Annotated in this window: 80 protein-coding genes, 2 pseudogenes and 1 riboswitch; of the genes and pseudogenes, 48 read left to right on the top strand and 34 right to left on the bottom strand. The window is 63.5% G+C overall.

Annotated elements, in window-relative coordinates:
- Positions 1-324, bottom strand: a pseudogene (locus LB528_RS13505) (serine--glyoxylate aminotransferase); the annotation flags it as partial.
- Between the two features lie 109 nt (positions 325-433).
- Positions 434-1,114 carry a response regulator transcription factor gene (locus LB528_RS13500; RefSeq protein ID WP_224715249.1) on the bottom strand — a complete coding sequence of 227 codons (681 nt, stop codon included), beginning with the start codon at positions 1,112-1,114 and terminating at the stop codon, positions 434-436.
- Between the two features lie 360 nt (positions 1,115-1,474).
- Here LB528_RS13500 and mgtE point away from each other — a divergent pair, with 360 nt between their 5' ends.
- Both mgtE and LB528_RS13490 read left to right on the top strand, forming a co-directional pair.
- Entirely contained in the window at positions 1,475-2,893 is a 1,419-nt protein-coding gene (gene mgtE / locus LB528_RS13495) for a magnesium transporter (protein WP_224715248.1), read from the top strand.
- 141 nt (positions 2,894-3,034) lie between these two features.
- Positions 3,035-3,421 (top strand): MerR family transcriptional regulator, encoded by a 387-nt coding sequence (locus LB528_RS13490; protein ID WP_027168973.1) that lies wholly within the window; start codon positions 3,035-3,037, stop codon positions 3,419-3,421.
- A 330-nt stretch (positions 3,422-3,751) separates the two neighbouring features.
- On the opposite strand, the gene LB528_RS13485 is transcribed toward LB528_RS13490, so the two are convergent.
- Together LB528_RS13485 and LB528_RS13480 are read right to left on the bottom strand one after the other, a co-directional pair.
- Positions 3,752-4,231 carry a methyltransferase family protein gene (locus tag LB528_RS13485; protein ID WP_224518558.1) on the bottom strand — a complete coding sequence of 160 codons (480 nt, stop codon included), beginning with the start codon at positions 4,229-4,231 and terminating at the stop codon, positions 3,752-3,754.
- The gene (locus LB528_RS13480; protein ID WP_224715247.1) at positions 4,228-5,229 is read right to left on the bottom strand and encodes a heparan-alpha-glucosaminide N-acetyltransferase; all 1,002 of its coding nucleotides are present in this window, start codon (positions 5,227-5,229) and stop codon (positions 4,228-4,230) included. Before LB528_RS13480 ends, LB528_RS13485 begins: the two co-directional genes overlap by 4 nt.
- 227 nt (positions 5,230-5,456) lie before the next feature.
- On the opposite strand from LB528_RS13480, the gene LB528_RS13475 reads away from it, so the two are divergent.
- The 4 genes from LB528_RS13475 to cobO all read left to right on the top strand — a co-directional run bounded on the left by LB528_RS13475 (position 5,457) and on the right by cobO (position 8,908).
- Positions 5,457-6,656 carry an MFS transporter gene (locus LB528_RS13475; protein ID WP_224715246.1) on the top strand — a complete coding sequence of 400 codons (1,200 nt, stop codon included), beginning with the start codon at positions 5,457-5,459 and terminating at the stop codon, positions 6,654-6,656.
- Between the two features lie 273 nt (positions 6,657-6,929).
- On the top strand, positions 6,930-7,625 hold the full coding sequence (locus tag LB528_RS13470; protein WP_224518561.1) for a gamma-glutamylcyclotransferase: 696 nt from the start codon (positions 6,930-6,932) through the stop codon (positions 7,623-7,625).
- Between the two features lie 121 nt (positions 7,626-7,746).
- Positions 7,747-8,292, top strand: a complete 546-nt coding sequence (gene cobU, locus LB528_RS13465; RefSeq protein WP_224715245.1) for a bifunctional adenosylcobinamide kinase/adenosylcobinamide-phosphate guanylyltransferase — start codon at positions 7,747-7,749, stop codon at positions 8,290-8,292.
- Between the two features lies 1 nt (position 8,293).
- Positions 8,294-8,908 carry a cob(I)yrinic acid a,c-diamide adenosyltransferase gene (gene cobO, locus LB528_RS13460; RefSeq protein ID WP_224715244.1) on the top strand — a complete coding sequence of 205 codons (615 nt, stop codon included), beginning with the start codon at positions 8,294-8,296 and terminating at the stop codon, positions 8,906-8,908.
- Between the two features lie 6 nt (positions 8,909-8,914).
- Here the strand turns inward: cobO and cbiB are convergent, their stop codons facing one another.
- Entirely contained in the window at positions 8,915-9,904 is a 990-nt protein-coding gene (gene cbiB, locus LB528_RS13455; protein WP_224518564.1) for an adenosylcobinamide-phosphate synthase CbiB, read from the bottom strand.
- Between cbiB and cobD the strand changes: the two genes are divergently transcribed.
- Both cobD and LB528_RS13445 read left to right on the top strand, forming a co-directional pair.
- Positions 9,903-10,958 (top strand): threonine-phosphate decarboxylase CobD, encoded by a 1,056-nt coding sequence (gene cobD / locus LB528_RS13450; protein WP_224715243.1) that lies wholly within the window; start codon positions 9,903-9,905, stop codon positions 10,956-10,958. The genes cbiB and cobD overlap by 2 nt on opposite strands.
- Positions 10,955-11,464, top strand: a complete 510-nt coding sequence (locus tag LB528_RS13445) for a tyrosine phosphatase family protein (RefSeq protein ID WP_224715242.1) — start codon at positions 10,955-10,957, stop codon at positions 11,462-11,464. Before cobD ends, LB528_RS13445 begins: the two co-directional genes overlap by 4 nt.
- A gap of 18 nt (positions 11,465-11,482) precedes the next feature.
- Here the strand turns inward: LB528_RS13445 and LB528_RS13440 are convergent, their stop codons facing one another.
- Both LB528_RS13440 and LB528_RS13435 read right to left on the bottom strand, forming a co-directional pair.
- On the bottom strand, positions 11,483-12,280 hold the full coding sequence (locus tag LB528_RS13440) for a creatininase family protein (RefSeq protein ID WP_224715241.1): 798 nt from the start codon (positions 12,278-12,280) through the stop codon (positions 11,483-11,485).
- A gap of 61 nt (positions 12,281-12,341) precedes the next feature.
- Positions 12,342-12,725, bottom strand: coding sequence for a RidA family protein (locus LB528_RS13435; protein ID WP_224518568.1), 384 nt, complete (start codon positions 12,723-12,725; stop codon positions 12,342-12,344).
- A gap of 254 nt (positions 12,726-12,979) precedes the next feature.
- Between LB528_RS13435 and LB528_RS13430 the strand changes: the two genes are divergently transcribed.
- The 7 genes from LB528_RS13430 to LB528_RS13400 are packed head-to-tail and all read left to right on the top strand — an operon-like array spanning position 12,980 to position 19,607.
- A complete protein-coding gene (locus LB528_RS13430) occupies positions 12,980-13,984 on the top strand; it encodes an ABC transporter substrate-binding protein (RefSeq protein ID WP_224518574.1) in 1,005 nt (334 codons plus the stop codon).
- A 15-nt stretch (positions 13,985-13,999) separates the two neighbouring features.
- Entirely contained in the window at positions 14,000-14,821 is an 822-nt protein-coding gene (locus LB528_RS13425) for an ABC transporter ATP-binding protein (RefSeq protein ID WP_224715240.1), read from the top strand.
- Positions 14,808-15,659 carry an ABC transporter permease gene (locus LB528_RS13420; RefSeq protein WP_224715239.1) on the top strand — a complete coding sequence of 284 codons (852 nt, stop codon included), beginning with the start codon at positions 14,808-14,810 and terminating at the stop codon, positions 15,657-15,659. Before LB528_RS13425 ends, LB528_RS13420 begins: the two co-directional genes overlap by 14 nt.
- A 36-nt stretch (positions 15,660-15,695) precedes the next feature.
- Positions 15,696-16,994: a cytosine deaminase gene (locus tag LB528_RS13415; RefSeq protein WP_224715238.1), complete on the top strand. Its 1,299-nt coding sequence runs from the start codon at positions 15,696-15,698 to the stop codon at positions 16,992-16,994.
- 2 nt (positions 16,995-16,996) lie between these two features.
- Positions 16,997-18,394, top strand: a complete 1,398-nt coding sequence (locus tag LB528_RS13410) for an FAD-binding oxidoreductase (RefSeq protein ID WP_224715252.1) — start codon at positions 16,997-16,999, stop codon at positions 18,392-18,394.
- 44 nt (positions 18,395-18,438) lie between these two features.
- On the top strand, positions 18,439-19,020 hold the full coding sequence (locus tag LB528_RS13405; RefSeq protein WP_224715237.1) for an NAD(P)H-dependent oxidoreductase: 582 nt from the start codon (positions 18,439-18,441) through the stop codon (positions 19,018-19,020).
- Entirely contained in the window at positions 19,020-19,607 is a 588-nt protein-coding gene (locus LB528_RS13400; protein ID WP_224715236.1) for an NAD(P)H-dependent oxidoreductase, read from the top strand. Before LB528_RS13405 ends, LB528_RS13400 begins: the two co-directional genes overlap by 1 nt.
- Positions 19,608-19,776: 169 nt before the next feature.
- Here LB528_RS13400 and LB528_RS13395 read toward each other — a convergent pair whose 3' ends face one another.
- From LB528_RS13395 to LB528_RS13375, 5 genes are all read right to left on the bottom strand, one after another.
- Positions 19,777-22,224, bottom strand: coding sequence for an FAD-dependent oxidoreductase (locus LB528_RS13395; protein WP_224715235.1), 2,448 nt, complete (start codon positions 22,222-22,224; stop codon positions 19,777-19,779).
- Positions 22,221-23,402, bottom strand: coding sequence for a pyridoxal phosphate-dependent aminotransferase (locus tag LB528_RS13390; RefSeq protein WP_224715234.1), 1,182 nt, complete (start codon positions 23,400-23,402; stop codon positions 22,221-22,223). The genes LB528_RS13395 and LB528_RS13390 overlap by 4 nt, the downstream gene beginning before the upstream one ends.
- Positions 23,402-24,301 (bottom strand): homocysteine S-methyltransferase family protein, encoded by a 900-nt coding sequence (locus LB528_RS13385; protein ID WP_224715233.1) that lies wholly within the window; start codon positions 24,299-24,301, stop codon positions 23,402-23,404. The genes LB528_RS13390 and LB528_RS13385 overlap by 1 nt, the downstream gene beginning before the upstream one ends.
- Positions 24,298-26,751: an FAD-dependent oxidoreductase gene (locus tag LB528_RS13380; RefSeq protein ID WP_224715232.1), complete on the bottom strand. Its 2,454-nt coding sequence runs from the start codon at positions 26,749-26,751 to the stop codon at positions 24,298-24,300. The genes LB528_RS13385 and LB528_RS13380 overlap by 4 nt, the downstream gene beginning before the upstream one ends.
- Before the next feature lie 98 nt (positions 26,752-26,849).
- On the bottom strand, positions 26,850-27,392 hold the full coding sequence (locus LB528_RS13375; RefSeq protein ID WP_411962161.1) for a helix-turn-helix domain-containing protein: 543 nt from the start codon (positions 27,390-27,392) through the stop codon (positions 26,850-26,852).
- A gap of 281 nt (positions 27,393-27,673) precedes the next feature.
- On the opposite strand from LB528_RS13375, the gene LB528_RS13370 reads away from it, so the two are divergent.
- Positions 27,674-28,378: a nitroreductase gene (locus LB528_RS13370; protein WP_224715230.1), complete on the top strand. Its 705-nt coding sequence runs from the start codon at positions 27,674-27,676 to the stop codon at positions 28,376-28,378.
- A 27-nt stretch (positions 28,379-28,405) separates the two neighbouring features.
- Here the strand turns inward: LB528_RS13370 and LB528_RS13365 are convergent, their stop codons facing one another.
- From LB528_RS13365 to LB528_RS13345, 5 genes are all read right to left on the bottom strand, one after another.
- Positions 28,406-29,788 (bottom strand): MFS transporter, encoded by a 1,383-nt coding sequence (locus tag LB528_RS13365; RefSeq protein WP_224715229.1) that lies wholly within the window; start codon positions 29,786-29,788, stop codon positions 28,406-28,408.
- Between the two features lie 220 nt (positions 29,789-30,008).
- A complete protein-coding gene (gene soxG, locus LB528_RS13360) occupies positions 30,009-30,596 on the bottom strand; it encodes a sarcosine oxidase subunit gamma family protein (RefSeq protein ID WP_224715251.1) in 588 nt (195 codons plus the stop codon).
- 7 nt (positions 30,597-30,603) lie between these two features.
- Positions 30,604-33,597, bottom strand: a complete 2,994-nt coding sequence (locus LB528_RS13355; RefSeq protein WP_224715228.1) for a sarcosine oxidase subunit alpha — start codon at positions 33,595-33,597, stop codon at positions 30,604-30,606.
- Positions 33,594-33,872 carry a sarcosine oxidase subunit delta gene (locus LB528_RS13350; RefSeq protein WP_224511022.1) on the bottom strand — a complete coding sequence of 93 codons (279 nt, stop codon included), beginning with the start codon at positions 33,870-33,872 and terminating at the stop codon, positions 33,594-33,596. The genes LB528_RS13355 and LB528_RS13350 overlap by 4 nt, the downstream gene beginning before the upstream one ends.
- A 15-nt stretch (positions 33,873-33,887) precedes the next feature.
- A complete protein-coding gene (locus tag LB528_RS13345) occupies positions 33,888-35,147 on the bottom strand; it encodes a sarcosine oxidase subunit beta (protein ID WP_224511023.1) in 1,260 nt (419 codons plus the stop codon).
- A 193-nt stretch (positions 35,148-35,340) separates the two neighbouring features.
- On the opposite strand from LB528_RS13345, the gene LB528_RS13340 reads away from it, so the two are divergent.
- From LB528_RS13340 to LB528_RS13240, 21 genes are all read left to right on the top strand, one after another.
- A complete protein-coding gene (locus LB528_RS13340) occupies positions 35,341-37,830 on the top strand; it encodes a mechanosensitive ion channel family protein (protein ID WP_224715227.1) in 2,490 nt (829 codons plus the stop codon).
- Between the two features lie 181 nt (positions 37,831-38,011).
- On the top strand, positions 38,012-38,275 hold the full coding sequence (locus LB528_RS13335) for a hypothetical protein (protein ID WP_027167119.1): 264 nt from the start codon (positions 38,012-38,014) through the stop codon (positions 38,273-38,275).
- A 263-nt stretch (positions 38,276-38,538) separates the two neighbouring features.
- The gene (locus tag LB528_RS13330; RefSeq protein WP_224715226.1) at positions 38,539-39,972 is read left to right on the top strand and encodes a UbiA family prenyltransferase; all 1,434 of its coding nucleotides are present in this window, start codon (positions 38,539-38,541) and stop codon (positions 39,970-39,972) included.
- Complete coding sequence (locus tag LB528_RS13325) at positions 39,972-41,324, top strand: FAD-dependent oxidoreductase (RefSeq protein WP_224715225.1); 1,353 nt, start codon at positions 39,972-39,974, stop codon at positions 41,322-41,324. Before LB528_RS13330 ends, LB528_RS13325 begins: the two co-directional genes overlap by 1 nt.
- Before the next feature lie 121 nt (positions 41,325-41,445).
- Complete coding sequence (locus LB528_RS13320; RefSeq protein ID WP_224715224.1) at positions 41,446-41,880, top strand: EamA family transporter; 435 nt, start codon at positions 41,446-41,448, stop codon at positions 41,878-41,880.
- Positions 41,877-42,884, top strand: a complete 1,008-nt coding sequence (locus tag LB528_RS13315; RefSeq protein WP_224715223.1) for an NAD-dependent epimerase/dehydratase family protein — start codon at positions 41,877-41,879, stop codon at positions 42,882-42,884. The genes LB528_RS13320 and LB528_RS13315 overlap by 4 nt, the downstream gene beginning before the upstream one ends.
- A 22-nt stretch (positions 42,885-42,906) precedes the next feature.
- Positions 42,907-44,382 carry an aspartate aminotransferase family protein gene (locus tag LB528_RS13310; RefSeq protein ID WP_411962158.1) on the top strand — a complete coding sequence of 492 codons (1,476 nt, stop codon included), beginning with the start codon at positions 42,907-42,909 and terminating at the stop codon, positions 44,380-44,382.
- A gap of 12 nt (positions 44,383-44,394) precedes the next feature.
- Positions 44,395-45,627 (top strand): hypothetical protein, encoded by a 1,233-nt coding sequence (locus LB528_RS13305; RefSeq protein ID WP_224715222.1) that lies wholly within the window; start codon positions 44,395-44,397, stop codon positions 45,625-45,627.
- Entirely contained in the window at positions 45,624-46,382 is a 759-nt protein-coding gene (locus tag LB528_RS13300; RefSeq protein ID WP_224715221.1) for an FkbM family methyltransferase, read from the top strand. The genes LB528_RS13305 and LB528_RS13300 overlap by 4 nt, the downstream gene beginning before the upstream one ends.
- 689 nt (positions 46,383-47,071) lie before the next feature.
- A riboswitch (TPP riboswitch) is annotated at positions 47,072-47,187 on the top strand.
- Positions 47,188-47,292: 105 nt separating this feature from the next.
- Positions 47,293-49,137: a phosphomethylpyrimidine synthase ThiC gene (gene thiC / locus LB528_RS13295; RefSeq protein ID WP_224715220.1), complete on the top strand. Its 1,845-nt coding sequence runs from the start codon at positions 47,293-47,295 to the stop codon at positions 49,135-49,137.
- A gap of 3 nt (positions 49,138-49,140) precedes the next feature.
- Positions 49,141-50,148, top strand: coding sequence for a glycine oxidase ThiO (thiO, locus tag LB528_RS13290; RefSeq protein ID WP_224715219.1), 1,008 nt, complete (start codon positions 49,141-49,143; stop codon positions 50,146-50,148).
- Positions 50,117-50,314: a sulfur carrier protein ThiS gene (thiS, locus tag LB528_RS13285; RefSeq protein WP_224715218.1), complete on the top strand. Its 198-nt coding sequence runs from the start codon at positions 50,117-50,119 to the stop codon at positions 50,312-50,314. The genes thiO and thiS overlap by 32 nt, the downstream gene beginning before the upstream one ends.
- 2 nt (positions 50,315-50,316) lie before the next feature.
- Entirely contained in the window at positions 50,317-51,090 is a 774-nt protein-coding gene (locus tag LB528_RS13280) for a thiazole synthase (RefSeq protein ID WP_224715217.1), read from the top strand.
- Positions 51,087-51,692, top strand: a complete 606-nt coding sequence (locus LB528_RS13275) for a thiamine phosphate synthase (protein ID WP_224715216.1) — start codon at positions 51,087-51,089, stop codon at positions 51,690-51,692. The genes LB528_RS13280 and LB528_RS13275 overlap by 4 nt, the downstream gene beginning before the upstream one ends.
- On the top strand, positions 51,683-52,462 hold the full coding sequence (locus LB528_RS13270; RefSeq protein WP_224715215.1) for a hydroxymethylpyrimidine/phosphomethylpyrimidine kinase: 780 nt from the start codon (positions 51,683-51,685) through the stop codon (positions 52,460-52,462). Before LB528_RS13275 ends, LB528_RS13270 begins: the two co-directional genes overlap by 10 nt.
- Before the next feature lie 147 nt (positions 52,463-52,609).
- Positions 52,610-55,171: an FAD-dependent oxidoreductase gene (locus tag LB528_RS13265; RefSeq protein ID WP_224715214.1), complete on the top strand. Its 2,562-nt coding sequence runs from the start codon at positions 52,610-52,612 to the stop codon at positions 55,169-55,171.
- Between the two features lie 130 nt (positions 55,172-55,301).
- A complete protein-coding gene (locus LB528_RS13260; RefSeq protein WP_224511043.1) occupies positions 55,302-56,243 on the top strand; it encodes a phosphoribosylaminoimidazolesuccinocarboxamide synthase in 942 nt (313 codons plus the stop codon).
- A 78-nt stretch (positions 56,244-56,321) separates the two neighbouring features.
- Entirely contained in the window at positions 56,322-57,167 is an 846-nt protein-coding gene (locus tag LB528_RS13255; RefSeq protein ID WP_224511045.1) for a DUF1194 domain-containing protein, read from the top strand.
- 112 nt (positions 57,168-57,279) lie between these two features.
- Positions 57,280-58,230: an ABC transporter substrate-binding protein gene (locus LB528_RS13250; protein WP_224511047.1), complete on the top strand. Its 951-nt coding sequence runs from the start codon at positions 57,280-57,282 to the stop codon at positions 58,228-58,230.
- Between the two features lie 61 nt (positions 58,231-58,291).
- On the top strand, positions 58,292-59,068 hold the full coding sequence (locus LB528_RS13245; protein WP_411962156.1) for an ABC transporter permease: 777 nt from the start codon (positions 58,292-58,294) through the stop codon (positions 59,066-59,068).
- A complete protein-coding gene (locus tag LB528_RS13240) occupies positions 59,065-59,856 on the top strand; it encodes an ABC transporter ATP-binding protein (protein ID WP_224715213.1) in 792 nt (263 codons plus the stop codon). The genes LB528_RS13245 and LB528_RS13240 overlap by 4 nt, the downstream gene beginning before the upstream one ends.
- Positions 59,857-59,876: 20 nt before the next feature.
- On the opposite strand, the gene LB528_RS13235 is transcribed toward LB528_RS13240, so the two are convergent.
- From LB528_RS13235 to LB528_RS13230, 3 genes are all read right to left on the bottom strand, one after another.
- Positions 59,877-60,815: a GlxA family transcriptional regulator gene (locus tag LB528_RS13235; protein ID WP_263483932.1), complete on the bottom strand. Its 939-nt coding sequence runs from the start codon at positions 60,813-60,815 to the stop codon at positions 59,877-59,879.
- A gap of 305 nt (positions 60,816-61,120) precedes the next feature.
- Positions 61,121-61,255, bottom strand: a complete 135-nt coding sequence (locus tag LB528_RS30200) for a hypothetical protein (RefSeq protein WP_263483928.1) — start codon at positions 61,253-61,255, stop codon at positions 61,121-61,123.
- A gap of 347 nt (positions 61,256-61,602) precedes the next feature.
- Complete coding sequence (locus tag LB528_RS13230; RefSeq protein ID WP_095764923.1) at positions 61,603-61,788, bottom strand: hypothetical protein; 186 nt, start codon at positions 61,786-61,788, stop codon at positions 61,603-61,605.
- Between the two features lie 220 nt (positions 61,789-62,008).
- Here LB528_RS13230 and LB528_RS13225 point away from each other — a divergent pair, with 220 nt between their 5' ends.
- Positions 62,009-62,908: a LysR substrate-binding domain-containing protein gene (locus tag LB528_RS13225; protein WP_042645025.1), complete on the top strand. Its 900-nt coding sequence runs from the start codon at positions 62,009-62,011 to the stop codon at positions 62,906-62,908.
- Between the two features lies 1 nt (position 62,909).
- Here the strand turns inward: LB528_RS13225 and LB528_RS13220 are convergent, their stop codons facing one another.
- The 3 genes from LB528_RS13220 to LB528_RS13210 form a co-directional block, all read right to left on the bottom strand.
- The gene (locus LB528_RS13220) at positions 62,910-63,872 is read right to left on the bottom strand and encodes an alpha/beta hydrolase (protein WP_224715212.1); all 963 of its coding nucleotides are present in this window, start codon (positions 63,870-63,872) and stop codon (positions 62,910-62,912) included.
- A 148-nt stretch (positions 63,873-64,020) separates the two neighbouring features.
- Positions 64,021-64,170: a hypothetical protein gene (locus LB528_RS13215; protein ID WP_224715211.1), complete on the bottom strand. Its 150-nt coding sequence runs from the start codon at positions 64,168-64,170 to the stop codon at positions 64,021-64,023.
- Complete coding sequence (locus LB528_RS13210; protein ID WP_181174730.1) at positions 64,170-64,355, bottom strand: hypothetical protein; 186 nt, start codon at positions 64,353-64,355, stop codon at positions 64,170-64,172. Before LB528_RS13210 ends, LB528_RS13215 begins: the two co-directional genes overlap by 1 nt.
- A 337-nt stretch (positions 64,356-64,692) precedes the next feature.
- On the opposite strand from LB528_RS13210, the gene LB528_RS13205 reads away from it, so the two are divergent.
- Positions 64,693-65,715, top strand: coding sequence for an acyltransferase family protein (locus LB528_RS13205; protein WP_224715210.1), 1,023 nt, complete (start codon positions 64,693-64,695; stop codon positions 65,713-65,715).
- Between the two features lie 110 nt (positions 65,716-65,825).
- Here LB528_RS13205 and LB528_RS13200 read toward each other — a convergent pair whose 3' ends face one another.
- The gene (locus tag LB528_RS13200) at positions 65,826-67,895 is read right to left on the bottom strand and encodes an ASKHA domain-containing protein (RefSeq protein ID WP_224511059.1); all 2,070 of its coding nucleotides are present in this window, start codon (positions 67,893-67,895) and stop codon (positions 65,826-65,828) included.
- An 89-nt stretch (positions 67,896-67,984) separates the two neighbouring features.
- On the opposite strand from LB528_RS13200, the gene LB528_RS13195 reads away from it, so the two are divergent.
- Positions 67,985-68,227: a hypothetical protein gene (locus tag LB528_RS13195; protein ID WP_224511061.1), complete on the top strand. Its 243-nt coding sequence runs from the start codon at positions 67,985-67,987 to the stop codon at positions 68,225-68,227.
- A 79-nt stretch (positions 68,228-68,306) separates the two neighbouring features.
- Here LB528_RS13195 and LB528_RS13190 read toward each other — a convergent pair whose 3' ends face one another.
- The 6 genes from LB528_RS13190 to LB528_RS13165 form a co-directional block, all read right to left on the bottom strand.
- A complete protein-coding gene (locus LB528_RS13190) occupies positions 68,307-69,281 on the bottom strand; it encodes a methyltetrahydrofolate cobalamin methyltransferase (RefSeq protein ID WP_095764928.1) in 975 nt (324 codons plus the stop codon).
- A gap of 141 nt (positions 69,282-69,422) precedes the next feature.
- Positions 69,423-70,517, bottom strand: a complete 1,095-nt coding sequence (locus tag LB528_RS13185; protein WP_224511063.1) for a methylenetetrahydrofolate reductase — start codon at positions 70,515-70,517, stop codon at positions 69,423-69,425.
- Entirely contained in the window at positions 70,514-71,113 is a 600-nt protein-coding gene (locus tag LB528_RS13180) for a methylenetetrahydrofolate reductase C-terminal domain-containing protein (RefSeq protein ID WP_224715209.1), read from the bottom strand. Before LB528_RS13180 ends, LB528_RS13185 begins: the two co-directional genes overlap by 4 nt.
- Positions 71,106-71,408 carry a virulence factor gene (locus LB528_RS13175; protein WP_224715208.1) on the bottom strand — a complete coding sequence of 101 codons (303 nt, stop codon included), beginning with the start codon at positions 71,406-71,408 and terminating at the stop codon, positions 71,106-71,108. Before LB528_RS13175 ends, LB528_RS13180 begins: the two co-directional genes overlap by 8 nt.
- Positions 71,409-71,543: 135 nt before the next feature.
- Entirely contained in the window at positions 71,544-72,326 is a 783-nt protein-coding gene (locus tag LB528_RS13170; RefSeq protein ID WP_224715207.1) for a formyl transferase, read from the bottom strand.
- Positions 72,327-72,422: 96 nt separating this feature from the next.
- Positions 72,423-72,998 carry a DUF4893 domain-containing protein gene (locus LB528_RS13165; RefSeq protein WP_224715206.1) on the bottom strand — a complete coding sequence of 192 codons (576 nt, stop codon included), beginning with the start codon at positions 72,996-72,998 and terminating at the stop codon, positions 72,423-72,425.
- Positions 72,999-73,121: 123 nt separating this feature from the next.
- Here LB528_RS13165 and LB528_RS30545 point away from each other — a divergent pair.
- Positions 73,122-74,029, top strand: a pseudogene (locus tag LB528_RS30545) (NAD-dependent epimerase/dehydratase family protein).
- Positions 74,030-74,032: 3 nt separating this feature from the next.
- Here LB528_RS30545 and LB528_RS13155 read toward each other — a convergent pair.
- Positions 74,033-74,674 (bottom strand): DUF1638 domain-containing protein, encoded by a 642-nt coding sequence (locus LB528_RS13155; RefSeq protein ID WP_224715205.1) that lies wholly within the window; start codon positions 74,672-74,674, stop codon positions 74,033-74,035.
- 53 nt (positions 74,675-74,727) lie between these two features.
- Here LB528_RS13155 and LB528_RS13150 point away from each other — a divergent pair, with 53 nt between their 5' ends.
- On the top strand, positions 74,728-74,862 hold the full coding sequence (locus LB528_RS13150) for an entericidin A/B family lipoprotein (protein ID WP_041003961.1): 135 nt from the start codon (positions 74,728-74,730) through the stop codon (positions 74,860-74,862).
- An 85-nt stretch (positions 74,863-74,947) separates the two neighbouring features.
- Here the strand turns inward: LB528_RS13150 and LB528_RS13145 are convergent, their stop codons facing one another.
- Positions 74,948-75,646, bottom strand: coding sequence for a corrinoid protein (locus LB528_RS13145; RefSeq protein ID WP_224511077.1), 699 nt, complete (start codon positions 75,644-75,646; stop codon positions 74,948-74,950).
- 270 nt (positions 75,647-75,916) lie between these two features.
- On the opposite strand from LB528_RS13145, the gene LB528_RS13140 reads away from it, so the two are divergent.
- The 6 genes from LB528_RS13140 (at position 75,917) to LB528_RS13115 (ending at position 82,485) form a co-directional block, all read left to right on the top strand.
- Positions 75,917-77,491 carry a trimethylamine methyltransferase family protein gene (locus LB528_RS13140; RefSeq protein ID WP_224715204.1) on the top strand — a complete coding sequence of 525 codons (1,575 nt, stop codon included), beginning with the start codon at positions 75,917-75,919 and terminating at the stop codon, positions 77,489-77,491.
- Positions 77,492-77,580: 89 nt separating this feature from the next.
- Complete coding sequence (locus LB528_RS13135) at positions 77,581-78,270, top strand: 4Fe-4S dicluster domain-containing protein (RefSeq protein WP_224715203.1); 690 nt, start codon at positions 77,581-77,583, stop codon at positions 78,268-78,270.
- 104 nt (positions 78,271-78,374) lie between these two features.
- On the top strand, positions 78,375-79,106 hold the full coding sequence (locus LB528_RS13130; RefSeq protein WP_224715202.1) for a dienelactone hydrolase family protein: 732 nt from the start codon (positions 78,375-78,377) through the stop codon (positions 79,104-79,106).
- A gap of 307 nt (positions 79,107-79,413) precedes the next feature.
- Positions 79,414-79,974 (top strand): RNA polymerase sigma factor, encoded by a 561-nt coding sequence (locus LB528_RS13125; protein WP_224715201.1) that lies wholly within the window; start codon positions 79,414-79,416, stop codon positions 79,972-79,974.
- A gap of 2 nt (positions 79,975-79,976) precedes the next feature.
- Entirely contained in the window at positions 79,977-82,076 is a 2,100-nt protein-coding gene (locus tag LB528_RS13120; RefSeq protein ID WP_224715200.1) for a vWA domain-containing protein, read from the top strand.
- A gap of 139 nt (positions 82,077-82,215) precedes the next feature.
- Positions 82,216-82,485, top strand: coding sequence for a hypothetical protein (locus tag LB528_RS13115; RefSeq protein ID WP_224715199.1), 270 nt, complete (start codon positions 82,216-82,218; stop codon positions 82,483-82,485).
- Positions 82,486-82,494: 9 nt separating this feature from the next.
- Here the strand turns inward: LB528_RS13115 and bmt are convergent, their stop codons facing one another.
- Together bmt and LB528_RS13105 are read right to left on the bottom strand one after the other, a co-directional pair.
- Positions 82,495-83,517: a betaine--homocysteine S-methyltransferase gene (bmt, locus tag LB528_RS13110; RefSeq protein WP_224511092.1), complete on the bottom strand. Its 1,023-nt coding sequence runs from the start codon at positions 83,515-83,517 to the stop codon at positions 82,495-82,497.
- Between the two features lie 219 nt (positions 83,518-83,736).
- A complete protein-coding gene (locus tag LB528_RS13105; protein WP_224715198.1) occupies positions 83,737-84,594 on the bottom strand; it encodes a helix-turn-helix domain-containing protein in 858 nt (285 codons plus the stop codon).
- Positions 84,595-84,805: the final 211 nt, after the last annotated feature.

The raw sequence follows: 84,805 nt of genomic DNA, 5'->3' as shown, positions 1-84,805 counted from the left end.
GATGACATCGACATCGAAGCCGAGCCGCTCGGCCATGTCGACCCACAGATGCGAGAACTGGCCGAAGCGCGACATCAGCACCTTGTCGCCAGGGCTGAGCACATTGGTCATCGCCGCTTCCCAGGCGCCGGTGCCAGAAGAGGGATAGATGAAGACGCGACCGGTCTCGTTCTTGAAGACCCGCTTGATGTCCTCGAACAGCGGTAGCGTCAGGTTGGGGAAAGAGGAGGCGCGCATATCCTCCATCGGCAGGTTCATGGCCTGCCGGACCTGTTCCGGAATGTTGGTGGGTCCTGGGATATAGAGATGGGTAAACCCAGCCATGCGCGAAACTCCTCCGATCGATTGAGATTGTGGAGGAAGTCTCGTCTCGGCGAGGCTCGGCAACAACACCTTGCCGGGTAAGTTGTTGGCCCTTGCGGGTGGGATGATCCTACCCGGTTGGCCCGATAGGTGATTTGGAGGTGCGGCGTTTTTCGCTCGAATAGAGCGCGACGGCCATGGCGCGGTTGCGGACGTCCAGCTTGTCGTAGAGGTTCTTCAGGTGATACTTCACCGTGTTCTCGGAAATTCCGGTCCGCGTTGCGATCTGCAAATTGGTCCAGCCGTCAGAAAGCACCGCCAGCAATTCGCGCTCGCGCACGGTGAGGCGGGACAAGGGCGTGTCATTGACCTTGTTGATGTCGATATACGGAATGCAGATGCGCCCGTGGGCGACCGCCAAGATCGTCTCGAAGATGACCGGCGGATCGTCGAACTGGAAGCAGTACCCTTGAGCGCCGAGGCGTACGCACTGCTTCAGGATTCCGATGTCGTGGTCGTTGGAAAAGATCGTGATGCGCACGCCAAGCTCGCGGCTCTGAACTTCCGTAAGCACATCGGCGCCATCCATGTCGGCGAGCTTCCAGCCGACGACGGCGACATCGAATTGCGTGGCGGCCGCCAGTTCCAGGAATTGCGCGCCGCTGTGCACGACACCGAGCAGATCGAAGCGGCCGTCGCATTCCAGCATCTCGCGCAGCGCCGACACGACGAAAGGATTGCGTTCGGCGACGACCACACGAACGCGCCGGTCGGCATTTCCTTCGCTCGTCTTTCCAGGCTTGATGTTCAAGGGCAGCGTTTGTCCTCGGAGCATTTGGCGATGCGCTGATCAGCTGGATCATGCATCATGACAATTCTGCCTCAATAGGGAAGGGGTGCTCTTTCCCCAGCGACATGCGCTGTCGCGCCGGCTGAAGCGATTGTCGCATCTGCGGCGCGGGCGCCGCGCGCTGCTTCCGAGAAGTTGCGGGGCGAAGGCGACCGTCACATTTCCTTGGCTATTCCGCGCGCTAGCGCGACGTCTTTCCAAGACGAATCCTACTGCCGCGCTATCTCCCGCTCAGGTTTGGATTTCCCGAAAAGCGGTTTCCACTTTCCGGGATCATGCACTAGACCTCATTTCGGGATTTCCTCGTTGCGGGAGGCGCTGGTGGAACGCCAGGACAGACAGACGACCGGCGCCGCGCCCGCCGAGGAGCGCCACGCCGACATCTATGGCGAGGACGGCGCCGTGCGCGCCTCCTTCCTCGCTCAGATCGGCGCGGCGATCGCCGACCGCGACACGATCACCCTCAAGCGCGAAGTCGACGACCTGCACCAATCGGAACTCGGCGACGTGCTGGAGGCGCTTCATCCTGAACAGCGCCGCGCTTTGGTCGAACTGCTCGGTTCCGATTTCGACTTCTCGGCGCTGACCGAGGTCGACGAGGCGATCCGCCTCGACATCGTCGACAACCTGCCCAATGCGCAGATCGCGCAGGCGGTGCAGGAGCTCGATTCTGACGACGCCGTCTACATCCTCGAGGATCTCGAGAAGGAAGACCAGGACGAGATCCTGTCGCAGCTGCCTTTCACCGAGCGCATCAGGCTCAGGCGCGCGCTCGACTATCCGGAAGAGACCGCCGGCCGGCGCATGCAGACCGAGTTTGTTGCCGTGCCGCCGTTCTGGACGATCGGCCAGACTATCGACTACATGCGCGAGGACAAGAACCTGCCCGAGCGCTTCAGCCAGATCTTCGTCATCGATCCGAGTTTCAAGCTGCTCGGCGCCATCGATCTCGACCAGATCCTGCGCAGCAAGCGCGCGGTCAAGGTCGAGCAGGTCATGCATGAGACCCTGCACGCAATCCCGGCCACGATGGACCAGGAAGAGGCGGCGCGCGAGTTCGAGCAGTACAACCTGCTCTCCGCCGCCGTGGTCGACGAAAACGGGCGGCTGGTCGGCGTGCTCACCATCGACGACGTGGTCGACGTCATCCAGGAAGAGGCGGAAGAAGACCTTTTGCGTATGGGCGGCGTCGGCGATGAAGAACTGTCGGACACGGTGCTCGCCACATCGCGCTCGCGCGTGCCCTGGCTGCTGGTCAATCTTGTGACTGCCTTCTTGGCCGCTTCGGTTATCGGCCTGTTCGACCGCACGATCGAGCATATCGTGGCGCTTGCCGTGCTGATGCCGATCGTCGCCGGAATGGGCGGCAATGCCGGCTCGCAGACCATGACCGTCACCGTGCGCGCGCTGGCAACCAGGGACCTCGATATCTACAACGCCGCTCGCATCATCCGCCGCGAGCTCGGTGTCGGTTTCGTCAACGGCGTGGTGTTTGCCGTGCTCATCGGCATGGTGGCCGGTTTCTGGTTCCGCGATCCCAATCTGGGCGGCATCATCGCGGCGGCGATGATCATCAACATGTTTGCGGCTGCGCTTGCCGGGATATTCATCCCGCTGGTCCTCGACCGCCTCAAGATTGATCCGGCGGTGGCTTCCGCCGTCTTCGTCACCACGGTCACCGACTGCGTCGGTTTCTTTGCCTTCTTGGGGCTGGCGACGTGGTGGTTTAGAGTGCCCTAAATCAACGGGCCGGCGTTAATTGACTTTTACGTAAATGCCGTGCGAGGTTTGCCGCGGGGTCACGTGCCGATTCCGGTGCGGATGGTATCATCGGAGGAAGGGCGACGCTTCAAGCGGCGATGCCCGGGCTTGGGAGCGGGAATGCGGGAATATTACACGATCACCGAGCTGACGCGTGAATTCGACGTGTCGACGCGGACATTGCGTTTTTACGAGGACGAGGGGCTGGTGCAGCCTGTAAGGCGCGGCCGCACGCGGCTGTTTCGGCCGTCCGACCGGCACCTCATCCGTCAGATCATGCGGGGAAAAAGGCTCGGCTTCTCGATCAACGAGATCCGCGAGATCATCCAGATGTACAAGGAGCCGCCCGGCGAGGTCGGCCAGCTCAAGCTGATGATCAAGCGCATCGAGGAGAAACGCGAGGACCTGCGCCAGAAGCGGCGCGACCTGGAAGAGACGCTGGCCGAGTTGGACCAGGCCGAAGAATCCTGCGTCGAGCGGCTGGCCGAGCTGGGTGTGAATACGTGAAGCGCGGTGAGCAGGGGATTTGCAGGGCAACTATCGCAAACGTTCGAGATTAGCCGGTGCCTCTCAGCTTCGTCATCCACGGGCGAAGCGGACGCGTAGACCCGAGGATCCATTCCGTGACCTCGATCGAAGGGCGCAGCGGAGCAGAAGTCTGCACCGTTGCAACGCCTTGATGTCACGGAATGGATTCTATGGTCTGCGCGCGTCGCTTCGCTCCTTGCTTCGCCATAGAATGACGACGGGAGACGCGCTGCGGCTAGCTAAAGGCGAAGCACGCTAGCCCACCCTCTAACGACGCTTGACCCCGCGACCGATCCAAGCGAGGCGGCCTCAAATCCAGCGCCGGACCCGCTTGGCGTAGTCGCGGTATTTCTTGCCGAACTTCGCCCCGAGGATCTTTTCTTCCTTCTCGATCGCCAGCTTCTGCGTCGCGAAGGCGGCGAGAAAGGCAAAGAGCAGGAACCATGCGATGCCGGTGATGAGGGCGACGCCGATCAGCAGCAGCGTGTTGGCGAGATACATCGGGTTGCGGGTGATGCCGAAGGGGCCTGACGTCACCAGGTGATCGGGCTCGGCATTGGGGTCGAATGTCGTTTTCGCTCGCATCATGGCGCGGATGGCCGTAATCCAGAGCATGGCGACGCCGAACAGCGTCACCCAGCCGACGCCGAACATGAGATCGCCGAAGATGTCGCCGATCCAGGGCAGCGGGTAGAGCATGCCGAGGACGACGCTGAGAGCGATCGCCACGACATAGATCACCGGCGGCCAGGGAACGATCCCGTGTCTGGGCTTTGCGATGCCTGTCATTGCTGTCCTCCTTCCATCTTGTCCTCGGTCGCGGCGGTGCAGGTTTCCGCGAGGTCGGCCAGATGCGATTTCCAGACGCTGGACTGATCGTTGGCGTAGAGCTTGTCGAGAGACCCTTCCCCCTTCAGCGTATCCAGCATGCAGCCACAATAGCTGGTGCAGAACTTGCTGTCCCGCTGCTGTTCGCACTGCGCCTGGCAAGCCGGCAGGAAGCCGGCCTCCCTGTCCTGAGGGGCGGCGGGCATGACCTGCGAGAACAGCCACACCGAGCCGAACAGAAGCGGCTGGTGGATGAGGTAGAAGGCGAGGCTGTGCCGGCCGATGAAGGTCAGCGACTTCGACCAGCGGCCGGGCAGCCATGTTCCCAGACGGGCGAGCAGGCCAGTGGCGGAAGCGAGTTTCACCGTCGCGATGCCGGCAAGCACGGGGCCAAACCACGGGAAAAGCGGTACGTAGTCATTGGAACGCGGGTTGGTGGCGGAAAGGCCCACCCACCACAGCGCCGGATGGTCGAAGAACTCCGACCGCAGATAATAGGGGGCTGCAATCACCGCCACGGCAATGATCGCCGTCAACAGCCAGGGCAGCCTGAGAAAGGCGAGGCCGAGCAAGCTCGCCAGCGCGATCTCATGCAGGATGCCGAAAAAGATGAATCCGTCCGGCGTGACGATGTAGGTGACGGCCGAGATGGCGGCTGCGGCGACGGCCACCATGGCGAAGCGCTTCCAGAAGCCTGGCCAGCGGATATGACGGCCATGGGCGAGGAAGAGGCTGACGCCGACCAGGAACAGGAAGGTCGAGGCAATGCAGCGTGCGTAAAGTTTCCACCAGCCGAAAGCGGTGAGGCCGGGCGCGGTGTAGCCGAAATTTTCGAGATCCCAGGTGAAGTGGTAGCTCGCCATCGCGATCAGCGCGATGCCGCGCAGGATGTCGATGCCCTGGATGCGGCCGTGCTTTGGCGCGTCCTGAACAGGGGCGCTCGTCGTTTGAAGGCTCATCATTTCGATCCGATTCAGTCCTGCCAAACGACTATCACGGTTCAAGTGGACGACAGAAGCAGGCGGCCATCAATGCATTTCATGGTAGTCATGAAATTCACCCTTAGGCCAGAGGCGGAAAGCCTTTAGCAGGCTTCGCTTTTCGGCCCGTCGGGGTCGGTTTCCTGCTACTGGCCGGCAGCTGGTCCGGCCAGATTTAACCGCGTGATTCACGTCCCGGAGGGCCGATGTCCACCCATGTGCGCCATCCGATCTGGCTTCCGGCTTTGCGGCCGGCGGATGCGCGTACCTTCGCCTCGCTCTATGCAGTGGAATCCTTCGCCCGCGCCACGATCTCCAGCGTGATCCCGATCCAGGCCTACGAGATCCTGCACAATGAGCGGATCGTCTCGATCCTCTACACGATTGTGTCGCTGATGGGTCTTTCGGTCACGCTGTTCATGCCGATGCTCATCCGCCGCTTCGCGCGGCGCTGGGTCTACACGGCCGGCTGCATGCTGCTGGCGATCGGCTCCGCCTTCTTCGTCACCCACACGCTGCCTGGACAGATTGCCGGCATGCTCTGCCGCGTGATGGGGGCGAGCGCGCTGTCGATCACGCTCAACCTCTACATCATGGATCACATCCGCAAGACCGACTTCATGCAGGCGGAATCGCTGCGCATGGCCTGGTCGATGTTCGCTTGGACGGGCGGGCCGACGCTCGGCATTTTCCTTTACACGCATTTCGGCATCTATGCCGCACATGGCGCGGTCGTCGTGTTTGCCTTCGCGCTGCTCTGCCTGTTCTGGTTCTACCGGCTGAGCGACAACCAGTCGATCCGGCCCGGCAAGTCGCGTCCGGCCAATCCGCTCGCCAATATCGGCCGCTTCGTGAAGCAGCCAAGGCTCAGGCTTGCCTGGCTGATCGCCTTCGGCCGCTCCTGCTTCTGGACGACGTTCTTCGTCTATGGCCCGCTGTTCATGGTGATCACCGGCCAGGGCGAGCTTGCCGGCGGCTTGCTGGTTTCGGCCGGCAATGCGCTTCTGTTCGTGGCGATCTTCTGGGGCAGGGCCGGCAAGCGCTTCGGCGGGCGCAAGGTCATGACTTTCGCCTATTTCGCTATGGCGGCGATGTTGTTTGCCGCGGGCGGCGTCGGCGAGGCCGCGCCGCTCTTCACCGGCGCGCTGCTGCTCTGCGGCGCGCTCTTCACCATCGCCCTCGACGCGCTCGGCTCGACCGTCTTCATGCGCTCGGTGCGCGCTTACGAGAAGGCGCAGATGGCGGCGGTCTACCGCACCTATCTCGATTTCTCCGAACTGACGCCGCCGCTGGTCTATTCGGTGGTGCTCACCTTCTTCGGGCTGGGCTCGGTGTTCGTCACGCTCGGCATCCTGGCCGCCTTCTGCGGCTTCGTCACCTGGCGCTATCTGCCGAAGGCGTTCTGAACGCTGCGTGACGGCCGCGCACCCAATCATGGAAATTGTAAGGGGCGCGTTCGCTCGGATCGGGCTGCATCGGCTCCTCCCTGATCGAGCCGTTCAGCGCTCGATGGGATCGCTGACCTGCTCTAATTCTTTGTTTTTACGCAATTCCGGACGGAAAACTGTCGCGCACTTTTCCTGGAATGCTTCGGCGACAGCCGACACCCAGGCCAAGGGGTTGTCAATCGCGAGGCGGCCGCATTGTTTCGGTCGCGCAGGAACCTTAAGGTCGCGCGCATGCTGCCAAGAACCATGTCGCTTACCGAGGAACTGGTTGCCCGCTGCTTCCGCACGGTCGAGGATGCGGGACCGGATCCCGATGCGGCGCATCTGGATGACAGCGACTACGAGGCGATGCTCGATGCGTTCGAGGCCGAGCTTCCGGCGACGGAGCCGCTCTGGCTGTTCGGCTATGGATCGCTCATCTGGAAGCCTGAGATCGAGCACACCGAGGAATGCGTAGCGCTTGCGCGCGGCTGGCACCGCTCGTTCTGCATGAAGATGACGCGCTGGCGCGGCACCAAGGAGCAACCCGGCCTTATGATGGCGCTCGATCGCGGAGGCCAGTGCAAAGGGGTTGCTTTCCGGCTGGCCGAGAATAACCGAAGGCAAGGGCTGGACAAGCTTTTCCGGCGCGAAATGACATTGAAGCCGACAAGCTACTGGCCGCGCCTTCTGCAGCTCTCGACCGACAAGGGACCGTTGCGTGCGCTGGCTTTCGTCATCAATCGCAACGGGACAACTTATGCGGGGCCCCTCAGCGAGGACGAGGTGGTGGAGAGGCTTGCGACATCCTGCGGCCATTGGGGCTCGGGCGCCGACTATCTCTACAATACGGTAAAGAATCTAGAGCAGCGCGGCATCCATGATGGGCATCTGTGGCGGTTGCAGCAGCTGGTCGCCGTCCGGATTGCCGGCCCGCAGCAGCCATGAGCAGTGCCGCAATCGCGCTGCGGGGTGGCGGAATTTGGTTTGCCGGCAGCAGGGCTTCTGCCTAAAGTCGCGCCGGCGGCCCGATGGCCACGACAATGTTCATCCAAAGGTGAAGGCAGGAATGACCGGCGCGACGGCTGGGAGCGGCAATAGAGCTTCCGACCGGAAGCTGACCTTCATCCTGGGCGGTGCCCGTTCGGGCAAGAGCTCGCATGCCGAGAGCCTGACGACCGCTAATCCGTCGCCCTGGACCTACATTGCCACGGCACAGGCTTATGACGACGAGATGCGCGAGCGCATTGCGCTGCATCGGTCGCGGCGCGGCGAAGGTTGGGTCACCGTCGATGCGCCGCTCGGTCTGGTCGGCGCAATCGAGGCTTTGCCGGATCACCAGCCTGTTCTGATCGATTGCCTGACGCTGTGGCTCACCAACCACATGCTGGCCGGACATGATGTCGAGGCCGAATGCCGGCGGCTCAAGGATACGATGTCGCGGCCGCGCGGGCCGTGGTTCGTGGTCTCAAACGAAGTCGGGCTCGGCATCGTGCCCGACAACGCGCTGGCGCGCCGGTTCCGCGACGCCGCGGGCAGGCTCAACCAGCAGGTCGCGGCGACAGCCGACAGCGTTCTCATGATGGTGGCGGGGCTGCCGCTCAAGGTGAAATGACATGGCTGAAATCGAGGAGAAGGACGCCGAGCGCCACCGCGCCAAGATGGCCAAGCGCAAGGCAGTGCAGGATGCCGAGGTGGCCGGCAAGACGATCGAGAAAGGACTGCTGATCGTCAACACCGGGCCGGGCAAGGGCAAGACCACGGCCGCCTTCGGCCTGGCGCTGAGAATGCTGGGTTATGGCAAGCGTGTCGGCGTCGTCCAATTCATCAAGGGCAAATGGCATACCGGCGAAAAGAACGCTTTCGGCGCTTTCGGCGACCGCGTCGTCTGGCACGCGATGGGCGAGGGCTTCACCTGGGAAACGCAGGATCTGAAGCGCGACATCGCCGCCGCCGAGGCCGCCTGGGCCAAGGCGCTCGAGCTGATGGCCGATTCCTCGATCAGCCTCGTGGTGCTCGACGAGCTCAACATCGCGCTGCGCTACGATTATCTCGATCTGGAAAAGGTGGTCGCGGCGCTGAAGGCACGCCGGGACGATCTGCATGTGATCGTCACCGGCCGCAACGCCAAGCCGCTGCTTGTCGAGGCCGCCGACCTCGTCACCGAAATGGGGCTGACCAAGCACCATTTCTCCGCCGGCGTGAAGGCGCAGCAGGGAATTGAATTTTGAGGCGCCTCAGCCGCTGATCAAGATGGTCAGATAGATCACGATCGCCGAGACGACCGCAAACAGGCCAAGCAGCAGCCAGTCCGCGATGCGGTAGAGTTTCAACGCTTGTCGGACGTCGGTGCTTTCGGCCTCGCGGCGGCCTCCTTCGCCCATGAAGGCATCCTCGACGACTTCGCCGCCATAGCTGCGCGGTCCGGCGAGGGACAGTCCCAGCGCGCCGGCCATCGCAGCTTCCGGCCAGCCCGCGTTTGGCGAACGATGTTTCCTCGCGTCGCGTCGCATCACCTGCCAGGCGCCACGCGGATCGGCGCCCGGGACGAGAAAGGCCGCCAGCACGATAAGCAGGCCGGTGAGCCGCGATGCGGGCAGATTGATGAGATCGTCGAAACGGGCAGCCGCACGGCCAAAGGCTTCGTATTTCGGCGTACGGTGGCCGATCATCGAATCGGCGGTGTTGGCGGCCTTGTAGGTAGCACCTCCGCCAAGGCCGCCGATGCCGGTCCAGAAGGCGGGCGCGACGATGCCGTCCGAAAAATTTTCGGCCAGGCTTTCGATCGCCGCGCGGGCGACACCTGCTTTGTCCAATTTTTCCGGATCGCGGCCGACAATGCGCGACACGGCGATGCGGGCGAGCGTCAGGCCGCCGGTCTCCAGCGCGTCGGCGACGTCCTCGACATGCTCGGCGAGGCTTTTTTGCGACAGCAGCGTGGAACCGAGGATGGCGGCGATGACGAGACCTGTCGGGAACATCATCCACAGCAGAACGTGCAGCGCCAGGCCGATGAGCCCAGGCACCAGCAGAATGACGAGCAAGGCCTGGACGCCGCGGCGGCGACGCAATTCGTCGGAATCGGTGGCGCGGTTGAGCCGGCGATCGAGAAAGGATATCAGCCTGCCGATCCAGGTTACCGGATGGCCGATGGCGTTGAACAGCCAGTCCGGATAGCCGAGGGCGCGTTCGACGGCGAGTGACAGGAAAGCGATCAGGACAGACATGAAGCTTCTAAGCGGCGCGATCGCAGCGGTTGATCATGGCGGCAGCCTTGGCCGGGCAGGCACGCTTTTTCCTCATGCGCCACAACCTTTCGTGGACCTCTCGACAGGTATCAATCCGCACTCCTACCCGCTTTTCGACCTGCCCGCCACCGCCCTGTCCCGATTGCCGGAGGCAGGACAACTGCGCGAATTGGCCGAAATTGCGGCTTCGGCCTATGGCGCGCCTTCGGCGATGCATGTGGCGGCGGCGCCCGGCACGCAGATTCTCCTGCCGCGCGTCGCCTCGCTGGTGCGGCCGGGCAAGGCGCTGGTGCTTGGGCCGACCTATGCAGAACACGCCCGGGCCGCGGCTATCGCCGGCCATGCCGTCGCGGAAGTCAGCGATTTCGACGCGCTGGCCGAGGCGGACCTTGCGGTGCTGGTCAATCCCAACAATCCGGACGGGCGGGTGATCGAAAAGCCGCGCCTGCTCGATCTCACGGCGCGGCTTCGCGCCAAAGGCGGGCTGCTCGTCGTCGACGAAGCCTTCATGGATGTCGGCCCGATCGAGCAAAGCCTTGCCGGCGACCTCGGGGCGGGCGGCATCGTCGTGCTGCGCTCGTTCGGCAAGTTCTTCGGCCTTGCGGGTGTGAGACTCGGCTTCGCATTGGCGGATCCGCTGACGGCCGAGCGGCTGGACGCGCAACTGGGGCCCTGGGCGGTGGCCGGCCCGGCGCTCGAATATGGCATCCGCGCCTTGTCGGATGCAAAGTGGCAGGCCGATATGCGGCAACGTCTGGCGCGGGATGCCGGGCGGCTCGACGCGCTGCTTGGCCGATTCGATGTTCCGGTCGCCGGCGGAACCAGCCTGTTCCGCTATTTGTCGTTTGTCGAGGCCTCAACCCTGTTTTCGGCACTTGGTGGGCGCGGTGTGCTGGTCCGTCATTTTGCCGAGCGGCCTCAAGTGCTGCGTGTCGGTCTACCGGGCAGCGAAGCGGAATGGCAGCGACTTGAAGGCGCACTTGCCGCCTGGGCCGCACGGCGCAAAGATGCGCCGAAGGAGATCGGGCAATGATCCATGTCTGTTCGCTGTCGAAGGTCGACGAAACCGTGGCAAGAACCGGTGCGCAGCGGTTGCTGTCGTTGCTTGCCGCCGGGACGGAGGTGACCCGACCGGCCTCGATCCTGGCGGAAAACCATCTGCATCTCGTCATGCATGATATCGCCGTGGCGCAGGAGGGTATGACCATCCCGGGCGAGGAGCATGTGCGGGCCTTGCTCGATTTCGCCTATCGCTGGGACCGCCTGAAGCCGCTGGTGGTGCATTGCTATGCCGGCGTCAGCCGCTCGACGGCCTCGGCCTACATCATCGCCGCGGCGCTGGCGCCCAAGCGTGACGAGATGGAACTCGCTCGGACGCTGCGCTTCCTCTCGCCGACGGCTACGCCCAATCCACGGCTGATCGCAGTCGGCGACACGCTGCTTCAGCGCGACGGCCGCATGATCGCGGCGATCGAGGCGATCGGGCGCGGCGCCGACGCGTTCGAAGGGATACCCTTCGAACTGGGAATCGAAGCGTAAGTCAAAGCGGACCAGCCGCTACGACAGCCACTCGGCAAGCCTCGCCTTGCGCACATCCCTGACCAGGCTGATAAAGCCGTCGGCCTGCATTTCCGCCGTCAGGCGGCCCTTCTCGGCCGTGGCGATCGAAGCGTCGCCGACCACGCCGTTCGGATTGAGGTCGCTGGCGATCCAGGCGAATGCGTGCGTTCCGGTGTGGCGCAGCAGGGCGAATTCCTTTTCGGCGCGGCCGACATTGGAGACGAAATTCTCCGCCTTGCTCATGTCGACGAGATCGGGCCGGAAGTGCAGCATCAGCGATGTCTCGACATCGCCGCCATGGATGCCGTGACGGTCCTCCAGCTCTGTGTACATGCCGGCCGGGCGGCCGAACCGCTGCCAGCTCGTCTTCACGGACAGCATTTTGGCGCGCACGCGCAATTCGCGCGAAATGATGCCCATGATCTCTTCATTGCCGCCATGCGAATTCACGACGATCAGCTTTCTCACCCCGGCGCGGGCGACCGACAGGCCGAGTTCGGTCCAGGCGTCGACCAAGGTGGTGGCGGGCAAGGTGAGCGTTCCCGGCGCATGCAGGTGCTCGTTCGACTTGCCGATCGCCTGCACCGGCAGGATGCGGATGTCGAGATCGTCGGGCAGGCGCGCGATCACCGTCTCCAGCATGCCGATCATGATCGAGGTGTCGGTCGAGACCGGAAGGTGAGGGCCATGCTGCTCGATCGCCGCCACCGGCAGTACGGCGATAGTCGCTTCGGCGTCGATCGAGGCATATTCGGTCGTCCGGTAGTCGCCCCACCACACACGTCTTGTCGTCACTTTTCGTCTCCCGATTGGTCTGCTGTCCGGCCCGAGGTCTAGAGGCTATTCCCGGCAACAGCTAGCCGGCTGCCAGAACTTCGACCTCGACCTTGAATTCCGGGCGGGCGAAGCCTGCGACGATGATCAATGTGGAGGCCGGCGCCGGATCGGAAAAGAGCCGGTTGCGGACATCCATATAGGCCTGCAGATGCGCACGATCGGTGACGAAGGCGTTGATGCGCACGGTGTCGTTCAAGGTCAGCCCGGCTTCGCTGAGGATCGCGGCGATGTTCTTGAAGCAAAGCTCCGTCTGTGCCCCGGCATCCTCCGGCACGGCATCGTCGGGGCCGATGCCCAGCTGCCCCGAGCACAGCACCAGGCGCTTTCCGGCGGGTATTTCGACGCCGTGGCTGTAGCGGGCGAAAGGCGGCTTGATCGATTTGGGGGCGAGGTATTTGAGCATGGCATTCTCCTGTCCGCCGACAGCCTAGTGGCGGATTCATGAAACATTCAAGATGCCGTGGATGCCGCTAGGAGCGATTATGGACAGGCGTCCAAAAAATAGGCACGATGCCTCGCGTACGGCATGACCCGTCCGGTCTCGGCAATGACTGCCGCACAAGCAGGCGGCCCAGGCGGTGGCATGTGTCTTGCTTCTTGAATCGATGGTGTTGAGCCCTGCGCGTCGCGCGCCCGGGCCAAGAGAGGGTGATGTTTATGATCGGACAAGGAAAGATTTTGGCGGGCGCCGCCGTCCTGCTGGTGGCGGGCACGCTGACTGCTGCTGCGAACGAGAAGGTGACGTTCGGCACCAACTGGCTGGCCGAGCCGGAACATGGCGGCTACTATCAGGCGATCGCCGACGGCACCTATGCCGCCTGCGGCCTCGATGTGACCATCATGCAGGGCGGCCCGCAGGTCAGCGGCCGGCCGATGCTGCTTGCGGGCAAGATCGATTTCTACATGGGCGGCAACCTGCTGTCGGCCTTCGACGCCGTGCAGCAGGGTATTCCGATGCGCGTTGTTGCCGCCGATTTCCAGAAGGACCCGCAGGTCATCATGTCCCATCCGGGAGAGGGGCTGGACAAGTGGGAAGACCTGAAGAACGCCGACCAGTACATCATGGGTGACGAAGGCGCGCAGACCTTCTTCCAGTGGATGGTCACCGATCTCGGCTTCGACGCCGCCAAGCGCGTGCCCTACACGTTCAACCCGGCGCCCTTCATCGCCAACAAGAAGTCGATCCAGCAAGGCTATGTGACCTCCGAGCCGTTCGCGGTGCAGAAGCAGGGAGGCTTCACGCCGAACCAGTTCCTGCTTGCCGACAATGGCTGGGACACCTATGCGACGACCATCGAGGTGATGCAGGATACGATCGACAAGCGGCCGGAGGTGGTGCAGTGCTTTGTCGATGGCTCCGCCAAGGGCTGGTACAAGTACCTCTATGGCGACAACAAGGCCGCCAACGACATGATCAAGAAGGACAATCCCGACATGACGGATGAGCAGATCGCCTTCTCGATCGAGCAGTTGAAGAAGTTCGGCATTGTCGATTCGGGCGATTCGGAAAAGCTCGGCATCGGCACGATGAACGAAGCCCGCATCCAGAGCTTCTACGACAAGATGGTCAAGGCCAAGGTCGCGCAGCCGGGCCTCGACATCAAGAAAGCCTATACGCTGGCCTTCATCAACAAAGGTGTCGGGCTGGAGCTGAAGAAGTAAGGCGGCCGGCCTGAGATGATCCAGGAGAAAGTGGCTGAGACGCCGGCGGCATCGGGCGAGGCTCCGATGCTGCTGGCATTGCGCAGTGTCGGCAAGGTCTTTTCCAATGGCGTGACGGCGCTGAGCAAGGTCGACCTGGCGATCCGCGAGGGCGATTTCCTGAGCCTGCTCGGCCCGTCGGGGTGCGGCAAGTCGACGGCACTGCGGCTGATCGCGGGTCTCTCGACGCCGACCTCCGGCCAGCTTGACTGGCGCGGTGGGATCGACCGCTCGAATATCGGCTTCGTCTTCCAGGAGCCGACGCTGCTGCCCTGGGCCAGCGTCTTCGACAATGTCTGGCTGCCGCTGAGGCTGAAGGGCGTGTCACGCGCCAAGGCGGAGCCGGCTGTGATGGAGATGCTGTCGCGCGTCCATCTCACCGGCTTCGAGAACGCCGTGCCGCGCGAGCTTTCGGGCGGCATGAAGATGCGTGTGTCGATCGCGCGGGCCATGGTGACGAAGCCGCGCATCCTTCTGATGGACGAGCCGTTCGCCGCGCTTGACGAGATCACCCGCTTCAAGCTCAACAACGACCTTCTGGAGCTGTGGCAGGACGAGCGCTTCACCGTCGTCTTCGTCACCCACAGCGTCTTCGAAAGCGTGTTCCTGTCCAGCCGCGTCGTCGTCATGGCCGCACGGCCGGGCCGCGTCCATGGCGAACTCCCCATCAACGCGTCCTATCCGCGCGACGAGGCGTTCCGTACCTCGCCGGGCTATGCCGCGCTTTGCCGGCAGGCCTCGGGCGTGCTGGTCGACGCCATCAACTCAACCGCCGGGTCCCACCATGACGGCCATTGAAGACAATGTCCTGACGCTCGATCCGGAAGAGGCGCGCCGCGCCCGCCAGGAGCGGCTGGAGCGCATCGGCAAATGGGTGCTGCCGCTCGCGATCATGGTGGTGGCGATCGTGCTGTGGGACCGCATCTGCGTCTGGAACGAGATCCCGCAATATATCCTGCCGCGGCCGGGTGTGGTGCTGCAGACGCTGCACAGTGACGCCGGGCTGCTCTTTTCCTCGCTGCTGGTGACGCTCAGGATCACCTTCCTCAGCTTGGCTCTCGCCGTCATCGGCGGCGTCGGGCTGGCGGTGCTGTTCGCGCAGTCGAAATGGGTGGAGATGTCGTTCTTCCCCTTCGCCATCGTGCTGCAGGTGACGCCGATCGTCGCCATCTTCCCATTGATCAACATCTATGTGGACAACCAGACCGTCAAACTGCTGCTCTGCGCCTGGATCGTCGCCTTCTTTCCGATCCTCTCCAACACCACGCTCGGCCTGAACTCGGTCGACCGCAATCTGCGCGACCTGTTCAAGCTCAACGGCGCGACGCGCTGGCAGCAATTGCGCTATCTGCGCCTGCCGGCGGCGATGCCCTATTTCCTCGGCGGGCTGAAGATCGCCGGCGGCTTGTCGCTGATCGGCGCGGTGGTGGCGGAATTCGTCGCCGGCGCGCAAGGGCAGTCGTCGGGACTCGCGTCCCGCATCATCGAGGCCGGCTACCGGCTCAACGCGCCGCGCCTGTTCGCGGCGCTGATCCTGATCTCGCTCACCGGCATCCTGATCTTCCTGGTGCTGTCGCTGGTGTCACATCTCAGCCTGCGCCGCTGGCACGAGAGCGCGCTGAAACAGGAGCGCTAGGTTGGCACCAGGGAAAATCGCGAAGAGGACCAGATCTTGATACCTGCCTCTGGTTCCTACCGGCTTGCCAATGCCCGTGTTCATCGGTCGCTGACGCCCGGCCTTGCAGCACCGTTCGACGCGGACGGTTTCGCACTGGCTGAGCTGGCCGTCGCCGACGGCAAGATCGCGAGCATCGTCGCCCATGCCAAGTCGAAGTCGCAGCCCAACGCGATCGATCTTGCCGGCCGCATCGTGCTGCCGTGTTTCGTCGATTGCCACACTCATATCGACAAGGGCCATATCTGGCCGCGGAAACCCAATCCAGACGGCACCTTCATGGGCGCGCTCAATGCCACCGGCGCCGACCGCGCCGCGCGCTGGAGCGCCGAGGATGTGGCGCGCCGCATGGATTTCTCGCTGCGCTCAGCCTACGCGCATGGCACCAAGGCCGTGCGCACGCATCTCGACAGCGTGCCGCCGCAGGAGGAGATCTCCTGGCCGGTGTTCGAGGCGATGCGGGAAAAATGGCGCGGGCGCATCGAGCTGCAAGCAGCCTGCCTGCTCGGCATCGAAGGCGTGCGCGACAAGGCCTGGTTCGAACGGTTGGCGAAGCGCGTCGCCGCGGCCAAGGGCGTGCTCGGCGTCGTCACCTACATGGTGCCCGACCTCGAGGAACTGCTCGACCAGGTGTTCGCCCAGGCGATCGAGCATGGGCTCGACCTCGATTTCCATGCCGACGAGACCGACGATGTCGCGGCCATCTCGCTGAAGAAGATCGCCGAGGCGTCGCTGTGGAACGGTTTCGAGGGCAACATCCTGGTCGGCCATTGCTGCTCGCTATCGCGCCAGCCGGACCTCGAGGTTCTCGACACGCTGGATAAGGTGGCGAAGGCGCGGCTTGCCGTGGTGTCGCTGCCGATGTGCAATCTCTATCTGCAGGACCGTCGCAACAATCACACCACCCCGCGCTGGCGCGGCGTGACGCTGCTGCACGAGATGAAGGCGCGCGGCATCAAGGTGGCGGTCGCTTCCGACAACACGCGCGATCCGTTCTACGCCTATGGCGATCTCGATATGCTGGAGGTCTACCGCATGGCGACGCGCATCCTGCATTTCGACCATCCGGTCGGTGACTGGCCCAGGGCGGTGGCGGCAACGCCTGGCGAGGTGATGCGGCTCGAAGGCGCCGGCACGCTTGCCGTCGGCGGCCCAGCCGATTTCATCGTCTTCAAGGGACGCAGCTGGACGGAATTGCTGTCGCGGCCCGAATCGGATCGCATCGTGGTGCGCGAGGGAAGGGCGATCGAACGCCAACTGCCCGACTATGCTGAACTCGACGAATTGATGGTGTGATGATGGATATCGCAGCGCTGAAGCGCGATCTCGACGGGATCAAGGTCGACGACCATCCGGCGATCGTCCAGCAGAAGAGTCGCGACTTCTACTGGTACAGTCCGGTGCTCAAGAAGCAGCTCGACCATATAACGGGCGACCTGATCGTCACGCCGAAGAATGAGAGCGAGGTGATCCGCGTGCTCGCCGCCTGCCACCGCCACGGCATCCCGGTGACGCCGCGCGGCAGCGGCACCGGCAATTACGGGCAGGCGATGCCGCTGTCGGGCGGCGTGGTGCTCAACCTTGCCGAGATGAACGAGATCAAGACAATCGCGCCGGGGCGCGTGGTGACCGGGCCGGGCGCGGTGCTGGCAGAGATCGATAGGGCGACGCGGGCGCATTCCGGCCAGGAGCTGCGCATGTCGCCATCGACTTACAATACCGCTTCGGTCGGCGGCTTCGTGGCCGGCGGCTCAGGCGGCGTCGGCTCGATCCGCTGGGGCGGCTTGCGCGACCTGGGCAACGTCATCCGGCTGAGGACCGTGACGATGGAGGCCGAGCCCCGTGTCATGGAACTCACCGGCGAGGATGTGCTCAAGGTCATGCACGCCTATGGTACCAACGGTATCATCACCGAGGTCGAGATGCCGCTGACGGCTTCCTACGACTGGATCGACGTCATCGTCGGTTTCGACGATTTCATGGACGCGGCCGGCTTCGGCAACGACCTGGCTATGCAGGACGGCATTCTGGCGAAGCTGATCACGCCGATTTCGGCGCCCATCCCTTACGATTATTTCAAACGGCATCAGAAGTTCTTCCGGCGCGAACAGAGCATCGTGGTGTGCATGATTGCTCCGCATGCGATAGATGCATTCCTTGCATTTGTCCGGGCCAGCAAAGGCGAAATTGTCTTCAGGGCTGACCTTGAGACCGACCTGAAGGGATTGCCGCCGGCCTATGAACTGACCTGGAACCACACGACGCTGCGCGCCATCAGGGTCGATCCGACGATCACCTATCTGCAGGCGCGCTATCCATCGCCGGATCACCTTGCGCACGTCAAGGCGATGGTCGACTGCTTCGGCGATGAGGTGCCAGCGCATCTCGAATTCATCCGCTTCGATGGCGCGATCGGCGCCGCCGGCCTGCCACTGGTCCGCTACACCACGGAAGAGCGGCTCGACGAGATCATTCGCATCCATGAGGACAATGGCTGCTGGATCTTCAACCCGCACCGCTACACGCTGGAAGAGGGCGGTATGAAGCAGACCGACGAGATCCAGCTCGCCTTCAAGCGTGAGACCGATCCGCAAGGGCTGCTCAATCCCGGCAAGATGATCGCCTGGGAAAACCCGGACTATGATTATCGCTCCGGCAAGTCTTTCCTGTTCAAGGGGCTGCAAAAGGCGGGGTGATTTGCGATGAGCGTGCTTCGCGCTGACCTCAGAGATATTCTACCGTGAACATCCTCGTGCTTTACGCTCATCCGGTGGAGACCAGCTTCAATGCCGGCCTGCACAAGACGATCGTCGAGCGCCTCGCCGCGGGCGGGCATGCGGTCGACGACTGCGACCTCTATGCCGAGGATTTCGATCCGCGGATGACGCGCGCCGAGCGGCTCGGCTACCACGACCCGCGCGGGCCGGACGACGCGGTCGCCGGCTACGTCGAAAGGCTGAAGAATGCCGAAGCGCTGGTGCTGTCCTTCCCGGTCTGGAATTACGGCTATCCGGCGATCCTGAAAGGTTTCTTCGACCGCGTCTTCCTGCCCGGCGTGTCATTCAAGCTGGTCGACGGCAAAGTGCAGCCGACACTGCACAACATCCGCAAGCTCGCGGCCATCACCACCTATGGCGGCAGCCGCTTTCGCGCCATGCTGATGGGCGACCCGCCGCGCAAGATCGTCAAGCGCATGCTGCGGGCGACCATCAAGCCAGGCGCTCCCGTCTCCTATCTCGCGCATTATTCGATGAACCTCTCCACCGACCAGACGCGCAACGCCTTCATGGCGAAGGTCGCGGGCACGATGGACGCGTTCTGATGCGCGTGCTGGTGGTCTATTGCCATCCGGTGCCTGAAAGCTATTGCGCGGCTATCCGCGACATGGCGATGGAGGTGCTGAAAGGACGGGGCTGGGACGTGCGGCTGCTCGACCTTTATGCCGAGAATTTCGATCCGGTGATGAGCTGCGAGGAGCGGCGCTTCTACAATGACCACGCGCCGGAAGATCCGGCACTCAAGCCGCATTTCGAGCATCTGCAATGGGCGCAGGCGATCCTCTTCATCTATCCGACCTGGTGGTACGGGTTGCCGGCGATGCTGAAGGGCTGGTTCGACCGGGTCTGGGCCACCGACATCGCCTTCAAGCTGCCGGCCGGCAAGGGGCGGATCACGTCGCTGATGCGGCACGTCACCAGGGTCGGCGTCATCACCACCTGCGGCGCGCCGACCTGGTGGAGCGTGGTCGTCGGGCAGCCGGGACGCAAGACCATTTTACGCGGCATGCGCGCGCTGTGCGCCACGCGCTGCAAGACCTTTTTCCTGGCGCATTACCTGATGGATGCCTCGACGCCGAAGAGCAGGGCGGCTTTCCTGGCGAAGGCGAGGGCGAGGCTGGAGCGGTTTTGAGGGTAGCGCAAGTTCCCTTCTCCCCTTGTGGGAGAAGGTGGATCGGCGCGCAGCGCCGAGACGGATGAGGGGTGTTCCAGCGGAGCGAGACGCTGGCTTTCCCTGGAACACCCCTCATCCGTCGCCTTCGGCGACACCTTCTCCCACAAGGGGAGAAGGGCAGACCGGGCTACATCCTCACCCGCTCCGCCTTGGGATCATACATCGGCTTCAGCGATGCTTCCGCCGCGAAGCGCTCGCCGGCGATCTCGACCTCGTAGGATGAGCCCAGCACATCCGCTTCGCTCTCGCCTTTGCAAGGCACGTAACCCAGGCCGATGGCGCCGCCGAGATGGTGGCCGTAATTGCCTGATGTGATCGGGCCGACGATCTTGTCGTCGCGCAGGATGGCCTCGTTGTGGAAGAGCAGCGGCTGCGGGTCCTTGAGGCGGAACTGCACCAGCCGGCGTGACAGGCCGGCTTCCTTCTTCCTGAGAACCGCGTCGCGGCCGATGAAGCCGGCTTTGCTTGTCTTCACCGCAAAGCCGAGGCCCGCCTCCAGCACATTGTCCTCGTCGGTGATGTCGTGGCCGAAATGGCGGAAAGCCTTTTCGATACGGCAGGAATCGAGCGTATGCAGGCCGCAGAGTTTCAGGCCGACATCTGCGCCGGCTTCGGTGATCGCCTCGAAGACATGGGCCGCCTGTTCGGTCGAGACGTAGAGTTCCCAGCCAAGCTCGCCGACATAGGTGACGCGGTGGGCGCGGGCGAGACCCATGCCGATCTCGATCTCCTGGAAAGTGCCGAACGGATTGGCCTCGTTGGAGAAATCGTTCGGGCTGACCTTCCGGATCAATTTTCGCGCCTCGGGGCCCATCACGCAGATGACCGCTTCGGCGGCGGTGACGTCGGTGATGACGACGAACTCGTCGGCGACGTGTTTTCTCAGCCAGGCGAGGTCGCGCTGCAGCGTGGCGCCAGGCACGACCAGAAAATAGGCCGTGTCCGAAAGCCGGGTCACGGTGAGGTCGCTCTCGATACCGCCGCGCTGGTTCAGCATCTGCGTGTAGACAATCTTGCCCGGCGCGACGTCCATGTCGTTGGCGCAGAGCCGCTGCAGGAAGGCGCAGGCATCGCGGCCGTCGACGCGGATCTTGCCGAAGGAGGTCATGTCGAACAGGCCGACGCCGTTGCGCACCGCGAGATGTTCCTCGCGCTGGTTGTCGAACCAGTTCTGCCGCTTCCAGGAATAGCGGTATTCGCGCTCCTGGCCTTCGCGGGCGAACCAGTTGGCGCGCTCCCAGCCGGCCACTTCGCCGAAGACGGCGCCGCGCGCCTTCAAATGCTCGTGCAAAGGCGAGCGGCGCACGCCGCGCGAGGTCGCCATCTGGCGGTAGGGGAAGTGGTCGGCATAGAGCAAACCGAGCGTTTCGGAGACACGCTCCTTGAGATAGCGGCGGTTCTTCTGGAAAGGCTGGGCGCGGCGTATATCGACCTCCCAGAGGTCGAAGGGCGCCTCGCCGTCATTGATCCACTGCGCCAGGACCATGCCGGCGCCGCCGGAGGAAACGATGCCGATCGAATTATAGCCGGTCGCCATCCAATAGCCGGAAAGCTCGGGCGCTTCGCCGAGATAATACCGGTCGTCGGGGGTAAAACTCTCGGGGCCGTTGAAGAAGGTATGGATGCCGGCGGTGCCCAGCATCGGCATGCGGTTGACGCCCATTTCGAGGATGGGCTCGAAATGGTCCATGTCCTCGGGCAACTGGTCGAAGCAGAAATCCTCGCGGATGCCGTCCATGCCCCAGGGCTTCGCCACCGGCTCGAAGGCACCGAGCATCATCTTGCCGGCATCCTCCTTGTAGTAGGCGCACTCGTCCGGCACGCGCAGCACCGGCAGGCGAGAGAGGCCGGGGATCGGCTCGGTGACCAGGTAGAAATGCTCGCAGGCATGCAGCGGGATGGTGACGCCGTTCTGCCGCCCAAGCTCGCGCGCCCACATGCCGGCGCAGTTGACGACGATGTCGGTCTCGATCGTGCCTTGCTCTTCACCTTGCGCCCAGGAGACGCCGGAGACACGACCGTTCTTGGTGTGGACCATGGTGACTTTGACGTTCTCCATAATCGCAGCACCCCGCTGGCGCGCGCCCTTGGCCAGCGCCATGGCGATGTTGGCGGGATCGCACTGGCCGTCGAGCGGCAGATGCACGGCGCCGACCACATCCGAGACGTTGAGATGCGGGTACATCTCCTTGACCTCGCGCGGCGAAATCTCGCGCACGTCGACATCGAAGGCGCGGGCGAGCGAAGCCTGCCGATAGATCTCGTGCTTGCGCTCTTCCGTCAGCGCGACAGTGATCGAGCCGACCTGGCGCATGCCGGTGCCGACATCGGTCTCGGCCTCGAGCTTGACGTAGAGGTCGGCCGAATATTTCGCCAGCCGCGTCATGTTCTGCGAGCCGCGCAACTGGCCGATCAGCCCGGCCGCATGCCAGGTGGTGCCCGAGGTGAGCTGCTTGCGCTCCAAGAGCACGATGTCGGTCCAGCCGAGCTTGGCCAGATGATAGGCGACCGAGCAGCCGGAGACGCCGCCGCCGATGATGACGGCGCGGGCCTTGGCGGGAATCGTCCTGGTCATGCGGCCTCGCGGCGATAGTTGGAAGCGAAGCGGCGAACGCGAAGCGCGGCTTCCTTGAGGATGGGTTCGGGCTGGCAGAGGCTGATGCGGATGTGGCCGGCGGCGGCCTCGCCGAAGCTCGATCCGGGCATGACGCCGACCTTTTCCTTGTCGAGCAGCGCCCAGGCAAATTTCTCGTCGTCGGGTTCGACTGCGGAGACATCGAGCATGATGTACATGCCGCCTTCGGAGCCGCGCACGGTGACTTCATTGGCGCCGCGTATGGCATCGAGGAAGATCGTGCGCCGCGCGGCGTAACGCTCGGCGATGTCCTTCACGCCATAGTGGTTTTCGAGCGCCTCGGCGCAGGCGATGGAGATGAAGGCCGGCAAGCCGTAGGTCGTGACCAGATTGAGATCGGCCATCAGCGCGATCATCGCCCTGGGGCCGGTCAGCCAGCCCATGCGCCAGCCAGTCATGCCGTGGCTCTTCGACATGGAGTTGATGACCAGCGTGCGCTCGGCCATGCCCGGCAGCGAGCGCGGCGAGATGTGCTCGCCGCCGCCGAGCGTCCAGTAGACCTCGTCCGACAGCAGCCAGAGATCGTGCTCCTTGCAGATTTCGGCCAGCTGTTCGAGCCGTTCGCGCGAATAGACGGCACCGGTCGGGTTGTTCGGCGTGTTGATCAGGATGGCGCGGGTGTTGGGCTTGATCGCGGCGCGGATCATGTCCGCGCGAGGTTGAAACCCGTCTTCGGCCGGTGTCTCGACCACCGTGAAGCTGGCGCCCGCGGCGCTGAAGGTGTTGGGGTAGGTGGCGTAATAGGGCGCGACGACGATGGCGTGGTCGCCCGGGTCGAGCACGCCCTGCACCGCGGCGTAAAGCGCTGCCTGGCCGCCAGGCGTGGCGATGACCTCGTCGGGTTCCGTGAGGATGCCGGCGCAAGCGGTCGCGGCGGCGGCCATCGCCTTGCGCAGGCGCGGCAGGCCGGGCAGCGGCGTGTAGTGATGGTTGCTGCCGCGCACGGCGCTCACGCAGGCTTCGATGGTTTCCGATGGCGTGTCGAAATCATGGTCGCCGACCGAGAGCACAATGATGTCCTCGCCGGCCTGCTTGCGATTCCAGGCGGCGAAATGGACCTCCCAGCCGTCCTTGCCCGAAGGCACGATACCGGTAATGCGCTTTGATGGCTTTGGCATCAGGAAACTCCCGAAATCTGGTGGCCGGCTCGCGTGAGCTTGTCGCGCAGGGCGGCGATATGGGCGGGGCCGACTTCGCAACAGCCGCCGACAATGCCGGCGCCGGCATCGACCCAGCCGATGGCCTGGTCCGCATAGGCTTGCGGATCGAGATCATGGCGGGCATGCAGCACGTCCACCGTCCCGCCATGCTTCAATGCCTCGACCGAAGTGAAGCCGTTGGCATAGGCACCGACCGGTCCACCCAGGGCAACGAGTTCGGGCAAGGCGGCGGCGATGGCTTCGGGCCGGCAGCAGTTGAGCAGCCGGGCCGCGACCGGCAGGTCATCGAGAGCGTTGGCGGCGGCAGCAATGGTTTCGCCGCTGCGCAGGCGCGGCCTGCCATGATCGGCGAGCGTCCAAGACACCCATACGGGCTTGCCGATTTCCGAGGCCGCGGTGACCGCTGCGCGCGCCTCCTCGGCGGAAGCCATCGTCTCGCACAGGAACAGATCGACGCCGTCGGCCTGCTCGGCAACGATGCGGCGATAGATATCGAGCGTGTCCTCGAATGAGATGGTCAGCGCCGGCGCGTAGCTGCCGAACAGAGGCGACAGGCAACCGGCGATGGCTGCGTCGCCCGCTTCGTCGCGGGCCTGCCTCGCCAGTTCGATGCCGCGCTTCTGCAACGGTTTGAACAGATCTTCGGCGCCCTCGCGCGCCAGGCGCTCCGGCGTTGCCGAATAGGTGTTGATGGTGATGACGCGGGCGCCGGCACGGATGAATTCCGCATGCAGGTCGCGCACAAGTTCCGGCTCGTCGATCAGCACCCTGGCCGACCACAGCGGCGTCGGCTCGGACTTGCTGCGCCGGACCAGTTCCTGTCCCATGCCGCCGTCAGTGAGGATGACGGAGGTCATGCCCGCAACCTTTCATTCTTCGGATCCCACAGCGGCTCGTCGTTCTGGACGATGGCTTTGAAGCGATCGCCAAAAATCTCGACCTCGATCGAGGTGCCCGGTTGAGTGAGATCGGCGCGCAGCATGCCGAGCGCAATCGACTTGCCGACCCGGTGGCCCCAACCGCCCGACGTCGTCTCGCCGACGATCGTGCCGTCGTGCCAGAGCGTCGACATATAGGGCGCGTCGCAGTCGCCGGGGTTCTCGACGATCAAAGTGACGAAGCGCTTCTTTACGCCCTGCTGCTTCTCATTGAGCAAAGCCGCCTTGCCGCGGAAGTCAGGCTTGTCCCATTTGACGAAGCGCTCCAGCCCGCCCTGCAGGATCGAATAGTCGGTCGACAGATCGCCCTTCCAGGCGCGGTAGCCTTTTTCCAGCCGCAGCGAATCCAGCGCATACATGCCGAAAGGTTTTAGCCCGTGTTTCCGGCCGTCGGCCCAGACGGCGTCGAAGACGGTCGCCGTGTCCGCGACCTTGGTGTGGATCTCCCAGCCAAGCTCGCCGGCGAAGGAGACGCGCACCAGCTTCGCCCAGCGTCCGGCGATGGTCGTCTCCTGATGCGTCAGCCAGGGCAGTGTCAGGTCGGCGTCGCAGACTTCGGCAAGGATCTTGCGCGAGTTCGGGCCGGCAAGGATTTGCGTTGAGTATTCCTCCGTCCGGTCGGTCAGCGTGAAGGCCGCGTCGGCCGGCATGCGCGACTTCAGCCATTCGAAATCATGCCACTGCGCCACGGCGGCAGTGATCAGCGTCATCTGGTCCTCGCCATGGCGCACCACCGACATCTCGGTGACGATGCGGCCCTTGTCGTCGGCGAAATAGACGAGGCCGATGCGGCCGGGTTTCGGCACAAGACCGGTGACCTGTAGCGCCAACCAGTCGGCCGCGCCCGGACCTTCGAGGTTGAAGCGCGAGAAGCCGGGCAAGTCGAGGATACCGGCGGCGTCGCGCACAGCGAGGCATTCCTCGCGCACACGCTGCTGCCACGGTCCGTCGCGGCGAAAGGTGAGGGTGGACTCCTCGGAGGTATCGTCACCGGGCTTCGCATACCAGGTGGCGCGCTCCCAGCCATTATAGGCATCGAACTGGCCGCCCAGCGCCTTGATGCGATCATGCAGCGGCGACAGCTTGCGGTTGCGCCCCTCCGGCCAGGCATGGCGCGGGAACTGGATGGCGTATTCGTTGCCGTAGATCTCCATGCCCTTGGCAACGCAATAGTCGGGCGCCGAGGCGAAGCTGGTGAAACGGCGCGGATCGCAGGACCACATATCCCATTCGGTCTGGCCTTCGGTGACGCATTCGGCCAGCACCTTGCCGGCGCCGCCGCCTTGCGCGATGCCGAAGGTGAAGACGCAGGCCTCGAAGGCGTTCGGCACGCCGGGCATCGGCCCGATTAGCGGGTTGCCGTCCGGCGCGTAGGGAATCGGTCCGTTGATCACCTTGGAGAGGCCGGCGGTGCCGAGGATCGGCACGCGGGCGACAGCGTCGGCGAGGTAATGCTCGAGGCGGTCGAGATCGTCGGGGAAGAGCTGGAAGGAAAAATCCTCCGGCATCGGATCGTTATGGGTCGCCCAATGCGCGCGGCAATTGCGCTCATAGGGGCCGAGATTCATGCCACTCTTTTCCTGCCGAAGATAATAGGACGTGTCGACGTCGCGTAGCAGCGGCAGCTTGTGACCCTGTTCCTTCGTCCAGGCGGCAAGCTCGGGGATTTCCTCGAACAATATGTACTGATGGCTCATCACCATCATCGGCACATCGCGGCCGAACATTTTGCCGACTTCGGCGGCGCGATAGCCGGCCGCGTTGACGACGATCTCGCAGCGGATCTCGCCCTGCGGTGTTTCGACCACCCATTCGCCGTTCTCGCGGCGCACGCCGGTGACTGGGCAGAAGCGGATGATTTTCGCGCCCATGTCACGCGCGCCTTTGGCCAGCGCCTGGGTCAACTGCGCCGGGTCGATGTCGCCGTCGCTCGGGTCATAGAGCGCGCCCTTCAACTCATGCGTCTCGATGAAGGGGTAGCGGCGCTTGATCTCGTCCCGTCCGACGACGTCGATATTCATTCCCTGGTAGCGGCCCATGCCCTTGGCGCGCTGGAATTCCTGCATGCGCTCCTTGGTATGGGCGAGCCGGAGCGAGCCGGTTACATGGTAGTTCATCGGATAGTCGACCGCTTCGGCCAGACCCCGGTAAAGCTCGGTCGAGTAGCGCTGCATGTTCATCAGCGACCATGACGAGGAGAAGGTCGGCACGTTGCCGGCGGCATGCCAGGTCGAGCCGGAAGTCAGCTCGTTCTTTTCCAGAAGCACGCAGTCGGTCCAGCCCGCCTTGCACAGATGATAGAGCGATGAGCAGCCGACGACGCCGCCTCCGATGATCACCACACGTGCCGTGGCCGGCAAACCCGCCATGTTCTTCCTCCAAAGCCTAAGCGCTTCGCGCTTCGATTTTTGTTTTGATGCATGTCGTTATCCCAAAACCGCTTTGCGCTCTGGGCGACATGCATTGATCAATAGACAGGCGGTGAAACCACCCAGATGACAACCGCAGCCTCGGCGCCAGGATTGCGCCAGCGGAACGGCTTGCCCTCGAAGCGGAACGAGTCGCCTTCGCCGAGACGATGCCAGACACCGTCGATCTCGATCTCGAACGTGCCCGACGCGACATAGCCCGCTTCTTCCGTCGGACGGCGCGCTTCCGTCTTCAGCTCCGCGCCCGGCGCGAAGACCGAGCGCAGCATCTCGAAGCTACCGCCGAGGTCGGGCGACAGAAGCTCCTCCACCAGGCCGGATTCACTTGTGCCAAGCGAACGGCGGCTGCCGGCGCGCACGACCACGCCGCGTTCCTGCTCGACAGGCACATCATGGCTGAAGAACAGGCTGATCGGAACGTCAAAGAGGCTGGCGAATGCCCTGAGATCGCCGAGCGAAGGGATAGAAAGACCGCGCTCGACCTGACTGACCCAGCCGACCGAGCGACCTAACTTAAGCGCAATTTCAGCGAGCGTGAGGCCGCGCGCCCTGCGGAGCGCGCGTATGTCGCCGGCCAGCAGCCGGTCGCCATTGTCCTGCTCCGATTTGGTCGCGGTGGGGGCCAAAGATTGCTCGTGAAAAAATCTCGATAAATTTCATGAGAGAGTAAAATCATGAAAAAATCAAGGGGATTTTCATAGGCCACAAGATTTGCTTGCGCGATTTCGGCCGTTGATGCAAAGGCTCGCGGACGAGCGGCGGAGTGGGGCGCCCGGTCGGGACCAGGTTAGCTTAGAGTCTGCGGATGGTCGTCAAGGGAAACCGTGTTTACGGTTTCTGGCCATGCGCAAAGGGACGGCCCATGCTTGAGAAGAACATCCGGATTGCATCGGAAGCGGCGATCGTCGACGAGGCGATCACCTCGCGCCGGTCCGTGCGCGCTTTCCTGCCCGACATGGTTGATGACGAGACGATCCGCGCGATCCTGGCGGTCGCTGCGCGTGCGCCGTCCGGCACCAACATGCAGCCCTGGCGGGTCTATGTGACCAAGGGCGAGGTCAAGCAGCGCATCAGCGACGCCATCCTCAACTCCGGCATCCGCGCCGAAAAGGCCGAGTGGGACGAGTACCGCTACTATCCCGACCAGTTCTTCGAACCTTACCTGACGCGTCGCCGCGCCAACGGCTTCGGGCTTTACGGTGCGCTGGGCATCGGCCGCCGCGAGGTCGACAAGATGCGAGCGCAGCACGACCGCAACTTCATCTTCTTCGATGCGCCGGTCGGCATGATCTTCACGATCGACCGGAGACTGAACCAGGGCTCCTGGATCGACTATGGCATGTTCCTGCAGAACATCATGGTCGCGGCGCGGGGCCGGGGACTGCATACCTGTCCCCAGGCTGCCTTCGCGCCCTATCACCGGCAGATCCGGCCGGTGCTCAACATCCCCGACGAGGAGGTCGTCGTCTGCGGCATGGCGCTCGGCTACGAGGACATCTCGAAGCCCGAAAACGAGTTCCGCACCGACCGCGCGCCGATCGAGGACTGGGTGACCTTTGCGGAATAGCGTCGGCGCAGACCGCGACGCGGACCGTCAGTCCGTGCTCATAGGCGCGCCATGGCCGCTGACATGGGCGCCGTCCTTCGGGGTCAGCCTCAGATAGGCCAATAGCGCGCAAAGCGTGATCAGGCCTTCGATGACGAACAGGATGCGATAGTCGTTGACGCTGGCCTTGCCGCCGCCGGCTAGCAGCGACAGGAGCGCCGACGCGAGGCCGACGCTGATCGCCACCGCAAGCTGCCACAGGATGTAATACAGCGCGCTGAACGGGGCGAGTTGCTCCGGCGCGATGTCCGAATAGGCAAGATTGCCGGTGGAGGCCCATTGCACCGAGCGGAAGACGCCGAAGGTAAAGATGTAGACCAAAACGATCCAGGCCGGCAGGCTTTCCTGCATCAGGGCGAAACCGGCAACCAACAGGGCGACGATCGGCGTGTTGACGACCAGCACGCGCCTGAAGCCGAAGCGGTTCAACAGGCGCGGCATGAAGAAGCGCATCAGCAATGATCCGATCGCGGCGACGAAGGTCAGCGATCCGGCCTGCACCGCGCTCATCCCGAAGCCGAGCTGAAACATCAGCGGCAGCAGGAAGACCACCGAGCTCAGGCCGATCGTGTCCAGTCCCCCGCCGGTCAGGAAGGAGATGCGGAAGGTGCGGATGCGCAGCAGGTTGAGATCGAGCAGCGGGTTGCGGGCGCGCAGGCAATAGAAGGCGGCAACCGTCAGGATGACGATCGCCAGGCCAAGCTCGATGCCGATCAGGCTGTTCGCGGCATCCTTGGCGGCAAGCGAATCCATGCCGAAGACCAGCAATCCCATGCCGCTGCCGACGAGCAGGAAGCCAGGCAGATCGAATGGCGTGCGCACCGGCTTGGTCGTCGTCGGAAACAGGGAGACGGCCAGAAGCGCCGCGGTCAGGGCGATCGGGATATTGATGTAGAAGATCCAGCGCCAGGAGACGTAGGTGGTGAGCGCGCCGCCGACGAGCGGCCCGACCAGCGGCCCGGATTGGCCGGCGAGCGAAATATACATGTTGATCTTCAGCGTACGGGCGCGCGGGAAGCTCGACAAGATCACGACCTGGCCAAGCGTGCCCATCAGCGCGCCGCCGCAGCCCTGCAAGGCGCGCGAGCCGACTAGCATCCAGATGTTTTCCGAAAGGCCGCACAGGGCCGAGGCGCTGGCGAAGACGAGCAGGGCGAAGCAATAGACGTTGCGCAGCCCAAAACGGTCGGCCAGCCAGCCGCCGAGCGGCATGGTGACGATGAGGCTGGCGACATAGACGGTGATCAAAAGCCCAAGCTGGCTTGGCGGTCGGTCGAGGCTCTCGCCGATGCCGGCCAGCGCGGTGACCACGACGTTCTGGTCAAGACTGGTCATGAACACGCCGCAAGCGACGGTTGCCGGCAACAGCATCGACGGACCCTCCGCCGGAGCAAAGCGGGTCGTGGCCGTCGCCGAAGTCTCAACAGTCATGGAAGGGTATGGTCGAACTGGTTGCCTGTGCGGATGTTTGCCCAGCAAACGCCCGTGATTCCCTACCTATCGCGCCTGCTGGCCCAAGGCTCAAGCCGCAGTTGTGGCCGTCGATAGTGCCAGATAGTGCCTGGACCAATCCCGAGCCAGCAACGCCGCGCTACTGCACCTCGTAACCGACTTCCTCGGAGGCGTGGCACAAGGCCTTCCAGAACGAGCGCGCGAAAGAGCGGAAGACGTAGATGTCGAACTGGTCGGCGCCGGTGCGCTGGATCTGGGCGAACACGTCATGGTGGTTGGTCGAACGTCCAGCGCCCAGCGGGAAGGCCGGCAAGGCGAAGTCGATAGCAAAGAACTTCGCCATCACCCACTCGGCCTTCGGGCCGGCGATGCGGATCGCGGTGCGGCCATGCGAGAGATCGGTCAGCGTACCGACGGCTGGCGTGATGGCGCCGGCGAAGGCTTGAGCAAGCCCCTCCGCTTCGTCGACCACGGTGAACTTTCCCGGCGCGAAGCCGAAGGCGGCGCGGGCGCCGCTGCTCACGCCGCCGCCGGCGCCATCGGGCAGAGCGAGACCGGTGACCTTGCCGATAATTTCGATCAGCTGCTTCTCTTCGCCCGGCCAGGCGGCGAGCTGCAGGATCGTGCCCGGCCGCATCTCGGACAGGATAACATCGACGCCATGTTCGAAGTTGCCGTGCGAACCTGGATGATACTCCGGCTCGAGCGGCGATTGGCGTTCGGGCAAATGCTGCTCAGCCATGCATGCGGCTCCCGTCCGGATCGTAGAAATGGTTGGAGACGATCTCGACCGGCCCGAACCGGTTGCGCAGCGGGTCGGAGACGAAGGCGCGGGTCCCGTGACGTGCCTTGCCGTCCTTGACCAGTGCCAGGGCGATATATTTGCCGAGCGCCGGTGAATAGCAGCAGGCGGTGATGTGACCGAGCGAGTCGTGCGGATTGTCCTCGTCCAGTTCCTCGACGACATGGCCGCCGCCGTTGAGCGGCCGGTTGTCGAGGGCGATCAGCCCGACCAGCTCGAGCCGGTCAGGGGCGATCAGGCCTTCGCGGTCCATCATGGCCGAGCCGATGAAGGGCTTCTTCTTCGACAGCATCCAGTCGAGATGGAGGTCGCGCGCCGTGGTGCGGCCGTCGATCTCGGCGCCGGTGACATGGCCCTTCTCGATGCGCATCGTGCCCAGCGCCTCGAGCCCGTAGGTGACCAAGCCGAACGGCTTGCCGGCCTCGATCAGGGCCTGCCAGACATGGGTGCCGTAGCCGGCGCCGGAATAAACCTCGAACGCCATTTCGCCGGAAAAGGACAGGCGGCAGATCATCACCGGCACGCCGGCGATCCGGCCATGGACGATGCCCATGAAGGGCAGGGTGGCGTTGTCGACGGCGGTGCCGGTGACGCAGGAAGCGAGGATGGAACGCGCGTTTGGCCCGCCGATCGCCGCGCCCGCCCATTCGTCCGTGACGGAGGTCACGGTGACCTTCAGCTCCGGCCAGATGACGTCGAGAAAATACTCCAGATGCTGCATCACCTTGCCGGCATTGGCGGTGGTGGTGGTCATCAGGAATTCCTGCTCGCCGAGCCGCCAGGTGGTGCCGTCGTCGAAGGCAAGCCCGTCCTCGCGCAGCATGAGGCCGTAGCGGGCCTTGCCGACGGCCAAAGTGGAAAACATGTTGGTGTAGACGCGGTCGAGGAACTCGGCCGCGTCGGGTCCCTGCACCGCGATCTTCCCCAGCGTCGAGACATCGACGATGCCGGCGCTTTCGCGCGTGGCCTTCGCTTCGCGGACATAGGCCTGCTCGACCGTCTCGCCGGGCAGGCCGTAGATCATCGGCCGGTACCAGAGGCCGGCCGAATACATGGTCGCGCCATTGGCGATGTGCCAGTCATGCATCGGCGTCAGCCGCTCGGGCTTGAGATCGCCAAAGCGTTCGGCGGCCAGCGAGCCGATCGACACTGCGGTGTAGGGCGGGCGAAAGCGCGTCGTGCCGACTTCGGGGATCGGCTTGCCGAGCGCCTCGGCCATGATCGCAAGGCCAGGCACATTGGAGTTCTTGCCCTGGTCGGTCGCCATGCCGAGCGTGGTGTAGCGCTTCAGATGCTCGACCGATACGAAGCCTTCGCGATGCGCAAGCCGCACGTCCTCGGCGGTCACATCGTGCTGGAAGTCGACAAAGCTCTTGCCCTTGGCCTTGATTTCGAAGACCGGAGCCGGATCGGGATCGCCCGGTGCGGCCTCGACGGTCGGCAGGGCGGCGGGCGCGGCCGTTCCGCCGGCAGCCGAAACGCCGGCCGCGCGACCCTCGGCGATGGCTTCGGCGGTGGAGAAGCTGCCGGTGAAGGCGCCGGCGCCGAGCCAACGCTGCGTCGGCTTGGGCGGCAGGAAGGCCTGCCTGGCCGGGTCCCATTCAGCCTTGGCGCCAGCCTGGCTGGCGAGATGGATGGTCGGCGACCAGCCGCCCGACATCAAAAGGCTGTCGGCATGGATGCTTCGTTCGTCGCCGCTCAACGCACCGCTCAGGGCGTCGAAGCGCTGCACCTTGAGGCCGGTGAGGGCCTTGCCGCCTTCGGTCGCAATCACGGCATGGCCGTCCAGAAGCTCGGCCTCGGCCTCGCCGGCGAGCCGGCGCATGTCGTTCGAGATGTCAGCACGGACATCGACGATGGCAACGATGGTCGCGCCGGCCTTCTTCAAGGCGACGGCGGAGCGGTAGGCGCTGTCGTTATTGGTGAAGAGCGCGATGCGCTGTCCTGGCAGCACGCCATATTCAACTGCGTAGCGTTCCGCCGCATGCGCCAGCATGACGCCGGGCCGATCGTTGCCCGGAAACACCAGCGGCCGTTCGAAGGAGCCAGTGGCGAGCACCACTGTGCCCGCGCGGATCGCCCAGTAGCGCTGGCGCGGTTCGCCCTTGGCGGGTGTTTCCTTGTGGTCGGTCACCCGTTCCAGCGCGGCAAGCGTGTTGCCATCATAGTAACCCCACACGGTCGTGCGCGGCAGCAGGCGGACATTGTCGTTGCCTTCGAGCTGCCCGACTGCGCGTTGGGCCCAGTCGGCGGCGGGCATGCCGTCGATGATTTCGTCCGACCAGTTTGCGGAACCGCCGAAGTGGGCTTCGAGGTCGGCAAGGATGACGCGGACGCCCTGGTCGGCGGCGGCCTTCGCCGCCATCAGGCCGGCCGGGCCGGAACCGACGACCAGCACGTCGCAAAATGCGTTCATGCGCTCGTAGCGCGCCGGGTCGGGAGCGGTGCCGGCCTTGCCGAGGCCAGCGGCGCGACGAATGAAATGCTCGCAGAACATCCAGAAGCGCGTGCCCTTCAGCGGACCGATCACCGGACCCATGAAGGTCTTGTAGTAGAAGCCGGCCGACAGGAGCTTGCCGCCGAGCTGGTTGAGGGCGCCGATATCCCAGGCGAGCGAAGGCGTGCGGTTCTGGCTGACGGCGACCAGCCCGTCATAGATCTCGACCATGGTGGCCGGAATGTTCGGCTCGCGCACTTCGCCGCGCAGCACCGTCACCAGCGCGTTCGGCTCCTCGACGCCGGCGGCAAGCAGGCCGCGCGGGCGATGATATTTGAAGGAGCGGCCGAACAGCGTCACGCCATTGGCGAGCAGCGCCGAGGCCAGCGTGTCGCCCGCATGGCCGGTGTAAGCCGCGCCGTCGAAGGTGAAGCGGATGGTGCGCAGCCGGTCGATCCGGCCGCCGGTCTCGGCGCGGCGCGGGCTCACGAGCGGCTCTCCGTCTTGTGGCCGCCACGGGCGAACTCGGTGCTCAGGATTTCGTGCGTGATGGTGTTGCGCACGACCCTAAGGTGCGCGCGACAACCCCCGGAATGCTGCCAGATCTCGTTGTGATCGCCGGCCGGGTTCAGGCGGTCGTAGACATAGGCGTTCCAGGCGTCGAGGTTCTGCGAGGCGGGCTGCGGCCGCTGGCGGTTGCCGTCGCCCTGGTAGGTGAATTCGATGACGTCGCGCGGGCCGCAATAGGGACAGGTGATCAGCATTTTTCAATCCAAACCCTAGTGCAATCTGGGCGTCGCGCCCTGGCCTTTGTCGTCGATGATGAGGCCCCGATAAAAGCGGTCGAGTGTGAAGGGCGCGTTGAAATCGTGCGGCTCGTCCTTGGCAATGGTGTAGGCAAAGCACCAGCCGGAGGCAGGCGTCGCCTTGAAGCCGCCATAGCACCAGCCGCAATTGAGGTACATGCCCGGCAGTGGGCCAGTGGTGATGATCGGCGAGCCGTCCATCGTCATGTCGCACAGCCCGCCCCAGGAGCGCAGCATGCGCACGCGCGCCAGGCCGGGGAACAGCGCCAGCATCTCGCTCATCACCTCATCGACGATCGGCAGGCTGCCGCGCTGGGCGTAGCTGTTGTAGCCGTCGAGGTCGCCGCCATAGACGAGGCCGCCCTTGTCGGATTGCGAAATGTAGAAATGGCCCATGCCGAAGGTCAGGATCGTATCGATGATCGGCTTCAGCGATTCCGAGACGAAGGCCTGCAGCACGTGGCTTTCGATCGGCATGTGCGAAATGCCGGCAAGCTGCATGACGCGGCCGGTGCTGCCGGCAACCGCAAGCGCGACCTTCTTGGCGCGGATTTCGCCGCGCGTCGTCGAAACGCCGGTGACGCGGTCGCCGTCGCGCAGGAAACCGGTGACCTCGCAATTCTCGATGATATCGACGCCGCGCCGGTCGGCGCCGCGCGCATAGCCCCAGGCGACGGCGTCGTGACGGGCGCTGCCGGCACGGCGTTGCATCAAGCCGCCGACGACAGGGAAGCGCGCGGAACCGGAGACATCCAGCGCCGGCACAAGCCGCTTGATCTGATCGACGCTCATCAGCTCGGCGTCGACGCCGAGATGGCGCATGGCGTTGCCGCGCCTGGCGTAGTCGTCGAGCTGGGCAGGCGTGTGCGCGAGGTTCAGGCAGCCGCGCTGCGAGAACATGACATTGTAATTGAGGTCGTGCGAGAGGTTCTCCCACAGCTTCATCGAATGTTCGTAGAAGCGGGTGTTTTGCGGCAAGAGATAGTTGGAGCGCACGGCGGTGGTGTTGCGGCCGACATTGCCGGAGCCCAGCCAGCCTTTTTCCAGCACCGCGACATTGGTGATGCCGTGTTCCTTGGCAAGGTAATAGGCGGTCGAAAGACCGTGGCCGCCGCCACCGATGACGATCACGTCATAGGAAGCCTTGGGGTCCGGCTTGCGCCAGGCGGGCTTCCAATCCTTGTTGCCGGTCAGCGCGTTCTTGAGCAGCGAAAAGGCTGAATATTCCGCCATTCTTCCTATCGTCCTTATGATGCGAGGCGGCAGACTATAGAGCAGGCGGGAAGCGTAAAGCCAAGATTACGCCATCGCTTTTCGCCAGGCCGACTCTCGCCGATGCGATCGGACGGCTTGCCGCCCGATAGGCCGGTCTTTATCAAAGGCGGAAATTTCGAGAATTTTTCGGCCGCGAGTCGCCAACAAAGTCATGTTCTTCCGCCTGCTTCGCCTGCTTCTGATCGTCATCGTCGCTGTCTTCGGGCAGCCGGCGCTCGAGGCGTCGGCGCAGGCGATCGGCCATGGTTCGTCGCAGCTCATCGCCGATCAGACCAAGGTCATCCAGGACCTGACGGCCAGGACCGACGGCCTGGAAAAGAAACTGAGCGACCCCGACCAGGACGATGCGGGGCTTGTCGACATCCGGTTGCAGCTGGAGGATATTTCGCGCGCGGCGCTGAACAGCGCGCTGGCGTTCCGGCAGCGCCTCACCGACATCAACAATCGCGCCGAGGTTCTCGGCCCGCCGCCGGCGCAGGGGCAACCTACCGAGCCGGTGATCGTCAGCAGCGAGCGCAGTGCGCTCGCCACGGAAAAAGCTCAGATCAACGCGGTCGTCGCCAGCGCGCAAAACCTGTCGATCCGCGTCAACGGGCTGGTCGACAAGATCGCCGTCATGCGCAGCGAGCTTTTCCGCAGCGTCATCACCAAGCATTATGATCTGACCGACGCGTTGAGCCCGCAGGCCTTTTCCGACGCGCATGATCAGTTCACGGGCCTCTACAAGGCAGTTTCGTCCTGGGCGAGCTTCGCCGTCAGGTTCAAGTTCCAGGCGATCCTTGCGGCGACGCTGATGGCGCTCGCCCTGGCGGCCGTTCTGTTGATCGGCGGCAGGCGCCTGTTCGGCCGCATATTCGAGGCCGACCCGACGGTCGAGGATCCGTCCTATCTCAGCAGGCTGTCGGTGGCCTTCTGGTCGACGCTGCTGCCGACCCTGGCGCTCGGCGTCTTCTTCGCCTCGGCCGTGTTCTTCTTCAACTATTACAATGTGCTGCGTGGCGATATCGGCACGTTCCTCAATGCCTTGCTGACGGTGATCGCCATGGTGTTCTGCGTCAACCGGCTGACCAACGCGGCGCTCGAACCGCGCCTGCCCAACTGGCGCCTGATCCCGGTCGCGACCGGCCGGGCGCGTTGGCTGGTTTGTCTGACGACCGCCATGGCGCTGGTGCTCGGGTTCAATTACTTCCTGTCGGTCGTCAACGAGAAGATGGGATCGCCACTTTCGCTGACGATCGCCAGGGGCTTTGTCGCCGCGATCATCGTCGGCGTCATTCTGATCCTGATGGGACTGCTGCGGCCTTTCAGGACGGCTGACGGCTCATGGCGGCCCTGGCCGGCATGGCTTCGCTTCATGGCCATCGCCCTCGGCCTGTTCACCATTGCGGCGGCGCTGCTTGGCTATATCGGCCTGGCGCTTTTCGTCTCGTTCCAGGTCGTGGTGACCGGCACAGTGCTGGTGACGGCCTATATCGGCTTCCTGTCGGCACGCGCGATCGGGGAGGAGGGCGGCTTCGCCGACACTTCGGTCGGGCGATGGCTTTCGGAAAACTCCAGCTACGAGGATACCGCCCTCGACCAGCTCGGCCTGGCCGTCAGCATCGCCATCAACCTGATGATCGTGGTGGTGTTCCTGCCGCTGATCCTGTTGATGTGGGGCTTCCAGCCCGGCGATATCGAGGCCTGGGCCTACAAGCTGGCGACCGGCGTCACGATCGGTTCGGTGACCATCTCCTTCCTCGGCATCCTCAGCGGCATCGTCGTCTTCGGCATCGGCTATTTCCTGACGCGCTGGTTCCAGGGCTGGCTGGACGGCTCGGTGATGGCGCGCGGCAAGGTGGATGCCGGCGTACGCAACTCGATCCGGCTCGGTGTCGGCTATGCCGGCGTGGCGGTCGCCGCGCTGGTCGGCATCTCGGCCGCGGGCATCGATCTTTCCAATCTGGCGCTGGTTGCCGGCGCGCTTTCGCTGGGTATCGGCTTCGGCCTGCAGAACGTCGTGTCCAATTTCGTCTCAGGCCTCATCCTGCTTGCCGAACGGCCGTTCAAGGTCGGCGACTGGATCGTCGCGGGCGATGTCAGCGGCACGGTGCGGAAGATCAGCGTACGCGCCACCGAGATCGAGACCTTCCAGCGGCAGGCGGTGATCCTGCCCAACTCGAACCTGATCAACAACGCTGTCGGCAACTGGACGCATCGCAACAAGCTCGGGCGCATCGACATCAAGGTCGGCGTCGCCTATGGCAGCGACGTCAAGCGCGTCCATGCCGTCCTGACGGACATTGCCCGCGCTCATCCGATGGTGCTGAAGAACCCTGAACCGTTCGTCCTCTTCGCCAATTTCGGCTCGGCCGCGCTCGAATTCGAAATCCGCGTGTTCGTCGCCGACATCATGAACGGCAGCGTCGTGCAGAACGACATCCGCTTCGCCATCTTCGATATCTTCGAGCAGGAGCAGATCGAGATACCATCGACGCCGCGCGCCGTGGTCGAGAGCAAGAAGCACGAAGCCTGGCCGATCGACGACGACAAGATCGAAGCCGAATTCGCGGAGCGCGAGAGGCTGGAGGCGGAAGCCGCGGCCGAGCGGGAACGGCTGGCCAAGATGAAGCGGAGGGGCCGCAAGCCCGACCCGGGCTGAGGTGTGTCGACATTCGGGTGAGGCCGGCCGCACACTGCGTTCATCCGACAGCGAAATCGATTGTGGCATGAATGCGGCATTCAGTTGCGGTTCAGATAACATCTCATATAAGCTTCGATGCAAAGGGCGAGAATGCCTTGCAAATTTGAACAGAGGCGGTGTGTGAAACACCGAAATTTCAATGTGGAAGTCTGTCGTTGCCGCCATCGCGTTGCTGGCACTGGGCGGTTCGGCTTTCGCCGCCAGCGCGATCAACCGGGACGCTCAGACGCGGACCTTGGTCGTGACCGAAGGCGGCGCCAAGAGCGAGCTGACGCTTGCCGCCGGCGAGACGGTGGAATTCTGCTCGAACGGCTGCTTCGTCACTCTGCCCAATGGTGACCTCGAAGCCCTGACCGGCTCGGAAACGGTCGAAATCTCGGGCGGCGCGGCGCGCATCAAGTAACTCTCGCCACAGAGAGTGGCGCCGCAAGATTGGCAAAGGCCGGACCGATGTCCGGCCTTTTATCGTTTCCGGTAGCTGTCGCTTAACGACGACGCCGAAAAACCGGCATGACAATGCATTGCAACCGGACGTTTTAACGTTCGCTGCGTCATCTCCGGCTATATCTGCCCCGAGGACGCCGGCACACGGCGTGGGTTGAGTTGGCGCATGGTTCCCTTCCGAGATGGGAGTTTCGGGATTCTGCGCTCGATCGGGGCAGGGCAATGGACGCGAGGTCGGACAGGAACGCAATTCCGCTTGCGGTCGATCTCGACGGTACGCTGATCGCAACCGACCTTCTGTGGGAAGGCCTGTTCATCCTCCTCAAGAAGAATCCGCTCTATGTCTTTCTCCTGCCGTTTTGGTTGATCGGCGGCCTGGCCCGGCTGAAGCAGGAAATCGCCAGCCGCGTCGACATTGACCCGGCCTCGCTGCCTTACCGTCGGGATCTGCTCGACCGGCTGTGCGCCGAGCACCGGGAGAGCCGCAAGATCGTGCTGACGACGGGAACGCCGCGCAAGTTCGCGGAAGCGATCGCGGCGCATCTCGGCATTTTCGATCATGTGCTGGCGACCGACGGTCCGCACAACATGACCTCCGGCAGGAAATGCGCGGCACTTGTCGCCGCCTATGGCGATGCAGGCTTCGACTATGCCGGCAACAGCCGCCACGACCTCAAAGTGTTCGATGCCGCGCGCAGCGCGCTCGTGGTGGCGCCCGACCGCAGCGCCCGGCGCTGGCAGGCGGCGCATCAAGCCGAGGCCATGCTCGCGCCGAAGCCGACGCTGAGGACCTACGTCAAGATGCTGCGCATCCATCAGTGGCTGAAGAACGCCCTGATCGCCGTGCCGATGGTGCTGTCGCACGAATATTTCAACCCGAACATGATCTGGGAATGCCTGCTGGCGTTCATTTCCTTCAGCGCCGTGGCGTCCGCCATCTATATCCTCAATGATTTCTTCGACCTCGCGCTCGACCGCAAGCATCCGACAAAACGCAACCGGCCTTTCGCCAGCGGCGTATTGTCGATCCCATTCGGTCTCGGCGCGATCGTCGCGCTGCTTGCGGTCGGCATTGCCGCCGGCTTGTTCCTGCCGATCGAATTTCTTGGCGTGCTTGCCGGCTATCTGGTCGTCACCACAGCCTATTCGCTGTCGTTCAAGCGCATGCTTCTGATCGATGTGCTGACGCTTGCGGGCCTCTACACGATCCGCGTGCTTGCGGGCGCAGCCGCCACCGGTGTCGATGTCTCCTTCTGGCTGCTTGCCTTCTCGATCTTCTTCTTCCTGTCGCTGGCGCTGGTGAAGCGCTTCGTCGAGTTGCGCACCACTGCGATCCCGCCCGGCGAGCGCATCGCTGGCCGCGGCTATCGCACCGAGGACCAGGAGATCGTCGCGCAGGCCGGCATGGCGTCGGCTTTCTCGTCGGCGCTGGTCCTGGCGCTTTATATGGACAGCCCGGCGGTGCGCGAGCTCTATCCGCATCCGTGGCTGATATGGCCGCTGGCTCCGATCGTGCTTTATCTCACGATGCGCGTCTGGATCCTGGCCCGCCGCGACGAGATGCATGACGACCCGGTCGTCTTCATCATCCGCGACTGGCGCAGCCAGATCGTCGTCGCCATCGGCGCGGTCTTCCTCGTCGCCGGAGGCTGGTGATGAGGCACGAGCGCTTCGGCAGCTTCGGACTGGCGACGCCGCCGGCGCGCAAGGCGATCGCGGCGGACGAGGCGATCGCCTTGCTTAAACGCGGCGAGGCGAAGACCGGATCGCTGCTCGGATACGGCAATGGCCGGTCCTATGGCGACAGTTGCCAGAACGATGCAGGCATGGTGGTCGACATGCGGCCGCTCAACCGCATCCGTTCCTTCAACGCCGAAACGGGCGTGATCGAGGCAGATGCCGGCACGCTGCTTTGCGATATCATCGCTCATGCCGCGCCCTACGGCTTCTTTCCGGCCGTGGTTCCAGGCACGCAATTCGTGACGCTGGGCGGCGCGATCGCCAATGACGTCCACGGCAAGAACCATCATCGGCGAGGCACCTTCGGCTGCCATGTCGAGGCTTTGACGCTGCTTCGGTCCGACGGCCGGGCCTATCGCTGCTCGCAAACCGACAATGTCCGACTGTTCGGGGCGACGATCGGCGGCATGGGGCTGACGGGGCTGATCCTGTCGGCATCGATCAAGCTGATGCGGGTGCCATCGCTCGATATCATCGAAAGCGTGACGCGGTTTCGCGATCTCGGCGAATTCTTCGATCTTGCCGAGGCTGCCGACCAGGCCAATGAATATGCCGTCGCCTGGATCGATCAGCTTGCCAGCGGCCACGGGCGCGGTCGCGGGCTGTTGTTCACCGGCAACCATGCCGAACACGGATCGCACGCGGCGGCGCGCGCCGGCAGCCGGTTTTCCGTGCCGGTGCAGCCACCATTCAACGTCCTCAATCGGCCCTTCCTCACCGTCTTCAACGCGGCCTACCGTTGGAAAAAGGGCAAGTCCCAGGCTCCGCACCAGGCCGGCCATCAGGGCTTCTTCTTTCCGCTTGACGGGGTCCGCGACTGGAACCGGCTCTACGGGCCGCAGGGACTTTTCCAGCACCAAAGCGTGGTGCCGGAGGCGAATGCGCGCCGCGTCGTACCTGTGCTTCTCGACGCCGCACGGCGGGCAGGGCAGGGATCGTTCCTGACCGTGCTCAAGCGCTTCGGCGACGTCCGCTCGCCGGCGCTGCTGTCGTTCCCGCGGCCCGGCTACACGCTGACGCTCGATTTCGCCAACCGGGGCGAAGGGACGTTGCGGCTGCTCGCCGAGCTCGACCGCATTGCTGTTGGCGCGGGCGGGGCGGTGAACCCCTACAAGGACGCCCGGATGGGGCCTGAGACATTCGCCGCGTCGTTCCCGCAATGGCAACGGCTGGAGGCGCTTCGCGACCCGGCGTTCATATCAAATTTCTGGGCGCGTACCGCCAAGAGACTGGAGATCCGACAAGGGAGCGCTGAAGCCGCCGAATAGATAAAGGTCGAATAAATCACGGTAAATAAATCGTTACGTCAGGGTTTACTCAACAATATCACGCTTCACGAAATATTTGTGGGTTTTTAATAGGACCGCCCAAGGGGCGGGGGTGGCAACAATGAAATACATAATCTTCATTCTCTTCACGGTCATGACCAATGCCGCGGCGCAGCTGATGCTGAAGCAAGGCATGATGTCGATGGGGCCGATCTCCTTCGAGGGCGTCAATCCGTTCGTCAAGCTGTCGCAGGTCGTGTTCAGTCCCTGGGTGTTCCTCGGCCTGTGCACCTTCGTCATCTCGATGGCGTCGCATCTTTATGTGCTGTCCAAAGTCGAGCTCAGCTTCGCCTATCCGTTCCTCAGCCTCGCCTATGTCGCCGTGGCGGTCTTTGCCTATTTCGTCTTCCGTGAGGACCTCAATGGCTGGCGCATTGCCGGCATCGCCTGCATCTGCGTCGGCACGGTGCTGATCGCGCAGAGTGGGCGGAGGCATGAGGACCAAACCGTATCCATCAATCCCGACAAGATCGGCACAAGCGAGATCGTTCGATGAGACATGTGATTTTCGGCGGCGACGGCTTCGTCGGCCGTCACCTTGCGCCCAAGCTCGTCGCCGATGGCGAGACCGTCGTCGTCGCCGACATCGTCAAGAGCGACCTGCCACATTACCGCTCGGTGCGCTTCATCACCTGCGATGTCACCGATCCGGCCTCGGTGGCGGCGGTCGGGCTCAAGGCCGACGACATGGTCTACAATCTGTCGGCCAAGATGCTGTCGCCCATCCACGTGCGCGCCAAGCGGCACGACTTCTTCTTTCCGGTGAATTTCCACGGCACCGAGAATATCATCCAGGCGATGGACAAGGCCGGCGCGCAGAGGCTCGTCCACTATACGACCGACATGATCTACGGCCACACGGTGGTGCTGCCGATGACCGAAGACCATCCCGTCTCGCCGCTCGGCGAGTACGGGTTGTCGAAGCTCAAGACCGAGGAGCTTGCCGCCGAATGGCGCAGGCGCGGCATGTCGATCTCGCTGTTCAGGCCGCGCCTGATCATCGGCCCTGGACGCCTCGGCATCCTGCAAAAGCTCTTCAAGCTGATCGACTGGAACCTGCCGGTTCCGATGATCGGTTCGGGCCGGAATCCCTACCAGTTCATCTCTGTGTTCGATTGCGCCGAAGCCGCCCGCGCGGCCTGGAAAGCCGGCGTGCCGAACGAGGCCTATAATCTCGGCTCGCTCAATCCGCCGCCGGTCAAAGAACTGCTCGGCGACCTGATCCGCCATGCCGGCTCGAAGTCGCTCCTGCTGCCGACCCCCGGTTGGGCGGTCAAGCGCACGCTCGACCTGCTCGACTGGTTGAACATGCCGATCATGGATCCGGAGCAGTATCTGATCGCCGACGAGGAATGCGTGCTCGACGTATCCAAGGCCGAGCGCCAGCTCGGCTGGGTGCCGCAATATCGCGACGAGGACATGCTGATCGCCGCCTATAGCGAATACCGCGCCAAGAAGGACGGCCACGCCGTCGCCACCAGACATGTGCCTGCCGAATAAGGCGCGAAGGGAGATTTTTCAGATGACCGTCATGGCCAAGCCGGAACAAACAGGCTCGCGCACGCTGGTCGATGCGCCGGCGCTTTCGCCTGCAGCAATCGCCAAGCCCGACCTGATCGGCGTCGAGCAGGCCAAGGCGATGGATATCGCCCGCATCACCGACTTGTTTAAGGCGCATCTCAACCCCGGACAGCTTCATTTCATGAAGCTGCTCGGCTTCCACAAGGTCAAGATCGAGCGCGCCGAGGGCATGTTCTATATCGACCAGAACGGCCGCAAGATCCTCGACTTCTTCGGCGGCTTCGGGTCGCTGGCCTTCGGCCATAACCATCCGCGCATCCTGGAAGCGCGGAAGAAATTCCAGGAGGAGAAGCGCCAGGAGATCGCCATCGCCTTCATGTCGCAATATGCGGCGGCGCTTGCGCACAACATCGCCAAGTGCTCGCCCGGCGATCTCGACATGGTGTTCCTGGGCTCGTCGGGTTCTGAGGCCATGGAAGCGGCGGTGAAGCTCGCCGAACGCGCCGCCGGCCCGAAGCGGCCGAAAATCGTCTATGCCGAGAATTCCTTCCACGGCAAGACCAAGGGCGTATTGGCGATCACCGACGGCCAGCTCTACCGCGCCGACTTCAAGGTCGCCGACAATGTCGTGCGCGTTCCCTTCGCCGACATCGACGCCGTCGAGCGGCTGTTCAAGAGCGATCCGGAGATCGGCGTCATCGTCTTGGAAACCATCCAGGGCGGCGGCGGCATCATCCAGGCAAAGGCCGAGCACTGGCAGAAGCTGCGCGCGCTTTGCGACCAATATGGCGTGCTGTGGGTCGCCGACGAAGTGCAGTGCGGTTATGGCCGCTCGGGCCGCTTTTATGCTTTCGAGCATTACGGCGTGGTACCGGATGTGACGGCGCTGGCAAAATCGCTGGGCGCCGGCAAGGCGGCGGTCGGGGCGATGATCGCTAGGCGCGACGTTTACATGAAGGCCTACGGCACGCCGAAGACGGCGATGATCCATGCCATGGCGACTTTCGGCGGCATGGGCGAGGCCTGCGTCACCGCGATCGAGGGCATCAACGTGCTCTATGACGAGGGGCTGATAGACAATGCCGCCTCGACGGGCGACTACCTTCTGCAGCGGCTGCAGGCGCTGAAGGAAAAATATCCGAAGATCATCAAGGATGTGCGCGGCAAGGGCTTCATGATCGGGCTCGAGTTCCATGATTTCTCGCAGACCTTGCCGATTGTGCTGCGTCCGGTGGTGAGCGTGCTCGACGACAAGCTGAAGGGCTCGCTCTCGGGCTTTGTCGGTTCGCTGCTGCTGCGCGACTACGACGTGCTCGTCGCCTTCACCGAATACAACCGCAACGTCATCCGGCTCGAGCCGCCGCTAATCTGCCAGCCCGAGCATGTCGACCGCTTCGTCGACGCCTTCGACAGCCTTTTGTCGCGCGGCATCGTGTCGATCGTGAAGGATTTCGTGAAAAGCCAGGTCGGCAGATAGGGGCCGCTGAGGATGCTGACCAGGCCGTCCGCGCCAACCAATCCGCTGGAACGCTTGACCGGTGCCGGCCTGGCATGGGGCGAGGGGGCTTACGCGAAATGGGCAGCATCGATCGGGGCGATCGCCTTCTCGCTCTATGTCCTGCTCACCGCCGCGACCGCCTGGTTCATGCCCGACGCAAACTGGGACATGCTGCCCTATCTGGGGATCGCCGAGGAGGGCACCTATCCGGATGCGCAGGCGCTGCATGACTATGCCTACAGCACGGTGAAGGCTGGCGTGCCGGCGGGTGAATACAAGACGCTGACGGACGATGGCGGTGGCTTCCGCAGTCATATGGCGCAGAATGCCGCCGACTTCCATTCGCTGCTCGGCATGTACCGGATCAAGTTCCTCTATGCCGAAATACTTTCCGGCCTCAGCCATGTCGTCTCGCCGGTCGAGGCGATGCGGCTGGTGCAAGTGTTCTCGGTGCTGCTGTTCGGCGCCATCACGCTCGCCTGGCTGCGCGAGGAAGGCGCGCTGGCGCTGGCGCCGGTCGTCGGCGCCGTGCTGATCATGGCTGAGTTCGGCGATGCGGCGCGGGCCTCGACGCCGGACCTTCTGTGCTCGGCGCTGTTCCTCGGCGGTGTCTTCGCCTATGTGCGCAAGCGCGAGGCGGCGACGGCGGCCCTGCTCTTCCTCGCTTTCATGGCCAGGCCAGACAACATCGTCTTCCTCGCCATCTTCGCCGTGCTGCTTATCGCTTTCCGCGAGAGGGCATGGGGCGCGCTGGCAGGCTTCGCCGCCTCCTTCATCGCCTATTTCGCCATTTCGCATTGGGCGCAGCATCCCGGCTGGTGGCCGCATCTTTGGTTCTCCAGCATCGAGCAGCATTACAATATGGATGGGTTCGAGCCGCCGTTTTCGCTGACGGCCTACCTCAAGGCCCTCGCCGCCTCGGTGGTGCGTGCCATAAACCTCAACAGCTGGGTCGGCGTATCGGTCCTGGCACTGGCCGGATGGTACAGCTTGAGCCGCGCCGGTTTCCGGCTCGACCGCCGCGCCGGCATCCTGCTGGCGGCGCTGGAGCTCGGCGCGCTGGCGAAATTCGCCGTCTTCCCGATCCACGACACCCGCATCTATTTCCCCAATCTTCTGCCGCCCTTCCTGCTGCTGGCAGCGCCGCTGATCGCTCTCTGGGCGGCGGCAAGCCAGGGCGGCGGCCGTGCTGCGCTGCAGGTCATTCCCGGAGGCAAGTCATGAACTCTGTGTCCAGCTTTGCGCGCGTTCTGCTGTCGCTAGGTCTTCCGGCAGGCCTGCTCGATCGCGGGCCGGCGTTGCACGGCACGAAGTTCCTGGCCAAGGCGGCGCTCCGGGCACGTTTCGGCGGCGGTGGCCGGCCGTTCCAGATGGTCAATGTCGGCGCCTGCGACGGCGCGCTCTTCGACGACGTGACGCCCTGGCTGCACCGCATCCCCGGGGCGCGCGCGATGCTGGTCGAGCCGATCCCGTATAATCAGAAGCGGCTGCGCGCTAATTACCCGGATGCCAGCCGCTTCATCATAGAGCCGGTGGCGGTGACAAGGACCAAGGGCACGATCACGGTCCATACCTTCGATGCCGCGGCGCTCGAGGCCGGCACGTTGCCGATCGAGTTCATCGGCTGCTCATCGGTCACCGACACCAATCTGATGTCGGGCAAGAACGCCTGGGGCGAGGTTGACGCCAACTTCAACAGGTTCGCGCCGCATCTGAAGGACATCGAGGTGCCGTCAGAGACCTTGCAGACGCTGCTCGACCGCAACGGTATCACCCACGTAGACGCGTTCCTGGTCGACTGCGAAGGCGCCGACTGGATGGTGTTCGACCAGCTCGACCTTGAGCGCTACCGCCCCGGCATGATCAAGATCGAGGTCGGCGCGCTTCCGGCCGCCGAGATCGGCCAGGTCGTTGTCAAGCTGAAGACCGCCGGCTACCAGGTCGGCTTCCAGGCCGAAGATATCTGGGCCTTCGTCTAGCCTGCATCACCACCAATCGCTGCAACGGCAATCGAACCCAATTGCCGTCCGGGCCAATTCGCGCATTCGCGAGGCGCGTCTCCTCAAGAAGCCCTGACGGGCGTCCGACCTCAGTCGCATCGAATTGACTCGAAGCTGACCTTTTTCCGGGTGTATCTTTTTCAAGTCGTCCGCAACGGGGTAGAGGCAGGCGGACATTGGAAGCGGTATGCTTCCGCCCATATATGGGGAGGCAGGCATGTTGTCGTGCGGGGTGGCGGATTCCGACGAACTCCCAATCCTCACAAAAGCTCTCAACGATTACTGCGCAAAATATCGAATTGTTCGCGAGAATGAGCGCGAAGAGATAGCCATGAAGGTCATGTGGCTTTTCAGGCGGGGCGTAATTGACCCCGACCAGCTTTCGGAAGAACTTGGGCGGGGTAGGCTGGGATAGGCAACCCCGGCCTTACTGGGCGGCCCGGCCAGAAATCCTGTGTCACCTTGATAAGCTGGTCGGACCGCTCATGTTCCTGCGCATCATGCGATCCCTTTTTTGTAAGAGCCGCGCACCGTCGGCTGCTCTGCTTCTTTCGCTTCGATAAGCGCAACGATGTCCGCGATCCCCCATAGCTTGTCAGTCACGCCAGCGTGACCCACTACCCGGGCCGGACGTGCTTGACAAAACGGCGTCGGCTCGCTCAACTTCAGCCATTCACCAGGGGAGTCCCGGCAAGGGGCTGAGATACTGCTGGCTTTGCGGCGCAGTGACCCGTTGAACCTGATCCAGTTCATACTGGCGTAGGGACGGTGCAAGCGCTTTTGCGGGACTTGGTGCCCGTAGACCTGTCTCAAGCAGGCAGGCAAAGGCGTCTTTTCATCCTTCCGGCACAGAACTGGGTCTCCAATGCAACGAGCAAAGGAGCCTCAAATGAATGCCTTGACACCCACCGTATCGACCGGGCCATTGCCGGCGTCGCGAAAAATCCACAAGAACGGCATCATCCATCCGCAGATCAGGGTGCCGATGCGCGAGATCAGCGTGCACCCGACAGCCGGGGAACCGCCGGTGACGGTCTACGATCCGTCAGGCCCCTATACCGACCCCGCGATCGAGACGGATATCGAAAAGGGTCTTGCCCGTCTTCGGCAGGACTGGATCGCCGCGCGCGGCGATGTCGAAGCCTATGACGGCCGCCACGTCAGGCCCGAGGACAACGGATTTGCGACGGGCGAACGGCTGACGCCTGAATTTCCAGTCCGCAATCGTCCGGTGCGGGCAAAAGCCGGCAAGGCGGTGACACAGCTTGCCTATGCGCGCGCCGGCATAATCACGCCTGAGATGGAATTCGTGGCCATCCGCGAGAACCTTGGCCGCGAGATGCTGCGAAGCAGGTTGCAACAGGATGGGGAAGCGTTCGGCGCATCGATACCGGACTTCGTCACGCCGGAATTCGTGCGCGACGAGGTGGCGCGGGGCCGCGCGATCATCCCCGCCAACATCAACCATCCCGAGAGCGAGCCGATGATCATCGGCCGCAATTTTCTGGTGAAAATCAACGCCAATATCGGCAACTCCGCCGTCACCTCGTCGATGGCCGAAGAGGTCGAAAAGATGGTCTGGGCGATCCGCTGGGGCGCCGATACCGTGATGGACCTCTCGACCGGCCGCAACATCCACAACATCCGCGAATGGATCGTACGCAACGCGCCGGTGCCGATCGGCACCGTGCCGCTCTACCAGGCGCTCGAGAAGGTGGGCGGCATCGCCGAGGATCTGAGTTGGGAGGTCTATCGCGACACACTGATCGAGCAGGCCGAGCAGGGGGTCGACTATTTCACCATCCACGCCGGCGTGCGGCTGCATTACATCCCGCTGACCGTCGACCGGGTCACCGGCATCGTTTCTCGGGGCGGCTCGATCATGGCCAAATGGTGCCTGCACCATCATCGCGAGAGCTTCCTCTATGAGCATTTCGATGAGATCTGCGATATCGCCAGGGCCTATGACGTTTCCTTCTCGCTCGGCGACGGCCTACGCCCCGGCTCGATCGCGGATGCCAACGACAAAGCGCAATTCGCCGAGCTGGAGACGCTCGGCGAATTGACCAAAATCGCCTGGGCGAAAGACTGCCAGGTGATGATCGAGGGTCCCGGCCATGTTCCCATGCACAAAATCAAGCAGAACATGGACAAGCAGCTTGCCGTCTGCGGCGAGGCGCCGTTCTACACGCTCGGGCCGCTGACCACGGACATCGCACCGGGCTACGATCACATCACCTCCGGCATCGGCGCCGCCATGATCGGCTGGTTCGGTACGGCGATGCTTTGCTACGTCACGCCGAAGGAACATCTTGGCTTGCCGGACCGCAACGACGTTAAGACCGGCGTGATCACCTACAAGATCGCCGCTCATGCCGCAGACCTTGCCAAGGGTCATCCGGCCGCGAAGGTCCGCGACGACGCGCTGTCGCGGGCGCGGTTCGAGTTCCGCTGGGAAGACCAGTTCAACCTGTCGCTCGATCCCGAGACGGCGCGCTCGTTCCACGACGAAACGTTGCCCAAGGAGGCGCATAAGGTCGCGCATTTCTGCTCGATGTGCGGGCCGAGATTCTGCTCCATGCGCATCTCCCACGACATTCGCGCGGAAGCGCAAAAGGAGGGGATGGCGGCGATGGCGGAGAAATATCGTGCCGGCGGCGATCTCTATATGCTGGTCGAAACGCCCGGAGCGGAAGAACAGGCTTCGGCGCAGGATGATCGGGGCGCGCGCTGAGTCATGCGCCGGGTCCTTGTCAAAGGCGCCGGTGTGGCAGGCCTCACCGTCGCCTATGAATTAGCCGCACGGGGTGCGTCTGTCACCGTTGCCGAAATTCGCAGCCAGATAGGCGGCAAGGCCTCCTGGCTTGCCGGCGGCATGCTGGCCCCCTGGTGCGAGCGCGAAAGTGCCGAAGAGGCGGTTGTCACTCTCGGCAAAACTTCGGCCGAGTGGTGGGAAAGGACACTGCCCGGGCTCGTGACGAAGGCCGGCACTCTCGTCGTCGCCCATGCGCGGGACACCTTGGAGCTTGCCCGCTTTGCGGCTCGCACGCATAACCATCAGGCCGTCGATGAAGAGGCGATTGCCGCGCTTGAACCCGACCTTGCCGGCCGATTCCGCAAGGGCCTGTTTTTTGCCGGCGAAGCTCATCTCGATCCCCGCCGGGTCCTCGAAGCGCTGGGCTGCAAATTGCGCGCAATGGGAGTCGTCTTCCTCTTCGGGGCGGGCGATATCGCCCCTTCCGCCTTTGATCGGGTGATCGATTGCACGGGCATGGCGCGGGCCGACGACGATTTGCGCGGTGTGCGCGGCGAAATGCTGATCCTCCACACGCGCGAGGTCTCGCTCGCCCGGCCCGTGCGTCTCCTCCATCCGCGTCACCCGATCTACATCGTGCCGCGGGCCGATCATCACTTCATGGTCGGCGCGACCATGATCGAAAGTGATCATGATGGGCCGATCACCGCCCGTTCGCTCATGGAGCTCCTCAACGCAGCCTACGCACTTCATCCGGCGTTCGGTGAGGCCGAAATCGTCGAGACAGGGGTGGGCGTTCGCCCGGCCTATCCCGACAATCTGCCACGAGTGAAACGGCAGAAGGGCGGCGCGATCACGGTAAACGGCCTCTACCGGCACGGTTTCCTGCTTTCACCGGCCATGGCGGAGCAGGCTGCCGGCCTTCTCTTCAATTCAACCACCGAGCTAGAGTCTGAAAATGAAGCTGATCGTCAACGGCGAAGCGCTTGAGGCCAGGGCGGCGACGCTCGACGCCCTTTTGAAGGAGCTCGACTATGAGGGCAACTGGCTGGCCATCGCGCTCAACGGCGATGTCGTGCCCGCGGCCAACCGGGCGGAATTTCGATTGGCCGATGGCGACCGGATCGAAATCCTTTCGCCCATGCAAGGAGGCTAGCCATGTTCGATCTCCTCGGAACGAAGCTTGCCTCACGGCTGCTCCTCGGCACCGCCCAATATCCATCGCCGGCCATACTGGCCGAAGCGGTCAAGGGGTCGGGCACCTCGGTGGTGACGGTCTCGCTGCGCCGGGAAATGGCTGGCGGCAGGGGTGGCCAACAATTCTGGTCGCTGGTCAACTCGCTCGGCGTGAGGATCCTGCCCAACACCGCCGGCTGTCACTCCGTCAAGGAAGCCGTCACGACCGCGAAGATGGCGCGCGAGGTTTTTGGCACGTCCTGGATCAAGCTGGAGGTCATCGGCAACCATGACACGCTTCAGCCGGACGTGTTCGGCTTGGTCGAAGCCGCCCGCATCCTGTGCGAGGACGGTTTCATGGTGTTCCCCTACACCACTGACGACCTTGTGGTCGCCGAGCGGCTGCTTGAGTCGGGCTGCAAGGTTCTGATGCCGTGGTGCGCGCCGATCGGTTCGGCGCTGGGACCGGTCAACATCATGGCGCTGCGCTCGATGCGCGAGCATTTCCCCGATGTTCCATTGATCGTCGATGCCGGGCTCGGACGGCCGTCGCATGCGGCAACCGTGATGGAGCTCGGCTTCGACGCCGTGCTTCTCAACACGGCGGTCGCCAAGGCTGCCGATCCGGTCGGAATGGCGCGCGCTTTCAGCAAAGCGGTCGATGCCGGCCGCGAAGCGTATGGTTCGGGCCTGCTCGATCCGCGCGACGTCGCCGTGCCGTCAACGCCTATGATCGGCAGGGCGGTTTTCTCATGAAGTTCGATCCCTTCTACCTGATTGTCGACAGCGCCGCCTGGATCGAGCGGCTGGTGCCGCTCGGCGTCAGGCTGGTGCAGCTCCGCATCAAGGACATGGACGAGGACGGGCTGCGCATGGAGATCCGCAAGGCAAAGGCCTTGTGCGCTCGACACCATTGCCAGCTTGTCATCAACGATCATTGGCGCCTGGCGATCGAGGAGGGCTGCGACTTCGTCCATCTCGGTCAGGAGGATCTGCAAACTGCCGATCTTCGGGCGATACAGGCCGCCGGCGTCAGGCTCGGACTGAGCACGCATGATGGTGCCGAGCTGGAAACGGCTGTTGCGGCGAAGCCCCACTACGTTGCGCTCGGCCCGATCTATCCCACCATCCTGAAGCAGATGAAATGGGCTCCGCAGGGGCTGGAACGGGTCCGAGCATGGAAGGAACGGATCGCGCCTCTGCCACTGGTCGCTATCGGCGGCCTCAACCCCGGGCGGCTCGATGGTGTTTTCGAAGCCGGCGCCGACAGTGCGGCGGTGGTCACGGACATAACTTTGAATTCCGATCCCGAAGCGCGCACCAGAGAATGGATCGAAAAGACGGATCAATGGCGCTGAACCGGGACCCGCATGTGCTTGTTGTCGGCGGATCGGATTCCAGCGGGGGCGCCGGGATTGCGCGCGACATCGAGACGATCTCCTCGATCGGCCTGCGGACCTGTCTTGCCGTTACCGCGGTGACGGTGCAGACACACCAATCCGTTACGGCAGTCCGCCATATTCAGCCCGGCCTGGTCGCCGATCAGATGCGCGCAGCGCTGCGCGCCAACAAAGTGCTGGCGATAAAGATGGGCATGCTTTCAACGGCACGCGTTGTCGAGGCGGTTGCCGCCGTGCTGCGCGAAAATCCGCAGATACCGGCGGTTCTCGACCCGGTGCTGGCTTCCTCGTCGGGCAGGCAATTGCTGGAACCGGAGGCGATCGGGGCATTGAAGCGCGACCTCATGCCGCTTTGCCGTCTCATGACGCCGAATCTTGTCGAGATGGCGATGCTGACCGGATCGGATTTGGTTTCGGACGACGACGATGCGCTGCGGCAGGGAAGGCAATTGCTTGCGGAAGGACTGCACGCGCTGCTCATCAAAGGCGGCCATGCAGCGGGGCCCAGATCGACGGATGTCCTGTTGGAAGGCGGACAAGAGCCTGTGCGCCTCGATATGCCCAGGCTTGCCGGATCGATGCGCGGGACCGGCTGCATGCTGGCGAGCGCGATCGCCGCGTATCTGGCCGGTGCGAAGCCGCTCGAGGACAGCGTGCGCGAAGGCAAGCGGCTCGTCTTCGAGGAATTCCTGCGATGTACCCAGCACGAAGCCAGTCCCGGCGCATGAGGAATTCCTCACCCTGTAACAGCCCGAGCCAGGCGCGTTCGGCTGTCAGGGTCGCTCGGCATTTTTCTAATGTCGCAAACAGGCTTCAATCACCCTACCGCTCCGCCCTATAGTCCCGCCCGCTTTATCCCTTTGGAGTCGCGGGCAATGGCAGAGTTTCCGAAAAAGGCGAAGGCCGTCATCGTCGGTCTGGGCGGTATTGTCGGCGCGTCCGTCGCCCATCACCTGATCGAGCGCGGTTGGGAGGATATCGTCGGCATCGACAAGTCGGGTATCCCGACCGATATCGGTTCGACGGCACACGCCTCGGACTTCTGCTACACGACCAGCCACGATTTCCTGTCGTGCTGGACGACGCTCTACTCGATCGATTTCTACGAGAAGATGGGCCACTACGCCCGCGTCGGTGGCCTTGAGGTCGCTCGCGTCGGCGACGACGCCCGCATGGACGAGATCAAGCGCAAGATCGCCTCGGCAAAATCCTTCGGCACCCGCGCGCGGCTGATCGAGCCGGCCGAGATCAAGGAAAAGTTCCCGCTGATCGAGGAGCATCTGGTGCAAGGCGGCCTCTGGGACCCCGACGCCGGCCTCGTCATCCCGCGCTCGCAGACGGTCGCCGGCAAGCTGGTCGACCAAGGGGTTGCCGCGGGCAAGCTGCAGGCTTTCGCGAACACCTCGGCCAAGGAACTGGTCGTCGAGAACGGCCGCATCAAGGGCGTGGTGACCGAGCGCGGCACGATCGAGGCCGATTATGTCGTGGTCTGTACCGGCATCTGGGGCCGGCTCACCGCGGCGCTGGTCGGCGAGGACCTGCCGGTCATGCCGATCGATCATCCGCTGACGTTCTTTGGCCCCTACAACGAGTTTGCCGGCACCGGCAAGGAGATCGGCTGGCCGCTGCTGCGCGACCAGGGCAACTCGGCCTATATGCGCGACACCGGCGACCCGAAGACCGCCGAGGGCGGTCAGATCGAATGGGGCTATTACGAGGAGACTAATCCGCGCCTGTGCCACCCGCGCGATCTTCTGGAAAAAGACCAGGCGCGGCTGTCGCCCTCGCAGCGCGACCTCGACATGGAGCAGATCATGGCGCCGCTGGAGCGCGCCATGGAACTGACGCCGATTCTCGGCGAACTCGGCTACAATGAAGGCCATTCCTTCAACGGCCTGTTGCAGGTGACCACCGACGGCGGCCCGTCCATTGGCGAAAGCCAGAAGGTGAGGGGGCTGTGGTACGCCGTCGCCATCTGGGTCAAGGACGGCCCGGGCATGGGCAAGTTGATCGCCGACTGGATGACCGACGGCCGCACGTCGATCGACCATCACGCGATCGACTATTCGCGCTTCTATCCGCACCAGATGCAGGAACAATTCATCTGGGATCGCTGCACCGAGACGGCGATGAAGGTGTACAATCCGGCGGTGCATCCGCGCGAACCCTTCTCCAAGGGCCGCAATGTCCGCCGCTCGCCGTTCTATGAGCGCGAGAAGGAGCTCGGCGGCTATTTCATGGAACTGGGCGGCTGGGAGCGCGCTCATGGCTACGCGGCCAACGAGCATCTGCTGGAGAAGTATGGCAACCGCGTGCCGGTGCGCGAGAACGAGTGGGACAACCGCCATTTCTGGCGCGTCTCCAATGCCGAGCATCTGGCGATGAGCGAAGACTGCGGCATCGTCAACCTCTCGCATTTCTCCATGTACGACGTCGAAGGGCCCGACCATGTCGCGCTACTCGAGTGGCTGTGCGCGGCCAAGATCGGCGGCGACAACAATATCGGCAAGGGCATCTACACCCATTTCCTCGACGAGGAGGGCATGGTGCGCGCCGACTTCACGGTGATCCGCATGGCCGATCGCTGCCGGGTTATCGACGGCGCCGACGCCGGCCCGCGCGACTTCCGCTACATGCAGCGCACCGCGCAGGACAAAGGTTTCGATGCCACCGTCACCGATGTGACGGAGAAATACGTCACCATCGGTATCTGGGGACCGAATGCGCGCACGACCCTGCAGAAGGTGGTCGAGGATCCGAACGGGCTGACGCCGGAGAATTTCCCCTTCGCCGCGATCAAGCCGATCAAGATCGGCGGCAAGGACGTCACTGCGTTCCGCATCTCCTATGTCGGCGAACAGGGCTGGGAACTGCATATGCGCTACGAGGATGGGCTGGCCGTCTGGGACGCGCTGCGCTCCACCGGCGTCATGCCGTTCGGCGTCGAGACCTACGCCAACACGCGCCGCATGGAAAAGAGCCTCAGGCTGCAGAACGCCGATCTCTTGACCGAGTACAACCTTATCGAGGCCGACCTCGCCCGTCCGAAGGTCAAGGAGAACGATTTCTGCGGCAAGGCCAAGCACCTGGAATATCGTGCCCGCGCGCATCAGCCGGCGATGCTGTGCACGCTGGTGATGACTGAGAACACCGATTCCAAGGGCGTCGCGCGCTATCCGGTCGGCACCATGCCGGTGCAGGATCCCGCGACCGGCGAGACGCTGGTCGACGAGCTCGGCCGCCGCTCCTTCACCACTTCGGTCGCCTACGGCCCAACCATCGGCAAGAATATCGCGCTTGCCTATCTGCCCTGGGCCTTCTGCCAGGAAGGCCGCAAGCTGCAGGTCGAGTATTTTGGTGAGACCTATCCGGTCAAGGTGGCCGGTGTCGGTTACAAGCCGCTCTACGACCCGGAGAACCTCAAGCCAAGGAGCTGACGACCGGCGATAGCGGCAACTGATCGGAAAAGCCTTGGCGTTGCTCGGAAGGCCTTCGTGCTTGGCTTGATGTACAGGCGGCCAGCGGCTTATGTGGCCCGATCAGAAGCCCGCGAAAGCTACGTGTCCCATGCGCATCCTCTCCGACGCTTTCATTCCCGAACTGCCCAATCGCTACAATGGCAAGGTGCGCGAAAATTACGATCTGCCGGACGGGCGCCGCATCATCATCGCCACCGATCGTCTGAGCGCGTTCGACACGATCCTGGCCTCGATCCCATTCAAGGGGCAGGTCCTCACGCAGACGGCGCGCTACTGGTTCGAGGAAACCGCCGACATCTGCCCCAACCATGTGCTGGAATATCCCGACCCCAATGTCGTCGTCGGCAGGCGGCTCGACATGCTGCCGGTCGAGATCGTGGTGCGCGGCTATCTGGCGGGGACCACCAGCACCTCGATCCTGACCAAATACAGGAAGGGCGAACGGAGCTTCTACGGTCACACCTTTCCCGATGGGCTGCGCGACAATGAAAAGCTGCCCCAAGCGATCATCACCCCGACCAGCAAGGCCGCCAGCGGCGGCCATGACGAGCCGCTGTCGGAGGCCGAGATCATCGAACAGCGGCTGCTTACGCAGGCGCAGTGGGACACCGTATCGCGTTATGCGCTGCAACTGTTCGCTCGCGGCCAGCAGCGCGCCGCCGAGCGCGGCCTGATCCTGGCCGACACCAAATATGAATTCGGCACCGCGCCGGACGGCGCCATCGTACTTGCGGACGAAATCCACACGCCTGACAGCAGCCGCTACTGGATCGCGCAGAGCTATAACGAGGCGTTCGCAAGCGGCGGGCGGCCGCAGAGTTTCGACAAGGATTTCGTCCGCTCATGGGTGTCAGCGCGGTGCGATCCCTACAACGATCCGATCCCGCAAATTCCGGACGAGATCGTCAACCAGGCCTCGGCGATCTACATCCAGGCCTATGAAGCGATCACGGGCGCCAAATTCGTGCCCGACCTTTCGGGAGATACGGTGCTGGAGCGCATCCGTTCGAATCTCGCGCGATATTTTTAAAAGATCCACGCCGGCGGAAATCCAACGCCGGGAAATTCCCGGCTTTTGCGCGCGGCGATTTTCGCCTAACCTTCCTCCATGTCCGCCTATGCCCGCGCAAGGCATATCGTCTCAGCCGGTGCCGCCGCCCTGGCGCTGGCGCTTTGGCTGACGCCGGCAGCTTCTCCCGCCGAACCGGTCGATGTCGAGCTGGTGCTGGCGGTCGATGTCTCGCTTTCGATGTCGCCGGCCGAGCTGGAGATCCAGCGTCACGGCTACGCCGCGGCGCTGACGCATGACAACGTGCTGAAGGCCATCGCCGACGGCGCCTATGGCAAGATCGCTGTCACCTATGTCGAATGGGCGGGCACGACCTGGCAGCGCGTCATCGTGCCGTGGACGGTGATCGCCAATCGCGACGATGCCGAGAAGGTGGTGGCGCATCTCAATGCCCGGCCGCCGGACAGCGCCCGGCGGACCTCGATCTCCGGCGCGCTGAGCTTCGGCAGCGATCTGTTCGCCGAGAGCGGTTTCCAGGGTACGAAGCGGGTCATCGACGTTTCCGGCGACGGGCCCAACAACCAGGGCGCGCCGGTCAATCTCACGCGCGACGAGGTGGTCAAGCAAGGCATCACCATCAACGGGCTGCCGTTGATGACGCGTGGCGGGTTCAGCGGCGCCTTCGACGTCGAAAATCTCGACCGCTATTACAGCGACTGCGTCATCGGCGGACCAGGCGCCTTCATGATCCCAGTCAATGACTGGACGCAGTTTCCCGAAGCGATCCGCCGCAAGCTGGTGCTGGAGCTTGCCGGCCCGGCTTCACCGCAATGGGCGGCCGAAGAGGCAGCGCACCCGCCGGTCGTACTCGCCGACGACGGGCCGGCAGCAGACTGCCTGGTGGGCGAGAAGATGTGGCGCAACCGCGGCTGGGGCACGCCGTGAGCAATCGAGAAGCCCCTCAAGGAGAACCATCGTCCGGTGCGGCTTCTGCTTCATTGACAAGCCTTTTGGGGTCTGTGAGACAATTCGGGCTCACCATAAAAGGGGAACCACAATGAAAAGAACCTCCATTTTCGCGGCGGCGCTGACCGCGGCCGCCGTGCTTAGCGCGCCGGCGATGGCGGCGACGTCGTTGACCATCGGCATCAGCGGCTGGACCGGTTTCGCGCCGCTGACTTTGGCCAAGCAGGCCGGGCTTTTCGAAAAGCACGGGCTCGACGTCACGCTCAAGAAAGTGCCGCAGGCGAGCCGTCCACTGGCCATCGCAAGCGGTGACCTGCAATGCGCGGCGACCACCGTCGAGACCTGGATGGTGTGGAACGCCAGCGGCGTCACCACTAAGCAGATTTTCCAGCTCGACAAATCCTACGGCGCCGACGGCATCGTCGTGCGCAACGACATCAAGAGCGTCGCCGATCTCAAGGGCAAGAACGTCGCTTCGTCCGCGCCTGGAACCTCGCCCTATTTCCTGCTTGCCTGGGTGCTGAATAAGAACGGCATGTCGACCAAGGACGTCACCATCGTCAACCTGGAGCCGGATGCGGCGGCGCAAGCCTTTCTCGCCGGCCAAAACGATGCCGCAGTCACTTACGAGCCCTTCATCTCCGCCGTGCGCGACAAGGCCGACCAGGGCCACATCCTGGCGACCACGCTCGATTATCCGATGGTGATGGATACGGTCGGCTGCACGCCGGACTTCCTTAAGGCCAATCCCGATGCCGCCAAGGCCCTCGCCGACAGCTATTTCGACGCGCTCGACATGATCAAGAAGGATCCGCAGAAATCCTATGAGATCATGGGCGCCGACGTGAAGCAGTCGGCCAAGGAGTTCGAGGCTTCGGCCAAGTATCTGAAATGGGCCGACAAGGCGGAGAACAAGCAGTTCTTCACCAAGGAGTTCCAGGACTTCTCCAAAACGGCCGCCGAGCTCCTGCTGCAGATGGGGCTGATCAAGGAAGCGCCCGACGTGACGACGCTCGCCGACACCAGCGCGGTCGCCAACTGATCGCGCATCGCCGGATCGGTGGCGCCCGGCCGCCGATCCCTCCTCTCATGGACTTTTCCTGATGCTGCGTCCCTTGCATCCCGTTGCGCCGGGCACGCGAACCGCGCTCGGCATCGCCTTCTTTGTGCTGTTCGTCGCGTTCTGGGCGTGGATCACGCTAGGCGGCCACGTGAACCGGATCTTTCTCGCCGATCCGCTGTCGATGCTGAAGGACGGCTGGCGGCTGCTCGTCGAAGACCGGTTCTGGCTCGATATCCTGATCACGATCTGGCGCGTCTTCGGCGGCTTCGTGCTTGCGTCGATCTTCGCGGTGCCGATCGGCATCGCTATGGGCGCCTGGAAGCCGGTCGAAGCCTTCCTCGAACCGTTCGTTTCCTTTGCGCGCTACCTGCCGGCGTCGGCATTCATTCCGCTGCTCATCCTGTGGGCCGGCATCGGCGAACTCGAAAAGCTCCTGGTTATCTTTGTCGGCTCGGTGTTCCAGATCATCCTGATCGTCGCGGTCAAGGTCGGCAGCACGAGGCGGGACTTGGTCGAGGCAGCCTATACGCTGGGTGCGACCGACAACGGCATCGTCAAGCGCGTCATCATGCCGGCCAACGCGCCGGAGATCGCCGAAACGCTGCGGCTGGTGCTGGGCTGGGCCTGGACTTATGTGATCGTCGCCGAGCTGATCGGCTCGTCGTCAGGCATCGGCTACATGATCATCAACAGCCAGTCGCGGTTGGCGACGGGGCAGATCATCTTCGGCATCATCGTCATCGGGCTGATCGGGCTTCTGTCCGATTTTGCCTTCAAGGCGCTCAACCGCTGGCTCTATCCTTGGAGCCTGGCATGAGCAAGCTTCTGATCGAGCGCGTCTCGCGGACCTTTGCCGGGGTCGGGGGCGGGCAACCGGTGCAGGCGCTGCAGCCAGTAGACCTCGCGGTCGCGGCCAATGACTTCATCACCATCCTCGGGCCATCCGGCTGCGGAAAGTCGACACTGCTCAGGATCGTCGCGGGACTGGAGGCGCCGAGTACCGGCCGCGTGCTGCTCGACGGTAAGGCGGTCACAAGGCCGGGCCCGGACCGCGGCATGGTGTTCCAGTCCTACACCCTGTTTCCCTGGCTCACGGTTGCCGAAAACATCGGTTTCGGCCTGCGCGAGCAAGGCCGGCCCGAGCGCGAGCGCAACGAGATCGTCGCCTCTTATATCGATCTCGTCGGTCTGAGGGGTTTCGAGAACCATTGGCCCAAGCAGCTGTCGGGCGGCATGCAGCAGCGCACGGCGATCGCGCGGGCACTGGCCAACGATCCCGAAATCCTGCTGCTCGACGAACCGTTCGGCGCGCTGGACAACCAGACGCGCGGGCTGATGCAGGAACTGCTGCTCGGCATCTGGGAGCGGCGCAAGAAGACCGTGCTGTTCGTCACCCACGACATCGAGGAGGCGATCTTCATGGCGTCGCGGGTGATCGTGATGAGCGCCCGGCCCGGCCGCATCAAATCGGACGTGCCGGTCGACCTGCCGCATCCGCGCTACTACACGCTGAAGACCAGCCCGGAATTCTCCGCGCTGAAGGCGCAACTCACCGAAGACATCCGCATCGAGGCGATGCGGACAGCGCAGACGCAGTCCGCCTAGACGACTGCGCCTCTGCCTGCTTAAGCCGCCAGCAGTTGCTTGCGGTCGACGCGCTCCTGCTGCGGCGAGCGCGCATAGAGCTCGCGGTAGCATTTGGAGAAATGCGAGGCGGAGACAAAGCCGCAGGCGACGGCCACTTCGACCACCGGCATCGACGACTGGATGAGCAGGTGCCTGGCGCGGTCGAGCCGGATCTCCAGGTAGTAGCGGGCAGGCGAGCGGCCCATTTCGGTGCGGAACAGGCGCTCGATCTGCCGGCGGGACAGATCGACATGGTCGGCGATCTCGATCAGCGACAACGGCTCGGCAAGATTGGCTTCCATCAGCTCGATAATGGTGAGCACCTTCGAGTTCTGAACGCCGAGGCGGGCGCGCAGCGGCAGGCGCTGGCGGTCGGTCGGGCTGCGCACACGGTCGGTCAGCACCTGCTCGCAGACGCGATTGACGAGGCTCTCGTCGAAATCGTCGCCGATCAGCTTCAGCATCATGTCGAGCGCGGCGGTGCCGCCGGCACAGGTGTAGACGTTCTGGTCGACCTCGAAGAGGTCGGCAAAGACATTGGCCTTCGGGAATGCCTCGGAAAAGCCCGGCAGGTTCTCCCAATGGATGGCGCAGCGCTTGTTGGACAACAGGCCGGCGGCGGCCAGGATATGGGCGCCGGTGCACAGGCCGCCGACGGCGACGCCGCGGTTGTATTCCTCGCGCAGCCAGGCGAAGGCCGATTTGTTGTGGTAGCGCTCGACATTGATGCCGCTGCAGACGATCGCCATGTTCGGCCGATCCGGCCCGGCCATCTTTTTGCGCTCTTCCTCGAGCGAGGTGTTGACGGCGCATTCGACGCCGTTCGAGGCGCGCACCGGCTTGCCGTCTATGCTGGCCAGCCGCCAGCGATAAGCTTCATAGCCGAGCATTCTGTTGGCCGAGCGCAGCGGATCCAGCGCCGTCGCGAAGGCGATCATCGTAAAATCGGGAATGAGGAAGAATACAAACGATCTCTTGATCGGATGCTTTACGGCATTCACGGGGAAACCTCACGCAGCCATGACGCGAACAGGATGTCGCGAACAGCATAGCGACAACAGGAAAAATCATTCCTGTCAATCGGGTAGGCGGCTAAGTGAAGATTAAATTTGCGACACGGGTCGCAAATGGGCAATTCGTGCAACTGCAGGGCGGCTCTTCGCCGACGTCAGGTGGCAATGCCCAAATGAAAACGCCGCCTCGGCAAGCCGGGCGGCGTTGGAATTCAGCATGCCGAATTGTCTCAGGCGACGAAGCCGAGGCGGGCAGCAGCCATGGCGCCGGTCTGGCCGGGCATGGTCTTGGCAAGACGCTGACGTTCCATAGCGGTTGTCAGGTTCATTTCACGGCGGGTGAACAGGCGGGCAAAGAGCTTCATCATCGTCTCCATTTGGTTGCTCAGACGGGTCGCCTTCGCTTAATGGAGTGGGGCAGCTCGTTTTGGCTGACGGTGATATAGGCTCAGTTCAGCAAAATCTAAATCGCAAAAGCGAAGCGCTTGATATGAAAAGCGACATGGCTTGCGACATCCTTGGGCAGCGTGCCCAAAATTTTCCATTATTTTCGGGGGGTTAATAGGTCTGTTAACCCGCTATGCGGATGGCTCATATGCGTCATGCAGCAGCCGCATGGCCGGAAAAGTGGTTTGAATACAAACAAAAAGCCGTAAACAAAAAGGCCTGCCGAGCTGACGCGGCAGGCCTTCAGAACTTCATACACACTCGATTACTTTGCTCCGGCCCAACTTCCGACACCGAGGCGCAAGCCGGTCTTGGCATCGGCGGCTTCCGGCCAGCCGATATCCTTCTGCAGTTCGATCGGCAGCGCATGGATGGCGCGTTCGGTCTGGTAGCGGGCGCGTGCCGCGCTGAATTCGGTCGCAAGCCGACCGATGGAAGACAAGATAGACATTTCTTTCTCCTCTATGCGGGCAGGGAGGGCGCCCGTCATTGCGTTAAACCAAGTCTGTTTCAGCTTCATTTCACGTCGATTGCAGGACTGTGTCAGGGTCGTTTCATGGCTGCTTTTGGCAGCATCCTGTATCGATCGAGTTGACTATGCGCCTGGAGTGATGTTCAATCAAACGAAATGGAATGATGGATTGCATCAGAAAATTTGAAGGCAGGCTGCCATGAACGCCCCGCTCAATCATCCTTTGCCGCTGCTTGACCTCGATGTGCTGCGCACCTTCGTGGCGATTGCCGAGACCGGCAGCTTCACCACCGCCGCCAATGCGGTGTTCCGCACGCCATCGGCCGTCTCCATGCAGATCAAGAAGCTGGAGGATATCCTCGGCCGTTCCGTCTTCGCGCGCGACGCGCGTTCGGTGACGCTGACCACGGATGGCGAGATGCTGCTCGGCTACGCGCGCCGGCTTTTGTCGATCAACCGCGAGGTGGTGTCGAAGTTCATCATCCCCGACATCGTGGGCGTGGTACGGCTCGGTTCCCCCGACGATTACGGCGAGCGTGTGCTGCCGCATGTGCTGAAGCGCTTCGCCCAGTCGCATCCGTCGATCGCCGTCGACGTCACCATCGACCAGAGCATCAATCTGCGCCGGCGCATGGACGACCGCGCGCTCGACATCACGCTGCTCACCAATTCCTACAAGACCAGTGCGGTCGGCGCGGAGGTGCTTTTGACCGAGCCGATCGTGTGGGCCGGGGCCAAGGGCGGCTGCGCGCATCTGCGCGAACCGCTGCCGGTGTCGCTGTGGGAAGAAGGCTGCGCCTGGCGGGCCGGCGCCCTGGAAGCGCTTGGACGCGAGGGCCGCAACTACCGCATCGCTTATATGAGCGCCCACACGGCCGGCCAGCGTGCCGCGATCATGGCCGACCTCGCGGTGGCGCCGCTGCCGAAGTCCTTCCTCGGCGACGAGATGGTCTCGCTGGGCGCCAAGGACGGCATGCCCGAGATCGGCACCTACAACCTTGCCATGGTGGTGGCGCCCGATGCGAGCGCGCCGGTGAAGGCCGTGGCCGACCACATCCGGGCGACGTTCGAACTGTTCCGCGAGACCGGCAAGTTCTGAGCTATTCAGCCGCCGGTGCGGGCCGGGCTGCGAAATCAGCCTTTGTCCTGCGCCGGGCGCGAGTCCGGAGGGCTGCGGGAACGCTGAGAAAGTCGACGATGCTGTCGCGCGCGCGGCGCGCCTCGGGCATCTCGATCAGCGGCCAGACGTGGAACATGCCTTCCTCATAGACCACGTCCACCTCGACGCCGGCAGCGCGCGCGCGTTCGGCGAAGATGAGATTATCTGGTGTCAGCATGTCGCGTGAACCGGTCAGCAGCAGCGTCTTCGGCAGCACGGACAAGTCGCCGTAAAGCGGGCTGATGTGCCAGTCGTTGCGGTCGAAACCGGCGCTGTAGAGCCGCACCGCTTCCAGCCCACCCGGAATGCCCAGCCATGGATCCTGCCGCTCGGCCTCGAAGACTTCGGGATTTGCAAGCGAAACGTCGAGACCGGGCGAGATCAGTACATGATGCGACGGTGCCGGCAGGCCTTCCTCGGCCGCCATCATGGTCAGCACGACCGCCATGTTGCCGCCGGCGGAATCGCCCATGAAGATGATGTCCTCGGCCTCGGTCTCATCGAGCATGCGGCGGTAGACGTTGCCGACCATGCCGAACATGTCATGGAAATCGTGCTCGGGCGCTATTGGGTAGATCGGCACGGTGATGCCGAAACCGAGACGCTCGGCCATCTCGGCGATCAGCCCCCAATGGTAGGAGGTGATCTGAAAAACGTAAGCGCCGCCATGCATGTAGAGGATGCGCCGGCGCTCGCCCGCCTTCGGCGCGATCTCATAGACGGGAAAGCCGTCGATTTCGGTCTCGGTGATGTCTACCCGCGCCTTGAGCAAGGCCGGCGGATGATGGTCTTCGGTCTTGCGGGCGTAGGCGATCCAACGGTGCAGGTTCTCGGGACTGGAAAACGCCTTCTTGCGGCTGTGCCTGAGAACGAACGAAACGAGACGGCTTTTCAAGCTGGGCATGCGGATACACGCATTTCGGCAGAGCCGACTAAGAGAGTTCCCCCGCTATTCCAAGATTGTACCTCAGTTAAAAATGTCAAGGTTTAGCCGCTGGCGCATCGGCGTTGCGACGGTGGGAGTTCCTTGTTTGCGCGATTCGAACGGAAGGCTACGGCTGCGTCGCCGAGCCCAACCGCTGCGCACTTCTCCCGGCATTGCTCCAGCGCAGCGCCGCGCGCAGTTTGTTGTCGCCGGCAGCCAGGGCCGTATTGCGGCCCCGGCGCTTGCCGAGCAGCTTGCATTTGTCGGCGAAGGTCATCAGCGCGGCGTGCCTAGAAGCAGCGCGTGAAGGGCTGCCTGCGGGTCGCTCGGCGGCGAGGCCGGCCAGCCGATATCCTTCTGGACATGCGCCGGCAGATCGTTGAGCGCGCGGATCGCCTTGTTCCTGGCATGAGCCTGCCTGATGGTGACACCGAAGCGGCTGAGATTTCCAAACATCGACATTTTCATCTCCCTTGAAGAGCGTGGCAGCCGAAGTTGCATGTCTTTGTCCCAAAGCCGCGAAGCGCTTTTGGGCGATGTGCATAATCTTCAGCCGCCATGCGATGGCCGCTAAATGCGTCACGCATGTATCGGGTCGATTTCGCGAAAACAGCGTTTCGGTTTCGAGATCCCGCGGATCCGGAAACATTGCATTCAAATGATTGGGCAGACCGGCGCGCCCGTTTCAATCCGAATAGCTGCCATCGGTGGTTGACAGAGGCGAGCGGCTGCATTGTTATTGTGCAATGCGGCGTGGGGTATGTGCATCGCAGCATGATGCGATACGGGTCAGGGCATCGTGACGAGCATACATAGTATCCAATATCTGCGCGGCCTCGCCGCCTGCGCGGTCGTTTGCTTTCACGTCAGCGAGCAGTTCGGCGGTCCGCTCGACGTCGGGGCGGCCGGCGTCGACATCTTCTTTGTCATCAGCGGCTTCATCATGTGGGTGACGACGGCCGGCAGGCCGGCCGATCCCTGGCGTTTCATGGGACGCCGGATCACCCGCATCGTGCCTCTCTACTGGATCGTCACGCTGCTGACCGCGGCGGGCATCGTGCTCAAGCCGCAATTCTTCTACGGCCATTTCTTCAGTGTCCCGAATTTCCTGGGCTCGCTGTTCTTCCTGCCGGTCCTGCAGGAGGGCGCGCTGCATCCCATCGTCATACAGGGTTGGACGCTTTGCTATGAAATGATGTTCTATCTCGTTTTCACGCTTGTCCTGTTCCTGGGCGAGCGGTGGCGGTTCGGCGTTCTCACCGGCGCGCTTGTCGCCATCGTCGCGCTGCATTTCGTCCTTCCGGCCGGATATGCGCATGCCTTCACCGATCCCGTCGTGATCGAGTTCGCGGCCGGCGTCGTTGTCGGGCGCTTGTGGTTGCAAGGTGCCAGGCTGCCGCTCGGGGTGGGGCTGGCGATGGCTGGCGCGGGATTTCTTCTCCTTGCGGCCGGCCCACTATTCGATGCCGATTTGCCGCGTGCCTTGCGCTGGGGACTTCCGGCCGCATTGATCGTGGCGGGCGCGGTTTTTGCCGAGCGGGCGCGGCCGTTCAAGCCGGCTGCCTTGCCCACATTTCTCGGCGATGCGTCCTATTCGATCTATCTGTGGCATGTCGTGGTCGGCGTCCTGACGACTGGCGTCGTCTTGAGGACCGGCCTGCCGGCAGCGTTGCAGCCGGCGTCGATCCTGGTCGCCACGCTTGCCCTCTCGGCGATGCTCTATCTGATCGTTGAAAAACCATTGATCGGGCTGCTGCATCCGCAACGTCCCAAGAGCGCCGTCAAGGCAACCAACGCCGCGGCCGCAGGGGCCGCGGAATGAGCTGAAACGTTAGATCGGGATGACGTTTCGTTGACTCGCCATCCTGATCTAACTCTTTGTTGGAGCAGGATCTTCTCCGAAAACCGGTTTCCACTTTTCGGGATCATGCTCTAGCCGCGGCCGCGCCGTGCCGCGCGTTCCTCGCGCGAACGCCGGCGAGGGGCGGCATCGCCGGCGGCGCCGTCCTCGCCCACCGTCTTGCGCGGCGGCAGCTTCACCGCGGCCGCCAGCTTGGGGAAGGGGTCGACCTTGTTCGGCAACGCCATGGCGTAGACGAAGTGCTCCTGGAATTTCGGCTCAAGCGCCGTCTCGATCTTCTCGATCCTGCTCACCGTCTCCTCGATCTCGCGCCGATAGCCGCGATTGAGCAGCGCCATGCGCGCGCCGGCGCCGGCGGCGTTGCCGACGGCCGAGACCTTGTCGAGGTCGCAATCCGGGATGAGGCCGAGCACCATGGCGTATTTCGGATCGATGAAGGAGCCGAAGGCACCGGCGAAATGGATGCGGTCGACATGGTCGGTGTGCTGCTTTTCCATCAACAGCTTGGTGCCGGCATAGAGCGCCGCCTTGGCAAGCTGGATGGCACGCACATCGTTCTGGGTGATGGTGATCTTCGGCTCGCCCTCCTTCAGCACGTAGGAGAAGGTGCGGCCGTTCGGCACAATGCGCGGCGAACGCATGCCGAGCGATCCGTCGACGACGCCGTCCTCGGAAATGATGCCCGACAGGTACATCTCGGCGATCACTTCGATGATGCCCGAACCGCAAATGCCGGTGACGCCGGTCGCCTGCACGCTTTCGGCGAAGCCCGGCTGATCCGACCACAGCTCCGAGCCGATGACGCGGTAGCGCGGCTCGAGCGTGTCCGGATCGATGCGCACGCGCTCGATAGCGCCGGGCGCCGCGCGCTGGCCGCCGGAGATCTCAGCACCCTCGAAGGCCGGGCCGGTAGGCGAGGAGGCCGCGACGACGCGCGCCGAGTTGCCGAGCACGATCTCGGCGTTGGTGCCGACGTCGACGATCAGCATCATTTCGTCCTGGCGATGCGGCCCTTCCGAAAGGGTTACGGCGGCAGCATCGGCGCCGACATGGCCGGCAATGCAGGGCAGCATATAGAGGCGCGCGCCCTGGTTGAGCTTCAGGCCGATGTCGGACGCCTTGATGCGCACGGCGCCGGAGACGGCAAGCGCGAAGGGCGCGCCGCCGAGCTCGGTCGGATCGATGCCGAGGAACAGATGATGCATGATCGGATTGCCGACGAAGACGGAATCCAGGATGTCGGCGCGCTGGACGTTGCCTTCGGCGCAGACCTTGTCGACGAGGCCGGATACCGCCTCGCGCACCGCGACCGTCATGCCTTCGCGGCCGTCCGGGTTCATCATCACATAAGAGACGCGGCTCATCAGATCCTCGCCGAAGCGGATCTGCGGATTGGACGTGCCGGAAGATGCGGCGACGCGGCCCGACAGCAGCGACACCAGATGCATGGCGATGGTGGTCGAGCCAATGTCGCAGGCAAGGCCGTAGGCTTCGTTCTTCAGGCCGGGCCACAGCGCGATGACGCGCGCGATGTCGCTGTCGGCATCCTTGTGGATGGCAGCGGTGGCCGTCCAGTTGCCCTTGCGCAGGATGCCCTGCACCTGCGGCATGAGATAGAAGTCGAATTCGAGATTCTTGAAGCCCCAGTCCTTCATCAGGGCGATCTTGAGCCGGTCGAGATCGCCGAGGGGCTTGTGCATGTCGGGCTCCTCAATCTCGACATAGCACATGCGGATCGCCGTATCGCGGGCGATCACCCTGGTGTCGGCGTCCTTGCGGATGGTCTGCGCGTTGATGACCGTGTCCTGCGGCACATCGATGACGAGGTCGCCGAGGATCTGCGTCGAGCAGGAGAGGCGACGCCGCTCGGGCAGACCGCGCACGCGCTCGTAGCGTTCTTCCTTGGCGCCCTTGGGCGAGATGTGGTCATTGGACGAGACGATCTTGTGCTTGGCGAAATTGCCTTCCTGCACTTCGATCTGGCAGCGCCCACAAGTGGCGCGGCCACCGCACACGCTTTCGACATAGACGCCGAGCTGGCGCGCCGCATCGAGGACCGGCGTGCCGACCGGGAACCGGCCGCGCTTGCCCGACGGCATGAACAGGACGAGCGGATCGGTGATGTTGGGGGGAGGATTCATGCTGGCATGTGTCTCGATGGCAATTGCCGATGCCGTTTAACGGATCGTTTTACTATTGGGCGGAGAGTCCGTTGGTCCAGGGGCCAACCATGTCGGATCTGCTGCTCTCCGCCATCTTCACCGCGTTCACCATGGTGCGCGTGATCAAGGGCTCGTGGCTGCGCAATCCGCAATACCTCGCCACCGGGATTGTCGGCGCGATTGTCGGTGCGCTGCTGCTGCACGCGTACTGGCCCGCCCATGACGATGATTTCATCGTCGGCGGCGTGACGGGCATCTTCGGATCGTGGGCGGGAATGGCGTTGTTCGACGCCATATCGGGCGTGGTCTGAACGCAAAGCAGAGCTGTCCGAGCGCATCCGCGATGCGATCGGACCAGCATTGTTTGCGGTGGGGCTCACGGTTGCGCGCTTACCCCCTGGCCATGCGGGCTTCGCGGCCGCCGCGGCGACGGCCGCCATTGCCGTTGCCTTCGCCGGGCGCATTGACGGCTGTTGGAGCCGCAACCGCTTGGCCGCCTTCGGCCGGCTTGTAATCCTTGTAGGTGCGGATCCAGTTGGTGCAGTTCTCGTCGGTGCCGTTGAGCACATTGGCGCCGCGCACGGCTTCCATCTCCTGCGGCCGGACCGGGTTCATGATTGCCGAGGTCATGCCGGCGCCGATCACCATCGGGATGAAAGCGGCGTTGATGCCGTGGCGGTGCGGCAGGCCGAAGGAGATGTTGGAGAGACCGCAGGTGGTGTTGACCTTGAGTTCTTCGCGGAGCCGCCGCAGCAGCGCGAACACTTGGCGTCCGGCATCGCCCAGCGCGCCGATCGGCATCACCAGCGGGTCGACGACGACGTCATGCGCCGGGATGCCGAAATCGGCGCAGCGCTCGACGATCTTCTTGGCGACGGCGAAGCGGACGTCCGGATCCATCGAGATGCCGGTCTCGTCGTTGGAGATGGCGACGACCGGGACGTTGTATTTCTTGACCAGCGGCAGGATGGCCTCGAGCTTTTCTTCCTCGCCGGTGACGGAGTTGACCAGCGGACGGCCCTTGGCGACCTTCAGCGCGGCCTCGATCGCGGCGCTGACCGAGCTATCGATCGACAGCGGCAGGTCGACGAGGCCCTGCACGATTTCCAACGTTTGCACGAGAAGCGCCGGCTCGGTGGCATTGGGGTCGACGGCTGTGACGCCGGCATTGACGTCGAGCATGGTGGCGCCGCAGGCGGCCTGCTCCAGCGCGTCCTTGATGACGGTCTCGAAATTGCCGGCCACCATTTCGGCGGCCAGCTTCTTGCGGCCGGTCGGGTTGATGCGCTCGCCAATCACGCAGAAGGGCTGGTCGAAGCCGATGACGATTTCTCGGGTCGCCGAGGCGACGATGGTGCGGGTCATGCAATCTCTCCGTCGGGATATAAAGACTTCTTTATATCGTTATCTGATTTGGTTCAAGTGAATGCGTGCCGTCCGCGCTCTTAGATTTTAAGTTCATGTGTGTCGTTGCACCAAACCGGTTCCCGCTTTGGGCGACATACATCAGTGCGCGGTCTTCACCATATCCACCTGGGTTTCGGTAATCTCGTCATGCAGTATGTGGTCGAGCCGTTCGGCGACGATCTGATCGTCGCGGCGGATCTCCCGTTTCCAGGGCTGGCGGCCTTTCAGCACGCCGGATTCATCGACGATCTCGGCGACATATTCCTCCTGGCGATAGGCCATCACATGGACGCCGGCGACGCCCGGGATTTCCTTCACCTCGTTGATGATGTCGATGCAGAGCTGCTTGCCTTCCTTCTTCTGATCCTGCGCGCCTTCCAGCCGCTTGATCACCGCATCGGGGATGTGGATACCCGGCACGTTGGAACGGATCCATTTCGCGGTCTTGGCGGAAGCGAGCGGGCCGACGCCGCAGAGCAGGAAGAGCTTTTCTGTGTGGCCGAGGTCGCGCGCCTTCTGCATGAAGGCTTTGAACATCGGCACGTCGAAGCAATACTGCGTCTGCGCGAACTGCGCGCCGGCGGCGATCTTCTTGCCGAGATGGATCGGGCGGAAGTCGTAGGGCGGCGCGAAGGGATTGACCGCGCAACCGAGGAAAACCTGCGGTGGCGTCGTCAGCTTGCGGCCGGACAGGAACTTGCCGTTGTCGCGCATGATGCGGATGGTTTCGAGCAGCGACATGGAATCAAGGTCGAACACCGGCTTGGCGCCGGGCTGGTCGCCGGCCTGCACGCCGTCGCCGGTGAGGCAGAGCATATTGGCGACGCCCATCGCGGCGCCGCCCAGCACGTCGCCCTGGATGGCGATGCGGTTCTTGTCGCGGCAGGCGATCTGCATGATCGGCGCGTAGCCCATGCGGGTGAGCAGCGCGCAGATGCCGACCGAGGACATGTGGCAGTTGGCGCCCGAGGCATCGACCGCGTTGATGGCGTCGACCCAGCCGTCGAAGATCTTGGCGCGGTTGTAGACGTCTTCCGGATCGGCGCTGTCGGGCGGGTTGAGCTCGGTCGTCACCGCGAACTCGCCGCGGCGCAGCACGCGCTCCAGCCGGCCGCGCGAGGTGTGGCCGGGCAGGGGCTCAAGCGGCAGGTGGATGCCGGCCGGGTTCTCGTCGCGCTGGTGGCGGACGCTCATGCTGAAGCTCCGGTGTTCTGCTGGTTCTGGGCGGCTTCACGCGCTGCGGCGGCCTGCGCCGTCACCCTAAGCCATGCCGAGGTTTCGCGCAGCGACTGATCGACCGGCTTCTGCACGGCCAGGATCTTGTCGCCATGCACCATGTTGCGCGAGCCCTCCCAGGCCTTGACCCAGACGCAAGGCATGTCTGGCTCGACCTCGCAATTGCCGTTGGCGCGCACGCCGCCGCAGGGGCCGTTGCGAAGCTGCTTCGGGCAGTTCATCGGGCACGACATGCCGGTCGACGACAGGATGCATTGACCGCACATACGGCAGTCAAACATGAAGCCCTTGACGCGCTTCTCGATGAATTTCACCGGGGCTTCGACCCGGCTGTAGCCGATGCCCTTCCACAGAGGATGCAGGAGCAGGAAGGCATCGGCGAACCGGCTGTAGAACCATTCGAGCAGTCGCGAGTGCCGGATGGACCAGAGTCTGACGGCAAAAGTGCGCTGGACGCGCCGCTGCGGCGACACGTCGGCGGGCTTGTAGTCGGATTTCGGCGCTGCCTTTTTGACCAAGGTGGCCTGGGTAACCGTCGGCTGCTCGTCAGACATTTTCTTTCCCGCCAGCCTTGACCAGAGCGACCAGCCGCTCGCGGTCATATTTCGCGTCGAGTTCCTGAGAGGCTTTCTCGACCTCGGCCTCGATGTCGTCGCCGACCGGAACCGGGTCGGCCTTGCGCCATTCCGCCAGATAGTCGTCGGTGCCGCCAGCGCCGGTGCGCATGGCGCACATGTCGATCGCCTCAGTGAAGCGCAGCGGCAATTCGCGCTTGGCGTTCTGCCGGCCCTTCTTGACGATGACCTGGGCTGGGATGTCGCGCCAGTAGACGACGATCAGATCGGCCATGAATTCTCAACTCCTCGAAGTCATGGAGCATTGCCGCATGCGTGGTTGAGCCGCTTGTTATGGGACGACGCGCGCGCCTTCAAAAGCGACGCTGGCCATGACGCAAAGCGAATGCTGGATTCGGTTGCCGGCTGATCACCAGACGCGCTTGGTCAGGCCGGTCCAGAGGTAGAACCAGATCGTCGGGTGATACCATTGCTTCGACGGTAGGCCCGGATCGATCGTTTCCAGTCTGCCGGCCAGCGCATTGCCGACCGCCTCGACGCATATATCGCGCGAAAAGGCGGCCTGCCGCAGCGCATAGCTGGCGATCGTGTCGCCGGTCTTTGGCCTGCCGCGTGCCTGCTTCAGCACGCCGCCGGTGTCGACGCCGGCATCGACCAGGTGAACGGTGGTGCCGAAATTCCCTCGATCGCCGCAGGCCAGCGCCCAGTAGCCGCCATTCATGCCGCGATATTTCGGCGCGATGCCGGCGTGATAGTTGAGCACCGGGCAAGGCATCTTTGCCAGCGTATCCTTCGACAGCAGCCTGCAGCCGGCAAGCAGCACGACGCCAGGTTTGATGCTGTTGATTTCTTTCAGGCATTCAGGCGCGTTGGCTGAAGGCACATGGATGATCGTCTGGCCCTGCCGCGGCTCGGTCGCAAGCTTCTCCTCGGTGATCAGTCTCTCGGCATGACCGGCCAGGAACCGCTTGCCGAGTCTCGTCAGCACCATCGTGCCGAGCTGGCCGATGGCCGAGATCCAGCCCTGGCGTCGCGCGCGGCCGATGAGCAGGCGCTTTTTGGATTCAGCGGATTCGAGGATGACGCTGACAGGACCGACGCGGTCGGCAAGCGCATTGACGATGGCCCAGATATGCGGGCCACCTTCAGTGACGACCACGATCGGTCGCGTACTCGATTCCGACGCTGCCACGGCAAGCACCCGCTATGAAAATCGGGCGCATGCTATGCGGAGCGGGTTAATCCTTGGTGTGCCCAAGACCCTCAGTCAGGTGTTTCAGCGCCCGGTTCAGCGCTTGAATTCCATGATATCGAGCTTCGATTCGTAATAGGGCGCGGGGAATTCGATGCGCCATTCGCTGGCGCTGTTGCGAAAGGCGTAGCCGACCTGGTCGCTTTCGGGGCCGCTGCCATAGGGCTTGGCCTTGTCGTCATTGACCGAGAACGAGCCGAGATAGATGGCGCGTTTCTCGTTGTCGTCGAAGAAGCGGCCGGTTGTGCGCTGCGAGCCGCTGACCTTGGTAAGCCGCCAGCCGGAGCCGTCGTCGGTCACCTTGCACTTGAACCAACCATAGATGACGAGCGGGCTCAGGCCGCCTGCCTTGATGGTGCGGCACTTCCAGTTTCCCGTGAGGTCCTTGCCGGAGAAGGCGACAAGTGGCTTGGCGAGCAGGTCATCCAACTGCTTGACCTCCGACGGATTGCCGGCTTTTGCCTCCTCGAGGGCCGCCTTGCGCGTCTCGCCGTATCTATCCAGTCGCGTCTTGTCGGCGGCGGTGATCAGCTTCTGCACTTCGCCGTCGGCATGGGCGGGCAAGGTGAGGGCGATGAGGCCGAGGGCGGCAAAAAGCAGGCGAGGCGTCATGAAATGTGTTTCCTCAATCAATGGCTGGAACAGTTTTTCCATCGCTGGCGCACAACTTACCGGTTCGCCATCGCCTGTCATCCATGCTTAACAGCGTGAGCTCGAAAAATGGCGGTTTGATCGATGCGGATATTGCTCACGGGATCGTCCAGCTGGCTCGGCGGCGCGCTCAAGCCGAGGCTCGAAGCGCTCGGCCATGAGGTGGTCGGTCTCGATCCGGTTGCCTCGGCGCGTACGCAAGTCGTCGGCTCGATCGCCGATCGCGAGCTGGTCTTCGGAACTGTCCGCGACAATCGCATCGAGGCCATCATTCACAGCGGCGCGCTGCACAAGCCGAACATCGAGCATAATGAGAATACGGCCTTCGTCGCGGCCAACATCCAGGGGACGCTGAACCTGCTCGACGCGGCGGTTGCCTGCGGGTCGAGCGCTTCGTCTTCACCTCGACGACGTCGCTGATGATCTCGCAGGCGATCCGCGCCGGTTTCCAGGGCGGCGCGCGCAAGGCCGCCTGGCTTACGGAGGAGATGTCGCCGGAGCCGCGCAACATCTACGGCGTGACCAAACTTTCCGCCGAGCATCTGTGCCGCCTTTACAATCTTCAGCATGGACTGCCGGTCGTGGTGCTGCGCACGGCGCGCTTCTTTCCCGAAGCGGACGACCCGCATGCGATCGAGCAATCGGACGCCAACACCAAGGCCAACGAATTGCTGTTCCGGCGGCTGACGGTGGAGGATGCGGCCGAGGCCCATGTCGCGGCGTTGGACAAGGCGCCGAGCTTGGGCTTCGATATCTTCATCGTCTCGGCGCCGACGCCGTTCCGGCCGCAGGATTGCGCCGAGCTGATCGCCGACGCGCCGGCCGTGGTGGCGCGCTATTTTCCGGAATATCCGCGCCTTTTTGCCAAGCAGGGCTGGACGATGTTCTCTTCGATCGACCGCGTCTACGACCCGTCGCGGGCGAGGGAGAGGCTGGGCTTCGTCTGCAGGACCAGCTTTGCTGACGTGCTTGCGGCGCTGGAGCAGGCCTGAAGGTTAGGCGTCTCGTGCAGCGCCCTGCGCCGCCCGCGCCAGTTCGCCGGTCAGGTCGCCATAGCCGGTCGAGCGGCGCTCATAGGTGAGGCCGAGCATGACGGCGGCTTTCTCGGCGACCTTATCGAGCTCCGGGTCGTCGGTCTGGGCGAGATAGATCAGCTTCTCGTAGTTGCCGAAATAATCCTTGATCAGCTCGGGATGCCGGTCGAGGCCGAGCGGCTTGATGAAGAAGGCCTCGAACTGGCGACAGAGGAAGTCGGTCATGTAGAACGACATCATGTCGTCATCGGCCACCTTCGCATAGGCGTCCATGCCCTGGTAGAAGGCAAAGCAATGCGGTCCGGCCATGCGCTCGACGCCGTGCTTCTCGATGACGCGGTCGAGCAGGCCGCCGGTTCCGCAATCGGCGTAGCCGACGAAGATGCGCTGGTAGCCTTCGGCCTTGGCTTTCTCGATCGCCTTGTCCATCGCCGGGGCGATGCGGTCCGGATAGAAATGGAACTCGGCCGGCAGGCAGGTCAGCTCGAGATGGTCGAGCTTTAGCCGTTGCTTGACGGCCAAAACTTCGCGCGCAATCATCCCGCAGGCGATGACGAGCAGCCTGTCTGTTTGATTCGGTTCCGTTTTTTGCGTCTTGACCAAGTCGGGCCGGCTTTCGCTGCGGGGCTTAATATCTGTCGAGGGAGACACCGTCCATGAAACTGCTACGCATCGCGCCGATTGCCATCCTGGCCTGCGCGCTTGCACTCACCGCCTGCGCCAACACCATCCGGGGCGTCGGCAAGGATGTCAAATCGACGGCAAGGGCGGTCAAAGACACCGTCAACTGATCGGCAGCCTCGCCTATCATCTGGGAACAAAAAAGCCGCGCTGCAAGGCGCGGCTTTTCTTGTCGGTCCATCCTGATGCCCTGGGTCAGGCGGAAGCGCGAACGTTGTGCTTGCGCTTCATGTAATCCTTGGCCGTCTCCACCGCCACCGCGGCGTCGCGGCAATAAGCGTCGGCGCCGACGGCCTTGCCGAATTCCTCATTGAGCGGCGCGCCACCGACCAGCACGACATAGTCGTCGCGGATGCCCTTTTCCTTCATCGTGTCGATGACGACCTTCATATAGGGCATGGTGGTGGTGAGCAGGGCCGACATGCCGATGATGTCGGGCTGGTGCTGCTCGATGGCGTCGAGATACTTCTCGACCGCGTTGTTGATGCCGAGATCGATGACGTCGAAGCCGGCGCCTTCCATCATCATGCCGACGAGGTTCTTGCCGATGTCGTGGATGTCGCCCTTGACGGTGCCGATCACCATCTTGCCTTGCTTCGGCGCGCCGGTGGCGGCGAGCAGCGGACGCAGGATGGCCATGCCGGCCTTCATGGCGTTGGCCGAGAGCAGCACTTCCGGCACGAACAGGATGCCGTCGCGGAAGTCTTCGCCGACGATGCGCATGCCTTCGACCAGCGCTTCGGTAAGCACCTTGTAGGGCGCCCAATTACGCTCGAGAAGGATGTTGGTGCCTTCCTCGATTTCCTCCTTAAGCCCGTCATAGAGGTCGTCATGCATCTGCTGCACGAGTTCCTCGTCGGAAAGCTCGGAAAGGATGATCTCGTCGTCGGACATTTTTCTCGGGCTCCTTGCTGCTCGGAATGACTGCGGCAGCCTAAAAATCGATGCGCCAATACCTAACCCGCGAGGGCAAGCTAGCCATAGCTGATTTGCGACTTCCCGCAAAAGGAAAGCGACTGAAAAATTGGCGCTTTTCTTGTCGATTTTGCGACAGGCGTTGGCGCTGGCTGGCCGTTTCCAATAGGGTGCATGGCTACGATCCGGCAAGAAGCGGTGACGATGGGCCGCCCCAGCCAATTCAGGCCAAGTTATAGGAAGACGATCATGAGCGATAACGCGGCAGTCGAGCAGGAAGCGTCAGGTGGACGGCGCGGACGCGGCGCCAGCGGCGGCGCGGCGGCACGCCGGGCGGCCCGATCGGGCGGCGGCCCGGGCACCCAGCTCACCTACATCAAGCGCAAGATCAACGTCTATGAGGTCCTCAACGAGGAGGGGCTGGCGCTGATCGAGAAGAACACCGACACCGTGCTGGAAGAAACCGGCATCATCTTCCGCGATGACGCCGAGGCGCTGGCGCTGTGGAAAGAGGCAGGCGCCGACGTCAAGGGCGAGCGCGTGCACTTTCCCAAGGGCCTTTGCCGCTCGCTGTTGAAGACAGCCCCTTCGATCTACACCCAGCATGCGCGCAATCCGGAGCGCTCGGTGCAGATCGGCGGCAATGCAACCGTGTTTGCGCCGGTTTACGGCCCGCCCTTCGTGCGCGACCTCGACGGCAACCGCCGCTACGCGACGATCGAGGATTTCCAGAATTTCGTGAAGCTCGCCTATATGGCGCCGTCGATCCACCATTCGGGCGGCACGGTGTGCGAGCCGGTCGACGTGCCGGTCAACAAGCGCCATCTCGACATGATCTACGCGCATATTCGCTACTCGGACAAGCCGTTCATGGGCTCGGTGACGGCGCCGGAGCGGGCCGAGGACACGGTGGCGATGGCCAAGCTCGTGTTCGGCGACGACTTCGTCGAGAACAACACGGTGCTGACCAGCCTGATCAATGCCAACTCGCCGATGGTGTTTGACGAGACCATGCTCGGGGCGCTGAAAGTCTATTCGCGCCACAACCAGGCCTGCATCGTCACGCCCTTCATCCTGGCCGGCGCGATGAGCCCGGTGACGGTTGCCGGCACGCTGACGCAGGTGCTGGCCGAAGTGCTCGCCGGCGCCTCGTTCACCCAGCTGATCCGGCCCGGCGCGCCTGTGCTGTTCGGCACCTTCGCCTCGTCGATCTCGATGCAGTCCGGCGCGCCGACCTTCGGCACGCCCGAGCCGTCGCTGGTCTCCTATGGTGCGGCACAGCTCGCGCGACGGCTCGGCCTGCCATTCCGCACCGGCGGTTCGCTCTGCGCCTCGAAGGTCCCGGACGCGCAGGCAGCCTATGAGAGCGCCAACACGCTCAACTCGACCATCCTCGCCGGCACCAATTTCGTGCTCCATTCGGCGGGCTGGCTCGAGGGGGGGCTCGCCTCCTGCTACGAAAAATTCATGATGGACATCGACCAGCTCGGCATGCAGCAGAAGTTTGCCGAGGGCGTCGACCTGTCCGAAAACGGCCAGGCGATGGACGCCATCCGCCAGGTTGGCCCGGGCAGCCATTATCTCGGCTGCGACCACACCCAGGCGAATTTCCAGACGGCCTTCTACCGCTCCAGCATCGCCGACAACAATTCCTACGAACAGTGGCTGGCCGAAGGCGAGAAGACCGCCCCGCAGCGGGCCAATGAGCTTGCCCGCCGCTGGCTTGAAAGCTACGAGGCGCCGCATCTCGATCCGGCCATCGACGAGGCGCTGAAGGACTTCATCGCCAAGAGGAAGGGCTCGATGCCCGACGCCTTCACGTGAAAGGAGCCCGAGTCAGGCCGGGCTAAAGTCGCCAACATCATTCACAAGGAAGTCTGGCGGAGCGCGTTCTCCGATCCGGACCGGAAAGGATGACTTTTTCCCGCGGCACGGTCGAGGAGATTGCGGCCGCGCTCGCGGCCGACGGCCTGATCCTGCGCGGCGGTTTCAGCTTCGGCGACGATGAGATGGCGCCGGCCGGTCTTTCCGGCGCTCCAGCCAAATCGGTGCTGGTCATCGGGCAGGCGGGCGCGGCGCCATGGGCGCATTTCCGGCGCTGGCGGGAACGACAGGCGAGGGACATTGCCAACCCGCTCGACAGCTGGTCGCGCGAGCTGATCGGCGCGGTGGCGCAAGAATTCGGCGTCCGCGCCGTGTCGCCTTCAGACCGGCCCTATCTGCCGTTCCAGCAATGGGCGATGCGGGCTGAGGGGCTGAAACCGTCGCCGCTCGGCATCCTCATGCATCCGACCTATGGACTCTGGCATGCCTATCGCGGGGCCTTGCTGTTCGAGGACGACATTTCTCCCCCGGAAGCTCACGAAGCGATTCATCTTTGCGACACATGTGTCGCAAAACCCTGCCTGAAATCCTGTCCGGTGGACGCTTATTCGGTGGATGGCTTCGCGCACCAGGCGTGCCTGGTGCATGTGCGTGGCACGGATGGTGCACCCTGCCGCGCCGGGGGCTGCCTCGACCGCAACGCTTGTCCTTATGGCGCTAAGTATCGCTATCCGGCCCATGTCCAGGCTTTTCATATGGCGGCGTTCGCCGGACTGTAGGCATTCTTCCGAACCGCACGGAAACTTGACCGCGATCGAGAGGTTGCGGCTTGCCCTGCCGGGGGGCGCGGATATCTATCGCCTGGCAACCGGCGGAGCGCGCAATGACGAAGCAGGACATCGGGATCAAGACCCTGGACGGCACGGCGAAGGCACGGCTGTTTCGTCCAGCCGCGCCGGCCAAGGCTGGCGTCATCCTCTACATGGATATTTTCGGTCCGCGCCCGGCGCTCGACCAGATGGCCGAGCGCCTCGCGGAGCATGGCTATGCCGTGCTGGTGCCTGATCTCTTCTACCGCTATGCGCCCTATGGTCCGTTCGATCCCAAAACCGCCTTTGCCGAGGAAAAGACCAAGGCCCTGCTGTTGATCCTGAGCGGCGGCACGACGCAGGGCATGACCATCCGCGACGGCAGCGCCTTCCTCGATGCTCTGGCCGCCGAGGGGATCGCCGGACCTGTTGGCGTCGTCGGCTATTGCATGGGCGGCGCGCGGGCGCTGAACGCGGCGGCGAGCTATCCCGACCGTATCGCCGCCGCGGCGAGCTTCCATGGCGGCAATCTCGCCAGCGACGCGCCTGACAGTCCGCACCGCAAGGCGGCCTCCATCAAGGCGCGCGTCTATGTCGGCGTCGCCGGCGTCGACCGCAGCTTCCCGCCCGAGCAGTCGGCGCGGCTGGCGGAGGCGCTCAGGGTGGCAGAGGTCGACCACGTCATCGAGAACTATGTCGGCGTCGGCCATGGCTGGTGCGTCAAGGATCACAGCGTCTATGACGAGGCGGGCGCCGAGAGGCATTGGAAGCGGCTGACGACGTTCTTCAAAGAGACGCTGGGATAAGGTGTGCCGATATTCGGGTGAGGCCGGCCTGCAAATGGCGGTTTCCTGCGCTTCCGGTGCTCACGTACTTCAAGTACGCTCTTCGCCGGCTGAAGCCCTCATAAGTGTCTCCGCTCCATGGCGGCTACGGCCGGCGTAGGCCGGTTCTCGGAAACCGCCCAGTTTGGTCGCTTCGCGCCCGTCTTCGACTCCGGCTCGGCCTGACCCGAATCTCGACACACCTCGTCCATCGCGCCTAATTGCCTTCTCAAAAAATCTTTCCATCGCCCCAAGGATTGGTCATTAGCCTTCGTCCAACAGGCAAATGATGGCGATGATGCTGGACGACGGCGAAGCCTCCGATGCCGAACTGATCGGGCGGGCGAGGGGCGGAGACAGGGGGGCTTTCGGCAAACTGCTCGAAAGGCACTATGGCTTCGTCTATCGCGCCGCCTATCGCTGGTGCGGGCGCAAGGCCGACGCCGAGGACATAGCCCAGGACGTCTGTGTGCGGCTCGGCCGCGCGATCCGCGACTATCAGGGCAACGGCGCCTTCACGACATGGCTCTATGCCATGACGCTGAACGCGGCGCGCGACATGGTGCGCAAGCGCGCCCGCGACGTCGCCAAGACCGATGCCTATGGCGCCCATGCGCTGATCGCCGGCGAAGCGTCGGCGGAGAGCGACGATCCGGCCGAGGCGCTGTGGGCGGCGGTGCGGATGCTGCCCGACAAGCAGCGCGACGCGGTGCTGCTGGTCTATGGCGAAGGTCTCAACCACGCAGCGGCGGCGGAGGTGATGGCGATTTCGGAGACGACAGTTTCCTGGCACATCCATGAAGCGAAGAAACGGCTGAAGCTGCTGATGCGTTCAGCCGGGGAAGTGTGACCATGGTCGACGACAACGAACTCGAAAGGCTGCGCGATCTCGCGGTACCGGCGCCTGGCGGCGAGGCGAAGACGCGCGCGCTGGCCGCCGCAATGCAGGCCTTCGACTTGGACGAAAAATTTTCCACCGCCACCCAAGGATCACCGGCAGGCCTTCGTCTCACCGAGCGAGCAAGAATGCTCTGGAGAGACGTCATGCAACGGAAACTCATTGCCACGCCGGCCATCACCACGCTGGTCGCGCTGCCTATCGCCGGCTATGCCACTTTCGAGATGCTGAAGGACCACCCGCCCGTCGTCGGCGGCAACGGCACGGTCACCGAGAGCCTGGCCGACAAGCCGGCGGCGCAGACGCCTGCGCCGGAACAGCCCGCGATCAACGAAGCGCGGGCAGCGGCGCGGGCTAAAGAAAAGAAGACTGACGCGGACGCCGAGACCCGGGCCAACTCACAAATGGCGCCGGCGGTGCCGAAGCCGGCGACAGAGGTCGACGGCCTGCTCAAGCAGGAGGCTGCGCCGCAGGCCAAGCGCGCCCTGCAGCCTGCCGCGAGAGCCGATCAGGCGCCGGCAAGCAGCGCGGCCGCTATTCCGGCGTCTCCCCCGGCAATGGCTGATTCCAAGCTGATGGTGCAGCCCGCGCCCATGCCATCCGACCAGATGCAGCCGCAAGAGGAAAATCGCGATCGCATCGAGACGTTCAAGACCAATCCGGTGCATGAAACGGCGCAGGATCCGGTCTCGACCTTCTCGATCGACGTCGACACGGCCTCCTATTCCTTCGTGCGGCGTTCGCTGAAGGAAGGCAGTCTGCCCGACCCGGACACTGTCCGTGTCGAGGAGATGATCAACTACTTCCCCTATGACTGGAAGGGACCGGATTCGGCCGCGACGCCGTTCAACTCGACCGTAACCGTCATGCCGACGCCGTGGAACGAGCACACCAAGCTGATGCATGTCGCGATCAAGGGTTTCGACGTGAAGCCGGCCGAGCAGCCCAAGGCCAACCTGGTCTTCCTGATTGACGTCTCGGGTTCGATGGACGAGCCGGACAAGCTGCCGCTGCTCAAATCCGCGTTCAGGCTGCTGGTGAGCAAGCTCAAGCCAGACGACACCGTCTCCATCGTCACCTATGCCGGCAATGCCGGGACGGCGCTGATGCCGACCAAGGCGGCCGAGAAGCAGAAGATCCTTGCGGCCATCGACAATCTCGCGCCCGGCGGGTCGACGGCCGGCGAGGAAGGCATCCGCGAAGCCTACAAGCTTGCGCAGCAATCCTTCGTCAAGGATGGCGTCAACCGGGTGATGCTGGCCACCGACGGCGACTTCAATGTCGGCCAGACCGATGACGACGATCTCAAGCGGCTGATCGAGAAGGAGCGCAAGACAGGTGTGTTCCTGTCGGTGTTCGGCTTCGGGCGCGGCAATCTCAACGACCAGATGATGCAGACCATCGCCCAGAACGGCAATGGCACGGCGGCCTATATTGACACGCTGGCCGAAGCCCAGAAGGTGCTGGTCGAGGATGCTTCCTCGACGCTGTTCCCCATCGCCAAGGACGTCAAGATCCAGGTCGAGTTCAACCCGGCCAAGGTCTCCGAATATCGTCTCGTCGGTTATGAGACCCGCGCGCTGAAGCGGGAGGATTTCAACAACGACCGCGTCGACGCCGGCGATATCGGCTCCGGTCACTCCGTGACGGCGGTCTACGAGATCACGCCGAAGGGGAGCGGCGGCGAGCAGGTCGATCCGCTGCGCTACGGCCAGGCCAAGGTCGACAATGGCGGCGTCGCCAATGCCGACGAATATGCCTTCGTCAAGATCCGCTACAAGCTGCCGGACGAGAACGTCTCGAAGCTCATCACCACGCCGGTGACCGCCGCCAACGAGGTCAAGTCCTTCGACGCGGCTGGCACCGACCAGCGCTTCTCGATCGCGGTCGCGGCCTTCGGGCAGAAGCTGCGCGACGAGGATCAGACGGCGAATTTCAGCTATGACCGGATCGCGGAGATCGCCAACGCAGCGCGCGGCGCCGATCCGTTCGGCTACAGGGCGGAGTTCCTGTCGCTGGTGCGCCTGGCCTCATCGCTGGACGGCAATAAGTAGGCCATTGCGATTGACTGAGGGCCGGCGGGACAAAATCCTGCCGGCCTTTTTGCGATCGTTAAATTGTGCAGCTTTTCGGGAACTTCGCCGCAACCGAACTTCTGTTAGTCAATGCCGATAGAGATTTGAGGGATCAGCAGTGCATATCACGACAATCGGGAACGCGAACTCGACGGCGGCCAGTGCGCCGGCGCGGGGATCGTCCGCCGAATCCACTCGCATCAGGAGCGATGTCGATGCGGCCCGCAACACGGCGCTTTCGGCGCTCAATAACGACCGGTTTCGCGTGATGCTGGAGCAGATCAGCGATCCAGGCGCATCGGGCGCACTGGCGACGATGAACTCCGACAGCCAGAACGTCGTCGATTTCAATACGGCGCTGTCGCGCTACGCCGAAAACAGCAAATAAGCAGGCCTATCAGGCGCGGCTGCGCCTGCGTTCGCGCCTGCCTTCGCTGGTTTCGGCAATGTTTGCCGTCGCCATTTTGTTGCGCATCGGGCCGATGCGTTCGACGATCGTCTCTACGGTCGGGCGCTCAGCCTTGGTGTGGCTGTCGAGCGCCTTGCGCATGGCGGCAAGGTGGGCAAACGACGTGCCGCAGCAGCCGCCGACGATCTTCGCGCCGGCATCGACCGCCAGCCGCACATAATCGGACATCAGCTCGGGCGTGCCGGAATAGTGGATCTCACTGCCGCGGAATTCCGGAATGCCGCAATTGCCCTTGACGATCACGGTCGCCTCCGGCTTCGCCTCGGTCATATCAAGCAGCGAGGCGAGGATATCGGAAGCGCCGACGCCGCAATTGGCGCCTACGCCGAGCGGGGCCTGCGGCAGCCCGTCGGCGACGGCGTGGATGTCCTTCGGCAGCAGCCCCATCATGGTGCGGCCGGCGGTGTCGAAGGAACCGGTGTAGGTATAGGGCAGACCGACGCGGATGGCGGCCTCGGCCGCGGCGCGGATCTCGTCGGGCGCCGACATGGTCTCGATCCAGGCGACTTCGGCGCCGCCGGCCTTCAGACCCTCGATCTGCTCGGCAAAGGCATCGACGGCGTCGTCATAGGTCAGGGCGCCGAGCGGCACCAGCAGCTCGCCGGTCGGGCCGACGGAGCCGGCGACGATCACCTTGCGGCCGGCCTTATCGGCGACCGAACGGGCGATCTCGGCGGCGCGCTTGTTCAGCTCGTGCACACGGTCCTGCGCGTGATGCAGCTTGAGCCGGTGGCGGGTGCCGCCGAAGGAGTTGGTGAGAATGATATCAGCGCCGGCATCGACGAAATTCTGATGCAGGCTGGCAATGGTCTCGGGCGCCGTCTCGTTGAGCAGCTCGGGCGCCTCGCCGGCCGGCAGACCCATCGCGAACAGATTGGTGCCGGTGGCGCCGTCGGCCAGAAGCACGCCCTTTTCGGCCAGCAATGCGTGGATGGGATTGGTCGCGGTCATGGCCATAGCTTTCGTATTTGAAATTCAAATAACGATATAAAGAAGTCTTTATGTCTAGTCAACGAGCTTGCAGTCGAGAGGGACCTCACGCCGCCGGCGTGATCTCGACCTCGATCTCGGTGCGGGCGTTGGTCGGGTGGTGGACCGAGCAGGCGGTGACGACAAGCAGGGAGCTTCGACGACGAGCGTTCCGTCCGGCTGCGGCAGTGGTGCAGGTGATCAAATAGAGCCTGACGGGAAGGACATTGCGGCCAGCTTCTGCGCGAAGCTTGCCGCCTCGTGTGCGTTGATGTCGGCGGCGCGGATCAGATTGTCGAAATGGCTGGTGAGGGTACGGATCGGCTGGGTGGCGTTCAACACCAGATACATGTCGCCGACATAGATCGCAGCGCGGTAGGGGCCGAAGATGGTGTAGGGGATCGAATAACGCATGCGGCCATCATAAAGGAACAGCCGGAAAGTCGGGTAAAGGTCGTCGAGCAGGGCTGACATGTGCAGCAATTGCTTGCGCCTTTCGGCTTCCGGGAAACGGTCCCAGACACCCAGGCCGCGCGCGAAAATCTCCAGCGTGTGGCGCGGCATGCAGACCTCCATGTCGGTCTCCGGCCGCCTTGTATAGTCGATGCGGTATTGCGTTTCGCCGGCCTGCGCCTCGCGGCTCTTGTTGGTGATGCCGGCTTCGTATTCGACCAGCGCCTCGGTGCGCAGAAGGTCAGGAATGCCCGCCGGCACGTAGCGGATTTTGGTGCCTGCCGCCTCGGCATGCCACTTGGCGAGCAAGGTGCGGTCGAAGCCGTCCGGCGCCTCCTCGATCTCGAGGCTCTCTCTAATCTCGCCGGTGACGCCCTCGTCGTGGGAGAGGCCCAGCAGCCAGTCGAGCGACACCTTGAACTCGGCCGCGATGTTGAGAAGCGTCTCCGCGCGCGGCAGGCGGGTCGAGGCGCCGGAAAGCAGTTGCGAAAGCGCCGAGCGGTCGATGCCGACCGCCGTCGCGAAGGCCGATTGGTTCAAATCGGAGCGTGTCAAGAGCAATTTCAGCCGCTCCCTGAACAGGGTCGAAAGATCGCGCTTGTCCAAAACGCTGCTCCTGCTTCAGAGAGGATAAATTTGCGCCGGAGCCGGTCTAAACATGGCTCAGGCGGAAACGAATCCCCAGTTTGTTTACAATGTATAACATATGCGGCTAAAAATGCGCATTCGCAACAGTTTGTGCGCTTTCTCGCGTTGATGTAACAGCAGGCTCCTGACACAATGTTGTCAGGAATCGAATTGGTTCCGGCGACTGGAG

Origin of the sequence: Mesorhizobium sp. CA4, assembly GCF_020165075.1 — a bacterium.
Classification (GTDB): domain Bacteria; phylum Pseudomonadota; class Alphaproteobacteria; order Rhizobiales; family Rhizobiaceae; genus Mesorhizobium.
Note: the sequence above shows the minus strand (reverse complement) of the source record. Positions and strands in the feature narration are given on the sequence as shown.

Coding starts and splice junctions, on each gene's coding strand:
- LB528_RS13395 (WP_224715235.1), bottom strand. CDS start 22,224: ATGACCAGGACGATTCCCGCCAAGGCCCGCGCCGTCATCATCGGCGGC.
- LB528_RS13485 (WP_224518558.1), bottom strand. CDS start 4,231: ATGACAGGCATCGCAAAGCCCAGACACGGGATCGTTCCCTGGCCGCCG.
- LB528_RS13150 (WP_041003961.1), top strand. CDS start 74,728: ATGAAACTGCTACGCATCGCGCCGATTGCCATCCTGGCCTGCGCGCTT.
- LB528_RS13370 (WP_224715230.1), top strand. CDS start 27,674: ATGCTTGAGAAGAACATCCGGATTGCATCGGAAGCGGCGATCGTCGAC.
- LB528_RS13275 (WP_224715216.1), top strand. CDS start 51,087: ATGAAGTTCGATCCCTTCTACCTGATTGTCGACAGCGCCGCCTGGATC.
- cobD (WP_224715243.1), top strand. CDS start 9,903: ATGAAGCTTCTAAGCGGCGCGATCGCAGCGGTTGATCATGGCGGCAGC.
- LB528_RS13140 (WP_224715204.1), top strand. CDS start 75,917: ATGAGCGATAACGCGGCAGTCGAGCAGGAAGCGTCAGGTGGACGGCGC.
- LB528_RS13330 (WP_224715226.1), top strand. CDS start 38,539: ATGGACGCGAGGTCGGACAGGAACGCAATTCCGCTTGCGGTCGATCTC.
- LB528_RS13420 (WP_224715239.1), top strand. CDS start 14,808: ATGACGGCCATTGAAGACAATGTCCTGACGCTCGATCCGGAAGAGGCG.
- LB528_RS13400 (WP_224715236.1), top strand. CDS start 19,020: ATGCGCGTGCTGGTGGTCTATTGCCATCCGGTGCCTGAAAGCTATTGC.
- LB528_RS13210 (WP_181174730.1), bottom strand. CDS start 64,355: ATGTCGATGTTTGGAAATCTCAGCCGCTTCGGTGTCACCATCAGGCAG.
- LB528_RS13310 (WP_411962158.1), top strand. CDS start 42,907: ATGACCGTCATGGCCAAGCCGGAACAAACAGGCTCGCGCACGCTGGTC.
- LB528_RS13380 (WP_224715232.1), bottom strand. CDS start 26,751: ATGGCGGGTTTGCCGGCCACGGCACGTGTGGTGATCATCGGAGGCGGC.
- LB528_RS13425 (WP_224715240.1), top strand. CDS start 14,000: ATGATCCAGGAGAAAGTGGCTGAGACGCCGGCGGCATCGGGCGAGGCT.
- LB528_RS13185 (WP_224511063.1), bottom strand. CDS start 70,517: ATGAGCGTCCGCCACCAGCGCGACGAGAACCCGGCCGGCATCCACCTG.
- LB528_RS13235 (WP_263483932.1), bottom strand. CDS start 60,815: ATGATCGCCTTCGCGACGGCGCTGGATCCGCTGCGCTCGGCCAACAGA.
- LB528_RS13315 (WP_224715223.1), top strand. CDS start 41,877: ATGAGACATGTGATTTTCGGCGGCGACGGCTTCGTCGGCCGTCACCTT.
- LB528_RS13130 (WP_224715202.1), top strand. CDS start 78,375: ATGACGAAGCAGGACATCGGGATCAAGACCCTGGACGGCACGGCGAAG.
- LB528_RS13365 (WP_224715229.1), bottom strand. CDS start 29,788: ATGCTGTTGCCGGCAACCGTCGCTTGCGGCGTGTTCATGACCAGTCTT.
- cbiB (WP_224518564.1), bottom strand. CDS start 9,904: ATGTCTGTCCTGATCGCTTTCCTGTCACTCGCCGTCGAACGCGCCCTC.
- LB528_RS13255 (WP_224511045.1), top strand. CDS start 56,322: ATGTCCGCCTATGCCCGCGCAAGGCATATCGTCTCAGCCGGTGCCGCC.
- LB528_RS13240 (WP_224715213.1), top strand. CDS start 59,065: ATGAGCAAGCTTCTGATCGAGCGCGTCTCGCGGACCTTTGCCGGGGTC.
- LB528_RS13435 (WP_224518568.1), bottom strand. CDS start 12,725: ATGCTCAAATACCTCGCCCCCAAATCGATCAAGCCGCCTTTCGCCCGC.
- thiC (WP_224715220.1), top strand. CDS start 47,293: ATGAATGCCTTGACACCCACCGTATCGACCGGGCCATTGCCGGCGTCG.
- LB528_RS13220 (WP_224715212.1), bottom strand. CDS start 63,872: ATGCCCAGCTTGAAAAGCCGTCTCGTTTCGTTCGTTCTCAGGCACAGC.
- LB528_RS13325 (WP_224715225.1), top strand. CDS start 39,972: ATGAGGCACGAGCGCTTCGGCAGCTTCGGACTGGCGACGCCGCCGGCG.
- LB528_RS13260 (WP_224511043.1), top strand. CDS start 55,302: ATGCGCATCCTCTCCGACGCTTTCATTCCCGAACTGCCCAATCGCTAC.
- LB528_RS13270 (WP_224715215.1), top strand. CDS start 51,683: ATGGCGCTGAACCGGGACCCGCATGTGCTTGTTGTCGGCGGATCGGAT.
- LB528_RS30200 (WP_263483928.1), bottom strand. CDS start 61,255: ATGAAGCTCTTTGCCCGCCTGTTCACCCGCCGTGAAATGAACCTGACA.
- LB528_RS13165 (WP_224715206.1), bottom strand. CDS start 72,998: ATGACGCCTCGCCTGCTTTTTGCCGCCCTCGGCCTCATCGCCCTCACC.
- LB528_RS13445 (WP_224715242.1), top strand. CDS start 10,955: ATGATCCATGTCTGTTCGCTGTCGAAGGTCGACGAAACCGTGGCAAGA.
- LB528_RS13385 (WP_224715233.1), bottom strand. CDS start 24,301: ATGACCTCCGTCATCCTCACTGACGGCGGCATGGGACAGGAACTGGTC.
- LB528_RS13350 (WP_224511022.1), bottom strand. CDS start 33,872: ATGCTGATCACCTGTCCCTATTGCGGCCCGCGCGACGTCATCGAATTC.
- LB528_RS13250 (WP_224511047.1), top strand. CDS start 57,280: ATGAAAAGAACCTCCATTTTCGCGGCGGCGCTGACCGCGGCCGCCGTG.
- LB528_RS13225 (WP_042645025.1), top strand. CDS start 62,009: ATGAACGCCCCGCTCAATCATCCTTTGCCGCTGCTTGACCTCGATGTG.
- cobO (WP_224715244.1), top strand. CDS start 8,294: ATGGCTGAAATCGAGGAGAAGGACGCCGAGCGCCACCGCGCCAAGATG.
- LB528_RS13480 (WP_224715247.1), bottom strand. CDS start 5,229: ATGAGCCTTCAAACGACGAGCGCCCCTGTTCAGGACGCGCCAAAGCAC.
- LB528_RS13345 (WP_224511023.1), bottom strand. CDS start 35,147: ATGGCGGAATATTCAGCCTTTTCGCTGCTCAAGAACGCGCTGACCGGC.
- LB528_RS13135 (WP_224715203.1), top strand. CDS start 77,581: ATGACTTTTTCCCGCGGCACGGTCGAGGAGATTGCGGCCGCGCTCGCG.
- LB528_RS13410 (WP_224715252.1), top strand. CDS start 16,997: ATGGATATCGCAGCGCTGAAGCGCGATCTCGACGGGATCAAGGTCGAC.
- LB528_RS13390 (WP_224715234.1), bottom strand. CDS start 23,402: ATGCCAAAGCCATCAAAGCGCATTACCGGTATCGTGCCTTCGGGCAAG.
- LB528_RS13175 (WP_224715208.1), bottom strand. CDS start 71,408: ATGGCCGATCTGATCGTCGTCTACTGGCGCGACATCCCAGCCCAGGTC.
- LB528_RS13195 (WP_224511061.1), top strand. CDS start 67,985: ATGTCGGATCTGCTGCTCTCCGCCATCTTCACCGCGTTCACCATGGTG.
- LB528_RS13340 (WP_224715227.1), top strand. CDS start 35,341: ATGTTCTTCCGCCTGCTTCGCCTGCTTCTGATCGTCATCGTCGCTGTC.
- LB528_RS13125 (WP_224715201.1), top strand. CDS start 79,414: ATGGCGATGATGCTGGACGACGGCGAAGCCTCCGATGCCGAACTGATC.
- LB528_RS13180 (WP_224715209.1), bottom strand. CDS start 71,113: ATGTCTGACGAGCAGCCGACGGTTACCCAGGCCACCTTGGTCAAAAAG.
- LB528_RS13335 (WP_027167119.1), top strand. CDS start 38,012: ATGTGGAAGTCTGTCGTTGCCGCCATCGCGTTGCTGGCACTGGGCGGT.
- LB528_RS13300 (WP_224715221.1), top strand. CDS start 45,624: ATGAACTCTGTGTCCAGCTTTGCGCGCGTTCTGCTGTCGCTAGGTCTT.
- LB528_RS13470 (WP_224518561.1), top strand. CDS start 6,930: ATGCTGCCAAGAACCATGTCGCTTACCGAGGAACTGGTTGCCCGCTGC.
- LB528_RS13305 (WP_224715222.1), top strand. CDS start 44,395: ATGCTGACCAGGCCGTCCGCGCCAACCAATCCGCTGGAACGCTTGACC.
- LB528_RS13475 (WP_224715246.1), top strand. CDS start 5,457: ATGTCCACCCATGTGCGCCATCCGATCTGGCTTCCGGCTTTGCGGCCG.
- thiS (WP_224715218.1), top strand. CDS start 50,117: ATGAAGCTGATCGTCAACGGCGAAGCGCTTGAGGCCAGGGCGGCGACG.
- thiO (WP_224715219.1), top strand. CDS start 49,141: ATGCGCCGGGTCCTTGTCAAAGGCGCCGGTGTGGCAGGCCTCACCGTC.
- LB528_RS13245 (WP_411962156.1), top strand. CDS start 58,292: ATGCTGCGTCCCTTGCATCCCGTTGCGCCGGGCACGCGAACCGCGCTC.
- LB528_RS13320 (WP_224715224.1), top strand. CDS start 41,446: ATGAAATACATAATCTTCATTCTCTTCACGGTCATGACCAATGCCGCG.
- LB528_RS13280 (WP_224715217.1), top strand. CDS start 50,317: ATGTTCGATCTCCTCGGAACGAAGCTTGCCTCACGGCTGCTCCTCGGC.
- LB528_RS13200 (WP_224511059.1), bottom strand. CDS start 67,895: ATGAATCCTCCCCCCAACATCACCGATCCGCTCGTCCTGTTCATGCCG.
- LB528_RS13430 (WP_224518574.1), top strand. CDS start 12,980: ATGATCGGACAAGGAAAGATTTTGGCGGGCGCCGCCGTCCTGCTGGTG.
- cobU (WP_224715245.1), top strand. CDS start 7,747: ATGACCGGCGCGACGGCTGGGAGCGGCAATAGAGCTTCCGACCGGAAG.
- bmt (WP_224511092.1), bottom strand. CDS start 83,517: ATGACCGCGACCAATCCCATCCACGCATTGCTGGCCGAAAAGGGCGTG.
- LB528_RS13230 (WP_095764923.1), bottom strand. CDS start 61,788: ATGTCTATCTTGTCTTCCATCGGTCGGCTTGCGACCGAATTCAGCGCG.
- LB528_RS13215 (WP_224715211.1), bottom strand. CDS start 64,170: ATGACCTTCGCCGACAAATGCAAGCTGCTCGGCAAGCGCCGGGGCCGC.
- LB528_RS13120 (WP_224715200.1), top strand. CDS start 79,977: ATGGTCGACGACAACGAACTCGAAAGGCTGCGCGATCTCGCGGTACCG.
- LB528_RS13190 (WP_095764928.1), bottom strand. CDS start 69,281: ATGACCCGCACCATCGTCGCCTCGGCGACCCGAGAAATCGTCATCGGC.
- LB528_RS13145 (WP_224511077.1), bottom strand. CDS start 75,646: ATGTCCGACGACGAGATCATCCTTTCCGAGCTTTCCGACGAGGAACTC.
- LB528_RS13265 (WP_224715214.1), top strand. CDS start 52,610: ATGGCAGAGTTTCCGAAAAAGGCGAAGGCCGTCATCGTCGGTCTGGGC.
- LB528_RS13490 (WP_027168973.1), top strand. CDS start 3,035: ATGCGGGAATATTACACGATCACCGAGCTGACGCGTGAATTCGACGTG.